The sequence below is a fragment of the Streptomyces griseorubiginosus genome, from assembly GCF_001514195.1.
Classification (GTDB): domain Bacteria; phylum Actinomycetota; class Actinomycetes; order Streptomycetales; family Streptomycetaceae; genus Streptomyces; species Streptomyces griseorubiginosus.
In genome coordinates this window covers 282,763-397,232 of the sequence record NZ_KQ948740.1, presented here as the reverse complement: position 1 = coordinate 397,232, position 114,470 = coordinate 282,763, and the positions used below count along the sequence as shown (strand labels likewise).

Sequence of the window (114,470 nt, the reverse complement as noted above, 5' to 3'; positions counted from 1 at the left end):
CCACTATGTCGAGCCCTACCAGGCCGACTCCGGCACCGCGAAGATGTACCGCGTGCAGGCCCCGGACGGCACCTGGTCCGAGTACGTCCACACCCTCAGCCCCGGCGAGGCCCTCAACAACTCCTGGGTGGCGATCTCGCCCGACGGTCAGTGGATGCTCACCGGCGAGTGGGGCACCATGACCCGCTTCCTGGTCCTGCCCACGCCCGGCGTCAACGCGAGCACCTCACCCTCGGCGAACCTCCCGCAGGCGGCCACCGTCACCCTCGACCACGCCGTACGGGACGTACAGGGCTGCGACTTCGTGACCGCCACCCGGCTGCTGTGCTCCTCCGACGACCCGGCCGGCACCCTCTTCGGCTACACCAAGCCGCTCCTCCAGGTCGACCTGTCCGCCGCCCCGACCGGCTCGGCGAACGTCACCGGACATGTCACGGCACTGCGCCAACTGCCCCTGCGCAGCTCCTGCTCCGGCTCCTTCGAAGCGGAGGGCATCGACTACGACCGCCGCACCGGAACCCTGCGCGTGATCGTCGTCTCACCCGGCTTCTGTGTGCTGACGGACAGCAAGACGTACCGCTTCACCAGGAGTTGAGCCCCGCGGCGAGAAGTGCCGGCCCTCGCGGAAATGGGGGTCGGCACCGATGGCCGGGCCGGGGGACCGGATGCGACGGTGGAACGCACATCCACTGACGAAGGAGTCGTCGCATCCATCCCCGAAAGGCACAGCACGAACGCCCGACCGCGCCCCCGGGGGAGGTGACCCGTGGGACACGCTGACACCCTCCTCGCCATGGGCGGCGCCTTCCTCGCCGCCGCCTTCCTCGCCCGGCTCGGCGGCCGCATCGGACTGCCGACCATCCCGCTCTTCATGCTCGCCGGCATCCTGCTCGGCCCCCACACCCCGGGCCTGGTGCTGGTCGAGGATCCGCACGACTTCGAGATGCTCTCCGCGCTCGGCCTGGTGCTGCTGCTGTTCTACCTGGGCCTGGAGTTCCACGTCGACGACCTGCGCGAAGGAGGCAGGCGACTGCTCGCCGCCGGCGGGATCTACCTCCTGGCGAACGTCGGCGCCGGACTCGGCTTCGGGTTCGCGCTCGGCTGGGGGACCCGGGAGGCCCTGGTGCTCGCCGGGGTCCTCGGCATCTCCTCGTCGGCGATCGTCACCAAGATCCTCATCGACCTGGGTCGGATCGGCCGCCCCGAGACCCGGCTGATCCTCGGCGTGATCGTCGTGGAGGACATCTTCCTCGCCCTGTACCTGGCCGCACTCCAGCCGGTCATCAGCGGTGCGCGCGGACCCGTGGAGATGCTCCTCCAGGCGGGCAAGGCCTTCGGGTTCCTGATCGTGCTGGCCGTGGCCGCCCGTTACGGGACGCGCTTGATCGGCCGGCTGATCCACGTCCGGGACAACGAACTGCTGGTCATCAGCTTCCTCGGCGCCGCGGTCCTCGTCGCGGGCGTCTCCGAGGTGCTCGGCGTGGCCGACGCCATCGGCGCCTTCATGGTGGGCCTGATCCTGGCCGGCACCCCCTCGGGGCCCCGCATCCGCAGCCTGGTGCACCCGCTTCGGGACGCCTTCGCGGCCATCTTCTTCTTCGCCTTCGGGCTGTCGATCGACCCCGGTGTCGTCACGTCCGTCGCCGGACCCGTCGCCGCCGCGGCCGCCGTGACCATCGTGATGAACATCGTCGCCGGTCTGCTCGTCGCCCGCCTGTACGGCTACGGCGCGCAGCCCGCCGCCGACATCGCCACCACCCTCGTCGCCCGCGGCGAATTCGCCCTGATCCTCGGCGCGATGGCGGCGAGCGCGGGACTCGACGCACGTCTGGCGCCGTTCATCGCCGGGTATGTCCTTGTCCTGGCCGTTCTCGGTCCTGTGGCCGCGGGGCGGGCCCATCTGCTGGCCCGGGCCCTGGGGTCCCGTCGTCGTGCCCGGACGCCCGGGGACGACGACACCACCCCGCGGCCGGTCTCCGTCCCGGTGGGGGCGGACGCGGAACGGTAGCGGACGTCCGCCGTGCGAAGGAGGAGTCATGGGCCGGCCCGACGACGAGCACCTGGTCGACCTCGCGGCACGACTGGAGCGTGACGACCCACGGTTCGCCCGCGCGCTGGGCTCGGGCCGCCCCGCCAGGCCCCGCGAGTACCGGCGCACGGGGGCGTGGGGCACCCTCGCCGTCGCCGTCCTCCTCCTGATCTCCGGCATGGCCCTCCCGGAAGGCATCCTGGTGGCCGCGGGCCTGGTACTCGCCGGCATCGCGGTCCCCCTGTTCGACCCGCACAGGGACGAGCGGCACCGGTGACGTGGAGGGGGGCGGTGTGGGAGTGCGGGGCGTGATGTGGGGGTGCGGGGCGTGCGATGGGGCTGCCGGATGTGCGGTGGGGGCGCCGGGCCGCACATCGCTGGGCGCCCTCCGAGGTGGACGGCCTGCTCCGCGGCACAACCGGCAGCCCAGCATCACGACCTGCGACCCCGCATCAGGACAGGCACCTCACACCACGACGGAGCCCCCGGGAGGGTGATCGCCTGTGCCGGAGGCCGCCAGTCGGGCTCCGGGGGCGCCGGTCGGGCTCTGAGGTCGCCAGCCGCCGTCCGAGGTGCCCGGTCGCCCTCCGACGTGGCCGGTCGCCTATAGAGCGGCCGTCGCCAGGCCCCCCGGTCCGCCGGTAGTGCTCCGGCGGAGGTGGTGGTTTTCTGAGGGTGTGGCGCGGTTCGCGGGGAACCCGGCGGTCCGGTCATCGTCACGGAAGGAGCGACCACGATGGATCGTGAGCGAACGCACGACGAGTCCGTCTCCCTGGAGATCAGCGGATGCAGCGCGGAGGACGCCCGGATCGTCTTCGACACACTGACCGCGTGCTTCGAGTCCGACCGGGGCGCCGACGAGGTACCGCAGAAACTCCACGAGTCGCGGCCGATGGTCTGGCTGGGGACGTTCGAGGTGACCGAGGCGCGTTCCTGCCCGCCCCCCGCCCGGCTGTCGTCCTCCGTGGAGGCCGACGCGCAGGGCGGCTACTGGGCCATCGAGCAGTTGCGGACCACCCTGGACTCGATGTTCACGGTGCGGGACCTCGCCTCCATGTCGGGGGACCAGGAGCGGGAACTGCACGTGCGGCTGGAGAGCCGCTGAGTCGTCATTCGTCGGCCGTGGTGCCGCGACGACCGGTCGCGCGGTTCCCGTCCCTGGGGGGTCAGCCCTGGCCCACCGGTACCACCACCATCTCCGCCACGTTGACGTTCGGCGGGGCCGCCGCCGCGAAGGCGATGGCCTCCGCGATGTCCTCGGCGGTCAGGGCGTTCACGTCGGTGCGCAGCCGGGACAGGGACGCCCGTGTCTCCACGTCCCGCATGTCCGCGCCCAGTTCGGTGGTGGTGACCCCCGGCTCGATGTTCTTCACGCGGACCCCCCGCGGCCCGAGTTCGGCGCGCAGATTGCGGGTGAGGTGGGCTACGGCCGCCTTGGTGGCGCAGTAGACGGACCAGTCCGGGAAGAGGAGGTGCCCGCCGACCGAGCCGACGTGGACGAGGTCCGCCCGGCCGCCGCGGGCAGCCGCGCTGAGGAGGTCCTCCGTGAAGGCGCGGGCGGTGTGCAGCAGGCCGCGCAGGTTGATGTCGATCATTCGGTCCCACTCGTCGGTGGCGGCCCGTTCGAAGGGGGCGCCGAGCATGACGCCGGCGTTGGCCACGACCAGGTCGACGGTACCGAGCGTCCCGGTCACCGTGGCGGCCGCGCGGGAGAGCGCGGCCGAGTCGGTCAGGTCCACGGCCACCGGCAGGATCTGTCCGGCGGCGGTACGGCCCAGCTCGTCGGCCAGTGTCCTGAGCCGCTCCTCGCGGCGGCCCAGCAGGGCGACGCTCGCTCCGCCGGCGGCGAGTCGCCGGGCCGTGGCCGCGCCGATCCCGCTGGAGGCGCCGGTGACGACCGCGACGCGGTGGGTGAGGTTCCAGGTGTCTGTCATGCCGTCCACAGTGCGGGCGGCCCAGGCCTCTGACCAGGCCGTACCACCCCGAGGAGAGTGGATCGTAGGAGTACCGCGGCCACCTTGGGGGCTCCCGCGCACCTCCGGCCGGACCTAGGGTCGACGGCATGGACAGTGACAACCCGCTCGGGCTCTTCCTGCGGGCCCGCCGTGCCCTCGTCCGGCCCGAGGAGGCGGGGCTGCCGGCCGGCAGCCGGCGCCGGGTGGCGGGTCTGCGTCGGGAGGAGGTCGCGGTGCTGGCCGGCGTCAGCACCGACTACTACGTCCGCCTGGAGCAGGGCCGCGAGCGCAGCCCCTCGGCGCAGGTGGTCGACGCGCTGGCCAGGGCGCTGGGCCTGGAGGAGGACGCGGCCGACCATCTGCACCGACTGGCACGCCCCGTCGGCACACGGGCGCGTCCGCAGCCGGAAGCCGTCAGTCCCGCCCTGCTGCGGATGATGGAGGGCTGGCACCGCACCCCGGCGCTGGTCCTGGGCCGCTGCCTCACCGTGCTGGCCCACAACCACCTGGGCGGCGCGCTGTTCGCGGGCCACGCCCACAGCGGGGACCTGCTGCGCCTGGTCTTCCTGGACCCGGACGCCCGGGAGTTCTACCCGGACTGGGACGCCGTGGCGATGAACTCCGTGGCGGCGCTGAGGGCCTGCGCGGGAACCGCCCGGGAGGACCCGCGCATGATCGCCACGGTCGGCGAACTGTCGTTGCGCAGCGAGGAGTTCCGCAGACTCTGGGCCCGTCATGACATCCGTCGCAAGACCCGCGAGAGCAAACGCTTCCGGCATCCGCTGGTCGGCGAGCTGACCCTGGACTACGAGTCGCTGACCGTCAACAGTGCCCCCGACCAGCAGCTGGTCGTGTACCAGGCGGAACCGGGCAGCCCCTCCGAGCAGGCGCTCGCCCTGCTGGGGAGCCTGGTGGCGGCTGAGGTTCCCAGAGCCCGGGCGGACGGACCGGCCGGGGCCTGAGGAAGCCACGTGGTTCTCGTCACCCCGTTATGCAACTAGTTGCATAAACGGGTCGGGGTCCTCTACAACAGGGAGGACGAGACCGCGACGGAGGGCCCCGATGAGCCGTTACCCGCACCTGCTGAGCCCGCTCGACCTGGGCTTCACCACGCTGCCCAACCGCGTCCTGATGGGCTCGATGCACGTCGGCCTGGAGGAGGCCGAGCGCGGCTTCGACCGCATGGCGGCCTTCTACGCAGCCCGCGCGCGGGGCGGCGTGGGCCTGATCGTCACCGGCGGCATCGCCCCCAACGACGAGGGCCGGCCCTACGAGGGCGGCGCCAAGCTCACCACCGACGCGGAGGCCGAGCAGCACCGCACCGTCACCGAGGCCGTGCACCGCGAGGGCGGCAGGATCGCCATGCAGATCCTGCACTTCGGCCGGTACGCCTACCACCAGGACCTCGTCGCCCCGAGCCCCCTCCAGGCACCGATCAGCCCCTTCCCGCCCCGCGAGCTCACCGACGCCGAGGTCGAGCGGACCATCGACGACTACGCCCGCGCCGCCCGCCTCGCCCGGCAGGCCGGCTACGACGGCGTGGAGATCATGGGCTCCGAGGGTTACCTCATCAACGAGTTCATCGCGGCCCAGACCAACCAGCGCACCGACCGCTGGGGCGGCTCGTACGAGAACCGCATGCGCTTCCCGGTCGAGATCGTGCGCCGGGTGCGGGAGGCGGTCGGCGAGGACTTCATCATCGTCTACCGGCTGTCCATGCTGGACCTGGTCCCGGGCGGCTCCACCCTGGACGAGGTGATCACGCTCGCCAGGGCCGTCGAGGCGGCCGGGGCCACGATCATCAACACCGGCATCGGCTGGCACGAGGCCCGCATCCCCACCATCGCCACCTCCGTGCCGCGCGGCGCCTACACCTGGGTGACCAAGCGGCTCATGGGCGAGGTGTCGGTGCCGCTGGTGACCACCAACCGCATCAACACCCCCGAGCTGGCAGAGCAGTTGCTCGCCGACGGCCACGCGGACATGGTGTCGATGGCCCGCCCGATGCTCGCCGACCCCGACTTCGTGAACAAGGCGGCCGAGGGGCGCCCCGAGGCCATCAACACCTGTATCGGCTGCAACCAGGCGTGCCTCGACCACACCTTCAGCCTCCAGATCACCTCCTGCCTGGTGAACCCCCGCGCCTGTCACGAGACCGAGCTGGTGCTGTCCCCGACCCGGCTCAAGAAGCGGGTCGCGGTCGTCGGCGCCGGTCCCGCGGGTCTCGCCTGCGCGGTCTCCGCCGCCGAACGCGGCCACGAGGTCACCCTCTTCGACGCCGCGAGCGAGATCGGCGGCCAGCTCAACGTGGCCCGCAAGGTCCCCGGCAAGCAGGAGTTCGACGAGACGATCCGCTACTTCCGCCACCAGCTCGACGCCCACGGCGTGGACGTACGGCTCAACACCCCGGTGCTCTCCGGCGACTTGACGGAGTACGACGAGGTCGTCGTCGCCACCGGCGTCACCCCGCGCACCCCCGACATCCCGGGCCTCGACCACCCCAGCGTGGTCGGCTACCTCGACGTCCTGCGCGACAACGTGCCCGTCGGCGACCGGGTCGCGATCCTCGGCGCCGGGGGCATCGGCTTCGACGTCGCCGAGTTCCTCACCGACGGCGGCGACAAGGCGCACGAGGACCCGGCGACGTACTTCCGCCAGTGGGGCGTGGACATGGACTACACGGCACCCGGCGGACTCGGCGCCCCCGAGCGCCCCGCACCGCCCCGCACCGTGCACCTCCTCCAGCGCAAGACCAGCAAGGTCGGCGCCGGGCTCGGCAAGACCACCGGCTGGATCCACCGCACCGAGCTCAAGCACCGGGGCGTCACCATGGTCCCGGGCGTGCGCTACGACCGTGTCGACGACGCCGGCCTGCACATCACCGTCGGCGAGGAGAGCACCGTCCTGGAGGTCGACACCATCGTGCTGTGCACGGGCCAGGAACCCCGCCGGGACCTGTACGAGGAGCTCGTCGCCGCGGGCCGCAGCGCGCACCTGATCGGCGGGGCCGACGTGGCCGCCGAACTGGACGCCAAGCGGGCCATCAGGCAGGGCACCGAGGTCGCGGCGGCCCTCTAGAACTCGTCCGGCCGTCCCTAGGATGACTCCATGTCACTCCCGCATGCGATCCTCACCGCACTGCTCGAAAGGCCGTCGGCGGGGCTGGACCTGACCCGTCGGTTCGACAGGTCGATCGGCTACTTCTGGTCGGCCTCGCACCAGCAGATCTATCGCGAGCTGGGAAAACTGGAGGCCGAGGGCTACATCCGGGCCATCCCGGAGGACCGGCCGAGCCGGGGCCAGAAGAAGAGCTACGAGGTCCTGCCCGCGGGCCGCGCCGAACTCGAACGCTGGACGGCCGCGGCGCAGGACCCCAAGCCGCACCGGGACGCCCTGCTGCTGCGGCTGCGCGCGGCCGCCGTCGTCGGCACGGACGGCCTGGAAGCCGATCTGCGCCGCCATCTCGACCTGCACCGGCGGCAGTTGGCGGAGTACGAGCAGATCCAGGACCGCGACTTCCCGCCCGGAAAGGACAGCGCGCAGGCCAGGCTTCAGCACCTGGTCCTGCGCGCGGGCATCGAACTGGAGACCTTCTGGACGCAGTGGCTCACCGAGGCGCTGGAGGAGCTGGCCGAACTCCCGGACAGCTGAGGGTGTTCGGCGAACTCCCGGAGAGCTGACGGCGTTCGGCGAACTCCGGAGAACTGAAGGGGCGTTCGGCGAGCTCCCGTGCCCGGCAGGCGTTCAGAGGCGGTACGGCCGCGACCGGCGGCGCAGGAACCACGCCGTGGCCGCCGCGCCGACCGCCACCAGACCGCCGCCGACCGCCAGCGTCAGGGTGCCGTAGTCCTTGGTGGCCCCGCCCAGACCGCCCAGGACGCCGCGCGAGGGGGAGGCGGAGGCCGTCGACGAGGTCGTGGGCGTGGCCGAGCCCGACACGATGATCGACTGGGTGCCCGCCGTGCTGTTGTTGTAGGCGCACATCACGATGACGGTGTACGTCCCGGGGCTCACGTTCGACCAGGCGGCCGACTGGAGCGAGGTGGTCCCCGACAGGGCCACCTGGCGGCCCTGGCTGAAGTTGGCCTGGCTGCTGGTGAGCAGCGAGGCGGTGCCCCAGCCGCCGGTGGGGGCGGTGCGGGAACATGCCGTCGTGGTGACGGAGACCGTGGATCCGGAGGTGCTCACGGAGATCCCGGGGCCTGCCGCGGCGGACCCGGCGGTCAGGGCGAGCGGCAGCGCGGCGACGGCCGCGACGGTCAGGCCGGAGCGGAGAAGTGGCTGAATAGTGCGCATGGACTGCCCTCCGGCGGCACGGTTGGCGGTACATCCGTGGCGCCGCCGAGGTGGGGGAAGCCCGTGCTGCCTCAGGGGCAGCCAATGCGCTCGCGGCCCCGCCCGCATGCCGGGCGCCGCCGTACAGGTGACGCGGTCCCTCGCCCGGCGCAGGGGTGAGTCGCCGTCACGGGGAGGCGGCGGCGCCCGTCGTGACCGTCCGCTGGGCCGACAGCCCGCCCCAGGTGCCGTCGGGCAGCCGGGCCCTGATCCGCACCCGGTGGCGCTCGCCGGCCTCGCGCCCCAGATAGAAGCTGTACGTCGTCCTCCCGCGCGGCGGTGTCCCGCCGAACACGAGCGAGGTGGCGGCCGCGCCGTCGAGACGGACCTGGTACTCGGTGACGACCCCGTCCGTCCGGGGCGGGAGCCAGGCCAGGTCCAGGTAGTACGCCCCGTCATCGCCGAGCCGGGCCGTGGCGCGGAAGTCCGTCGGGGCGGTGTCCCGGCCGTCGTCGCCGCCCGGCGTGCTGAGCCGAACGTCCGGCGCGGCCGGTGAGAGGTTGCCGGCCGCGTCCCGGGCCCGGACCGTGAACGAGTAGCGCGTGCCCGGACGCAGTCCCGTGACCACGGCCGCCGTCTGGGCCCCGCCCACGCTGTGGATCTTGCTGCCGCCCTGGTAGATGTCGTACGACACCACGTCCCGGTCGTCCGAGGAGGCGGACCAGCTCAGCTGGACGGCCCGGCTGCCCGCCGTCCGGCCGCGCAGTTCGTCCGGGCGGGTCGGGGCCGAGCGGTCCGCCGCCACGGCCGCGGGAGTCGTCGCCCGCACCTGCGGGCTCGGCGGGCCGAGACGTCCCTCGGTGTCGCGGGCCCGCACGCTGAAGACATACCGGGTAGCGGGCCGGAGCCTGGTGACATCCACCATGTGCTGCGAAGCGGGCACATCCTGGACCTTTGTGGTGCCGCGATACACCTCGTAGCGGTCGATCCCCGCGCCGACGGCGTTCCACATCACATGGACGCTCGTGGCGCTGCCCGCGGTCGCGGTGACGCCCCCGGGGGCGGCGGGCAACGGGCCGCTCTCCCCGTCGTCCGGACCGCCGCACCCGCAGGAACCGACGAGCAGGAGTGCCGCGCACAGGGCCAGGGGGACGGGTACGCCTCGCACGTCTCGGCCTCCCCGCAGGACAGCACGGCAATGGTCCGGACCAATATGGCGCCGGGGGTGGGCCCACGGCAAGAGGGGCGACCGCGTGGGCCGGGCTCCGGACGGTTACGTATGCTGAAGCCTCTCCAGGCCGAACTCGCCAAGAGTCACGGGGAGTTCGCGCCGGTGGCGCGGGCCGCCGTCGTCGCTGTTCCCGCGCCCGTACGGGTGGCAGGGTGGCCGGGATCCGCCGAGGACTCCGGCCCCCGGCTCCCGCCCCCTTCGCGTCACCGCGCCCTTCGCGTCAGCGCCCCCCTCGCGTCAGCGCCCCCCTCGCGTCACCGCCCCCTTCGCGTCCCTGCCCCGTCCGCGTCCTGCCTCGTTCCTGCCCCGTCCGGACCCCTTGCGGTGGCCGCTGCGCTGAGAGCGCATCAGATTGGGCTGAGTGCCCGTCAATGCACCCGAGGAGAGGGTCCCTTATCGTGCGTGTCCAGTCGCTGACGCTGGCCGCGGCAAGCGCCGCTCTGCTCGCCCCCACGGCAGCCCCCGCCGTGGGGGTCGCCACCGCCCGGACGGAGCCGGTGGTGCGGCGGGAGGGCACCGTCCCGGCCGCCGACCTGCTGGCCCGGGTGCGGGACTGCGTTCCCGTCTCGCGCGGCCGCTACCGCGCCGACGAGGACAAGTCCGCGACCATCCCGGTCTGCGGCACCAAGGAGGCCGTGTTCTGGAAGGCCGACATGGACATCGACTGCGACGGCCGGCCGGGCAGCCGCTGCAACAGCCGCACCGACCCGCTCTTCTCCGACGCCACCGCCTACGAGCAGTCCGACGGCCGCTATCTGAGTGCCGAGAGCCTGCCGTTCATCGTGGTCCCGGCCCCGAGCCCGATCTGGGACTACCGCGCCCACGGAGTGCACGGCGGCGCCGTCGCGGCCGTCGTGTACGAGGACCGGGTGCAGTACGCCGTCGTCGGGGACGTCGGCCCGAGCGGCATCATCGGGGAGGCGTCCTACGCCACCGCGAAGGCGCTCGGCATCCGCCCCGACCCCCGCGGCGGCGGCACGCCCTCCGGTGTCACCTACATCGTGTTCAAGGACTCCCGGGTGAAGCCCATCGAGGACCACCAGGCCGCCGTGACCTTGGGGGAGCGGCTGGCGCGGGAGTTCGTCCAGGGCGAGGCGGCGAAGAGTCGCAAGGGACGGTGACGGCGTGGGCCTGGCGGGGATGATTCCCCGCCAGGCCCCCACCGCTGCGCACGTCGTCGCGTACTGCCCGTCAGACCTTCCGGTAGCCGTTCAGACCTTGCGGTAGCTGTACGCCTCGGCCGCGGCCGCCTCCACCGCCGTGAGGTCGGCGCCGGCGGCGGCCGTGACCACCGCGGCCACCGCTCCCTCGACGAAGGGGGCGTCCACCAGGCGTGTGCCGTCCGGGAGTTCGTCGCCCTCCGCCAGCAGCGCCTTGACGGTGAGCACCGCGCTGCCGAGGTCGGTCAGCACGGCCACCCCGGCGCCCCGGTCCACGGACGCGGCCGCGGCGGCGATCAGCTCCGCACTCGTACCCAGACCGCCGCCCTCGGTACCGCCCGCCGCGGCCACGGGCACCTCGGTGCCGCCGCCCGCGAGCCCCTTCGCCAGCTCGGCGACCGACGCGGCCACCTCGGCGCTGTGCGACACCAGCACGATCCCGACCCGGTTTGCGTCACTCACCGGCTGCCTCCGCGAGAGCTGCGATCAGGAGGGCGGCCGAGGTGGCGCCCGGGTCCTGATGTCCGATGCTGCGCTCACCGAGGTAACTCGCCCGCCCCTTGCGGGCCTGCAACGGCGTCGTGGCGAGCGCCCCCTCCTCGGCGGCCGTGCGCGCGGCGGCGAAGCCGCTGCCGAGCGCGTCGACGGCGGGCACCAGGGCGTCGATCATGGTCTTGTCGCCGGGCGCGGCTCCGCCCAGCGTCATGACCGCCTCCACGCCCGCCCGCAGCGCCTCGGCCAGTTGTTCCGCGCTGACCTCGGAGGCGTCCCCGAGCGCTTTGCCGGTGCGCCGCAGCAACGTCCCGTAGAGGGGCCCCGAAGCGCCGCCGACCGTCGAGATGAGCTGGCGTCCGGCGAGGGTGAGGACCCCGCCCGGGGTGTCCGGGGCCTCCTTCTCCAGGGTCGCGGTCACCGCGGTGAAGCCGCGCCGGAGGTTGCTGCCGTGGTCGGCGTCCCCGATGGGGGAGTCGAGAGCGGTGAGCCGCTCCGCCTCACGGTCCACTGACGTGGCGGTCGCCGTCATCCAACGGCGGAAGAAGTCGGCGTCGAACACTGGATCTCCTTGCGTGGTCGGTACGTTGATCGCCTGCTCAGACCCCCCAGCGCAGCCCCGCCGTCTTCACCGGCGCGTCCCACAGCCGCAGCAGCTCCTCGTCCACCTGACACAGCGTGACGGAGGCACCGGCCATGTCGAGCGAGGTGACGTAGTTGCCGACCAGGGTGCGGGCGACGGCGACCCCGCGTTCGGCGAGCACCCGCTGCACCTCGGCGTTGAACCCGTACAGCTCCAACAGGGGTGTGGCGCCCATGCCGTTGACCAGGACGAGCACGGGATTGCGCGGGCTCATGTCGTCGAGGATCGCCTGCACGGAGAAGTCGGCGATCTCCCGGGAGGTCATCATCGAGCGCCGCTCCCGACCGGGCTCGCCGTGGATGCCCACCCCCAACTCCAGCTCACCGTCGGGCAGATCGAAGGTCGGGCTGCCCTTGGCGGGCGTGGTGCAGGCGCTCAGCGCGACGCCGAAACTCCGGGAGCTCTCGTTGACCTGACGGGCGATCGCCGCCACCCGCTCCAGCGGCTGCCCCTCGTCCGCCGCGGCGCCCGCGATCTTCTCCACGAACAGGGTGGCACCGGTGCCGCGCCGGCCCGCCGTGTAGAGGCTGTCGGTGACGGCGACGTCGTCGTTCACGAGCACCTTGGCGACCTGGATGCCCTCGTCCTCGGCGAGCTCGGCGGCCATGTCGAAGTTGAGCACGTCACCGGTGTAGTTCTTCACGATGAACAGCACCCCGGCCCCGCTGTCCACGGCGGCCGCCGCCCGCACCATCTGATCGGGCACCGGCGACGTGAACACCTCGCCCGGACAGGCCGCGGAGAGCATGCCGGGCCCGACGAACCCGCCGTGCAGCGGCTCGTGCCCGGACCCGCCACCGGATACCAGGGCGACCTTCCCGGCGACGGGGGCGTCCCGCCGTACGATCACACGGTTCTCGACATCCACGGTCAACTCCGGATGGGCGGCCGCCATCCCGCGCAGGGCGTCCGAGACCACGGTTTCCGGGACGTTGATGATCATCCTCATGGGTGTCTCCTCCAGAGATTGACAGACAAGTCGGTGATCGGCGTTTCGCCGGCTCAGAGTGGATGGATGCAGTTGTCGATCGTGGCGGTCGGGGGTGGTCGCACGGGCGCGGGCGGAGAGCACTGCTGTGGGCAGTATCGACCTTGGGACAGCGAAGGTCACGTCGGGGAACGGGGGCGGGGACGGGGACGCGGGGCCCCGGATCGTCGGAGGTGCCCTCCACGCGGGCGAACCCGGGATCGGTAGGGGCCCCGGTGGCGGGAGGCTCGCCACATGGATCTGCGGAACCTGCTCTGGTGGTGGTGGACCCTGCCCGCCGGGCTGGCGTCGGTGGGGTACGCGTGTGCGCTGGCCGGGCTGACCCGGGCGCAGCGGGCGGTGTGGGTGACGGCTCGGGTCGTGGAGGTGCATCCGCCGGGACACGGCGAGTCGGGGGAGCGCGGGATACCGGTGACGATCGTGTACCAGGACCCCGGCACCGGGCGGGAGTTCAGGCTGCGGCACGAGAACAGACGGGGTGACCGGGTGCTGGTGGCCTGGGTGGGGCAGGAGTTCCCGGTCCGGTTCCCACGGCGACGGCCGGAACGGTTCCTTCTCATGCTGGACAGCGAGGGGCGGACCTCCGGCACCGGCGGGCCGAACTGCATGGTGATCCTGCTGGTCCTGGGACTGGTCGTCCAGTCGTTCTTCGCGTGGGACTGGCAACGGGGGCTGATCTGCGTCGGCTGCCTGCTGCTCCTCGTCGTCGCGCTCAGCCGGGACGGCGCGTACGCCCGGGCCCGCGCCGCTCAGCTCGCCGACGGCGTCACCGTCCAGGGGAGCGTGGTCGCCGTCACCCAGGACGTCCACGCCGACGGAGAAGGCGGCGAGAGCGTCAGCCACGCCTGCGTCCTCGCCTTCACCACCCACGAGGGCGTCGAGGTCACCGCGCTGTGCTCGCGGGGCATCGCGGACATCGGCCGGTCCCTGGGCCGTGAGGTCGCCGTCCGGTACGCGCCCGCCGACCCGTCCCTTCTCACCACCGACCCCGACCACGAACACCGCGAACGCGCGTCGCACGTCCGGTTCGTCTCCACGCTGCTCGTCGCGGGGACCGCCGCGATCGGGCTGGGCGTCCTGTGCCTTCGTCACTCCTGCCCCTTTACCTGACGATGCAGGTCAGGGCGGCCCAGAGAAGGGGCGAGTGCTCGATGCGGCCGCCTGCGCGCCACAGGTCGAGCCGCGCCCGCTGCCAGGTGCCGAGGTGGCGCACCGGGTCGTCGTCCTCGTGGGCCGCGTCCACGGCCACCACCGCGTCCGTGAGCGGCCGCACGGACTCCGGCAGACCGGCCAGACGGTGAAAGGCGAAGCTGGTCGGGAGCACCCAGCGGGTGGCGGTGACCAGTCGGGCACCGTTGTGGATCATCGCCGCGGCCAGGCCGAACGACTCGGCGAAGCGGAGATCGCCCCCGCTCTCGCAGGCGATCAGCGCGACGCGCGGCGGCGCGGGCCACAGCCGGGCGCCCGGCACACCGTCGGCGCGCAGCGCGAGCGTGCCCAGGAGGAGGTCCTTGGCGGACAACGGGCGGTGCGAGCGCACCGGCTCGGTCATCCCCGTCGTCTCGGGGCCGCAGCACAGATGAAGGGTGACGTCCTCGCTCTGCCCGCCCTCGACGGGGGCACCGCTGACATGGCCGACGTACAGCAACCGACGGGCACCTCTGCGCAGGGCCTCGCCCAGCCAGTCGCGGTCGAGATCGGTGCGGCGGAACGCCTCGGCGGGGGTGCCGACGGACGGTACGACGCCGCCCGCGTCGAGCCTGCGCTGCACGAGGGACAGCAGCGCCGGGTCCGACCCGGGCCGCCCCAGGACCGAACCGAGCGGGGAGTCGGCCCGGAAGCCGGGGACACGGGGGTCGAGGATCAGGATCACGGCGTCCGGGTCCGAGTCCTGACCGGTCGGCGTGGTGCTCGCCCGGCGGAGCGACGCCGGTGCCGTGGTGACCAGGTCCACGAGGTCGATCAGCCGTGCGTCGCTGTCGGCACCGTCCACGGCGAGCAGCTCCCACGGGACCTGGGCCACCCGGGGCGACGGCTGGAGCCGCAGCAGCGGCCGCCCCAGGCGGGCGGACACCTGGCGGATCTGGTCGGTCAGCCCCGGCGGCCACAGTACCTCGGCCAGCGTGCGCGAGAGGTGCCGCTCGTCCTCGTACGAGACCAGCGCGCCGGACTCGAACGCCCGCCGCATGCCTTCCGCGCCGCCTCCAGGCAGCGCCGCGTCCAGCGCGCGGACCGCCTCGTCCACGTCCCGCCCCGGCGCGTACCCGGTGCCGAAGCCCTGTGCGCCACGGACCCACGTCCAGGTCATGTGCAGATCACCGGCGTCCGCGAGGCGGACCTGGACCACCGGACGGTTCGGGTCGGTCAGAGCGTCGGCGGACAGAACGGCACCTCTTCCTCGCTCACGATCCGTCGGTGGTAGCGGAACTCCGCTGCCTGGACGTACTCCTGGAGCGCGGTACGGCCGCCTGCCTGCGCCGACATCACGATCTTCGGTGGCGGCGCGACCCGCAGACCGACGGAGGCGGCTGCCTCGGCCGCGACGCCGCCCAGCGTCAGGGGAGCGCCGTCGTCGGGGGCGTACGTCTTCATGGCGGCGTCCGGGAAGACCGGCGCCGCCCGGTCCGCGGTGGACGTGCGGCTCAGCGCGAGGGAGGCGCCCGCGCACCGGTGCTCCACCAGCTCGAAGATCAGCCCCTGGTCGTTGCTGCGGAGCGCCAGTCGGAAGGCCAACTGCATCGCCTCGTCCGCCAGTTGGAGCCACTGACTGCGGGCATGAGCGGACGCGAAGTCGTAGCGGGCCGCCTCCAGGGCCAGGGCGGCGGGCAGGGCGAGGGAGAGCGCGTGCGCGATCGAGGTCCGCTCATGGACGCCGTGGTCGGTCCGGTTCAGGTTGTCCTCCAGGGCGCGCGCGAGCATCAGGTCCACCTGGGCGCACCGCTCGTACACCTCGCGCTCCTGGTACACGTCCCGCGCGCCCTGAGCGAGCCGCTTCATCTCGTCGATGTCACCCCGCTCGTACGCGTGCCGGGCGCCCATCAGCATGGTGTCGGCGGCGGCGACCGCGGCACCGACCTGCTGGAAGCGGGCCAGGCCGGCCGCCGTCAGCGCGGCGGCGCCGGCCGTGTCCCCGCGGTGTGCGGCGATGGCGGCACGGGCCTGTTCGCAGACGGCCAGATCCTCGGCCCGGCCCTGCCGTTCGAAGATCTCCGCGGCCGTCGCGTACAACTTCTCCGCGCGGTCGAGGTCGCCGGCCCGCAGTGCCGCGTAGGCCCGGTGGGCGAGCACCTGGTGGCGTTCCGCGTGGTGGCCCAGCCTCAGATGGGCCTCGTCCGCACGGGCGAAACAGTCCTCCGCCTGCTCGAACCGCACGGTCGAGGCGCAGACCACCCCCAGGCAGTCCAGCAGATACGGCTCGGCGAGCGGCGCGTCCGCCAGCAGCGAGGAGGCCAGTTCCTCGGCCGCGCCCCACGCGCTGCGGTCCATCAGCAGGCGCACCCGGGTCAGGCCGATCTCGGCGGTGCGCAGCCCCTCGACGTCGTCGAACTCCGCCAGCAGGGCCGAAGCCTCGTCCACGGCCTGCTGCGCCTCGTCGAACTGCCCGGTCCTGCGCAGCAGTTCCGCCCCGGCCAGCAGTGTCTTCAGCAGGACCTCCAGCCACAGCCGGCGGCCGTTCGGTCCCATCGGCACGGACGCGATGCCCCGCACCAGCTCCAGGGACCGCTCGACGGACAGGGCCGCCGCGGGCAGATCCGTGGCCGCGAGCTGAACCGTCCCGATGTCCGACAACAGGTGCCCGCGCAGCAGTCGTACGTCCGGCGAGTCCTCCAACGACTCGGCCACGGCGAGGAGTTCGCCGTAGACGGTCAGGGCCGCCGGTGGATCCGGGGTGAGTTGATGGCGTTCGGCCAGCGCGAAGCCGCTGTCGAAGGGCTCACCGTAGCCGAGCCGCACCGCCGTATCCGGGTCCGCCGTGGGCTGGGGGCTGTCCGCGTCCACCGGCATGGCCTAGAAGTCCTCCTCCACGGCAGCGGCGGCCAGGATCTCGGCGAGGAACGGGCCCGACTGCGCGGCCTCGCCGTCGTGCGGCGCCGCCGCCTCGCCGAGCCGCCGCCGGGCCAGGGCCCGCACCGCCTCACGAGCCGCGCGGTCATCGGCACCCGGTCCCGGATCGAACCCCGGCAGCAGGACGCCGACTTCGACACTCGGTGTCGTCGAGGCCCGGATGTCCAGGTTCGCCCGGCCGGTCCACACGTCGTCCCGCCTGGCCAGCGGAACGCGGCTCGGGGGACCGCCGTCCACGTGGACCTCCGCGGCGAGGTGCACCCGCTCCACGGAGACCTCCGCCGCGAGGCGCCCCCCGCCCACGGGGGCCGTGCCACCGGCGACGACCTCCACCTCGATCCACCGTCCCGCGCCGAGCGCGTACACCGTCCAGGTCACGGCGTCCTCGGCCGCGTCGACGAAGCCGGGCGGGTAGCGGCACCAGTTGTTGGTCCCCACGCCCCGGGCGATCACACGGCCGGTCGCGGGGCGCGCACTTCCTGCCGCGAGAGCGAACTCCCCCTGCCGTACGAAGAGGTCGGCGAGGTCGAGCGGAGTGCCGGACGGCCCGTCGTCCTGCTCCAGCGCCGACCGGAGCCGCCCGATCTCCTCCCCGCCCAGCCCGAGACCGTCGGCCGCGTCGTCGATCAGCCGCAGGACTCCGCCCAGTCGGCGAGGCGAGGCCCCCGACTGCCACCAGCGGACCAGCGGGGCGAGCGCCGCCAGATGCTCCTCCAGCAGCTCGCGACCCTCCACCTCGCCTGCTTCGTCCAGCAGTTGCTGGCACTCATGAGTGAGGGCGGCCAACTCCAGCCCCAGTGCGCCCGGTTCGAGTGCGGGGATGCCGTCCAGGTGCGATGCCGGCCACCAACGAGCCGTCCAGTGCCCGAAGGCGAGGCGGGCGGCACTCTCGGCGAGGGCGGTCGGCTGCTCGGGTGCCATCGGCTCGGCAGCGGCTTCCGGTGCACCCGACGCGACGGCGTCGACAGCCGCGGCCGTACGCTCGCCGTAGACCGCCCACAGCCACTGCTGGGCCTGTGCCACGTCGTGGATCTCCGCTGCCGGCAAACCAGTCGGGCCCAGGACGGGCCAGGTCAGAACGGCACCCGCGACATCGAGAACGGCCCGGGTGAACGCGGGACCGGCGATGGGTTCCGTGATCTGCACGGTGCCGTCCTCGGCTCGCGTGACGGCAGGGTGCCGTGCGGGCATCACGCGCTCCTCGGCTCGGCGGCGGGCTCGGAGTTCGCAGACAAGCTGCGCAGCGCCGTACGGACGCGTGCCCGGTGGTCCATCATCACCGAGCGGGCCACCCCGTCCAGCACGCTCCAGGCCGATGCGGCGTCAGGCAGTGCCGCGTCGCGGACGTCGCGCCCGTGCAGTCTCACCCAGAGCCGCCGCATGTAGGCGGCCCACGGGGTGCGCAGGTCCTGGGCGAGGGCGTTCAGCACACCACCGTCGGGGTCGGGGCCGGGGGAGACGGTCATCCTGCGGGCCCTGAGGACCGAAGCCTCCCGCTGCCAGCGGCTGTTGACGATGCGGTGGGCCGCCGTCGGCCCCGTCACGGAGCCCCCGGTGCCCAGCGGATCGAGACCGACCGCGAGTCGGCCGCCGAGCACGACGGTGACGCGCAGGCTCTCGTCGTGCAGGCCCAGGGGGGCGCAGCTACGGCCGACCTCCCGCTCGACGAGCTCCGGCACGGTCGGCAGGTGCTCGCGGTGGGTGGACGTCTGGAGCACGGTGAAGAGCCGTTCGAAGAGGGTGCGGTCGAACGGCGCGGGGAGCGTGGCGGTCGAGGCGCTGCGGCCGACTCCGGGGCGTGGGGGCACACGGTGCGCGGTCAGTCCGAGGTGCGGGGGTACGTCGGAGCGGCCCCAGAGGTCGGCGCGGTCCCAGAGGTCGGCGCGGTCCCCGACGTCGGCCGGGTGTGCCGACCACAGGGCACGCCCGAGCAGGCTGCCGTGTCCGGCCCGGACCATGGCGGCGAAGGCCGGCGACACCGCCCCCGGGACACCGCAGGCGTCGAGAACCTCGTCCGCCGGACCCGTGTCGGCGGCGCCCGTGGCCGCTTCGCGTCCGACCCATGCCGCTGTCAGCTCGGCGTCGAGTCGGGCGCGCCGGGCGGAGTCCGCCAGATGCTCCTTCAGCGCCTCCACGGTCCGTCCGCCGGTGGCGTCCACGACGTCGGCGAGCACCGACTTCGCCGCGGCCTCCGCGCCCGGCCCCGGCGCCCCGTGCTCGGTGGCCAGCTCGAAGCACCGCTGGAAATACAGGTCCTGGGGGTTGCCCGCCACGATCCCCAGGGCGCGGCGGGTCTTCTTGAGCAGCGTGAACCACTGTGCCGTCGCTTCCAGGACCGCGCCGGACTCCCGGATCAGCGCGTCGAGTTGCTCGGCCTCCCGCGCGCCGAGGAAGTCGGCCGCGAACTCCGGCCGCAGCGTGGGCCGGACGATCAGCGGCAGCACGATCAGCTTGACCGTCCGGGTGAGCGGTGCGCCCCCGGGGCCGCTCAACGCCCGGCACCCGGGCCCGAGACCGCGCCAAGCCCTGTCGATGACCATGGCGCGCGGACGGCGCTCGCCGGTCGACGGCTGGCTCGGGGACGGCATGGGCAGAGCGTACGTCCTGGGGAACAGGTGGTCGAACCTGGGATCGGTAGGCGCTGCCCGCCTTCTAACGTCCCCATCACCAGGCAGAACGGACCGGAAGGGCAGGCACGGCATGGGCATCTTCGGCAAGGGCAGGAGCCGCGAGGAGAAGGCAGCCAAGATCGCGGAGCAGGTGGCGGCAGGCAAGGGTTTCTACGGCCGGATGACGCGTGCGGCGCTCGGCCAGGACGACTACGCCCGAGTCCAGCAGTCGCTCGGTGCGTACAACTCCGCGGGGAACGTGCAGCAGTTGCTCGCCATGGGGGTACCGACGATCCCCGCGGTCGTCGTGTCGATCAGCGACACCGGCAAGCTGGTCAACTTCGACCCGGTGGTCGACCTGGTCCTCCGCCCGGCCGGGGACACCGCCGAACCGATCAGGCTCCAGACCCTCGTGTCCAAGCTGCGCATCCCCCGCGCCGGTGATCAGGTACTGCTGATCCAGGACCCCGCGAACCCCGGCGGCTACCTCTACGCGGGCGACGGGCAGACCGGGTGACGAGACCGCGGTACGGAACCGGCCGGGATCCGCGGTTGCCGTCATGCGCCCCGGTCGGAAAGCCTCGCCTCACGCCCCCAGAGGATTGGCGCGAGCCGCCGCCAGGAGGTACCACGCGGTGGCGCCCGTGTGCCGGTACGGGTAGTAGCCGAACCCGAAGCCCGTGTCGAGGGGGCTGCTCGCCGAGACGATCCCGGAGCGGGCGGGGAGCGGCGTGCCGCCGACGGACTGGCCGGCGCCGAGCAGGTCCTGGGCGCGTTCGATCGAACCGAGGAGCCGGCGGGCGCGCTGGTCGTCACCGGCCCTGCCGCGTTCGCGCAGGGCGAGGGCGAGGTGGGCGGTGCCCTCGAACCAGACGCCGTTGCGGTCGGGTCTGGGCTGGCCCGCGGCGATCGGGGCGCTCTCGTCGGCCAGCAGGCTCGCGGAACTGAAGGTGACGCCCTCGTAGGACTGGCCGGCGGGGACCGTGCTGTTGGGACGGTCCGCGGTGTCCCGCACGGCCAGCTCGGACGCGGCCCAGTCGAGGGAGCGGGCGTGGGCCGGGGAGGCGAGGGCGAGGTGGGTCCAGGTCTGGGTGTCCTCCGGGACCGGGGACCTGTTGACGGTGACGCCGTCGTTGGTGCCGGTGTAGAAGAACCCGCCCTTCGGCTCCCACATCTTCTCGACGAAGGCCCGGGCACGCGCCCGGCGCTCTCGCCAGACCCGGTCCCCGGTGAGCCGGGCGAGCCGTCCGAACAGCCCGACCAGGTCGGTGTTGTGCTCGGTCGAGGTGAACGGCAGTTTCACGTCCGCCCCGTCGACGCCGAACTTGTACCCGCCGAGCGGCTCGTCGGTCCGTCCCACCCGCTCGATCCACTCGCCGATCCGCACCGCGCCGGTGAGGAAGCGCCGCTGCCCCGTCCGCCCGGCGAGCGCGGCGAGCGCGATCCCGGCCCACGCCATGTCGCCCACGGCGGTGCCGGTGAAGCCGAACTGCGTCCCGACGTTGGCCGTGCCGTCGGCCCGGACGAACCCGTCCGGCTGCGGGGAGCCGTCGTAGAAGGTGTACGGCCCCACGTTGTAGGCCTGCCGCAACCTGCCGTCGTCGTGGACGGGGTCGTGGGTCTGGGCGTACAGCAGCGCGTCACCGAGGGCCACGGCCCGGGACCCGCCGCCGGGGGAGGCCAGGTGGGCCAGGATCGCGAGCGCGTTGTCGTAGGTGAACGCGGTGCTGAACAGGCCCGCCTGGTCGCTGTAGCTCTGGGTGAGCCGGATCGTGCCGCGGTCCGGGTACGCGTCCATGGCGGCGGCGAGGAAGGCCCGCGCCCGGCCGGCCGGGGAGAGCGCGGAGGCACCCGTGAGGCCCTGCGCCGCCCGGGCGGTGCCGGCGCCGGCCGCGGTGAGGGCCGCGACGCCGAGTCCCGTTCCGATGAGGGTACGGCGGCTGAGGGGCGGGCGCGGGCTGCCGGTCATGGGTCTCCTCGGGGCTGCGGGCCAAGGCGGGTCAGGATGCTGAGAGCGCTCTCAAGAGACGCGGGCTCATTCTGCTGCGGTGGAGTGAAGCGGTCAACGTTTCGGAAAGGAACAGCAGTTGACCGTGATTCCGGCGTCACACGGAGCTTGCTCGCACGCCCCTCCCGGCCCCCTGTTGATCTCCCCGCCCCTGGGTACCCGTGCCCCATGACCACCGCCTACCCACCCCACGCGCTGCACGACTACGCGCTGCTGGCCGACGGTGAGCGCGGGGCGCTCATCGGGCCCGACGGTGCCATCGGGTGGCTGTGCGCTCCCGCCTGGCACGACGACGCGGTCTTCGCCGCGCTGGTCGGCGGGCGGGGGGCGTACGCCATCACCCCCCGGGGTCGGCACGTCTTCGGCGGCTACTACGAGCAGGGCACGATGATCTGGCGCAGCCGCTGGGTCACCGAGGAGGGGATCGTCGAGTGCCGTGAGGCGCTGGCCTTCCCCGGCGACCCGGACCGGCTCGTCCTGCTGCGACAACTGCACGCGGTCGACGGCCCGGCCCATCTCTCCGTCGTCCTCGACCCGCACGGCGAGTACGGCGCGGCGGAGCTCGACTCCGCGCACCGCGGCGACGACGGGGTGTGGGAGCTGCGGACCGGCAGGCACCGGCTGCGCTGGCAGGGCGCCCCGGGGGCGACCCCCGGCGAGCACGGCCTGACCCTCGACATCGAGCTGAAGCCCGGTGAGCGCCACGACCTGGTCCTGGAGTGCTCCGCGTCCCCTTTCCCGGCCGGGCCGCCCGAGCCGCGGCGGACCTGGGCGGCCACCGAGGCCGCCTGGCGCGAGGCGGTCCCGGCGCTCGACGGCACGGCCGCCCCCGGAGACGCGCGGCGGGCGTACGCCGTCCTGCGCGGGCTCACCACGCGGGGCGGGGGCATGGTCGCGGCGGCGACGACCAGCCTGCCCGAGCGCGCCGAGGAGGGCCGCAACTACGACTACCGGTACGTGTGGATTCGCGACCAGAGCTACGCCGGACAGGCCGCTGCCGCCGTGGGCGACCACGTCCTCCTGGACTCCGCCGTCGACTTCGTCACCGCGCGCCTGCACGCGGACGGACCCCGTCTGGTGCCCGCCTACACCGTGCACGGACGGCCCGTCCCGGGCCAGCGCGACCTGGACCTGCCCGGCTACCCCGGCGGCTTCGACCGCGTCGGCAACCGGGTGAACGAGCAGTTCCAGCTCGACGGCTTCGGCGAGGCCCTCCTGCTGCTGGCGGCCGCCGAACGTCACGGGCGACTGGACGGGAGCCACTGGAAGGCCGTGGAGATCGCGGTGCGGGCGGTGTCCGACCGGTGGCGCGAGCCCGACGCCGGGATCTGGGAGCTGGACGACCGGGAGTGGACCCACAGCAGGCTCACGTGTGTCGCGGGCCTGCGGGCCGTAGCGGAGGCGGCGCCCCGCCACCCGCTCGCCGCCACCTGCACGGCCCTGGCCGACACCCTGCTGCACGCCGCCGAGCGGACCTGCGTCCACCCCGACGGCCACTGGCAGCGCACCCCGGACGACCCGTCCGTGGACGCCGCCCTGCTGCTGCCCGGCGTACGCGGCGCCCTGCCCGCCGACGACCCGCGCACCCGGGCCACCCTCGCCGCCTGCCGCCGGGAGCTGGCCGACGACCACTACCTCTACCGCTTCCGCCACGACGACCGTCCCCTGGAGGAGGCCGAGGGCGCCTTCGTGCTGTGCGGGTTCGTCATGGCGCTCGCGGAGCACCAGCAGGGCCGGACGGTCGAGGCGTTCCGCTGGTTCGAACGCAATCGCGGAGCCTGCGGCGCGTCCGGCCTGTACGCGGAGGAGTTCGACATCGCCCAGCGCCAGCTGCGCGGCAACCTCCCGCAGGCCTTCGTCCACGCACTGCTGCTGGAGGCGGCCGCCCGGCTCGGTGAGTGAGCGGGCTGCCGCCTCCAGCAGCGGGTGAGGCGAAGTCAGCTGCCGCCGGGGCCGCCGCTGCCGAAGGATCCGCTGCTGCCCTCGTTCCAGCGGGGCCGCTCGCCCGAACCGGTCCGGGTCGGGCTGTTGCCGCTGTTGGGCAGGTCGTGCGGGGTCAGCCGGGTGTCGCTCCGGGGCACCTCGTCGGGCTCCCGGTGCTCCCTGACCTCACGGACCGGCCCGCCCTCGGGCAGCTTCGGCTGCTCCTCGGGAGTGGGCGGGGGCGACTCACGGCGCCTGACCCGGGAGCCCAGCCAGAAGGCGCCGATCAGCACGGCCACGACCACCACACCCGCGGCGATCACTCCGGCCGCGAGACCGCCCCGGCCCGCCGCCATGTCCATCCATTCGCTGTTCAGGGCTTGGTTCATGGCACCCGAGTACCCCCGGACCCGCGAGCGAACCGACCTCCCGGGAGTGCCGCGAACCCCCGGAACTCGGGGTTTCACGGCCGGCGAACCCCCGGAACTCCGGGTCTGACGGCCGGCGCCCCCTCCCGAACCCCGGGTTTGACGGCCGAGACCCCGGCTACCCGCCCCTTGTGACGACTACGACTTCCCAGCAGGAGCTCTTCCGGTTCCTGGAGGACCGGTTCGCGTGCGCCCAGGCGTGCACCGAGACCGCACGCGCCTGCGCGCTGCGAGCGAGCATGGTCGATCCTGACGGCACCGAGGAGCAGGAGCTACTGCGGCGCAAGGGCATCATGTGCGCCGAGGTGTGCGACGCGACCTGCCGTGTGCTCTCCGAGGAGAACCACCTCGACGAGGCCGGCATCCGCGTCCAGCTGGAATGGTGCCGCTCGGTCTGCCTGGAGTGCGCACAGGTCATGGACCGGCACGCGGGTGCGGAAGCGGCGGCCAAGGCCTGCCGCGAGTGCGCCCAGGCGTGCACGGACTTCATGGCGACCCTGCACTGAGGCGGACGTCCGGTTCACAGGACCTCCCGCGCCCCGAGAGACCCTCTCCTGACCGTTCCCAATTTCTGGAACACGTTCTACCGTGTGCGCCGTCAGGACCGGCCTGGGAGCCTGGAGGCGCCGTGCATCTCGACCACACGCCCGAGCAGCAGCGGCTGCGCACCGAACTGCGCGCCTACTTCGCCGACCTGGTCCCGGACAACGCGCACGCCCGCTTCACCGACCGGGAAGCCCAGAAGCGCTTCTACCGCGACACCATCCGCCGCCTCGGCACCGACGGCTGGCTCGGCGTCGGCTGGCCCAAGGAGTACGGCGGCCGCGGCCTGACCGCGATGGAACAGTTCATCTTCTTCGACGAGGCCGCCCAGGCCGGCGTACCGCTGCCCCTGATGGCCCTCAACACCGTCGGGCCGACGATCATGCAGTACGGCACCGAGGAGCAGAAGTCCTGGTTCCTGCCGCGCATCCTCTCCGGCGAGATCGACTTCGCCATCGGCTACAGCGAGCCCGGCGCGGGCACCGACCTCGCCTCCCTGAAGACGCGCGCCGTACGCGACGGCGACGAGTACGTCGTCAACGGGCACAAGATCTGGACCACCAACGGCGACACCGCCGACTGGGTGTGGCTCGCCGTCCGCACCGATCCGGACGCCCCGCCGCACAAGGGCATCACCATGCTCCTGATGCCGACGACCGACCCCGGCTACTCCTGCACCCTCATCAACACCCTCGCCTCGCACGACACCACGGCCAGCTACTACGAGAACGTCCGGGTCCCCGTCTCGCACCGGGTCGGTGAGGAGAACCAGGGCTGGCGGCTGATCACCAACCAGCTCAACCACGAGCGGGTCACCCTCGCCGCCCACGGCACCATGGCGATCCGCGCCCTCCAGAACGTCCAGCGCTGGGCCATGGAGACCAAGCTCGCCGACGGCCGCCGGGTCGTCGACCTGCCGTGGGTGCGCCGCCGCCTCGCCCAGACCCACACCCGGCTCGACGCGCTCAAGCTCCTCAACTGGCGGATGGTGAACGCCGTCCAGAACGGCACCCTCACCCCGCAGGACGCCTCCGCCGTCAAGGTCTACGGCTCCGAGGCCCGCCGGGACGCCTACGCGTGGCTCATGGAGATCGTGGCGGCGGCGGGCGCCCTCAAGGAGGGCTCGGTGGGCGACGTCCTGCACGGCGAGCTGGAGCGCGGCTACCGCTCGGCGGTCATCTTCACCTTCGGTGGCGGCAACAACGAGATCCAGCGCGAGATCATCTCGTGGATCGGTCTGGGGATGCCCCGGGTACGGCGTTAGCCTTCCGGCATGACGGGTGATCCGGGATTGTTCGGTCCGAGGTCCGTGACCTGGCAGATGCACGGCGACCCGATGATGTGGGTCGCCGGCGTCCGCGCGCTCTACCTCCAGGCACTGCACCCGCGCGCGGTGCGCGGTGTCACGCAGAACTCCGACTTCCGGAGCGAGGCCTGGGGCCGGCTGATGCGCACCGCCGGTTTCGTGGGCACCACGACCTACGGCACCACCGAGGCCGCCGAGAAGGCCGGCGCCCGGGTCCGGAAGATCCACAGCATGCTCGGGGCGACCGATCCCGACACCGGCGAACGCTACGGCGTCGACGAACCCGACCTCCTGCTGTGGGTGCACTGCGCCGAGATCGACTCCTACCTCCAGGTCGCCCGGCGCTCCGGCTTCCGCCTCACCGACGAGCAGGCCGACACCTACATCGGCGAACACCGGGTCAGCGCCCGCCTGGTGGGCCTGGACCCCGACGCCGTACCCGCGAACCAGGCCGAGATGGCCGCCTACTTCGAGAAGGTGCTGCCCGAACTCGCCGTCACGCCCGAGGCCCGCGAAGTGGACGACTTCCTCCTCCGCCCGCCGACGCACCCCCTCCTCGTGCCGGCGCGCGAGCTGCTGTGGCGGCGCGTGGCGCACCTGGCGTACGCCGCCCTGCCGCCGTACGCCCACGAGCTGTACGGCAGGAAGGCCCCCGAACCGGCCACCGTCACCCGTCAGTTGCGCGCCACCGGCACCTTGCTGCGCTGCGTGCCCGCACGGGTGCGCTGGCAACTCCCGCCCCAGCACATCCTGCGGGCCATGGCCCGGCTCGGCCCGGGCTCCCGGCCCGCCCCGTACAAACTCGGACGATAGGTCGCCATACTGGACGGGCCAGGGGAGGGCGGGGCGAGTTCGACGGGGGCGGTCGCAGGAGATGGGGGACAGCAGGCTCATCCAGGGGCGGTACCGGCTGCTCGATCTGATCGGGCGCGGCGGCATGGGCGAGGTGTGGCGGGCCCGCGACGAGTCGCTGGGCCGGCACGTCGCCGTGAAGTGCCTCAAGCCGCTGGGCGGGCAGCACGACCAGAACTTCACCCGGGTCCTCAGGGAGCGGTTCCGCCGCGAGGCACGCGTGGCGGCGGCCCTCAGCCACCGCGGGGTGACCGTCGTCCATGACTTCGGCGAGTCCGACGGGGTGCTCTACCTGGTGATGGAGCTCCTGGAGGGCCGCAACCTCAGCCAGCTCCTGGAGGACAACGAACAGCATCCGCTGCCCGTCGCCGACGTCGTCGAGATCGCCGACCAGGTCGCCGCCGCCCTCGCCTACACCCACCGGCAGGGTGTCGTGCACCGGGACCTCAAGCCCGCGAACATCGTCCGGCTCACCGACGGCACCGTGAAGATCTGCGACTTCGGCATCGCCCGCCTCGGCCACGACATCGGCTTCACCTCCCGGCTCACCGGCACCGGCATCGCGATGGGCACCCCGCACTACATGTCCCCCGAGCAGATCGGGGGCACAGAGGTCGACCAGCGCAGCGACCTGTACTCCCTCGGGTGCGTGCTGTACGAGATCGCCACCGGGGCGCCCCCGTTCGACCTGGGCGACGCCTGGGCGATCCTCGTCGGTCACCGCGACACCGCGCCCACCCCTCCGCGCAGTCACCGCGCCGAACTCCCCGAGTACCTCGACAAGGTCATCCTCGACCTGCTGGCCAAGCGCCCCGAGCAACGCCCCCACGACGCCCGCGAGGTGGGGCGCCGGATCACACTCGGCCGTACGACACCGGCGTACGTGCCGACCGTGGTGACCCCGCAGCCCGAATTCCCGGCGCCCCGACCCGAACGCCCCCGCGAGACCCGGCTGCCTTCCTGGACCCGCGGCATGACCACCGGCCACAAGGCCACCGGCGTCGGCCTCGCCACCACGCCCCCGGACCCCGCGGCGGGCCTGACCGGCGAGTGGATCGCCCGCCCCGCCACCGGCCGCACCGAGACCCCCGTGCCCGCGGAACCGCCGCTGCCGTCCCCGCAGACGATCACCGCGCTGGCCGGACGGCACAACGCGGGACTCAGCCTGGGGCGTCTCGGCCGCTGGGCGGAGGCCGGCGAGGTGCACCGCGCGGTCGCCGCGGAGCGCGAGCACCTGCTGGGCCCCGACCACCCCGACACCCTCGCCAGCCGCTACGAGGTCGCCTTCACCCTCAGCCGCACCGGCCGCGCCGCCGACGCCCTGCGCGAGTACAAGCACGTGGCCGCGGCCAGGACCCGCATCCTGGGCGCCGACCACCCCGACACCCTCGCCGCCCGCCAGGAGATGGCGTACGTCCTCGGCCGGCTGGGCCGGCACTTCGACGCCCACCAGGTCTACAACTCGGTTCTCGAGGCCAGGGAACGGCAGATGGGGCCCGACCACCCCGACACGCTCCGCTGCCGTCACAACCTCGCCTTCAACCTCAGCAGGCTCGGGCGCCTGGAGGACTCGTACCGGATGGCCTGCGAGGTGGCCGCGGCCCGCACCCGGGTGCTCGGTCCCCACCACCCCGACACCCTGGTCACCCGGTACGAAGTCGCTTATGCGCTCGGCCAGTTGGGTCGCTGGGAGGAAGCCCTGCGGACCTACCACGAGGTGGCGGAGGCGCGTGCCCAGGCCCTCGGCCCCGATCATCCGGACACCCTGGCCGCCCGTTACGAGGTCGGCATCAGCCTGGGCCGCCTCGGCCGCAGCGCGGACGCCCTCCAGCTCTACCGCGACCTGATCGAGGACCGCACCCGCATCCACGGCCCCGCCCACCCCGAGACCCTGCGCGCCCGGCACGGCCTCGGAGTCAACCTCGGCCGCCTCGGCCGCTGGGAGGAGGCGCTCGCCGAGTCCCGTGACGTGTGCGCGATCCGGGAACGCGTCCTCGGACCCGACCACCCGGACACCCTGGTCAGCCGTCGTGAGGTGGCCGTGGGGCTCGGCTGGCTCGGCCGCTGGGCGGACGCCCTCACCGAGTACCGCAGAGTGGCCGCCGCCCGTGAGCACGTCCTCGGCGCCGACCACCCCGACACCCTCGCCAGCCGCAACGACGAGGCCCACTGCCTGGAACAGCTCGGCCGGGGCGCGGAGGCGGTGGAGCTCTACCGGAGAGTGGCGGCCCTCAGACAGCAGCGGGCGTAGGGGGCGCAGGGTTAGGGCGCGCAGGCGTAGGGAGGGGCAGGCGCAGGGAGAGCAGGCGTGAGCACCGCGCTGAGCGCCGTGCGCGCCAGTCCCGCCGAGCGCGCGCGGCCCGCCGGTTGCCGCACCTCTGGCCGACCTAGATCATCACGTGTTACGAAGAACCATGCCTGCACATGAGGGACCTCAGCGGAGCTACGACGCCGTCATCGTCGGCGGCGGCCACAACGGCCTGGTCGCCGCCGCCTACCTGGCCCGGGCCGGCCGGTCCGTGCTGGTCCTCGAACGGCTCGGGAACACCGGCGGTGCCGCCGTCTCCACCCGGCCCTTCACCGGCGTGGACGCCCGGCTGTCGCGCTACTCCTACCTGGTCAGCCTGCTGCCGAAGAAGATCGTCCGGGACCTCGGCCTGGACTTCCGCGTCCGCACCCGCACCGTCTCGTCGTACACGCCCGTGGAGCGCGACGGCAGGCCGACCGGGCTTCTCGTCGGCGGCGGCGAGCGCCGCACCCGGGAGGCCTTCGCCAGGCTCACCGGCGGCGAGAGCGAGTACCGGGCCTGGCAGGAGTTCTACGACATGACGGGCCGCGTCGCGAAGAACGTCTTCCCCACGCTCACCGAACCGCTGCCCACACGGGACGAGCTGCGCCGGCGCGTGGACGACGAGGAGGCGTGGCGGGTCCTGTTCGAGGAGCCGATCGGGGTCGCCGTGGAGGCCCGCTTCGCCGACGACCTGGTCCGGGGCGTGGTGCTGACCGACGCGCTCATCGGCACGTTCGCCGACGCCCACGATCCCTCCCTCGCGCAGAACCGCTGCTTCCTCTACCACGTGATCGGCGGCGGGACCGGCGCCTGGGACGTGCCCGTCGGCGGCATGGGCGCCCTCACCGACGCCCTGGCCGGCGCGGCCCGGGACGCCGGCGCGATCCTCGCCACCGGGCACGAGGTGCTGGGCATCTCCTCGGACGGACGCGCGGCGGAGGTCACCTACCGCACCGCGGACGGCGAAGGCGTCGTCGGCGCCCGGCACGTCCTGGTCAACGCCTCCCCACAGGAACTCGCCGTCCTCACCGGCGACCAGCCCCCCACCCCCGCCGAAGGCGCCCAGCTCAAGGTCAACATGCTCCTCAAGCGGCTCCCGAGGCTGAAGGACGCCGAGGTCGACCCGCGCGAGGCGTTCTCCGGGACCTTCCACATCGCCGAGGGCTACCGGCAGCTGGCCACCGCCCACGCCCAGGCCGCCGCGGGACGCCTCCCCGAGGCCCCGCCCTCCGAGATCTACTGCCACTCCCTCACCGATCCGACGATCCTCGGCCCCGGCCTCGTCGAGCAGGGCTACCAGACCCTCACCCTGTTCGGTCTGCACACCCCGGCCCGGCTCTTCGACCACGACAACGACGGCGTCCGCGAGGAACTCCTTGCCTCGACCCTCGCCCAGCTCGACGCCCACCTCGCCGAGCCGCTCGCCGACTGCCTGGCCACCGACGCGGACGGCCGGCCCTGCATCGAGGCCAAGACCCCGCTCGACCTGGAGCGCGACCTGAGGCTGCCCGGCGGCAACATCTTCCACCGCGAACTGTCCTGGCCGTACGCCCAGGAGGACACCGGCCGCTGGGGCGTGGAGACCCGGCACGCCAACGTGCTGCTGTGCGGGGCGGGCGCGGTACGCGGGGGAGGGGTGAGCGGGGTGCCGGGGCACAACGCGGCGATGGCGGTGCTGGAGCAACTCGGGGACTGACACGTGGCCGCGGCCGATCTTCCTCCCCTGACCGGAATCTGACGGAGCATCAGAAAACCTCTTCCGTCGTCCGGAGGACTGCGGCATCCTGCGCCCATGCAGACGGAGCTGAGCAAGACACTGGGAGTCGAGCACGCCGTCTTCGGCTTCACGCCGTTCCCCGCCGTCGCCGCGGCCATCAGCCGGGCCGGCGGCTTCGGGGTGCTCGGCGCGGTCCGCTACACGGCACCCGACGAACTCAAACGCGACCTCGACTGGATCGAGGCCCACGTCGACGGCAAGCCCTACGGCCTGGACGTCGTCATGCCCGCCAAGAAGGTCGAGGGGGTGACCGAGGCCGACGTCGAGGCGATGATCCCCGAGGGCCACCGGCAGTTCGTGAAGGACACCCTCGCCAAGTACGGCGTCCCCGAACTCGCCGAGGGCGAGGCGTCCGGGTGGCGCATCACGGGCTGGATGGAACAGGTCGCCCGCAACCAGCTGGACGTGGCCTTCGACTACCCGATCCGGTTGCTGGCCAACGCCCTGGGCTCCCCGCCCGCCGACGTGGTGGCCCGCGCGCACGACCGGAACGTCCTGGTCGCCGCCCTCGCGGGCAGCGCCCGGCACGCCGTCAAGCACAAGGAGGGCGGCATCGACATCGTGGTCGCGCAGGGCTACGAGGCCGGCGGCCACACCGGGGACATCGCCTCCATGGTGCTCACCCCCGAGGTCGTCGACGCCGTGGCCCCGCTGCCCGTGCTCGCGGCAGGCGGCATCGGCAGCGGACAGCAGGTGGCCGCCGCACTGGCCCTCGGCGCCCAGGGTGTGTGGCTGGGCTCCCTGTGGCTGACCACCACAGAGGCCGAACTGCCCTCGCCCAAGCTGATCGAGAAGCTCCTCGCGGCCGGCTCCGGCGACACCGTCCGCTCCCGCGCCCTGACCGGGAAACCCGCACGCCAGCTCCGTACCGAATGGACCGACGCCTGGGACTCCGCCGACGGACCCGGCACGCTCCCCATGCCCCTCCAGGGGCTGCTGGTCGCGGACGCCGTCTCACGGATCCAGAAGTACGAGGTCGAGCCCCTGCTCGGTACGCCCGTCGGGCAGATCGTGGGCCGGATGACCAGCGAGCGCAGTGTCCAGGCCGTCTTCGACGACCTCACCCGCGGCTTCGAGAAAGCCGTCGATCGCATCAACCGCATCGCCGGAAGGAGCGGCCAGTGACGAGCACACCCCCCGCGGGCTTCTGGGCCCAGGCCGCCCAGGACCCCCAGCGCACGGTCCTCGTAGCCCCCGACGGTTCCTCCTGGACCGCGGGCCGTCTGCACGCCGCCGCCAACCAGCTGGTGCACGGCCTGCGCGCCGCCGGGCTGGAACGCGGCGACGCCTTCGCCGTGGTCCTGCCCAACAGCGCGGAGTTCTTCATCGCCCATCTCGCCGCCAGCCAGGCCGGCTTCTACCTGGTGCCGATCAACCACCACTTCGTCGCCCCCGAGATCGCCTGGATCGTCGCCGACTCGGGCGCCAAGGTGCTCCTCGCCCACGAGCGCTTCGCCGCCGCGGCACGGCACGCGGCCGACGAGGCGGGCCTTGCGGCGACCCACCGGTACGCCGTCGGCGAGGTCGAGGGCTTCCGGCCGTACGCCGAACTCCTCGCCGGACAGCCGGAGTCGCCGCCCGCCGACCGCGAGCTCGGCTGGGTCATGAACTACACCTCGGGCACCACGGGCCGCCCGCGCGGCATCCGCAGGCCCCTGCCCGGCAAGACCCCGGAAGAGGCGTACCTGGGCGGCTTCCTCGGTATCTTCGGCATCCGGCCCTTCGACGACAACGTGCATCTCGTCTGCTCGCCGCTCTACCACACGGCCGTCCTCCAGTTCGCGGCCGCGTCCCTGCACATCGGCCACCCGCTGGTGCTGATGGACAAGTGGACCCCGCAGGAGATGCTCCGGCTCATAGACGCCCACCGGTGCACCCACACTCACATGGTCCCGACCCAGTTCCACCGCCTGCTCGCGCTGCCCGCGGAGGTCCGGGCGCGCTACGACGTCACCTCCATGCGGCACGCCATCCATGGCGCCGCACCCTGCCCCGACCACGTGAAGCGGGCGATGCTCGACTGGTGGGGGCCCTGTGTGGAGGAGTACTACGCGGCCAGCGAGGGCGGTGGGGCCTTCGCCACCGCCGAGGACTGGCTGAAGAAGCCCGGCACGGTCGGCAAGGCCTGGCCCATCAGCGAACTCGCGATCTTCGACGACGACGGCAACCGGCTGCCGCCCGGCGAACTGGGCACCGTGTACCTGAAGATGAACACCGGCGGCTTCGCCTACCACAAGGACGAGGCCAAGACGCGGAAGAACCGCATCGGCGACTTCTTCACCGTCGGCGACCTGGGCTACCTCGACGAGGACGGCTACCTCTTCCTCCGCGACCGCAAGATCGACATGATCATCTCCGGTGGGGTCAACATCTATCCCGCCGAGATCGAGTCCGTGCTGCTCCAGCATCCCGCCGTCGCCGACGCGGCCGCCTTCGGCATCCCGCACGACGACTGGGGCGAGGAGGTCAAGGCCGTGGTGGAACCGGCCCCGGGGCACACCCCGGGGCCGGACCTGGCCGCCGACCTCCTCGCCCACTGCGCCGAACGACTCGCGGGCTACAAGTGCCCGAAGAGCGTCGACTTCATCACCGAGATGCCCCGCGACCCCAACGGCAAGCTGTACAAGCGACGCCTGCGGGACCCGTACTGGGAGGGGCGCTCCCGGCCGGTGTGAGCCTCAGGGCCTCAGGCAACTCGAGATCTCAGGCACTCCGGCCCTCAGGAGCGGACCCGGACGACCCGCAGCGACGGCGACGACAGGATGTCCTTCTCGCAGAACCGGGACGACACCCACTTCTCCGCCGAGAACAGCCCTGTCTGATCGCTGAAGTGCGGCGAGTCGGGGTTCGAGGACTGGGAGTACGTCAGCAGCGTCCGGGCCACCGGGCAGCGGCTGCCGTTCCAGCCGACCGCCTGGATGTAGCTGGACCCGGTCGTCACCTCGGTGTACCCGCCGTTCGCCGGGTCCCAGACCGGCTCGACCTTGTTCCACACGCCCAGCGACTCGGTCCCGCCCGGCACGGCGATCCGCTTGCCGTTCCGCACGACGAACTGGTGCTCGCCGAGCCGGGAGTCGAGCGGTATGCCGGCCGCCCTCAGCTCGGTGACGGTGTCCGCGAGCGCTGTCGCGAAGGCCGGCGCGTCCGTGTTGAGCGTGTTCGGCGTGCCCACCGGGTCGGCCGCCGAGAACGGCACCTTCCACAACTGGGACACCGGCAGCCTCCGCCACAGCCGGTCGAAGAGGAGCGCGCCCCGGCTGCCGGTGTCCGCGGTGCGGTCCCAGGCCGCGAGCACCCCGCAGGCCGCACCGACGTCAACGGCCTTGCCGTCACTGCCGGTTGCCGTCCCGCCCGGCAGCGCCGCACAGGCCTTCGCCGCGTCCGCCGCGACGAGGTCGCCCGCGGTCACCCGGTTGGCGAACTGCTGTGCCTGGAGGTCCCGTACGGTCAACTGCCCGCGCGCGGCCATCGCGGCCACGTCCCGCAACGCCCCGCGGGTCCGCATCGAACGCTGGGTGCCGATGGTGCCGAAGACCCGCTCGTACCCGGTGATCGGACGGTCCGCGTTGGCCAGCCAGGCGCTGTCGTTGGAGTTCTCCGCGTACGGCGCGTCCTTGAGGACGGGCATCTTCGAAGGCCCGAAGATGCCCGGCTGTACGGCGTCCGGATCGCTGCCGAGTGCGCAGTCGCCGCGGGAACCGTCGAGGATCGCCACCCCGGAGGCCGGGTAGGTGACCCTGCCCAGGGGGGTGGAGCAGCGCTGGGCCAGCTCGTCGGTGATCCGGGGGAGCACCTGGGACTGCGTGAACAGCGTGTGGCCCCGCGAGTCCGCGGCGATCGTGTTGACCCACGGCAGGCCCTGGGTGCGCTTCAGCGCGTCGAGCATGTCGGCCGTGCTGCGGGCTTTGCTGAATCCCAGGGCGGTGTCGGAGGCGCGCAGGTTGGTGGCGTTGGGGTCGTTCAGGGCGTAGGCGGTCGTGGACGTCCACGGGAGCGGGAGCGCTGCGCCGAGCGAGGTGACGACCGGGCCGTACCGCGTCCACCACTGGCTCTTCGTCACCGGTTCACCGTCCTTGACGGCGACGGTCACCCTGCGCTCGGTCATCCGCTCCGGCTTGCCGTCCACCAGGTACGCAGTGGGGTCCGCCGGGTCCAGGGTCAGCTGGTGCAGGTTGAGCGTGACGCCGGTGGCCACGGTGTGGCTCCAGGCCACCTGGGCGTTGTGACCTATGGAGACCGTCGCCGAACCGAGCAACGAGCCGCCGGAGACGTTCAGTTCGCCGGGGATGGTCTGCTGCGACTGCCAGAAGCGGCGGCCGCCCTGCCAGGGGTAGTGCGGATTGCCCAGCAGCAGCCCGCGACCGTTCGCCGTGGTGGACCCGCCGAACGCGACGGCGTTGGAGCCCATGTCCGCGGAGTCGGCGGCGAACAGCTCACGGGCGGCGCGGGCGATGTCCTGGGCGTCCGGGGTGCCGGTCGAAGGGGTACCGGCGGACGTGGCGCCGGCCGGCGAGGTGCCGGCCGGCGGGGTGGTGGACGCGGGTGGCTGGGCGGCCGTGATGCCGTCCACGGCCCGCCCCTGGCCGCCGAGCACGGCGAGCGCGAAGTTGCGGGCGGCCACGTCCTGGACCGACACGGGACGCACCCATGCGGCACCCCGGCACGTCGGGTCGGTGATCCGGTTCTTCGCCAGCCAGGTGTTGTAGCCTGCGGCGAAGCCCCGCATCAGCTCCTTCACCTCACGGCCGGGACCGAGCGGCGCGGGCTGGGCCAGCAGCTTCTCCACGGTGCCCGCCTCCCGCACCCCGCGGAAGTACAGGTCGCTGGAGAGGTTCCTGGTGGCGGAGGAGAGCGCGGAGTCGGCGGCCGCGTCGGCCCCGAAGTACCGCGAACGCTCGCCGCGTACGGTCACGAACCCGTCGGCGAGGGCACACACCTGGTCGGCGGCCTGCGCCCATCCGGTGCCGAAGCCCAGGTCGGCGTAGTTCCTGGCGAGGATGTGCGGGATGCCGTACTCGGTGTAGCGGATGGTGGCGGACAGACCGCCGTGGGACGGGTGGCGCTGTTCCTGGTGCTGGTCCTGCGCGGCTGCGGCCGGCAGTGTGCCGACGGCGGCGAACAGGGCCACGGCCGCGACGACCGTGCGTCTGGGGCGGGTGCGCATCGTGCCTCCCAACGTCATTGAGGGAAGGAGCGGTTGAGCGTACCAACCGGTAGGTTGTCCCGTATGACGCCTGGACAGGGAAGTACGGTTGACGGGGTGCTGCGCCGCAGCGCCCGGCGCACCCCGGCGCGCGTCGCGGTGGAGTACGGCGAGCGCTCGTGGACCTACGAGGAACTCGACGACGCGGTCTCGCGCGCGGCGAGCGTCCTGCTCGGGGAGGGCCTCTCGCGCGGCGACCGGGTCGGCGCCTACGGCCACAACTCCGACGCCTACCTCATCGCCTTCCTGGCCTGCGCCCGCGCCGGGCTGGTGCATGTGCCGGTCAACCAGAACCTCACCGGGGACGACCTCGCGTACCTCCTCGACCAGTCGGGCAGCGCGCTCGTCCTGGCCGATCCCGACCTCATGGACCGGCTCCCGTCCGACGTGCGCACTCTGCCGCTGCGGGACGCCGAGCGTTCCCTGCTGGCACGCCTCGACGCGACCGCGCCGTACGACGGCCCCGAATCCCGCAGCGAGGACCTCGTCCAGCTGCTCTACACCTCCGGGACGACGGCCCTGCCCAAGGGCGCGATGATGACCCACCGCGCCCTGGTGCACGAGTACCTGAGCGCGATCACCGCCTGCGACCTGAGCGCGGGGGACCGGCCCGTGCACTCGCTGCCGCTGTACCACTCGGCCCAGATGCATGTCTTCCTGCTGCCGTACCTCGCGGTCGGCGCGACGAACGTCATCCTCGACGCGCCCGACGGCGACCGTGTCTTCGACCTGATCGAACAGGGCCGCGCGGACAGTCTGTTCGCCCCGCCGACGGTGTGGATCGGCCTGTCCAACCGCCCCGACTTCGACACCCGCGACCTCAGCGGGCTGCGCAAGGCGTACTACGGCGCCTCGATCATGCCGGTGCCGGTTCTGGAACGGCTGCGCGAGCGGCTGCCGAAGCTGGGGTTCTACAACTGCTTCGGGCAGAGCGAGATCGGCCCGCTGGCGACCGTGCTCGCGCCCGACGAGCACAAGGGGCGGATGGACTCCTGCGGCCGTACGGTCCTCTTCGTCGACGCGCGGGTCGTCGACGAGGACGGCAAGGACGTGCCCGACGGCACGCCGGGGGAGATCGTCTACAGGTCGCCGCAGCTGTGCGAGGGGTACTGGGACAAGCCCGAGGAGACCGAAGCGGCCTTCCGGGACGGCTGGTTCCGCTCCGGGGACCTCGCGGTGCGGGACGCGCACGGCTACTTCACGATCGTCGACCGGGTGAAGGACGTCATCAACTCCGGTGGTGTGCTGGTCGCTTCACGCCAGGTCGAGGACGCGCTCTACGCCCATGACGCCGTCGCGGAGGTCGCTGTCATCGGTCTGCCCGACGAGCGCTGGGTCGAGGCCGTCACGGCGGTCGTCGTCCCGCGCGGCGAGGTCACCGAGGCCGAACTCCTCACCCACGCCCGCGAGAAGCTGTCCCACTTCAAGGCACCCAAGCGGGTTCTCTTCGTGGACGAGCTCCCGCGGAACGCGAGCGGGAAGATCCTCAAGCGAGAGCTGCGGGACCGGTTCGCGGGCTGACGGGAGGGCTCTGCCCCTGGCAGAACGGCACCGGTACGCCCCGCCGTCCCGGCTACGTTTCCCGGCATGGACACCGTGAAGACGAACGGCATCACTCTCGCGTACCGGACCTGGGGGCCGGAGCACGCCCCGCCGGTCCTGCTGTTGCACTGCCGTGGCGCCGACGGGGCCGACTGGGCTCGGATCGCCGAGCGGCTCGCCACGGGGGAGCGTCCGCGCCGCGTCTACGCCCCTGATCTACGGGGGCACGGTCGCAGCGACTGGCTCGGCGAGGTGCCGGGGGCGTACGCGTACGAGGCGATGCGCGACGACCTGCTCGGTTTCCTGGCTGCGGTCGGGGCCGAGCGTGCCGATGTCGTGGGTCACTCGCTCGGCGGTGCAGTCGCCTGTCTGCTCGCGCAGGCCGAGCCCGCTGTCGTACGACGGCTGGTGCTGGAGGACGTGCCCGCGCCGCTGCCCCTCGACCCGCCCCGACCGCCCGCGCCCGCTCCGGACTCCGAGCCGTCGTTCGACTGGGCCATGCTGCGGGCCACCGACGCGCAGCGCAACGCCCCCGACCCCCGGTGGTGGGACCGCATGGCGCGGATCACCATGCCGACCCTGGTCGTCGCGGGCGGGACCACCAGTCCGATCCCGCAGGACGAGGTCGCCGCACTGGCCGCGAGGATCCCCGGCGCCGCACTGGTGACCGTCGGTGGTGGTCACCTGGTGCACGAGACCAGGCCGGAGCAGTTCCTGGCCGTCGTGGAGCCCTTCCTTCAGGCACCCTTCTCCGAGGCGCTCGCCACTACTTCGCGAACGCCGTCATGAAGCGGTCCCGGAACTTGTCCATGGCCCAGACCGGGGCGTCGTCCGCGGGCTTCAGACCGTCGGTCCAGTGCCAGTCGGCCACCCGGTCCAGGATCTTCGGGTCCTTGGCGACGATCGTGATCGGCACGTCCCAGCTGGTGGAGCCCTTGGTGACGGTCGGCACGGGCTGGTGGTCGCCGAGGAAGACGAGGACCGTCCGCTCGTCGCCGTAGCGCTGCATCCACTGGGTCAGGCTGTCCACGGAGTACTGGATGGCCTTGCGGTACTCGGTGCGCACCCGCTCCTGGCTCTTCCAGACCTCGGTCGGGTTCGTGCCCTCCTTCTTGATCTGCTCGAAGACCGTCCCGTCGCCGAGGTCGTTCCAGTCGATGGTGTGGGCGATCGGCGACCAGGGGTTGTGGCTGGAGGCCAGGATGATCTCCGCCATGATCGGGTCCCGGTTCTTCTTGCCGTGCTCCAGCTTCTGGAAGGCCTCCAGGCTGAACTGGTCCGGCACCGGCGTCCAGCTGAAGTAGGGGCCCTTGTAGCCGAGGTGCTTGGAGTCGTAGATGTGGTCGAGGCCGAAGTACTTGCCCTCGGGCCAGGACTTGCGCACACCCGGCACGATGCCCACCGTGCGCCAGTCACCGGTCTTCTGGAAGTAGCTGGTGAGGGTCGCCCGCTTGCTGGAGGTGAGGTTCAGGTACCGCTGCTGGTTCTTGACCCACAGGCCGGACAGGAACGTCGAGTGGGCCATCCAGCTGCCGGCGCCCGTCACCGGGGACCTCAGCCAGCCGCTGCGCGACGCGAACCCGGCCGACTTGAGCGTCTCGTCGCCCTTCTTCAGCGTCGCGTCCATCTCCGGTGCCATCGCCGGGTCGTCGATCGCCACCCGGCCGTAGCTCTCGATGAAGGTGAACATGACGTCCTTGCCGCGCAGCCCGTTCAGGAGCTGGTCGGGAGGAGTGGCGGCGAAGGCGTCCACCGCGGACTCCTTCTCGAAGACCTTGGCGTCCCCCAGCCCGTTGCGCAGGTGCTGCACCCGGTTGGCGAGGAACTCGGTGTTGCCCTTGGTGGCGAAGGTGACCCCGCCGAACTGCACGCCGACCATGAAGCAGGTCACCCACACCGTCGCCAGGACGAGCGTGGTGCGCACGGCCACGGGGCGGTGCCGGGACATGACGTTCGACAGCCGGACCACCGCGAGCGTGCACAGCGCGAGCACCGCGATCATCAGGACGATCACCCCGATGATCGCGAGCACCTCGCCGGTGCGGCCGAACGACTCCCGGAGCCAGTCCGTCGCGTTGCCCAGCATGATCCAGTCGAAGACCAGGTCGAACGGCCTGGCCAGGGTCTGGTAGAAGCCCATGTCCATGAACTTCAGGAGGCTGAACAGGCCGAGGAACAGCCCGAAGCAGACCGCGGCGATCCGGCGTGCCTTCGGCGGCAGCACGAGCAGCACGGCCGCGAGGACGATCGCCTCCACGGGCAGCCTGAAGAAGGACCGGACGTTCATGTGGTCGAGCCGGTTGGGGAACAGCAGTACGAGCAGGACCAGCAGCCCGGCCAGCACGCTCGTCCCGACGGACACCCCGCGTGCGGTACGGGGGTAGCGGCGGCGCCAGCCGAACCAGCCGGGGCGCGCGTCCGCAGCGAGGGAGGAGTCGGTCACGTCCGTGGCGAGGGGCTCCACCGCGTCCGGCGCCGATGCGCTCTCCTCACCTGCCCCTTCCGTCACTTCTTCCCCCGTGGCACCCCCGCTGTCCGCGTCCCCCTCGCCCCCAGCGGTACCCGGCAGTTGGCGAGAGCGAGTGAAGAGTGACACCCGGTGGTCCTTCCGTGCGGTCTTGCTGTGACGTGCGGTCCTGCCGCGACGGCATGACGAACAGGGCCCGGTGACCGAGCCTGCCACCACCAGTACGGTCGCACGTCACGTTCCGTTCAATCGCACGCGGGTCGGGATTGCGCCCTCACCCGTCGGCCGCCACCGCCACCTTCTGCGCCCACCGGTAGTCCGCCTTGCCGCTCGGGGAGCGGTGGATGGCGTCCGCTATCACCAGCTGACGCGGCACCTTGTAGCCCGCGAGCCGGGTGCGGCAGTGCGTCTGGATCTCGTCCAGGGACATCCCGCCCGCGCCCTCGCGCAGCTGCACCACGGCGGCCACATGGTGTCCCCACTTCACGTCCGGCACCCCGGCCACCAGCGCGTCGTATACGTCCGGGTGGGCCTTGAGAGCCTGCTCGACCTCCTCGGGGTACACCTTCTCGCCGCCCGTGTTGATGCACTGCGAGCCCCGCCCGAGGACGGTGACCACGCCTTCCTCGTCCACGGTGGCCATGTCGCCGAGCAGCACCCAGCGCTCGCCGTCCTTCTCGAAGAAGGTCTCGGCGGTCTTGCGGGGGTCGTTGTAGTAGCCGAGGGGCACATGGCCGCACTGCGCGACCCGCCCCACCTCGCCCACGGCGACGGGCTCACGGGTCGCGGGGTCGACCACCTGGGTACGGGCGTTGACCCGGACGCGGAAGCCGCGCTCGGGACCCGAGTCCTCGGTGGCCGTGCCGTTGAAGCCGGACTCGGAGGAGCCGAAGTTGTTGAGCAGCATGGCGTTCGGCACGAGCGCGCGGAACTGCCGGCTCACGGTGTCCGACATGATCGCGCCCGACGAGGACACGCTGAACACGGACGACATGTCGGTGCCCTTCATGGGCCCTTCCAGCGCGTCGATGAGGGGCCGCAGCATCGCGTCGCCCACCAGCGACATGGCGCTGACCTTCTCCGCCTCGACGGTCCTGAGCACCTCCTCGGGCACGAACTTGCGGTGCAGCACGACCCGTTGGCCGAAGTTGAAGCCGATGAGCGTGGTCAGGGTGGAGGTGCCGTGCATCAGTGGGGGAGTCGGGAAGAAGGTGATGCCGGCTCCGCCCGCGGCGACCCGCTCGGCGAGTTCCTCGGGCCGCCGGACCGGCTCCCCGGTGGGTGCGCCGCCGCCCAGTCCCGAGAAGAACAGGTCCTCGTGACGCCACATCACCCCCTTGGGCATCCCGGTGGTGCCCCCGGTGTAGATGATGAACTGGTCGTCGGCCGAGCGCGCGGGAAAGCCGCGCTCCGGTGATCCGGAGGACTCGGCCTCGGTGAAGGGCACCGCGGCCGGCCCGCCCTGCTCCGTGGCCGTCCCGACCCGCACCAGGTGCCGCAGGCTCCCGGTCTGGGGCTGCGCGGCCGCCACCCGGTCCGTGAACTCCGCGTCGAAGACCAGCCCCACTAGATCCGCGTCCCGGTAGAGGTAGACCAACTCCTCCTCGACGTAACGGTAGTTGACGTTGACCGGGACGATCCGCGCCTTCAGGCAGCCCAGCAGCGTCTGCACGTACTCCACCCCGTTGTACAGGTGCAGCCCCACGTGCTCGCCCGCCCGGATCCCGCTGTCCAGCAGATGGTGACCGATGCGGTTGGCCGCGGCGTCCAGCTCCGCGTACGTCAACCGGCGCTCCGCGCCCGTACCGGGAAGGTCGAGGTACGCCAGCGCCTCACGGTCCGGCACCACGTCGACGACCGACTCGAACAGGTCGGCAAGGTTGTACTCCACCGCTCCTCCTGACCCCACACGGCCTGGTTCTGTGACGGTTCGCCGGTCATCAGAGCAAAGGGCGGCGTGACTGTGAAGGGCTCGCGCGAAGAAATCTGACTGTCTGTCAGAAAACCCTTGAAGTGCGTCGGCGGCTCCTGCAACCTGTTCTCGTTCTGGCAGAGGGGAGACGGGCGATGGGTGGGACGGAACACCTCGACATCCGCCGCGAGGGCGCCACGCTGGTGCTCACGCTCAACAGGCCGGAGGCGAAGAACGCGCTCTCGTTGCCGATGCTCGTGGGCCTGTACGACGGGTGGGTGGAGGCCGACGCCGACGACTCGATCCGGTCGATCGTGTTCACCGGCGCGGGCGGCACGTTCTGTGCCGGCATGGACCTCAAGGCGCTGGCCGGCAAGGGCATCGAGGGCGAGCACTACCGGGAGCGGCTCGACGCCGACCCCGACCTGCACTGGAAGGCGATGCTGCGCCACCACCGCCCCCGCAAGCCGGTGATCGCGGCCGTCGAGGGCCACTGCGTCGCGGGCGGCACCGAGATGCTCCAGGGCACCGACATCCGGGTGGCCGGCGAGACCGCCACCTTCGGTCTCTTCGAGGTCAGGCGCGGCCTGTTCCCGATCGGCGGCTCCACGGTCCGGCTGCAACGCCAGATCCCGCGCACCCACGCGCTGGAGATGCTGCTCACCGGACGCCCGTACACCGCGCGGGAGGCCGCAGGCATCGGCCTGATCGGGCATGTCGTCCCGGACGGCACCGCGCTCGACAAGGCCCTGGAGATCGCCGAACTGGTCAACGCCTGCGGCCCGTTGGCGGTGGAGGCGGTGAAGGCCTCGGTCTACGAGACGGCCGAGCTGACGGAGAGCGAAGGCCTGGCCGCCGAACTGAAGCGGGGCTGGCCGATCTTCGACACCGCCGACGCGAAGGAAGGCGCTCGTGCCTTCGCCGAGAAGCGACCGCCCGACTACCAACGCCACTGAAGGAGCCCGGGCATGCCCGAAGTCCTCAAAGCCCCCCTCGTCGTCGAGTTCCCCTTCACCCGCTCCCTCGGCCCGGTCCAGAGCGCCTTCCTGACCGCCCTGCGCCAACGGGTCGTCCTCGGCGTGAGGACGCGTGACGGCCGCACCCTGGTCCCCCCGGTCGAGTACGACCCCGTCACCGCCGACGAACTCAGCGACCTCGTCCACGTCGGTGTCACCGGAACGGTCACCACCTGGGCCTGGAACCCCGCCCCGCGCCGGGGACAGCCCCTCGACACCCCCTTCGCCTGGGTCCTGGTCAGGCTCGACAACGCCGACACCGCGCTCCTCCACGCCCTCGACGCCCCCGGCCCCGACGCCGTGCACACCGGCATGCGGGTCCGCATCCGCTGGGCCGAGGAACGCGTCGGCGCCATCACCGACATCGCCTGCTTCGAGCCGGACGACGAGGAAGCGGCCGAAGTCACCGTCCACGTAGGCGAGTTCGACGACCCGGTCACCGGCATCGTCGCCGAGGCCCGGCTCGACTACACCTACTCACCGGGCCGCGCCCAGACCGCCTACATCAAGGCCCTGGAGAACGAACGACGGGCCGTCGGCGAGCGCTGCCCCTCCTGCCGCAAGGTCTACGTACCCCCGAGGGGCGCCTGCCCCACCTGCGGGGTCGCCACGTCGGAACAGGTCGAGGTGGGCCCCGCCGGCACGGTCACCACCTTCTGCATCGTCAACATCAAGGCGAAGAACCTCGACATCGAGGTGCCGTACGTCTACGCCCACATCGCCCTCGACGGCGCCGACCTCGCCCTGCACGGCCGGATCGGCGGGATCCCCTACGACCAGGTGCGCATGGGCCTGAGGGTCGAGCCGGTGTGGACCGAGGACGGCCGCTATCCGGACCACTACCGGCCGACCGGCGAACCCGACGCGGAGTACGACACCTACAAGGAGCTGCTGTGAGCCGGGACATCGCGGTCGTCGCCTTCGCCCAGTCCGACACCCTGCGCTCCACCGCGGAACTGTCCGAGGTGGAGATGCTCATGCCGGTCCTGCACGAGGTCCTCGACCGGACCGGCCTGAAGACCGCCGACATCGGCTTCACCTGCTCCGGGTCCTGCGACTACCTCGCCGGCCGGGCCTTCTCCTTCACCCTGGCCCTCGACGGCGTCGGCGCCTGGCCGCCCATCTCCGAGTCCCACGTCGAGACGGACGGGGCCTGGGCCCTGTACGAGGCCTGGACCAAGCTGGTGTCCGGGGACGCCGACACCGCGCTGGTGTACTCCTACGGCAAGTCCTCGCCCGGCTCCCTGCGCGATGTGCTCACCCGGCAGCTCGACCCGTACTACGTCGCCCCCCTGTGGCCCGACTCCGTCGCCCTCGCCGCCCTCCAGGCCCAGGCGCTGATCGACGCGGGCGACACGGACGAGCGCGAACTGGCGGCGATCGGCGCCCGCAGCCGCACCACCGACAACCCGCACGCACAGCTCAAAGGACCGGTGCCGCAAGGGGATTACCTCGTACAGCCGCTGCGCACCGGAGACTGCCCGCCCATCGGCGACGGAGCCGCCGCCGTCGTCCTCGCGGCGGGCGAGCGCGCCCGGGAACTGTGCGAGCGCCCCGCCTGGATCCGCGGCATCGACCACCGCATCGAGGCCCACTCCCTCGGCGTCCGCGACCTCACCGACTCGCCCTCGACCCGGCTGGCCGCCGAGAAGGCCGGGGCGTTCGAACGGCCCGTCGACACCGCCGAGTTGCACGCGCCGTTCACCTCGCAGGAGGTCGTGCTGCGCAAGGCGCTCAGGCTCGGCGACGGGGTGACGATCAACCCGTCCGGCGGGGCCCTCGCCGCCAACCCCATGATGGCCGCAGGCCTCGCCCGCATCGGAGAGGCCGCCGCCCGCATCCACCGGGGCGAGTCCGACCGCGCCCTCGCCCACGCCACCTCCGGGCCCTGTCTCCAGCAGAACCTGGTCGCCGTACTCGAAGGGGATCCGCGATGAGCAAGGAGCCCGTGGCCGTCGTAGGCATCGGCCAGACCAAGCACGTCGCCGCGCGCCGCGACGTGTCGATCGCCGGGCTCGTCCGGGAGGCGGCCCGAAGGGCCCTCGACGACGCCGAGCTGACCTGGGCCGACATCGACGCTGTCGTGATCGGCAAAGCGCCCGACTTCTTCGAGGGCGTCATGATGCCGGAGCTGTACCTGGCCGACGCGCTCGGCGCGGTGGGCAAACCCATGCTGCGGGTGCACACCGCGGGCAGCGTCGGCGGCTCCACCGCCCTCGTCGCCGCGAACCTGGTCGCGGCCCGGGTGCACGGCACCGTGCTCACCCTCGCCTTCGAGAAGCAGTCCGAGTCCAACGCCATGTGGGGCCTGTCCCTGCCGATCCCCTTCCAGCAACCCCTGCTGGCCGGGGCGGGCGGCTTCTTCGCACCCCACGTGCGCGCGTACATGCGGCGCACCGGGGCCCCCGACACGGTCGGCTCGCTGGTCGCGTACAAGGACCGCCGCAACGCCCTCAAGAACCCGTACGCACATCTGCACGAGCACGACATCACCCTGGAGAAGGTCCAGGCCTCGCCCATGCTCTGGGACCCCATCCGCTACTCCGAGACGTGCCCCTCCTCCGACGGCGCCTGCGCCATGGTGCTCACCGACCGGGCCGGTGCCGCCCGCGCGCCCCGGCCCCCGGCGTGGATGCTGGGCGGCGCGATGCGCAGCGAGCCGACCCTGTTCGCCGGCAAGGACGCCGTGTCGCCGCAGGCCGGCAAGGACTGCGCGGCCGACGTGTACCGACAGGCCGGGATCTCCGACCCGCGCCGGGACATCGACGCCGTCGAGATGTACGTGCCGTTCTCCTGGTACGAGCCCATGTGGCTGGAGAACCTCGGCTTCGCCGACGAGGGCGAGGGCTGGAAGCTCACCGAGGCCGGGGTGACCGAGCTGGACGGGGACCTGCCCGTCAACATGTCGGGCGGAGTGCTCTCCACCAATCCGATCGGCGCCTCCGGCATGATCCGCTTCGCGGAGGCCGCGCTCCAGGCCCGCGGACAGGCCGGGGAGCACCAGGTGGACGGCGCCCGCAGGGTGCTCGGCCATGCCTACGGCGGCGGCTCGCAGTTCTTCTCGATGTGGCTGGTGGGGTCCCAGCCCCCGGATGCGTGAAATGCCCGCGCAAAGGTCCCCCTCACGTGGCCTGTCGGCGGCCGAAGTCGATCGCTAGGCTGGCCGCGGACGAAGCGATCGGGAGGAGCACGGACGTGGCCGAGACCACCATCCAGCAGCAGCCGCTCATGGGCTGGGACAAGCCGGAGCTGGACCTGAGCAACGCCGATTGGCACTCGAGCAGCCGTGGTCTGGGGGATGTCCAGATCGCCTTCGTCGAGGGGTTCATCGCGATGCGCAACAGCGACCGCCCCGAGAGCCCCTCCCTGATCTTCACCCCGGCGGAGTGGGGCGCCTTCGTGTCCGGGGCGCGGGAGGGCGAGTTCGACCTCACCTGAGCGACGTCCGCCGGGCGGCGCGAGCCCGTACGACAGCTGCGGCGGGGTCGCCGACGACCCGACCGACCCCGCCGGCAGTCCGTGGCAGGAGGGCGTGACCCGGCGCAAGGGGAGGGGCCGTGACCTCGAAGGCGGCCAGGCGACGGTTCAGGAGGGCCGAGCGGCTCCGGGCGTTCCGGGACACGCGGCGCCGGGACCGGTGGGAGCGGCGGCGTGAGCGATGGCGCAGGGCCGTGGCCGTACTGGTGATCGCCGTCGCGGGCGTGATCCTGACCGGTTACGCCGGTCTGATGCTGACGGGCGCCCTCGGACTGTCCGGGACCCCGGGTGAGCTGCACGTCGAGTCGTGCGAAGTCGTGCGCGACCACAACAAGCCGATCACCGAATGCCGTGGCGAACTGCTGTCCACCACCGGCCGGTTGATCGCCGTGAACGCCGTGCTCGACGCCGACGCCCGCGCCGGCTCCACCGTCGCCGTGCGCGACCAGCCCTATGTCGGCATGGAGACGCTGGGGCCCAGAGCGGTCGTCGGATGGGCGACCCTGATGCTGATCGGCGTGTTCGCGGTCACCAACGGCGTGGTCATCGTGCGCGACGCCGCCGACCAGACCTTCTCGCTCGGCCCCAGGACGCTGGTCGTCCTCCTCGCGGCGATCGCCGCCGGAGCACTGGTCTACGGACTCACCGTCCTGTACGAACACCTCTTCTAGCTCCGACCGGAGTGCGTCGAGTCGGGCTCGCGCGGCACTCCGCAGGCGTACGCTGAGGTGCCTGTAGGTCACGGTCTGCGCTCGCTCCCCGCGCGGGTCCAGCACCGTGACGGGGGGTGCGCCATGACGCAGCGCAGTGCGCGGAGCAGAAGGACTCTCCTGGAGCGGGAGAGCGAACTCTCCGCTGTGGACGAGGCGTTGGGAGAGCTCACCGGGCTGCGCACGGACGGGGCCGAACCGCACGCACGCGCCCGCGGAGCCCTGCTCGCGGTCGCCGGCCGCCCCGGCATCGGCAAGACGACCCTCCTCGCCGAGGTCCGCCGCCGCGCCGCCGCCCTGGGCTGCACCGTGCTGGCCGCCCGCGGCGGCGACCAGGAGCAGCGGGTCGCCTTCCACGTCGCCCGGCAACTCCTCCAGCCGCAGTTCGCCGGCGCCGCCGAAGCGGATCTCCGCGCCCAGCTGGGCAGTTGGTACGACATCGTCGGGCCCGCCCTCGGCCTGTGCGCCCCGACCGACGGAGCACCGCCCGACCCGCAGGGCCTGCGCGACGGACTCGACTGGGTGCTCACCCATCTCGCCGTCCTGCGCGCCCCGATGGTGCTCGTCCTCGACGACGCCCACTGGGCCGACCCCGAATCCCTGCGCTGGCTGGCCGCGTTCGCCCCCCGCGCCGAAGAGCTCCCGATCCTCGTCGTGGTCGCCTACCGGCCCGACGAACTCCCCGAGCACGCCGAGCCGTTCAGGGCCCTGCCCGGCCGTGCCGGGGGACGCCCCCTGGACCTGGAGCCGCTGAGCGCCGCCGCCGTCGCCCGCCTCGTACGGGAGGCGCTCGGCACCCGGGCCGACGACGCGTTCTGCCGCGAGTGCTGGGCCGTCACCGCAGGCAACCCGTTCGAGACCGTCGAGCTGACCGCCAAGGTCCGCGACCGCGGGGTCACCCCGACCGAGGACGCCGCCCACCTCCTCCGCGATCTCGCGGCCGCCGTCAAGGGCAGCGGACTGATCGCCCGCATCGAACGCCTCGGCACCTCCACGGTCCGCTTCACCTGGGCCTGCGCGGTCCTCGGCACCGAGATCCACCCCCACCTCGCGGCCGCCGTCGCCGGACTCGGCCACGAGGAAGCCGCCGACGCGGCCGACGCGCTGCGCGGCGCCCGCATCCTCACCGGCGTCGAGTCCCTGGAGTTCGTCCACCCGCTCATCGCCACCGCCGTCTACCGGGCCATCCCGCCCGGCGTCCGCGTCGCGCTGCACGGCCAGGCCGCCTGGTGCGTGGTCGACGACGGACGGGGCGCCGCCGCGGCCGCCCGCCACCTCCTGGAGACCCACCCCGACGGCGACCCCTGGGTCGTCCAGCAGCTGCGCGCCGCCGCCGCCGAGACCCTCCGCTCCGGCGCCCCCGACGCGGCCCGCCGCTATCTCGCCCGCGCCCTGCGCGAACCCCCGGACCTCCGGGACCGCGCCGCCGTCCTGTACGAACTGGGCAGCGCCTCCCTGCTGACCGAACCGGCCACCACCGTCAACCTCCTGCGCGCCGCCCTCGAAGAGCCCATCACCGCACCCGACCTGCGCCACTGCATCGTCTACCGGCTCTCCCAGGTCCTCGCCCACAGCGACCGGCTCGCCGAGGCCTCCGACACCCTGGCCCGCGAGATCAAGGTCACCGGTGACGCCCGGGTCAAACTGCGCATGGTCGCCGAGCAGTTCATGTGGGACGCCTTCCGCGCCGACGAACCCGACCACCCCTCCCGCTCCCGCCGCATGGCCCGCCTGGCCGACCGCCTCACCGGCCGCGACCTCACCGAGCGGTACATCATCGGCCTGCGCACCTGGGACGCCGTCCTGCGCGGCGAGCCCGCCCACATCGCCCTGCACCACGCCGAACGGGCCCTCGCCGGGGGCCTCGGCTGGGCCGAGCCGGACCGCGGCTTCGAGGTTCCGGTCCTGGTCGCCCTCGCCTTCACCTACGCCGACCGCCCCGGTCGCACCGAGGAACTCTTCGCCGCCGGGATCGCCGACTTCGAACGCCAGGGCTGGCGAGGCGGCCACCTCTCCTTCGCCTACACCCTGCTCGCCTACGTCCGCTACCGCCGCGGCCGTCTCGCCGAGGCCGAGGACTTCGTGCGCGCCGGACTGCGCCTGGCCGAGCGCGTCGGGCCCGGCACCCCGGCCCAGTGGTACGCCCTGGGCGTCCTCATCGAGGTCCTGCTCGCCCGCGGCCGGGTCACCGAGGCCGCCCAGGTCGCCGACGACCACTGCTTCGGGGCGCCCTTCCCGGCCGCAGTGGTCTTCCCCGACGCCCAGACCGTGTACGGCGAACTGCTCCTGGCCCGCGGGCTCACCAAGGAGGCCGCCGTCGAACTGGCCGCGGCGGGCCGCCGCCTGGAACCCCGTGGCGTCCGCAACCCCTCCTGGTGCCCGTGGCAGCTCCACCTCGCCCGCGCCGAGAGCCAGGAGGCCCCCGACCGCGCGGTCGTCACCGCTCTCGAAGCGGTGGCGCGAGCCCGCCAGTTCGGCGCCCCGTCGGCGGTCGGCCAGGCGCTGCGGCTGGCCGCCGAGGTGGTGCCCGGCTCGGCCCGTGTGAAGCTCCTGGAGGAGTCGGTCAGCCACCTGGAACGCTCCCCGGCCGCGTACGAACTCGCCTGCGCGCTGGTGCCCTGGGCGCTGAGCTCCGCCGCGCCGGCCGCGCCCGGGAGGCGGCGGAGAACCTCTACCGCGGTCTGGACACCGCCGTGCAGTGCGGAGCCGACGGACTGACCGAGACCGCCCGCGAGGAACTGACCGCCGCCGGTCTCCGCCCCCGCCGCCTGCACAGCACGGAGACGGACACCCTGACGTCCCGCGAACGCCGAGCGGCGGACATGGCGGCGCGAGGCCACACGGACAGCGAGATCGCGAAGGAACTGAACACGGACGAGCAGGCGGCGGTCCGTCTCCTGTCAGCGGTCTGCCGCAAGCTGGGGACGGACCGTACTGGTCTACGACCGGTGAGTGATCCCACCTAGGGGCGCGGGGAACTGCGCGACCAGCCCCCACTACCCGCAGTCGCCCGACAACCTGTACACCCCGTTACCATGGGCGCATGTCGTTCCTCCGCCGTCGCGCCACCCCCGCCGGTCCAGACTTCGACGTACTGGCCATGGACCCGGGCGACTGGCCCGGCAACCTCGGCGCCGGGCTGCTGCCCGCCCCCGACGGCACCTGCCAGGGCGTCTTCCTGCGCTACGACCTCTTCGGCGGCCGCGGCCCCGCGATGATCATCGGCAACCTCCCCGAGGGCTCCCCGGCGCGTGAGGTCCCCGAGGGCCAGGTCCCCTTCGAGGTGGCGCAGCTGCTGATCGCGCTGGAGAACGACGAGGAGGTGACCGTCACCGACACCGAGGACGTACCGGTGATGCAGGGCGACAACCTCCTGATCGTGCGCCGCCTCAAGCTCTCCGAGAGCCGGATCTCCTGCGTCCAGTTCGACCGCAGCGACCAGGTCCTGGTGACCATCGCCGCCTGGGACCGCCCGATCACGGACGATCTGTACGCCCTTCTCAAGCCCCTGCCGGCGGAGCTGTTCCAGCAGGGCTGAACGCCTCCGGCGCGGTGTCGCCGTGGGATCCGGAAGTCGCCGTGGGATCCGGAAGTCGCCGTGGGCTCCGGAAGTCGCCGTGGGCTCCGGAAGGCCAGTTCCCCCGTCCCTGGCCTTCCGGAGCCGCCCGCGGGCACGGTCGGTCGTCCGGCCCCGCACGGTCACACCCGGGATCCCCCGCTCCGCCCGCCTCGGCGAAGCCCCGGGGTGCCGTGATCCAAGTCTTCGCGACCGCGGAATTGTCCGGCAGCCCCCTTTCACCACTCCAGACAATTCCCGGCCTCCTGCTACACCCCTCTGTCCCACGGCCGGAACTGCCTTGCCCCGCACCGGCGTCCGTCCCTAGCGTGCGAAGATCGGCCACCGGCCGCGCCGACGGGAACGCAGGGGAGAGTCATGGGGCGACGCGAGCGACCGCTGGACCCGACCGAGGGCCCTGTCGCCCGATTCGCCCACGAACTGCGGAAGTTACGCCAGGAAGCCGGGGGTCCCACCTACCGGGCCATGGCGGCACGCGCCCACTACTCCCCGGCGACCCTCGCCCAGGCCGCGGCAGGCGACCGGCTCCCCTCGCTCCAGGTCGCCCTCGCCTACGTCTCCGCCTGCGACGGCGACCCCGCCGACTGGGAGCGGCGCTGGCAGCAGGCGTCCCAGGAGGCGACCGAGGAACGGCGGGCCGCCGACGACCCGGGCCAGGCTCCCTACCTCGGCCTGGCGCGGTACGACACCGGTGACCGCGAGCGGTTCTTCGGCCGCGACCGGCTGGTCGAACGGCTCGCCGCAATGGTCACCGACCACCCCGTCGTCGTCCTCGTCGGCCCCTCCGGCAGCGGCAAGTCCTCCCTGCTCCGGGCCGGCCTGATCCCGAGGACGGCCGGCCGGACGCAGGTGATCTCGCCGGGACCGCACCCCGTCCGGACCCACGGCCACACCCTGGCGTCCGAGGCGTCCCTGATCGTGGTCGACCAGTTCGAGGAACTCTTCACCCTCTGCACCGACCCGGACGAACGCTCCCGCTTCCTCGACCTGCTCCTCCCCGCCGCCGGCCGGCGCACCCGCGTCGTGATCGCCGTACGCGCCGACTTCTACGGCCATCTCACCCGCCACCGCCGGCTCGCCGAGGCCGCCCAGGACGCCACGCTGCTGGTCGCTCCCATGGGCCCAGACGAACTGCGAGAGACCATCGTCCGGCCCGCCGCCCTCGGTGGCCTGGTCGTCGAACGCGCCCTCACGGCACGGCTGTTGGACGAGTTCGCGGACGAGCCGGGCGGGCTGCCCCTGCTGTCCCACGCCCTGCTGGAGACCTGGCGCCGACGCCACGGCCGGACGCTCACCGAAGCGGCCTATGAGGCGGCCGGGGGCATCCACGGGGCCATCGCCCGCACCGCCGAGGAACTCCACGCGAGCCTCACCCCGGCGCAGGCCGACACCGCCCGCCGTGTCCTGCTGCGCCTGGTCACCCCCGGCCAGGGCACCCCCGACACCCGGCGCCCCGCCGACCGCGCCGAACTCACCGGCGCCGACTGGCCCGACACTCCCCACGTTCTCGAACGGCTCGCCCGCGCCCGGCTGATCACCGTCGACGACGAGACCGTGGACCTCGCCCACGAGGCCGTGCTCACCGCCTGGCCCCGGCTGCGCACCTGGATCGACGAGGACCGCGAACGGCTGCGCGCCCAGCGCCTGCTCACCGAGGCGGCCGGCACCTGGGCGGTTGCCGGGCGCGACCCGGACACGCTGTACCGGGGAGGGCGACTGGCCGCCGCCGAGGAGCACTTCAGCGGCGGGTCCGCGGAACTCACCCCGCTGGAGCGGGAGTTCCTCCAGACCGCCGTACACGCACGCCGGCGTGAGCGGTTCCGTCGCCGCGGGCGGGTCGGCGCCCTGTCCCTGCTGGTGACCCTCTGCCTGCTCGCGGGACTCGTGGCCTGGCAGCAGAACCAGGAGGGCGAACGGCGCCGGCTGGAGGCGGAGGCCCGTCGGCTCGTCGGCGTGGCCGAGAGCCTCAGGCTGTCCGACCCGGTCACCTCGATGCGGCTGGGCCTGGCCGCATGGCGGGTGGCCGACCTTCCGGAGACCCGGTCCGCGCTCCTCGCGGCGGCCGACCAGCGCGAGCAGGACGTCTTCACCGATCCGGACGGCGGCAAGCGGACCATGCGCCGTCTGAGCACCGACGGGCGCACCCTGATCAGCGTCGGCACCGACCGGGTGACCCGCTGGGACGTGAGCACCCACCGGAACCTGAGCCGGCAGCCCGGCCTCGGCTCGACGATGGAGAACGCGGGCTTCCCGCACGGCGACACCACCTGGCTCCCGGTCTTCGACGGCACCCACGTCACCCTCCGCGACCTCGCCACCGGCCGCCAGGACCGCACCCCCCTCACGGACGCCGACGGCGGAGTGGAGATGAGCCCCAGCGGCCGCACCCTCGTCGTCTACGACCGTCAGGGCACGAGGGACCACACCCAGCTCTGGGACCCGCACACCCGCCGGAAACTGCTGGACGTCGAGGACCCCGAACGCCCCGCGAGCGTCGACGTCAGCGACATCGGCTGGCCCCGGCTCATGGCCGTCGTGGCCGAACTCCGACAGGACAGGCGCACCTCGATCCAGACCTACCGGTCCACACCCGACGCGACGGTCAGCCCAGACGACCGCCGCCTCGCCCTGTGCGTCCCCGGTGCCCGGCTCCGACTGTGGGACGTCGGGACGCGCAGGGAGATCAGCGCCCCCTGGCTGCCCAGGACGACCGCCCGGCAGTGCCTCCAGGAACAGATCACCTTCAGTCCGGACGGGCGTGCCCTGGGCGTCGTCGGCCCCTCCGGCTTCCGGGCCTGGCGGATCGACACCGGCCGCCTGATCGCCGACGTCGAGTACCCCGGTCTGAAGATCGCCCAGTTCAGTACCGACGGAGCCTTCATGGCCGCCTCCGACGGCGAGGAGATCCTGGTCTGGCGGCTGGCCACCCCCGTCTTCCCGGTCTTCCGCCACCGGCTCGCCGGCGAGACCGTCAAGGACATCCGCCTCGACCCCGCGCGCCGGACCCTGCGCTACCTCGGCGGTCCCGAGGGCACCTGGGGTCCCAGCGTGCACACCCTCGCCCTGGGCGAGGCGGTCACTCCCGACTGGACGACCACGCAGACCATCGGCATGGCCTACAGCCCGGACGGCGCACTCCTGGCCACGGCCCGCCCGGACCCCGACGGCGCCCGCATCCGCTTCCGGCTCCTCACCGCCACGGGACGGTACCTGGCCGACCTCGGCACGGCCCCGTGCCGCGTCCCGGACCCGGCGGCGGAGCTGTACGGGTGCGCCGCCCACCTCGCCTTCGACTCCACCGGCCGCACCCTCGCCTACGGCATCGAGTCGTCGAACGCGCGGCCCGCACCGCCACGCCTCTGGCTCTACGACGTCCCGCACCGCCGTGTGTCCACGGTCCTGACCACGGCCGACCTCGGCCGGACCGCGCCGGCCCACCTCGCCTTCGGCCCCGGCGACCGTTCCCTGCTGCTGACCGACCTGCCGAGCCCCTCGGTCGGCAGCGTCCGGATCCGGGACCTGGAGCGGCGCACGACCACCCTGACCCTGGCCAGCACCGGCGGAGCGGTCGCCCTGCACCCCGACGGCGACCTCGTCGTCACCACCGGAGGCGAGGCCTACCGCCTCCCCTCGGGCAGCCGGCTGCCCGCCGGACGCCTGCCCAGCGGCGGCAGTGCGCTGGCCTTCAGCCCCGACGGCACGTACCTGGCGGTCGGCGACGGGTCCGGCCGGGTCGAGCTGTGGGACGGTCGCCTGCACCGGCGCCTCGGGGTGCTCGCCGACCCCGAGACCACCACCTACCAGTACGTCTCGGCGCTGGCCTTCGCCCCCGACGGCCGGACCCTCGCCGTCGCCGGCGACGAGGGCACCCTTCAGCTGTGGGACGTGGCGTCCCGGCGCCGCATCGGATCACCCCTGCCGACCCCGGGCGACACGGTCACGGCGCTGGCCTTCGGCGCGGACGGCGACAGCCTCCACGCGGCGGGCGACCACACACCACCGCGGACCTACCTCGTCGGACCGGACCGAGCCGCCGCAACCGTGTGCCGACGTGCCGGTGGCGGCCTCACCCCCGAGGAGTGGAGCCGCCACCTGCCCGACGTGACCTACCGGCGGAGCTGTCCCGCCTAGCGCGTGAGCGAGAGCTTCACGTCCACGTCCGCCGCCCGCACGAACGCCACCCGGTGGCCGTACTGGATCTCGTAGTAGAGATCCTTGCCGACCACGACCTTGTGCGTGTCCGTCGCGAAGGTGACCGCGTAGTAGTACTCGCCGGGCACCTTGTCCCCGACCACGTATCTCTGGTCCTTGAGCACCTTGTACGGCAGCGGCGACACCGCCTGCGCGGGCACCCCCGCCGGGTACGCGGAGGCCTCGGGGTAGGCGCGGCCGTACACCGGGACGCTGTCGAGGCCCTTCTTCGGGGTGATCACGAGACCGGCGGCGTTCACCGCGGTCCGGTTGCCGGCCGGGTTCCTGAACCAGGCCTTCTGGCCCAGGTACCAGATCGCCGTCCAGTCGCCGTCCCGGCCGGCGACCGCGTACTGCTGGCCGGTGGACACCCGTGACGACAGGTCGTTGACGTCGGTCGTCGGGGGCCGGCCGCCCCGGCCGATGTCCGTGATGAGGGCGGAGTTCTCGTCGGGGGCAGAGTAGAGCCGCACCTCGCTCGAACCGTGGGCCGCGCAGGGCCGGCCGCTGGTGACACAGCCCGTGTACTGCGGCTGGTTGGTGGCGTAGTCGGGCCGGATCGTGACCAGTCCGCCCTGCTGGGGCGCGGTGGCCCGGATCGGCCGGCCCAGCAGCTCGAAGTAGTGCCGCCAGTCCCAGTAGGGGCCGGGGTCGGTGTGCATGCCCGGGATCGTCGCGGTCGTCGGCCCCGGCACGGTGTCGTGGCCGAGGATGTGCTGCCGGTCCAGCGGGATGCCGTACTTCGCGGAGAGGTACTTCACCAGCCGGGCCGAGGACCGGTACATCGCCTCGGTGTACCAGGCGTCAGGATTGGCCAGGAAGCCCTCGTGCTCCAGACCGATCGACTTGGCGTTGATGTACCAGTTGCCGGCGTGCCAGGCGACGTCCTTCGCCTTCACGTGCTGGGCGATGTGACCGTCGGTCGAGCGCAGGCTGTAGTTCCACGACACATAGGTCGGGTCCTGCACCAGGTTGAGGACACCTTCCCAGGCGCCCTCCGTGTCATGGATGACGATGTACTTGATGCTCTGCGAGGCCGGACGGTCGCCGAGGTCGTGGTTGCCGTAGTCGTTGTCGCCGAACTGCTCGTAGGGCGCCGGGATCCATTCGCAGGACACCGTCCTCGGGCACTCGGTGGCGCCCGCCTTCGGCTTCCTGAGGCCCGCGCGGGCGAGCTGCGCGGTGTCCGGGACCAGGTCGGGGCGGGCGGCCAGGGCGATCCGCTGACCGGCGTCGGTGGTGCGCGCCTCGCCGGTGCGCAGGACGTCGTAGACGTCGTCGGCGTACGCGGCGGCCGTCCCGCTGTCGTCCGCGCCGGAGAAGCGGGCCACCGCGCCGTACCAGTCCGCGGGGTCCTCGCTCAGCGGCTCGCCCAGCTCCTTCTGGGCCGCGGCCAGCAGCGCGGCACCGCCCGCGACGTTCGCCGCGGGGTCGGTCCGCAGGTCCTCGGCGCTCAGACCGGACAGTTCGGCCGCCTTCGGCAGTGTCTCCAGCCGGGCCGGGATCTCGCCGGCCTGCGGCACCTTCCGGTCGGGGAGCAGGGCCGCGCGGGCGCTGTCGCCACGGGCGTCCTCGGTGCCCTCGCTGTGGTGCGGGGCGGAGGCGAGCGCGGACCGGGCGTCGGTGAGGTGCATCGGCCCGTAGCCGCCGGTCACGCTGGGCGCCCCGGCGTGACCGTCCCAGCGGGACTGGAGATAGGAGACGCCGAGCAGGACGCTCTGCGGCACGTGGTACTCGGCGGCCGCCGCGGCGAAGGCCTGCTGGAGCCCGGCGGCGGAGTCCGCGGGCTGCTCCGGGGCGGCGCCGAGCAGGGGCAGCAGCAGGGCGGTGCCGGCCAGGGTGCCGAAGACTCTCCGGGTGGCTCTGTGGGGGGTGGTGGCGGATCCTCGCAATGCGTCCTCCTGGGGCGATCGAGCGCGATGAGCCGAGCGGGGCCGGGCGTGCGTCAGTGCTACCGGCTCCTCGACGATCCGTCAATCATGCCCAGGGGCAGGGGATTTCCCATGTCAATCCGGGTCCGCGGGAGTTTCGCGGCGGTGGCCCGCGGGCCTGCGGGGCGTCAGTGGTGTACACCAATGGCCGGGGCCGCGCCGACGTCCGGACACGCAGAGGCCCGCGGGGCGCCGCTCCACCGGCGCCCCGCGGGCCATCGCCCCGTCAGCGAGTGCCGACCGCCGCGCGTACGGCCCGACGGGCCAACTGGCAGTCGTCGTGCAGCCGCCTCAGCAGCAGCCGCTGTTCCTCGCCGGACGGCGCAGCACCGGGGTGGGCCACGGCCGGTGCCGCCGGGGTCGTGTCGAGCATCGAACGCTGCACGGCCGTCTCGTAGGTCCGGATCTCCCGGGTCAGGACGAGCATCAGGTTCACCAGGAAGGCGTCCCGGGAGGCCGGGCCCGCCGACTGGGCGATCTGGCTGATCTGACGACGTGCCACCGGGGCGTCACCGAGGACCGACCACAGCGTCGCCAGGTCGTAGCCCGGCAGGTACCAGCCCGCGTGCTCCCAGTCCACCAGCACTGGACCGGCCGGTGAGAGCAGGATGTTCGAGAGCAGGGCGTCGCCGTGGCAGAACTGGCCCATGCCCTGCCGGCCCGCCGAGTGCGCGATGCCGTGCAGCAGCTTCTGCAGGTCGCCCAGGTCCCGGTCGGTCAGCAGTCCCAGTTCGTGGTAGCGGGAGATACGGGCCGCGTAGTCCAGCGGGGCGTCGAAGGTGCCCGCCGGTGGCCGCCAGGCGTTGAGCCGGCACACCGAGCCGAGGGCCGCCCTGATGTCCGCGCGCGGCGGGGCCTCCGCCGGGTGCCGGTGCAGCGCCGCGACCCGGCCGGGCATCCGTTCGATGACCAGGGTGCAGTTGTCCGGGTCCGCCGCGATCAGCCGGGGGACGCGCACCGGAGGCCGGTGCCGGACGAACGAGCGGTAAGCGGCTATCTCGTGCCGGATCCGCTCGGCCCATACCGGGGACTGGTCGAGTAAACACTTGGCGACGGCCGTGCTGCGTCCCGTCGTACCGACCAGGAGCACGGAACGCCCGCTGCGGCGCAGCACCTGCACCGGAGCGAACTCCGGGCAGATCCGGTGCACCGACGCGATCGCCGTGCGCAGCTGGGCGCCCTGGGGGCCGGACAAGTCGAGTCTCCCGCTGAGCGGTTGGGTGCCGAGCCCCGGAGCGCGCCGTGTCCTGCCCGTACCCGGTACGGGGGCCGTCGGCCGCGCGGGGTCGAGGTAGGGGCCGCCACCCGCCGGGCGGAGATGCGGCGACCGGGGCGGGGCGGACACGGAGGACGATGCTGCGTACATGGGAGAGACAGATCCCTTCGTGTGCCTGCTGTGCCTGGAGAAGCGGTGGTGCTGGAGGAGCTCTGGTGCGTGGAGCTGTCGTGCGTGGATCTGGGGTGCGTGGTGCCTGGGGAGGCGGTGCGCTGCCCGACCCGGACCGCCGGGTGCACCCTGGGGAATGTCCCTGTGCGGTACGGGTCGGGGTGGCGCATTCCTACCTCACCGCATATGCCGCGTGGCACACCATCTGGCGCACCCTGGCGAACCCTGGCGAATAGTCCCGGAGCAACTGACACGGGGCTACTGTCAACTCAGCCGAGAACCTGGGGGCTTGACGTGAGCGGACAACCCAACACCCGACTCTCGGACCTGTTCGGCCTGGCCGGCTGGTCCAAGGGTGAACTCGCGAGGCTGGTCAACCGGCAGGCGGCGGCCATGGGCCACCCCCAGCTCTCGACCGACACCTCCCGGGTCCGGCGTTGGATCGACATGGGAGAGATCCCGCGCGATCCGGTGCCGCGGGTGCTGGCGGCCCTGTTCACCGAGCGTCTCGGCCGTGTCGTGACCATCGAGGACCTCGGTCTGGTCCGGCACGGGCGTACGGGGAAACGGCAGGGCGACGGGAACGCTGAAACTCCCGACGGCATGCCGTGGGCGCCCGACCGAACCGCTGCGGTCCTCACCGAATTCACGGGAATGGACCTCATGCTCAACCGACGCGGCTTGGTGGGCGCGGGTGCCGCGCTCACCGCGGGATCCGTACTCAGCAGTGCCATGTACGACTGGCTGCACACCGATCCGGCCCTCACCGCCGATGCCCCCCAGTTCGACGACCCCCTGCACGCCGACCCCGCCGGGTTCGACCGTTACGAGGCCGCCCCCATCGGGTCGCAGGAGATCGAGGAACTGGAGCGCTCGGTCGAGGTGTTCCGGGCCTGGGACGCGGCCCGCGGGGGCGGGCTGCAACGCAAGGCGGTCGTGGGCCAGCTCAACGAGGTGGGCGGCATGCTCGCCTACCGGCACCCCGACCATCTCCAGCGGCGCCTGTGGGGCGTCGCCGCCAACCTGGCCGTCCTCGCGGGCTGGATGTCCCACGACGTCGGCCTCGAACCCACGGCCCAGAAGTACTTCGTCATCGCCGCGCACGCGGCACGAGAGGGCGGAGACCGGCCCCGCGCCGGCGAGGCGCTCTCCCGCGCGGCCCGCCAGATGGTGCACCTGGGCCGGCCGGACGACGCGCTCGACCTGATGAAGCTGGCCCAGAGCGGATCGGGCGAGCAGGTCCTGCCGCGGACCAGGGCCATGTTCCACACCATCGAGGCGTGGGCGCAGGCGTCCATGGGCAAGGGCCAGGCCATGCGCCGCACCCTCGGCCAGGCGGAGGACCTCTTCGTCTCCGACCGCGGTGACGTGTCGCCCCCTAGCTGGATGCAGACCTTCAAGGACGAGGACCTGTACGGCATGCAGGCGCTGGCCTACCGCACGCTGGCGGAGTTCGAGCCGGGCGCGGCCGTCCACGCGCAGCACTACGCGGAGAAGGCCCTGTCCCTGCGCAACGACGGCCGGGAGCGGTCGAAGATCTTCGACCATCTGTCGATGGCGTCCGCCTGCTTCATCGCGGACGACCCCGAACAGGCGGACCGGTACGCGCGGTTGGCCCTGATGGCGATGGGCTCCAACTCCTCGGGCCGCACCTGGGACCGGCTGCGCCAGATGTACCGGCTCACCGCCGAGTACTCCAGCTATCCGAAGATCGACGAGCTGCGTGAGGAGATCAGGCTGGCACTGCCCAAGCCCAAGGGAAGGGGTGGCAACAGCCGACGGGCGTGAGCTTGTTATGAAGTCACCTTGGCGATGAGGACGCAGGCGTCGTCCTCGCGCTCGGCCTCACCGAACTCCTCCATGACCATCCGCACACAGTCCTGCGCGGTGCGCGCCCCGCCGAACCGCGGGGCCAGGCCGAGGAGGCGGTTCACGGCAGCCGTGCTGTCGCGCCCGGGCACCAGTCCGTCCGTGTGCAGCAGGAGCAGGTCGCCCGGCTCGAGGGTTTCCTCGGCCTGCGCGTAGACGGCTCCGGAGGTCGCGCCGAGGAGGACGCCGTCGGGGGAGTGCAGCCGGCGCCCCGTCCCGCCCCGGAACAACAGCGGGGCGGGGTGCCCGGCCTGCGCCCAGACCAGGGTGCGGGTCTGGGGTCGGTAGCGGCAGCAGACCGCGCTGCCGAGGGCCGGCTGGACGGTCGCGTCGAGCAACTGGTTGAGCAGGGACATCAGTCGGCCGGGCTCGGTGCCGGCCATCGCCATGCCGCGGACGGCACCGAGGAGGGTCGCCATGCCCGAGGCCACGGAGACTCCGTGGCCGGTGAGGTCGCCGACGCTCAACAGCGTCTGCCCGTCGGCCAGTTCGAGCGCGTCGTACCAGTCGCCGCCGATCAGGGTGCCGGTCGACGACGGCAGGTAGTGGGCGGCGAGGTCGAGGGTCTCGGGGCCTTGGTGCGGGAGTCGCAGGGAGCCACGCCACGGCGGCAGTACGGCCTCCTGGAGCTCGACCGCGAGCCGGTGCTCGTTCTGCGCGCGCTGCCGGTGGCGTTGTAACGAGTCGCGGGTCTCGCTCACCGCCCGCTCGGTCCGCCGCAGTGCGCTGACGTCGCGCAGCACGGCCCACATCGAGGCGGTGCTGCCGTCGGCGGCGAGGACGGGCTCACCCATCATGTGGACGGCACGGATCTCGCCGTCCGGGCGCACGACACGGAACTCGCCGTCGATGCGCTGGGCGTCGACGAGGCAGTCGGTGACCATGGCCGTCAGTCGCGGCCGGTCCTCGTCGAGCACCAGGGAGGGGAGTTCGTCGAGGGTGAGCGGGGGAGCGGCGGGATCGCGGCCCAGGATCCGGTAGAGCTCCCCTGACCAACTCACCTCGTCGGTCAGGAAGTTCCACTCCGCGCTGCCGACCCGGCTGAGCAGCGAGCCGCGCCGGGGAGCGGGCGGCGCGGCTCCTGCGGCGGACTCCGCGCCGGGCGCCGGGGGCGGGCCGTCCCTGAGTTGTGCCAAATGAGCGTCCAGATCGCTGAGTTGGTGCAGTGCGAGGTCGCACAGTGCGCGCTGCCAGCGGTCCTGGGGGTCCGTACCGTCGCTCGGCGCGTCCCGTCGGACGGCGTCCACGTCGCCCTTGAGCCGCCGCGCCTGCGATATGAGCGCGTCGACCGAGCCGCTTCCGGGTGGCTGGGCGGCTGGGCGGTCCGCGGAGAGATGGGACGGCATGACGCGCTCCGATGCGGGACGGTTCGACCAAGGGGGGACGGAGGGACCGTTACGACTGTTGCACAGGCTGCGACGCGCTGTAAGGGATTTGGCGGCACACGATACGGTGGTGCTTCTGGCATATGCCACAGTCTTCGCGGAGCGGTCGTACAGGGCGTCTTGTCTACGCCGGTCAGGGTCTCAAGTCGTAGAGGGCGTACGTGACTTGACGGGTCGTGGGGGTGGTCGGCCCGGTGTTCATTTGTGTGTTCGACGGTCCTGTGTTCTAAGGAGTTTGGCACAGGTGGATCGAGCCGTGCCAGGGGGCGGTTCCTGAGTGTCCGGAGGGCGGGCGTGGCGACGCTCGCCCCGTGCGATGTGATGCAGGTCACACAAATTCACTCCCGCTCAGCCGTAATGAAACGGCGCCTGCGAGGTCGTAACAACACATCGGCACAACCGGGCCGACCTCTCACCGGCAGTGGAGACCGACCATGGACACGACGATCGAGCAGCCCGCCCGCGCCCGACTGATCACCGCGGAGAACCAGGAACTGCCCGTCCCCGCGACCCTGCGCTACAGCTCCGCCGATCCGCTGGCCGTGTGCGTGGACTTCCCGGCCGAGGTCTCCCTGGACGGGCACAGGGTGACCTGGACCTTCGCCCGGGTCCTGCTGGAGGAGGGGCTGGCCGGGCCGGTCGGCGCCGGGGACGTGCACCTGTGGCCGTGCGGCAGTGGCACCACGGTCGTGGAGTTCCACTCGCCGTACGGCCTCGCCCTCCTCCAGTTCGACACACCCACCCTGCGCAGCTTCCTGCTGCGCACCTACACGGTGGTCGGCGCCGGTCAGGAGGACCTCGACGAGGCCGTCGAGAGAGGGCTCAGCGCGCTGTTCGGAGGCGTGTGAGGGGGCCCGGCCGTACACCCCCGGCCTCAGTACCGCAGCACGCCCGCGATGCCGTCCACCCGGCCTCAGTACCGCAGCACGCCCGCGATGCCGTCCACCCCGCCCAGCGTGCCGTCCGGGACGAAGCGGACGTCGGCACCGGTCTCCAGGCACTGCTCGACGATCTCGTCCACGATGTCCTCGCGGGCGTCGAGGTCGCCGCTCTCCGCGGGCACCAGGTGGTCGCCGCCCCCGTCGCGGACCGTGACCCGGTAGTTCTCCTCGACCGCGAGCAGCCGCAGCCGGCCCTCCCGGGCGCTCTGCCAGATCTCGTCGACGCCGGCCGCGAACGCCCGCCGTCCGCGCGCCGATTCGAGCTCGTGGGTCACCGCCTCGGTGCTCCGGCGGGCCTCCGCGGCGACCAGCGGCCGCACGGCCTGCCACACTGCGTCGGGGGTGCCGTGCGCGAGCCCGCCGTGCGCAAGGTGCACCGCGTCCCTGGCGACACTGCCGACGTCGTCCAGGGCCGACAGGGCCGCGGTCTCGCCGGTGACGTAGAGCGGGCGGGGTGCGGCTCGCAGCAGCCGTGCCGTCGCGGTGTCGGCGTCCCTCAGGAAGTGGCGCGTGCCCTCGTCCCGGAAGGTGCTCGGCATGTCGCCGATCCGCTCCAGGCGTTCGGCGTCGAAGTTCTCGCGCGTCCGGATCATCGGGAAGCCGAACGCGTGGTGTTCGGTGACCCGCTCGGCGCCGCCGTTCCACAGCGTGACGCGGTCGGCGGAGACCGACAGCACCCAGAACGGGCGCTCGGAGGCCCGCGCCGACACGAGGTTGCGGGTCAGGAAGGTGTCCGAGAGCACCACCCGCTCCGGCACGGCACGGCTCAGGGACCACACCTGGTGCTCACCCGGCGCCGCGAAGATCGCCAGGCCGTCCTCGGCGTGCGCCAGGTCGATCTCCCCGAGCGCCTGGTCCAGCTGCCGGACCACGTCGACGCGCCGCTCCCTGGGGACGGCGGGATCGGCCTCCAGTCGCTTCTTCGCCTCGGCCACCACATTGCGCAGCCGCACCGGATCCTGGGCGTTCTCGGGTCCTCGGCGGTGGGTCGGCGTCAGCACGGACACCGCGGGATAGGTGCGCGGACGGCGCAGTTCGGAGAGGGTCGCATTGCTGAGTGCGTGCTCCATAACAGCACCATAGGACCGATTCACCGATCGGGCATTCGGGGCAACTTGATCGGCCGGTCAGGGCATTTCGTCCCTGGCGGCGGTGCTCCGGGGAGGGGCCTCAGTCGTCCGGGTCCGGCCCGCAGGAGCTGCCGTTCGGCGGCAGGTTGCCGTACAGCAGGAAGTCGTCGACCTTGCGGTGCACGCACGACGAGGAGCCGTAACCGGTGTGGCCCTCGCCCTTGTTGTCGAGGACCACGGCCGAGTCGCCGAGCCGCTTCGCGGTCTCCACGGTCCAGCGGTACGGCGTCGCCGGGTCCCCGCGGGTGCCGACGAGCAGGATCTTCGGTGTGTCGACGTCGCGCACCTGCTCGCGTATGTAGTCGGTGCCCTTGGGGCGGCCGTAGCACATCAGGTACTCGGTGAGCCGGTAGCGTCCGAAGACCGGGGACGCCTGCTCGTAGGCGGCCCGCAGCCGGGCCAGGTCCTTCGTGATCCGGTCGGCGCCGGGGCGGTCGGGATCGTCCGCGCAGTTGACCGCCATCAGCGCCGCCGGAAGATTGTCGAACGGGATGTCGTCCACGTCCGCGAGCGGACTGTGCGTCGGGTCGTCGGAGAGCGGACGGGCGCGGGGCAGGAAACCGGATCCGCCGCCCGCGAAGGCGAGGATGCCCGTGGTGTCGCCGTCCTCCACCAGCTCGGCCAGCGCCCGCTCCAGCGACGGCCACAGCTTCTCGCTGTAGAGCGCCTGGCTGATCGCGCCCACGAGGTCCTGGCCGGTGAAGGCGGGACCGAAGTCGGTCGGCACCGGATCCGCGTCCAGGGACGCCACCAGCCGTACGACCTGCTCGCGCGCCCCGCGCGCGTCCGTGCCGAACGGGCACGCGATGTCCTTCGTGCACCAGTCGATGAAGTCCTCCAGCGCCGTCTGCTGCCCGGCGGCGCCCGCCACGCCCTGCTCGGCCACCGGCTCGGTGAGGGTGTCCACCCCGTCGAGCACCAGCCGGCCCACCTTCTCGGGGAACTGGGTCGCGTACACCGCGCCCAGCCGGCTGCCGTACGAGAAGCCGAGGTAGTTGAGCTTCTTGTCGCCGAGGGCCTGGCGCATGACGTCCAGGTCGCGGGAGACGTTCACCGTGCCGATGTGGGGCAGGACGGGCCCGGAGTGCTCGGCGCACTGGGCGGCCGCCTTGCGGAGCCTTTCGAGGACGTCCTGAGGGTCCGTGCTGAGGGCCGTGTCGTCGTCCGTGGCCCGCAGCGCCTCGTCGGTCCCCTCGCCGCAGCTGACCGGGGAGGACCTGCCCACGCCGCGCGGGTCGAAGGACACCACGTCGTACTCGTCGGTGAGGTCCATGAAGTCGTGGCCCCCGGCGGCGAGTTCGGGCACGCCCGCGCCTCCGGGGCCGCCGAAGTTCAGCACCACCGAGCCGCGCTTGTGCCGCGCCGTGGACCGGTAGCGGGCGAGCGCCAGGTCGAGGGTGCCGGCGCGGGGGTGGGCGTAGTCGACCGGGACGGTGATCTTGCCGCACTGGAGGTCCTTGGGTGCCTCCATGCCCACGCACTTCGACCAGTTGATCTTCTGGTGGTAGAAGCGCGACAGGTCGGGCCCGGAGTCGTCCGCGGCCGTCGCCGGCAACCCCGCGCCGAGCAGGGCCAGGCCCACGGCGCCGGAGAGAGTGCACCGTCGCCTCGTCACCTTGGCGAGCATCCATGCCTCCAAGAGCGCCCATCTGCGCCCTCGATCACGATATGCGGCCCTTTGCCCGGTCGCCTCCCGAGAGCCGGCCGCCGCCCGGAGGGACGGGATCATGGCGTGGGCCCTGCTCTGTGTGTCCGCTCGATGCCGATGAGTCGGGTTTGCCGCAAGTTCGACAACCATGTCGCTCGATGGGGTGAAAGGCCGATTAGCCATAACTCCGATGGTTCGCCTGCGTTTTACGCGGTGCGGGTGACTGCCCGCGTCCACGTCTGGAAGGCAGGAACCGATGAGACGGGTTACCCGAAACGGCGTGATCGCCGTCGCCGCCGTGTCCGGGGCGATGGCCGTGACGATGCCCGCGTACGCCGGCAGCGCGGCGGACGGAACGGCGGCGGGTTCGCCGGGGCTGGTCTCCGGCAACGTGGCGCAGCTTCCGGTGCACGTCCCGGTGAACGTGTGCGGGAACACGGTGAATGTGGTGGGGCTCCTCAACCCGGCGGCGGGGAACAGCTGCGGCAACGAGGACTCCGGCGGCGGGGTGTCCCGGGGTGGTCAGCGGTCGGTGCTCGTGGCCGGTGGCACCGTGGCGGGCGACGGAGCCCGGGCCGAGGGTGACACCACGGGCTCACCGGGCGTGCTGGCCGGCAACGGGGTACGGCTCCCGGTCCAGCTGCCGGTCAACCTCAGCGGGAACTCCGTGAACGTGGTCGGCCTCGGCAACGCGTCGGTCGGCAACGAGTCCGTGAACGGGCCCGGCGACCACCCCGACGCCCCGGCCCCCGCCGAGCCCACGCCGCTCGCCCCGCCGCGGCACCACCCCGCCCCACGACCGGCACCCCACACCCCGTCGACCCCCGGGACGACACTCGCCCACACCGGCGCGAACCAAGCCCTGCCCGCAGCTCTGACCAGCGCCGGGCTACTGCTCGGCGGAGCCGCGCTCTACCGGCGTACCCGCCCACGCCCCACCCGCTGACGTCCCACCCCACCCTCCCCGTCACCCCATCCCCCTCGCCACCCCCGTCAGCAGCACCATCCCCGAGTCCCCGTAGTCCGGGAGGGTCGGGTCGGGGGGGACGTGGGTGAGGGTGAGGTTCTGGGTGAGGGGGGTGAAGACCTCCTCGAGGGTCTCCGGGGTCACCGGGCAGCCCGGCCACGTCGAGGTCGGGCCGATCCGGTAGGTCGGCATGTTCTCCATGAACGCGGCGACCAGGAGACCGCCCGGCTCCGCACAGCGCACGAAGGCCCGGCAGAAGTCGGTGAACTCGGCGAAGTCCTCCGTGGCGCCCTCAGCGACGAAGTGCATCGACGCCAGCTCATAGCCGCCCGGCTCCAGATCCCGGACGTCGGCGTGGACGACCCGCACCTGCGCCAGCGACCCCGCGAGGGTCCTCGGCACGGCGGGATTGAGCCGACGGCACAGCGCGTGGAACGGCAACCAGCTCGCGTCGGGCCCGCAGACGATCTGCCGTTCCAGATAGGCCACGTTGCCCGCACCCGCCTCCACGGCGTCCACCCGGCGGCTCGCCGCGGACGCGAGGATCAGCGGATAGAGGTTCGGCCCGGCACCGAACTCCACCGACCGCGCCACACCGCCCGGCGGCAGGCGCCGGTAGAACGCCGAGTGATGGGCGATGACCTCCGCGTCCGAGGGGTGCACGTCCCGGTAGTTCTCGGCGAGGTAGTCGGCGACCGGCCACCGGTCCCAGTCCACGTCGTCGTTGTGCGTCAGCATCTCGGTGTCCACATCCGCGTGTCGCCCCCTCAGTGCCTCGACCGCAGCCGGAACCGCTTCGCCAGCGAGGTCAGCGTGCCGTTCAGACGGTCTATGTCGTCGTCGGAGTTGAGAGCCGTGATCTGCACCCGGAAGCCGACCCGGTCGCGCGGGACGAGCGGATGCGCGGCGAGCGTCACATAGACGCCCTCCTCCCACAGGAACGCGCCGACCGCGTCGAGGTCGGAGGGATCCGCCAGCGGGATCTCCACGATGGGCAGCCGGTCCGTGTTGAGCGTGTGCACGTCGAGGTCGGCAAGGTGGTCGAGCACCCGCACGGTCTTGCGGTACAGGTCGGCCCGCAGCGCGTCGCCACGGCGCTCGTTGACGTCGAGCCCGGCCAGTGCGGTGGCCAGCGACGCCGTGGGGGAGGGACCCGAGTACAGATACGGGGCCGCGCTCGTCTTGAGGTGGTTCTTCAGATCGGTGGGCAGCGCGAGGAACGCCAGCAGCGAGGAGTACGCCTTGGAGAAACCGCCGGCCATCACGATCCCGTCGTAGGACTCCCCGGTGTGCCGCACCACGCCGTTGCCGCGCCGGCCGTACGGACACAGCTCGTCCGGCGCGCGCTCCCCGATCACTCCGAAGCCGTGCGCGTCGTCGACGTACAGCGTGGCTCCGCGGTCCCGGCACAGCGCGGCCAGCGCGGGCAGGTCGGGGAGGTTGCCGGTCATGCTGTTCACCCCGTCGAGGCAGACCAGGCGGGTCGTGCGCGCGGGCACCGAGGAGAGCAACGCGTCCAGTTCCTCGGGGCGTTCGGCGTGGAAGCGGTGCAGGGTGGCGCCCTGGCCGCGGGCGACCACGCAGCCGTCGTACACCGTCCGGTGCGCGCTCGCCTCGACGAAGACGTGGCCGCCGTCCGCCAGGACCGGGATCACCGAGGCGTGGATCAGGGTCAGCGTCGGCAGCAGCAGGGTGTCCGGGGCGTCCAGCAGTGCGGCGAGCCGTTCCTCCAGCACCGGGTACAGCCGTGGGTTGCCCAGCAGCCGCGACCAGCTGGGGTGGGTGCCCCACCGGCGTACCTCGGGGCCGATACGGGCCGCGATCTCCGGGTCCCAGTCGAAGCCGAGGTAGTTGCAGGACGCGAAGTCGGTCAGCCAGTGGCCGCCGCTGCGGATCCGGCGCCCGCGCACCTCGTCGATCACCGCGTCGCTCATCGGACTCGTCCGCCGCAGCTGTTCGAGGCCCGCCGTGCGCCGCTCGGCGGCGGCCGACGGCGGGTCGCGGTGGACGTGCCGCCCGTTCGAGCCGCCGGAACCCGGTGCGAGCAGCCCGCCGCCCTGCCGCAACGTCCGCTCGCTCTCCGCCACCGTCATCGGCCGGGCGAACAGGAAACCCTGCCCGAACCGGCATCCCAGCCGGGCGAGCATGTCCCGCTGCGCCGGTTCCTCGATGCCCTCCGCGATCACCTGGAGGCCCAGGGTGTCGGCGATGCGGACGATGCCCTCGACGAGGGCGACCTGCCGGGCGTCGCGCGTGATGTCGTCGATGAACGTCTTGTCGATCTTCAGTACGTCGATGGGGAAGTCCCGCAGATAGCGCAGCGAGGAGAATCCCGTACCGAAGTCGTCGACCGCGATGTGCACCCCCAGGTCCTTGAGGGACTCGAGCACCGCCTGGATCTGGGCGTCCCGGCGCAGCAGCACCGTCTCGGTGAGCTCCAGCTGGAGGGAACCGGGAGCGAGCCCCGGTGTCCGCAGGGCCCGGCCGACCTGGTCCAGGAACCCGGCGTCACGGAACTGCCGGGCCGACACGTTCACACTGACGTACGGCGGTGCCGCCGTTCCCGACAGCTGCTGAAGGCCGGCGACGTCACCGACGGCGTTCTCCAGCACCCACGAGCCCAGCGGAGCGATGTGCCCGGTCTCCTCGGCGAGCGTGATGAACTGCTGCGGCGACACGGGCCGGTCCGGGGGCCGTGGCCAGCGCACCAGCGCCTCGAACCCGACGACCTGGCCCCCGTCGATGTCCACCACCGGCTGGTAGCGCAGGGCGAACTCCTGTGCGGCGACCGCCCGGGCGAGCCGGCTCTGCAGATCGTGCCGCTCGACCATGCGGGCCCGCAGCATCGGCAGGAAGCGCCGCCACTGCCGTTTGCCCGCCGCCTTGGCCGCGTACAGCGCGAGGTCGGCGTGGCCGAGGAGTTCCTCCGCGTCACTGCTGTCGCGGGCCGTGGCCACGCCCACGCTCGCCGACACACTGACCGACTCGTCGCCCAGCACGAACGGCCTGGTCAGCGTCTCCACCACCTGCGCCGCCAGCAGCTCGGCGTCCAGCGGCTCGCGGGCGTCCTCCATCAGTACGGCGAACTCGTCGCCGCCGAGCCGGGCCGCCGTGTCGGTGCGCCGCAGGGTCCGGGTCAGCCGGTTGCCCACGGCGACGAGCAGTCGGTCGCCGGCCGAGTGCCCCATCGTGTCGTTGACCAGCTTGAAGTCGTCGAGGTCGATGAAGAGCAGACAGGTCAGGGACGACTCGCGCCGGCCCCGCAGCAGCGCGCGTTCGATTCGCTCCAGGAGCAGGGTGCGGTTGGGCAGGCCGGTGAGCGCGTCGTGGAAGGCCCGCTGGGTCAGCTCGTGCTCCAGCCTGCGCTGCTCGGTCACATCGCGCAGGGTCACCACGAGCCCCGCCACGGTCCGTTCGTCCCGGAAGTCGCTGCACCGCACCTCCACCTCGACCCGCCCCGCCCGGTGCCGGACCCACCAGTGGTCGTGGGAGCCCTTCGGCCCGTGATCGCGTACGGCGGTCAGCTCACGGACAGCCCGGGCCCGGTCCCGGGGATCCACCAGGTCCGGCAGACAGGTGCCGGTGAGGTCCGTGGTGCCGAACACGGCGGCCGCGGACGGACTGGCGTACCGGATGGTGTCGTCGTCCTCCAGGATCAGGATGACGTCGGAGGTGTGGCGCACCAGGGTGCGGAAGTAGGCCTCGCTCTCCTGCCGGATCACCTCCTGGCGCAGCAGGACCCGTTCCATGGCGAGCCCGGCGTGGGAGGCGAGGATCTCCAGGGAGCCGTGCGTCTCGGTGAGCGCGGCCGGGGGGCCGGCGACCAGCAGGACACCGGGGTCCTGGCCGGCGGGGCGGTCCGGTGAGGTCATGGGGCACACCTGGACGGCCGGGAGCCCGTCCAGCCGGGCGGCGATCTCGGCGCCGAGCTCGGCGGGGGCCACCCGACGGGCCTGGCGGGGGAGCAGGGGCGCGGCCTGCTGGGCGGACAGCACCAGGGTCCGGTGGTCGACCGCCGGACCCAGGAGCATGTCGACGGCCGTCTCGCAGGACCGTACGACGTCCCGCTGCCGGACCGCCGACACCAGGGATCCGGCCGCCTGGCGCAGGGCCAGCTCGCGGGCGACGGCTCCCCGGTGCACCACGACCATGCCCGCCAGCCGCAGGATGACCAGCAGGAACAGGGCGGCCGAGAAGGCCGCGATCACCGCCGTGTGATGGGGGCTGCGGGTGACCGCCTCGTACAGGAGGATCGCGGGCGCGATGAGGGTGGCGGCTCCCAGCATCACCATCCGGTGGGGAGGGGGCAGGGGAGCCTGCTTCTGCGGTACGGCGGCCGTGAGCGCCGCCATCGAGGGGTGCAGGGCGGCCAGGCCCCAGGCCGTGTAGAAGACGATCCACCCGGCGTCCAGCACGGTGCCCGCCTGCCACATCGAGTTGAGCTGGAGGATGCCGTAGGCGATGTCGAAGACGAGCAGCGTCGCGGTGCCGACCACCAGCAACTGCACCGACCTGTTGGGGCCGTCGACCGGGCTCGGGGCCAGCAGCCGGGCCAGCAGGGCCAGGACCAGCACGTCACCGAGCGGGTAGGCGATGCTGATGGCCCGCTGCTCCCAGGTCAGACCGTCGACCTCGGTCAGGGGCTGCACCAGGTAGACCCACACGGGCAGCGCGAGGCCCGCCGTCACGATCAGCGCGTCGAGCAGGCTGGGCAGGTCGTGGCCGGCCCAGCGGTAGCGGATCAGGCCGGACAGGCCGATGGCGAAGAGCGGGTAGGTGGTGAGGTAGAGGGCGTCGGAGGGGGAGGGGAAGGGGTTGGAGGCGTGGAAGTACTGCTCCATGACGTTGTAGTACGTGTCGCCCGCGATGAAGGTGAGCAGCCCCGCCGCCAGCGTCCACCAGGGCCAGCGGTGGGCGGGCCGGTGCAGTCGGACGCCCACGAGCACGGCGCCGACGCCGACGAGCCCGATCACCGCCCAGAGAGCGGAGAGCGCGACGGGGACCGTCATGTAGACGAGCGTGGCGACGGCGACGACGGCGACATGGACGGCCATCGGCCGATGGGCCGACTGCAAGGGCGAGCGCCTCCCCCCTTGGGCCACTGGAGGAGACCGGGTCTTCCACCTGGTCCGGATCTTTTCCGATCGTAGGCACGCGGGTGACGGCCTGCATCCGGGGAGATCGGTGTCAGCGCTGGTGAAACCGGTGGTGCAACTGCCGTACACGCTCCGTGAACTCGGGCACCGGGCCCTCCACCGCCACGCCGGGCGCGATCTCGCCGACCGGCAGGGTCCGCACCGGTGGCGCCGGCACGCCCAGCTCGTCCAGCCACTGGGCGAGTTGCCGGGAGGAGGCGACGTACACGATGCGGCCCAGGCCCACCCAGGCGTGCGCGGCCGCGCACATCGGGCAGTGCTCGCCGGAGGTGTAGACGGTCGCCGCCGCCCGCTCCCGCGGCGACAGGTGGGCCGCCGACCAGCGGGCCAGCTCGAACTCGGGGTGCCGGGTGCGGTCGCCGGAGGCCACCCGGTTGTGGTCCTCGGCGAGGATCTCGCCGTCGGCGCCCACCAGGACCGAGCCGAACGGCTCGTCCCCGGCGTCCAGCGCCGCCTCGGCCAACTCGACACAGCGGCGCAGATACGGCAGTTCGGTGTCCTTCACGACCATGACACCGAGCCTAGGAGCTGTGCCGCCCGGACGGAAACGCGTTCCGGCGGTTCAGGGCCACCACCGTGAGGGCCATCGCGACCAGCGGCAGCGCGGTCCACGGCAGGGCCCCGGCGCCCGGGCCCGACAGCACCAGCCCGCCGGTCAGCGAACCCACGGCGATTCCCGCGTTGTACACCGTGGTCTGGAACGAGGTGGCCACATCCGCCCGCTCGGGACCCGAGACGTCGACCAGCGCCGTCTGGATCAGTGTCGGGGCGCCCCCGAAGGCGAGACCCCACAGGGCCACCGAGACCGGCAGCACACCGGGCGCCCCGGCGGCCAGGCCCAGCGTGGGCATCACGGCCGTGCACAGGCCCAGAGCGCCGAGCAGTGCCGCCCGCGGACGCCGGTCCACCAGCACCCCGGTGATCCAGATCCCCACCACCGTGGCCGCTCCGAACAGCAGCAGCACCAGGCCCGTACGCCCGAACCCGGCATGCGCCGCGAACGGGGCGACGTAGGTGTACATCACCTGGTGCCCCACCAGCAGGAACAGCGTCACGGACAGCACGGCGGGGACGCCGGGCAGCAGGGCCACCCGGGCGAGCGGCACGCGCACGTGCGGCGCCTCCCCCGGAGACCCGGGCACGCGCGCGTGCGTCCACCCCACCAGCCCCACGGCGACCGCGGCCAGCCGTACGCCAGCCCACCGCCCCGGCCAGCGCCGTCCCGGCCGGAACGCCCAGCGACAGCGCGAGGGTGATCCCGGCGAGGACGACCGCGATCGCCCGGCCGCGCCGCTCGGGCGGCACCATCCGCGCCGCGCAGCCGGCGAGCATCGCCCAGAGCGTCCCGCCCGCGCACCCGGCCACCAGCCGCGCCGCGAAGGTGAGGGCGTACGACGAGGACAGCGCGACCACCGCGTTGCTCAGCGCGAACCCGAGCAGGGTGCCGACGAGCACCGGCCGGCGCGGCAGCCCGCGCAGCAGGGCCGTGAGCGGGATCGCGGCGGCGAAGGACGCGACCGCGTACCCGGTGACCAGGAAGCCGATCCGGGCCTCGGAGACACCCAGGGCCGGGGCCATGCTCGGCAGCAGACCGGCGGGCAGCAACTCGGTCAGCACGGCGGTGAAGGCGGCCGTGGACAGGGCGAGCAGCCCGGACCACGGCAGGGGCGCGGACGCGGGCAGGGCTGTGCCCTTGACCAGGGAAGTGGTGGACATGGGACCATGCTCGGACCTTCACATCAGTGTGAAGGCAAGGGAGCACATCATGAGGATCGGTGAACTGTCCCGCCGCACCGGAGTCCCCACCAGACTGCTGCGCTACTACGAGGAGCAGCACCTGCTGGCCCCCGAGCGCGCCGGCAACGGCTACCGGGACTACGGCGAGGGAACGGTCCGGGACGTCCAGCAGATCCGCGGCCTCCTCGACTCGGGCCTGACCACGGAGATGATCCGCGCGATCCTGCCGTACCTGTCGGGCCCCGAGGAGATCCTGCTGCCGCCCGAGCACCTCACACCGGAGACGGCCGCCCTCCTTCAGGCGCACGTCGACCGCATCCAGGCCCGGATCGACTGCCTGGCCCGCAACCGCGACCGGCTCAGCGCCTACCTGGCCGCGGTGCGCACGGGGGCCGAGCGGCCGTAAACGCCATTGCCGCGCAGGCGTCCGGATGATGGAGTGAGTACATGGATCATGTAGCGGTACTCGCCCTCTTCGACCGGGACATGCGCGAAGGCGCACAGCCGGACGGCCCCGGCGCCCATGTGGACCGGGACGGCCGGGTGGTCCGCCAGGTCGCCGCGGACCAGGGCTGGAACGGCCTCGTCTGGTCCGACCTGGACGAGTCGAACGCCGACCGGGCGATCGCCGACCAGATCGCGTACTACACCGGCCTCGGCCGCGGGTTCGAGTGGAAGCTGTACGGCCACGACCTGCCCGTCGACCTCGGACGGCGGCTCAGATCGGCCGGGTTCGTCCCCGAGCCCGAGGAGACGCTGATGATCGCCGAGGTCGCCGACCTCTCGCTGGACGTGGCGCCGCCCGAGGGGATCCGGTTCCTCCCGGTCACCGACGAGGCGGGTGTCCACCTCGTGGCGGACGTCCACGAGAAGGCGTTCGGCACCGACAGCTCCCGGCTGCGGCACCAGCTGCTCGCCCGGCTCCGCGACGACCCCGAGACGGTGGTGGCGGTCGTCGCGCTCGCCGGTGACGAGCCGGTCAGCGCGGCCCGCATGGAGCTGGTGCCCGGCACCCGCTTCGCCGGCCTGTGGGGCGGCGGCACCGTCGAGGGCTGGCGTGGCCGCGGCATCTACCGGGCGCTGGTCGCGCATCGGGCCCGCGCCGCCGTGGACCGCGGATACCGCTACCTCCAGGTCGACGCGCTGCCCACGAGCCGCCCCATCCTGGAACGCCTCGGCTTCGAGCCGCTGACGACGACCCAGCCGTACGTGTACGAGCCCCGGGGCTAGGAATCCGCTCGGCCGCCGCGACGGTCCGGCTGCACTGCGGTCCGCGGCCACCCGGTGATCACAGGTCGAGCTGGTACTCCAGCGCCCGGTGCGTCGGTACGTACCCGAGCGCGTCGTTGACGGCGAGCATCGGCGCGTTGCTCTGGGCGGTGTCGGTGCACAACCCGGCGAGCCGCGGGTGCCGTGCACGGGCGTGGCGGATGGCCGCGGCCTTCATCCAGCGGGCGAGTCCACGGCCCCGGTGCTCGGGCAGCACGGCGGTGCCGTAGTGCTGTCCGTCGCCCGACCCGTCGCCGGCGACGACAAGTTCCGAGAAGCCGACCACCCTGCCGTCGGCCTCGTCCACGGCGGCCACGGTGTGCAGCAGCTCTCCGCGCCGCGCGACGGCCTCCGCGGCCGCGACGACCCGGTCCACGTCCCAGACGACCGTCCCGAAGTCCGTGCCCTCCATCGGCATGTCGTCCATCGCGCGCCGCGCCTCGGCGAACGACCGCGCCAGCTCCGGCGGCACCGTGCCCTCCCACGCGGTCAACCGGTAGCCGGGGTGGGGGAGTCGAACGAGGGCGTCCAGGGCGTCGTGGTCCAGGTCGGCCAGTGCGAGGCGCGCATAGGTGAGCGCCAGGACCTGGCGGAAACCGCGCGCGGCCAGGAACAGATCGGCGGGGGAGCCCTGCACGGCCTGTGCGATGACCGAACGCCGTCGCTCCGCCTTCGCCGCACCCACGGCGGCCTCCAGGAGCCGGGTGCCGACGCCCCGCCGCCGCTCGGCCCCGTGCACCGCCAGGTCCAGCTCGGCGAGGTGCTCCTGTCCCTCCCTCGTGAACAGCCGCAGGAAGGCGGACCCGAGGGGAACGCCGTCCTCGTCCGCGGCCAGCCAGGCCAAGCGGCGGCTGGAGACGCCGGGTTCGGGATCGGCGAGCGGGGTGAGGTGGAAGGACAAGCGGGTCTCCGTCACGGGGAGGGCGGGGGAGGCGAGCGGTTGAAGCTAGCTGCCGCGGCCTGAGGCCCGCAACGGGATTTGCCGGGGCGGTGCGTCGACCTCCGGCGGCCACCGCGGTCCAGGTCCGTCCCAACCGGCGGTCAACAGCCGGTCAATCCTCGGCGAGGAGACCGGAACGAATCTTTCCGGACTTCTCCGTGACATGTACCGTTCAAATTGCCCGGGTATCTATGCGCGTAGTTGCTCCCCTCGCCCCCACCCTCCCCAACTCCCCACGGAGGTATGCGGAATGCTCGGACTCACCGGACCCCGTCACAGAGCCGGCGCGCTCCTCGCCGGACTCGCCCTGGTCACCGCAGGTGTCGCCGTACAGGCCACCGCCACCCCCGCCGTCGCCGCCACCCCGCACCGGATCCTCTTCGACGACGGCCACGCCGAGGAGGCGGGCAACGCGGACTGGATCATCTCCACCAGCAAACCCGACCCGCTCGCCCAGGACTCCTCGCCGTCGTCGGAGACGGACTGGACGGGCGCGCTCTCCTCCTGGGGCGTCGCCCTCCAGAAGACCGGCAACTACAGCCTCAAGACCGCGACGAGCGCCCTCACCTACGGCGGCACCTCGGCCACCGACCTGTCGAAGTTCGACACGCTGGTCCTGCCCGAGCCCAACACGCTGTTCACCACCGCCGAGAAGACGGCGATCATGACCTTCGTGAAGAACGGCGGCGGCCTCTTCATGATCTCCGACCACACCGGCTCCGACCGCAACAACGACGGCGAGGACGCGGTCGAGATCCTCAACGACCTGATGACCAACAACAGTGTCGACTCGGCGGACCCGTTCGGCTTCTCCATCGACTCGCTGAACATCGGCTCCGACTACCCCTCCGCCATCAGCGACAGCACCAACCCGGTCCTGCACGGCTCCTTCGGCACCGTCACCAAGAGCCTGATCGCCAACGGCACCACCGCCACCCTCAAGCCCGCCGACAACTCCTCCGTCGAGGGCCTGGTCTACCGCACCGGTTACTCCGGCAACAGCGGTGCCTTCTTCGCGACCAGCACCTTCGGCAGCGGGCGCGTGGCCTTCTGGGGCGACAGCTCACCCGTCGACGACGGCACCGGCCAGTCCGGCAACACGCTCTACGACGGCTGGAACGACTCCGGCGCCACCAACGCGGCCCTCGCCCTCAACGCCACCGAGTGGCTCTCCGGCGCGAGCGGCAGCAGCGGGGGCGGCACCGGCGGCGGCTCCGGCACCTGCACCGCCGCCCAGTTGCTCGGCAACAACGGCTTCGAGTCCGGCAGCACCACCTGGACCGGCACCAGCGGTGTCATCACCAACTCCGGCAGCCAGTCCGCCCGTACGGGCTCCTACTACGCCTGGCTCGACGGCTACGGCAAGGCCACCACCGACACCCTCGCGCAGACGGTGACCATCCCGTCCGGCTGCACCACCGCCGCGCTCAGCTTCTACCTGCACGTGGACACCGCGGAGACCAGCACCAGCACGGCCTACGACACGCTCAAGGTCCAGGTGCTCAACAGCTCCGGCACGGTCCTCGGCACCCTCGCGACCTACTCCAACCTCAACGCCGCCTCCGGCTACACCCAGCGCGGCTTCAGCCTGGCGAGCTACGCGGGCCAGACCGTCACCCTCAAGTTCACCGGCACCGAGGGTTCCACCCTCCAGACGTCCTTCGTCCTCGACGACACGGCACTGAACGTCAGCTGACCGCCCTTGCCGGTCACGGTGCGCCCGCCGGACACCTCAGGGTGCCGACGGGCGCGCCCGCGTCCCTCCGGGCGCCCAGCCGGAGGCCGTAACCTGCGAGCCGTACCGATGCGACGAGGGTGAGGAGGGGTGGTCAGGTGGAGGAGGCGGCACTCGGCGGCGGCGCGGTCAACGAGGTCGTGCGGATCGGTGACACCGTACGGCGCACACCCTCGCAACGGCCGGGCTTCGTGCGGGAGTTGCTCGGGCTGTTCGAGCGGGCCGGCTGGCCGGGGGCGCCGCGGTTCCTCGGCGTCGACGAGCAGGGACGGCAGATGTTCGGCTACCTCGCGGGCCGGGCCGCCCTGACCTCGCGCGAACGTGCCGCCGCCCGTACGGACGAGGCGCTCGTGGAGGTCGCCCGACTGGTCCGCGCCTTCCACGATCTGACCCACGGCACCGCCCTCGCCGGCGACCAGGACGTGGTCTGCCACAACGACCTGGCACCCAAGAACACCGTCTACGACGACCTGGCACCCAAGAACACCGTCTACACCGACCTCGCGCCAAAGAGCACCGTCCGCACCGCGTGGCGCCCCGTGGCCTTCATCGACTGGGACCTGGCCGCGCCGGGCGAGCGCGTCCACGACCTCGCCCACGTGTGCTGGCAGTACCTCGGTCTGGGGCCCGGCGTCACCGACGTGCGGGACGCCGCTCGCCGGATCCGGCTGATCTGCGACGCCTACGGACTGGACGAGCGCGGCGGTCTGCTGGACACCGTGCGGTGGTGGCAGGACCGGTGTTGGCGGGGGATCGAGGCCGGGGCGCTGCGGGGTGAGCCCGCCATGGTCCGGCTGCGGGCGGGTGGGGCCGTGGAGGAGGTGCGGGCCGCGGAGGAGTGGGTGGCCCGTCACCGGCGCGAACTGGACGCCTTCCTGGACTGACCCGGCCCGCCCGTCCGCTGTGTCGGGGGACTTCCTACGGCCTGGGGGCGCTCCTCGCCGCCGTGGCGGTGCACATCAGCCCCAGGATCACCGCGAGGGCGCCGATGACGATGTTGTTCAGCGCCACACCGGCGTCGGGGCTGTCGCCGACCACCCAGGGGGCGATGATCATCCAGATCCCGACCGCGCAGAAGGCCCAGCTGAGGCCGTACATGCGCTCCGGGGTCTGGGTGAACCCGAGGGCCAGCAGTCCGATCGCTATGCCCACGATGAGGTTGTGGGTCACGAGGGCGGGCTGGCTCGTCGTGTAGTGGAGTATCCAGGGGGACGCGGCGCAGTAGAGACCGAGCAGGAACACCGGTCCGTCCACGAGTGCCACATCGCGACCGCTGAGCATGCGGGCGTAGCGCTCCCGCATTTCCGAAGCATCGGGGTGACTGGTGATGTCACCTCGGTTGTGCGAGACGTCGGCCATGACACGTCTCCTTTGACTCACAGGCCTGACCGCGACTGGTGCGGTGTGCGGTACGCGCCGCCTGTGTTCATTCTGCTCTTATTTTTCCTTTATGTGTAGGGATCGCAGGACCCACCCCCGGAGAGCGCCGACTCCCTCCGAGGGTGGGCCGGGAGCGCGTGCTCCCGCGCGGCGCGAGGGGTGGCGCCGCGGTCCTTGTCGCATTCGACGCCGGCGATCAACGCACCGTTTCCGCATCGAAAGCGAATTCGAGGCCCCGCCGCAGCCGGTGCATTCCGCGCCGCGCGTGACTCTTCACCGTGCCCAGCGGCCACCCCGTGCGCTCGGCGATCTGGATCTGGCTCAGGTCCTCGTAGAACGTCAGCCGCAGCACCCGCTGCTGGGCCGAGGGGAGTTTGGCGAGCTCGGCGCGCACGACCAGCCCGTCCACGGTCGCCTCCGTCCGGTCCTCGGTGTGCGGGGGAAGGACGACCCGGGCGTCCGCCCGGACGGCGAGGTCGAAGCGGCGGCTGCGGGCCCGGAGGGCGTCGGCGACCTTGCGGCGGGTGATCCCGACGATCCAGCCGCCGAGCGTCCCCCGTTCGGGCCGGTACCCCCGCAGTCCGCGCCACAGGCCGATGAAGACCTGCTGGGTGACGTCCTCGGCCTCGTTCGGGTCGCCCAGGGAGCGCCGGGCCAGTGTGTGCACCAGGGGTGACCAGCGGTGGTACGCGAGCGTCAGGCACGCCTCGTCCCCCGCCAGCAGTCCGCGCGCCAACTCCTCCTCGCCGGGGGCCACTTCGGGGAGCGTCCAGGCGGACGGCGGTGCGGACACGGCCCACCGAGGCTCCCCGGCCGCCGTGCCGGGCGGCACCGCCGGGAGAGTGCTCTGCGCGTCCATGGCGGCGGCTCCTCGCGGTGTACGGCTCCTGCGGACGGGCGGCCCACGAGGCGCGGGCATGCCGGGCCCCGCTCGGTCGGAGCGTGTGACGTCGCGGCCATCCTCCGAGCCCCGGGTCAGGGCCCGCAACTTGCATCGGTTCTGCGTCGTATAGTCGGGCCATGCGTGACATTCCGGAGGGCGGAGGACCGTCGGCCCGGCCGGAGCCGGCCTCGTCCCGCGACACCGCGACGAGTCTCACCACCGGGGCCCTGGCCCGTCGGCTGGGCGTCTCGCCGACCACGCTGCGGTCCTGGGACCGTCGCTACGGCATCGGTCCCGCCGTCCGCGCCGACGGACGGCACCGACGGTGGACCGCGCCGGACATCGCCGTGCTGGAGACGATGTGCCGGCTCACCTCGGCGGGCGTACCGCCGGCCGAGGCGGCGCGCGCGGCCAAGCGGTCGGCGTCCCCGGAACCGGCGGGCACCCCGCTCCCGGCAGGGCCCGCGGAACCGGCGGACGGCCCCGACCCGGATGCGCCGCCGGAACCGATGCCCCGGTCCCGGGCGGCCGGCACGCTCCCTCTGGGGGACGTGCGGCAGGAGTGCCGGGGCCTGGCCCGGGCCGCCGTACGTCTCGACGCGCCCGCCGTGCAGGAGCAGCTGGCGGCGGCGGTGGAGACCCATGGTCTCGCGGTGGCCTGGCAGGAGGTGATGGTGCCGACGCTGCACGCGGTGGGCCGCAAGTGGGCCTCGTCCGGGGACCGTTACGTCGAGGTCGAGCACCTGCTGTCCTGGCACATGTCCACCGTGCTGCGCCGCAGCACCCGCCCGCCGGCCCGGCACGCGGACGCACCCGGTCCCGGGCCGGTGGTGCTGGCCTGCGTCCCCGGCGAGCAGCACACGCTCCCGCTGGAGGCGCTCAACGCCGCGCTGACCGAACTGCGCCTGCCCGCCAGGATGTTCGGCGCCGCCGTACCCGCGGAGGCGCTGATCGGGGCCGTGGAACGGCTCGGCCCGGCGGCCGTCGTCCTGTGGTCGCAGGTCCGCTCCACCGCGAGCTTCCCGCTGGCCCGGCACCTGGTCGGCACCGGGTGGGGGGTGAAGGGCGCGCGCAGAAGGCCCCTGGTGGTCCTGGGGGGACCGGGCTGGGCCGGCCGTTCCGGTCAGGGCATGCTGCGGCCCACGTCCTTCCAGGACGCCCTGGACACCCTCGCCGCACTGTACGGGGCCGGATCGCGGAAGCCCGCCGGGCCGCACGGCCGGGAGAGCGGCCTCAGTCGCGGCCCCGGGCGCGCTTGAACCGGGCGAGCCCCTCGTACAGTTCCACGATCGGGTCCGGGTAGTCGAACGCGGCCCGGTCCAGCCCCCGCAGCTTCCACGGCTCGTGCACCGAGGGCCCTTCCAGACCGGCCAGTTCGGGCACCCAGCGGCGGACGTACGCGCCGTCCGGGTCGTAGCGCTTGGCCTGGATGACCGGGTTGAGGACCCGGTTGGGCCGGGTGTCGGTGCCGGTGCCCGCCATCCACTGCCAGTTGAGCTGGTTGTTGGCCACGTCCCCGTCCACCAGCAGGTCCAGGAAGTGCCGGGCGCCGACCCGCCAGTCCACGTACAGCGTCTTGGCGAGGAAGCTCGCGGTCAGGAGACGGCCGCGGTTGTGCATCCACCCCTCGTGCCGCAGCTGGCGCATCGCCGCGTCCACGACCGGGTAGCCGGTCCGGCCCTCCTTCCACGCCTCGACGTCCGCCCGGGCCGCCTTCTCGGAGCGCCAACGGTCGTGCTGGGTGCGGTAGTCGGCGTCGGCCGCGGCGGGGCGCGCCGCCAGCACCTGACGGTGGAAGTCGCGCCACGCGAGCTGCCGCACGAAGGCCTCCGCGCCCGGACCGCCCGCCCGGCGCGCCCGGTGGACCAGCTCGACGGGGGACAGGGTGCCGAAGTGGAGGTGCGGGGAGAGCCGGGAGGTCGCGTCGCCGGCCAGGTCGTCGTGCCGGTCCTCGTACGCGGCCACGCCCGAGCGCAGCCAGGTGGCGAGGCTCTTGCGGCCGGCGATCTCCCCGCCCGCGGCGAGGCCCTCCGAGAGCCCGGACAGGTCCGCGCGCGAGGGCAGCGACTCGGACCCCACACCCTCCGGGACCCGCACCGCCCTCGGTGCCCCGTGCGGCTCCCGCAGCCGCTGCTCCGACCAGCGCCGGAAGTAGGGCGTGAACACGGCGAAGTGGTCCGAGCCCGCCGGGGCCACCGCGCCGGGGGCGACGGCCGTGGACACCGTGTCGTGCACGTGCAGCCGTACGCCCTCGCCCTCCAGGGCCCGCCGCAGCCGCCGTTCCCGCCGGTGGGCGTGCGCACTGGCGTCGGCGGCCATGTGCACCTCGTCGGCGTCCGCCTCGGCGGCGACCTTGCAGACCTCCTCGACCAGGTCACCGGAGCGCACCACCAGCCGCCCGCCCCGCTCGCGCAGACCGGCGTCCAGATCGTGCAGACAGTCGGCGAGGAACGCCAGCCGGTTCGGTACGGCGAACCCGGAGGCGTCCACGCCCCGGTCCCGTACGAACAACGGCACGACCTCCTCGGTGCCGTCGAGGGCCGCTCGGAGCGGCGGGTGGTCGTGCAGCCGCAGGTCACAGGTGAACAGGACGACCGAGATGCTCATGGGGCGTGCTCCGGGTGGAGAGAGGGCCGGGCGGCTCGTGGCGGGTGAGGGGGGGACGTGCTCCGGGAGGCGGAGCGGGGCAGGGGGGTCTGCGACGAAGAGTGAAAGGTGAAGAGGGGTCGGACCGTCATGGGACGGTGGCGTGCTCCGGCCGGTGGGCCGCCGAACTCGCCGCCGTCCGGGCGATGTTGCGGGCCATCCCGCCGAACACCACCGCGTGGAAGGGGGAGACGCTCCACCAGTAGGCGTGACCGAGCAGGCCGTGCGGATGGAACAGGGCGCGCTGCCGGTACCGGGTGCGGCCGTTCTCGCCGCGCTCCACCGACATCTCCAGCCAGGCCAGACCGGGCAGCCGCATCTCGGCGCGCAGCCGCAGCAGCCGGCCCGGCTCGATCTCCTCGACCCGCCAGAAGTCCAGCGAGTCACCGACCCGCAGCCGGGCCGCGTCCCGGCGCCCCCGGCGCAGCCCGACCCCGCCGACCAGCCGGTCCAGCCGGCCCCGCACCGCCCACGCGAGCGGGAAGGAGTACCAGCCGTTCTCGCCGCCGATGCCCTCCACGACCCGCCACAGCGCCTCGGGGGAGGCGTCGACCTCCAGCTCCCGGTGGTCGCTGTAGAGGCTGCCGCCGGCCCAGTCCGGGTCGGTGGGCAGCGGATCGCTCGGGGCACCGGGCACGGACGCCGACGACCACCGGGTCGTCACCTTCGCCTCCCGCACCCGCTGGAGCGCCAGCCGTACGGCGTCGTCGAAGCCGATCGGAGCGGCGGGCGGGCCGGCGAGATACCGGGCGATGTCGTTCTCGTGGCAGACCACCTCGTGCCGCAGCGACTCGGTGAGCGGCCGGGCGAGGGAGGCGGGCACCGGCGTGACCAGGCCCACCCAGTGGCTGGAGAGCCGGGGGGTGAGGACCGGCACCGGCAGGATGATCCGGCGCGGCAGGCCGGCGATCGCCGCGTAGCGGTGCATCATCTGCCGGTACGTCAGGATGTCGGGACCGCCGAGGTCGAAGGCCCGGCTGACGTCGGACGGCATGCTCGCGCTGCCGACCAGGGCGCGGAGCACGTCGCGGACCGCCACCGGCTGGATGCGGGTGTGCACCCAGCTCGGGGTGACCATCACGGGCAGCCGCTCGGTGAGGTAGCGCAGCATCTCGAAGGAAGCCGAGCCGGAGCCGATGACGACGGCCGCCCGCAGGATCGTGGCCGGGACGCCGGAATCGAGCAGGATGTGGGCCACCTCGGCACGGGAGCGCAGATGCGGGGAGAGCTCGCTCTCGGGCACCCCGGCGGGCGTGAGCCCGCTCAGGTACACGATCCGTCGTACGCCCGCGATCCTGGCCTGCTCGGCGAAGATCCGCGCGGCCCTGCGGTCCGTCTCCTCGAAGTCCTTGCCGGACCCCATCCCGTGGACCAGGTAGTACGCCACGTCCACCCCGTCGAGGGCACGCGCCACGGACCCGGGATCGGTCACGTCACCGCCCACCACCTCGGCACGGTCGATCCAGGGATGGTCGCGCAGCCGGCCGGGGGAGCGGGCCAGGCACCGCACCCGGTAGCCCGCGTCGAGCAGTTCCGGAACCAGGCGACCGCCGATGTAGCCGGTCGCGCCGGTCACCAGACAGCGCGGTCGCGGGCGGGTGTCGTCGTGGTCCATCGCGTCCCTGTCCTTCCTTCCGTCCCTCGTGATCACTTCCACCGCTCGGGCCGGTTCGGATGCGGCCCCGGCCCGGGAGCGGCCGGCGCTTCTATACGCTGATCACGTGGCCACACCGAACCAGCGGGAACAGGACGCGCGACCGGAGTCCGGACCGGACCAGCGGCGACAGGACGCGCGACCGGAGTCCGGCACGGGCGGGGCGCCGACCGACCTGTACGCCTTCGCCGTACGACTGCGCCGGATGAACGGCGAGATCAACCGGCTCGTCCAGGGTTTCGCAGGTGACCACGGTCTGCACGCCACCGACATCCAGGCACTCGGCGCGATCATGGACGCGGACGAGCCGATGACACCCAGTGGCCTGCGCCGGCACCTCGGGCTGACCTCGGGCGCGGTGACCGCGTGCGTGGACCGGCTGGAGCGGGCGGGGCACATCCGCCGGGTGCGGGAGAGCGCGGACCGCAGGGTCGTCCATCTGCGGTACGAACCGGACGCCAGGGCGGCCGCACGGTCGTACTTCCGCCCGCTCGCCGAGGCGACCGAAGCCGCCCGTTCCCGGTTCGGCGAGCAGGAGCTGTCCGTGGTGGTGCGGTTCCTGGAGGCGCTGAACGAGGAACTCGCCGAGGCGCGGCCGGGCGGTCGCTGAAGGCCGGGTGGCCGCTGAACGCCGGGCGGTCGCTGAATCCACCGCCGTCGACCGCATCCGCCGACCGGGCGATCGCGGAAGCAGGGGCGTCGTCTACGATCACCGAACCGATGTAACTCAATGATTGAGATAGTTCTTCATTGAGGTACATGCCCTCGACCCTGGAGACCGATGTCCCCCGCCGCCCGCCGCACCCGCGTGCTCGTCCCCCTGCTCCTGCTGGCGCTCTGGCTCGTCGCCGGCGGTGCCCTCGGGCCCTTCGCCGGCCGTCTCGGTGAGGTCGCCACCAACGACCAGGCGGCGTTCCTGCCCCGCAGCGCCGAGTCCACCGCCGTCATCGCGGAGCAGAAGGCCTTCCGGCAGCAGGAGACCCTGCCGGTGATCGTCGTCTGGACCGGCCCCGCGGTCGCCGACCGGAAGGCGGACGCCGACCGGGTGCTCGGCACCCTCAAGAGCGTGGCCGGAGTCGCCGGCCAGGTGTCGCCCGCGATCCCCTCCGAGGACCGGGAGGCCCTCGAAGGCGTGGTGCCGCTGCGCCCCGACCTCGGGGACGCCCTCCCCGGCACCCTCGACCGGATACGATCCGCCGCCGAGCACGTTTCCGGCGCGACCGTGCAACTCGCCGGACCGGCCGCCACCCAGGCCGACCTGTCCGACGCCTTCGCCGGCATCGACGGACTGCTCCTCGCCGTCGCCCTGGCCGTCGTCCTGCTCATCCTGCTGCTCGTCTACCGCAGCGTGCTCCTGCCGCTGGTCATCATCCTCGGGGCGGTCTTCGCCCTGGGCACGGCCTGCGCGGTGGTGTACGCCCTCGCCGACCACGACGTCGTGCGCGTCGACGGACAGGTGCAGGGCATCCTCTCCATCCTCGTGATCGGCGCCGCCACCGACTACGCCCTGCTCCTCACCGCCCGCTGCCGCGAGGAACTCGCCCGCGGCGCCGACCGGTTCACCGCCGCGAGGGCGGCGCTGCGGCGGTCCTGGGCGGCGATCGTCGCCAGCGCGGCCACCGTGGCGCTCGGCCTGCTCGCCCTGCTGCTGAGCGACCTCACCAACAACCGCGCCCTCGGCCCGGTCGGCGCCATCGGCATCGCCTGCGCCGTGCTGACCTCCCTGACCTTCCTGCCCGCCGCCCTCGCCCTGCTGGGCCGCGCCGCCTACTGGCCCGCCCGCCCCCGCCCCGCGGACGAGCGGCCCGAGGGCGTCTGGCACCGGATCGCCGCTCTCGTCGACCGGGCGCCCCGCAAGGTCTGGGCGCTCACCCTCGTCGTCCTGCTGGCCGGTGCCGCCTTCGCGCCCGCCCTCACCTCCCGGGGCGTCCCCCTCGACGAGACCTTCGTCGACGACGCCCCCTCGGTCGCCGCCCAGCAGGCCCTGAGCCGGCACTTCCCGGCCGGCTCGGGCAACCCCGCCGTGATCGTCGCGGACGCCGACCGGCTCACCGACGTCGTCCGGGCCGCCAGGGACACCGAGGGCGTCGCCTCCGCCGCCGCGGTGAGCGCCTCAGGCCGCCCCGGCGCCGACCCGCTGGTCGTCGACGGCCGGGTCCGTGTCGACGTCACCCTCACCGCCGCCCCCGACAGCGACACCGCCAAGAAGACCGTCGCCCGGCTGCGCACCGCCCTGCACGAGGTGCCGGCCGCGGACGCCCTCGTCGGCGGCTACACCGCCCAGCAGTACGACACCCTGCGCACCGCGGAGCACGACCGCACCCTCATCGTCCCGGTCGTCCTCGCGATCATCCTGTTCATCCTGGTCGTGCTGCTGCGCTCGCTGCTGCTGCCCGTGCTGCTGGTGGCCACCGTGGCTCTGAACTTCCTGACCACGCTGGGCGTTTCGGCCCTGGTCTTCCGTCATGTGTTCGGCTTCACCGGCACCGATCCCTCGGTGCCGCTGTACGGGTTCGTGTTCCTCGTCGCCCTCGGCGTCGACTACAACATCTTCCTGATGTCCCGGGTCCGCGAGGAGTCCCTGCGGCACGGACCGCGGCAGGGCATGACACGCGGACTGGTCACCACGGGCGGGGTCATCACCTCCGCGGGCGTGGTGCTGGCCGCCACCTTCGCCGCCCTCGGGGTGATCCCGCTGGCGTTCCTCGCCCAGATCGCCTTCATCGTCGCCTTCGGTGTCCTGCTGGACACCCTGGTGGTCAGGTCCCTGCTCGTGCCGGCGCTGGTGCGCGACATCGGGGCCCGCGTCTGGTGGCCGACGTCCGTCGGCGGAACTGACAAGACGTGAACATGTCCGCCCGGATCCGGGGCAACCGGAACGGTACGAGACGGTTCGTCAGCGATGTTGGAGGTGTCTGCCGCTATGAGCGCGAAGGTGTTGGAGCGGTTTCCAGCGGGAGCTCCGCGCGGATCGTGGCCGGCAGAGGAGTACGCGGCACAGAGGCGGGCGCAGGGTGAGCCCGCGACCGTGGTGATGGACATCCAGTCCGACGCGTTCCTCGTGGTGGTCCCCGGGCGGGACGAGGACTGAACAGGCGGTCAACCGGGGCGGGGCGGGGCCGGCCGGGCTGGTTCGACCGGGCGGGGCGAGGACCGGCCAGGCTGGTTCGACCGGGTGTGACGAGACCGGCCATGCCGGCTCGACCGGCGGGACGAGGACCGGCGAGGAGGTTCACCCCGGCGGGACACAGCCCCAACCGGCGGTTCAGCCGGGCGGGGTGAGCGTTCCGCCCAGCTGCAGGGCCCGGCGTACGAACACCTCGTGCAGGTCGTGCGCGGCCCGCGGCACGGACTCCGCCCTGCGGCGCTGGAGCATCAGCAGCACCCGGGTGGCGTCCCCCTCGATCGGCCGGTGGGTGATCGTGCCCTGCCGCTCCAGCGGATCCCCGACCACGCTGAAGTCCGGCAGCACGGTCACCCCCAGCCCTTCGGCCACCATCAGCTTGCCCATCTCGGCGCCGTCGGTGGAGTACGCGAAGGACGCGTCACGGCCGTCGAGGAGCCGGTGCACGAAACGGTGCATGACATACCCGGTCCGCATCGCGATCAACGGCTGGGTCAGCAGATCGTCCACCCTCACACAGGTGCGCGCGGCCAGCGGGCTGTCCGGCCGCAAGCACACCACCGGCCGCCCGCGCAGCAGTCGCGTCGACTCGAAACCGGCCGGTGTGTCGTCGCCGTCGAGGTGGTTGACCAGCCCCAGGTCGAACCCGCCCTCCGACAGCGCCCGGTGGATCTCGGTCTGCTGCGCACCGACCACCTCGACCTGGGTGACCGGATGCGCGGCCCGGAAGTCCTCGACCGCGGGGATGAGCAGCGGCACGGTCGCCGCGTTCACCGTCCCCACGCGGACCATACGGCTGATGCGGTGCTGCTCGCCCGCCGCCGCCCGCAACCGGTCCACGGCCTCCAGCACGCCGACGATGTGCGGCAGCAGCTCCCGGCCCTCCGCGCTCATCGTCGCCCCGGACCGCTTGCGCTCCAGCAGGTCGACCCCGAGCTCCCGCTCGAGATTCCGCACGGTCTCGCTCAACGCGGGCTGCGAAAGACGCAGTTCCTCCGCGGCCCTGCGCAATGAGCCGAGCCGGGTCACCGCGGCGATGTATTCCAGTTGTTCCGTCCGCATGCCCGCAGAATGCGGGCCCTTTCCCGGCCGGTTCAAGGGTTTCCCTGTCACACGTTCGTGAAATTCAATGGTCCGCGATACGAGACCGGTCGGGTTTTCCTTGACGCCTCTCCCGGGCGGCTGTCACGATCGACGACATGAAGATGCGACTGGACCTCACGCGGCGACGCCACGTCGACCTCGCGCGCGTCTCCAGCGCCTCCTGTTGCGCCGCGGCCTGATCAACCCTCTCCGATCCGCCGCGCTTTCTCCTTTTCCCACCCGAATTCACGCACTGTACCCATGCCCTGAATTCGGCGTGCCCGAAAACATTCCGCAACAGGAGTCACGCATGCCTGCCGCGCCCGTGAAATTCGCCTACTGGGTCCCCAACGTCAGCGGGGGACTCGTCACCAGCAAGATCGAGCAGCGCACCGACTGGGGCTACGACTACAACCGCGAACTCGCCGTCCTCGCCGAGAACAACGGCTTCGAGTACGCCCTCAGCCAGGTCCGCTACATGGCCAGCTACGGCGCCGAGTACCAGCACGAGTCCACCAGTTTCAGCCTTGCGCTGCTGCTCGCCACCGAGCGCCTGAAGGTCATCGCCGCCGTCCACCCCGGACTGTGGCACCCCGGCGTCCTCGCCAAGCTCGGCGCCACCGCCGACCACCTCTCCAAGGGCCGCTTCGCGGTCAACGTCGTGTCCGGCTGGTTCAAGGGCGAGTTCACCGCCCTCGGCGAGCCCTGGCTGGAGCACGACGAACGCTACCGGCGCTCCGAGGAGTTCATCACCGCCCTGCGCAGGATCTGGACCGAGGACCACGCCGAACTCGCCGGTGACTTCTACCGGTTGCGCGACTTCTCGCTCAAGCCCAAGCCCCTCAACACCGAGGAGCGCCCGCACCCCGAGATCTTCCAGGGCGGCAACTCCACCGCCGCCCGGCAGATGGCCGGCCGGGTCTCCGACTGGTACTTCTCCAACGGCAAGGACTTCAACGGGGTCACCGAGCAGATCACCGACGTGCGCAAGGCCGCCGCCGAAGTCGGGCGCACCGCACCGAAGTTCGGCCTCAACGGCTTCCTCATCGCCCGCGACACCGAGGCCGAGGCCCGCGACACGCTCAGGGAGATCGTCGCCAAGGCCGACCACGAGGCCGTCGAGGGCTTCGGCGCCGCGGTCAAGCAGGCCGGACAGTCCACCGGCGACAAGAAGGGCATGTGGCAGGACTCCTCCTTCGAGGACCTCGTCCAGTACAACGACGGCTTCCGCACCGGCCTCATCGGCACCCCGGAGCAGATCGCCGAGCGGATCGTCGCCTACAGGAAGCTCGGCGTCGACCTGCTCCTGCTCGGCTTCCTGCACTACCACGAGGAGGTCGAGTACTTCGGCCGCCGAGTCCTCCCGCTGGTCCGCGAACTGGAGGCCCAGCTGCCCGACCACGAGCCCGTCCCCGCCCAGGTCTGAGGAGGTCACCGACATGAGCACCGTCACCCGCACCGACTGGCAGAACCGTCCCGCCCCCGAGACCGCAGCGGACTGGATCGCCCGCGCCGCCGAGGTCGCCGCCGTCCTCGCCACCGACGCCGCCGCCCGAGACCGCGCCGGGAACACCCCGTACGCCGAGGTCCAGCTCCTCAAGGACGCCGGACTTGTCACCCTCCTCGGCCCCGCCGAACACGGTGGCGGAGGCCAGGACTGGCCCACCGCGTACCGGGTGGTGCGCGAGGTCGCCAAGGCCGACGGCTCCATCGGCCAGCTCCTCGGCTACCACTACCTGTGGTTCTGGGCCGCCCGCCTGGTCGGCACCCGCGAGCAGTGGGAGCACGTGGAGGCGGAGGCCTCCCGGAACCGCTGGTTCTTCGGCGGCGCGGTCAACCCGCGCGACCAGGACGTCGTCGTGACCGAGGACGGCGACGACCTCGTCTACACCGGCCGCAAGTCCTTCTCCACCGGCAGCAAGGTCTCCGACGTCACCGTCCTCGAAGGCGTCCTGGACGGCACCGACCAGCACATCTTCGCCATCGTGCCCTCCGACTCCGAGGGCCTGACCTTCCACGACGACTGGGACAACATCGGCCAGCGGCTCACCGAGAGCGGCGGCGTCACCCTCGACGGCGTACGCACCCCGTGGTCGTCGGCGGCCGGGTACGTGGACAAGCTGTTCCAGCCGCGCGTCTACAACACCCTCAACGTCCCCACCATCCAGCTGGTCTTCGTCAACTTCTACCTCGGGATCGCGGGCGGCGCACTGGAGACGGCCGCCACCTACACCCGCGAGAAGTCCCGCTCCTGGCTGCACGGCGGCTTCGAGCGCGCGGTCGACGAGCCGTACGTCATCGACACCTACGGCGACCTCACCGCCAAGCTCTGGGCGGCCGAGGCCCTCGCCGACGCCGTCGCCGCCGAGGGACAGAAGCTGCACGACGACCCCGACGCGGTCACCGAGAAGACCCGCGGCGACTTCGAGGTACGGGTGGCCGCGGTCAAGGCCCGAGCCACCGACGTGGCCCTGGAGATCGCCGGCCGGATCTTCGAGGTGACGGGCGCCCGCTCCACGGCCACCTCGGAGGGCCTGGACCGGTTCTGGCGCAACGTCCGCACCCACACCCTCCACGACCCCGTCGCCTACAAGCGGCGCGAGGTCGGCCGCTGGGTCCTGGAAGGCGAACTGCCCGAACCCACCTGGTACTCCTGACCGCTTCCCCGGGGCGCCCCCACCTGAACCGGGGGCGCCCCGCCCCTCCTCCCCGAAAGAGGACCGCATGGCCACCGTCCTGTCCGTCTCCGGCAGCCCCTCCGCCTCCTCCCGCACCAACCGGCTGCTGCGCCACCTCGACCGGCGCCTCGCCGCGCAGGGCCACGAGGTGATCCCGCTCGACGTGCGCACCATCCCCGCCGAGGCCCTGCTCGGCGCCGACTTCACGCACCCGGCGATCGTCGAGGCGACCGAGCTGTTCGCGCGCGTCGACGGGGTCGTCGTCGGCACCCCGGTCTACAAGGCGTCGTACTCCGGAGTCCTCAAGGCGCTCCTCGATCTGCTCCCGCAGTACGCCCTGGCAGGCAAGACCGTGCTGCCCCTGGCCACCGGTGGTTCCACCGCCCACGTCCTCGCCATCGACTACGCCCTGCGGCCCGTCCTCAGCTCCATGGGCGCGGCCCACATCGTGCAGGGCTGGTTCACCCTCGACAAGGACATCACCGTGCACGACGACGGCTCGCTGACCGTGGCCCCGGTGGCCGGCGAGGCGCTCGCCCAGGTCGTCGACCAGTTCTCGACCGCGCTGGGCCACCGGCCGGTCCTGGCGGCGGCGAGCTGACGAGCATGTCCGCCCATGTGATCGCCGACGACGCGGAGGCCCTCGCGGCCGCCGCGTCGCTCGCCGCGGAGTTCCGCGCCGGCGCCGCCGCCCGGGACGCCGAACGCAGGCTGCCACGCGCCGAGTTGGACCGTCTCTCCGCCTCGGGGCTGCTCGCCGTCACCGTCCCCGCCGAGCACGGCGGAGCGGACGTGGCCGCGCTGACCCTCGCCGAGATCTTCCGGCTGCTCGCCTCCGCCGACGCGAGCCTGGCCCAGATCCCGCAGAGCCACTTCGCCTACGTCAACGTGATCCGCCGTCAGGGCACCGACGAGCAGCGGAAGTTCTTCTTCGCCGAGCTGCTCGCCGGACGCCGGTTCGGCAACGCCCAGTCGGAGGCGGGCACCAAGCACGTCCAGGACATCCGCACCCGCCTGCACCCGCTGCCCGACGGCTCCTACCGCCTCGAAGGCGTCAAGCACTACTCCACCGGCGCCCTGTTCGCCGACTGGATCCCGGTGCTGGCCCGGGCCGGCGACGACAAACTGCACGTCGCCTACGTGCCCAGCGACGCCCCCGGCGTCACCGTGGTCGACGACTGGGACGGCCTCGGCCAGCGCACGACGGCCAGCGGCACCGTCCGGCTCGACGGCGTCGAGGTTCCCGCCGACCGGGTCCTCCCGCACCACCTCACCTTCGAGGGCCCCCAACTCCATGGAGCTGTGGCCCAGTTGCTGCACGCCGCCATCGACACCGGGATCGCCGGGGGAGCACTCGCCGAGGCGGCCGAGTTCGTGCGCACCAAGAGCCGCCCATGGTTCGAGAGCGGTGTCGACACGGCCGCCGAGGACCCCCTGCTGATCCAGCGCTTCGGTGAACTGGCCCTCCAGGTGCGGGCGGCGGAGGCGCTGCTGCGGGAAGCCGCCCGCGCGGTCGACCGGGCGCAGGCAGACCTGACCGACGACTCGGCGGCCGAGGCGTCCCTCGCGGTCGCCGCGGCCAAGGTGTCCGCGGCCCAGGCCGCGGTGGAGGTGGCGAGCGCCCTCTTCGAGGTCGCCGGCACCCGCTCGGCCCTGAACTCCCTCAACCTGCACCGCTATTGGCGTGACGCCCGCACCCACACCCTTCACGACCCGACCCGCTGGAAGATCCAGCACCTCGGCCGTCATGTGCTCAACGGCACCCGGCCACCCCGCCACGGCCTCCTCTGACGGCATCTTCCAGAGATCGGAGACCCCCACATGTCCCTCACCTTCCACTGGTTCCTGCCCACCAACGGCGACAGCCGCCATGTCGTGGGCGGCGGTCACGGCACACCGGCCACGGTCTCCGGACAGGACCGGCCGCCGACGGTCGCCTATCTGAGCCAGATCGGCCGCGCCGCCGAGGACCTGGGCTTCGTGGGCGCGCTCACCCCCACGGGCGCCTGGTGCGAGGACGCATGGCTGACGACAGCGATGGTCAGCCAGAACACCGAGCGGCTGAAGTTCCTGGTCGCCTTCCGGCCCGGCTTCGTCTCGCCGACGCTCGCCGCCCAGATGGCGTCCACCTTCCAGCGCCAGTCCGGCGGACGGCTCCTGCTCAACGTGGTCACCGGCGGCGAGAGCCACGAACAGCGCGCCTACGGGGACTTCCTCGACAAGGACGCGCGCTACCGCCGTACCGGAGAATTCCTGGAAGTGGTACGGGGGTTGTGGGAGGGCAAGACCGTCGACCTGAACGGTGAGCACCTCCAGGTCGAGGACGCCCGGCTGGCCCGGGTGCCCGACCCGGTGCCCGAGGTCTACTTCGGCGGGTCCTCGCCGATCGCGGGGGAGGTCGCCGCGAAGTACGTCGACGTGTACCTCACCTGGGGCGAGCCGCCCGCGCAGGTCGCCGAGAAGATCGCCTGGATCCGGGGGCTCGCGGCGCAGCAGGGCCGCACCCTGCGCTTCGGGATCCGCCTGCACGTCATCACCCGCGACACCTCCGAACAGGCCTGGGCCGAGGCGAACCGGCTCCTCGCGGGCTTCGACGCCGAGACCGTCAGGTCGGTGCAGGCCGGTCTCTCCCGCAGCGAGTCCGAGGGACAGCAGCGGATGCTCGCCCTGCACGGCGGCGACCGCGACCGTCTGGAGATCCACCCCAACCTCTGGGCCGGCATCGGCCTGGTGCGCGGTGGTGCGGGCACCGCGCTGGTCGGCAGCCACGACGAGGTAGCCGAGCGGATCAAGGAGTACCACGCCCTCGGCATCGACGAGTTCGTGCTCTCCGGCTACCCGCACCTGGAGGAGGCGTACTGGTTCGGCGAGGGCGTCCTCCCGCGGCTGGCCGCACAGGGCCTGTGGCACCACCCGTCGGGCAGGACGGCCGCCCCCGCGGCGCAGGTGCCCTTCGCGAGCTGAGACGACTGCCGCACGCCCGCCGTACAGGCACTAGCTCTTGGCCAGTGCCTCCAGATGCGCCCGTCGCACCTCGGCCGTCTGCCCCTGCACCAGCAGGAACATCCCCTCGCGGAACAGCCGTTGGGCCGTACCGTCGAGGGCCGTGGCCCGGCCGCCGCCGGCCACGACCGCCGCGGTCGTGGCCGTGCGCATCAGGTCGTACGAGCGCGTCTTGAGCGCCAGCCGTTCGGCGACGCGCTCGTGCGGGACGGGATGACCGGCCAGCGCGTACGCCTGCCCGCGCACCTCGTCGAGAGGGCCGCGCAGCGCTTCCGCGGTCTCCGGCTCGCCCGCGTCCTCCAGTACCCGGAGCGCCGCGTACGCCACCCCGAAGACGGCGGGGGAGGCGTTGGTGTTGCGCGGCAGGTCGATGAGCGCGAACTGCTTCTGCGGGGTGCGCAGCACCACCGACTCGTCGGGCAGCCACAGACCGTCCAGGGCCAGGGAGACCGTGCGGGACGCGGTGAGCGCCGCGAGCCGCATCGGCTCCGACGCCCGCAGGCCCGCCTGCTCGCGGGCCTCGGTGAAGGCGAACACCACTTCGTCGGCCTCGGTCACCCCGGCCAGCAGCATCACGTCGTTGAGGCCCCAGCCGGTGTACCAGGGCACCGCCCCGTCGAACCGCCAGCCGCCCCGCTCGGCCGTCGCCCGCACCGGCACCCGCGGAAAGACCCGGACGTGCGCGAACGCGATCCCGGCCAGCAGCTCACCGGTCGCCAGCGCTCGCAGCAGCCGCTCCCGCACCGGCAGGTCGGTCTGCGCGAGCATCCGCACCGGCGTGTGGTGCTGGGTCTGCACGAACCAGGTCGAGCAGCAGGCCCCGGCGAGGATCTCCTGGACCTCCCGCGCCACCGTGTCGGGGGCGCCCGCACCGCCGTACTCGACCGGCGCGCTCACCCCGAGCAGCCCCGACCGCCTGATCGCCTCGATGTGGCTCACGGGCACCCCCTCCTGGTCGACCCGTGCCGCCTGCGGGGCGAGCAGACCGTCGGCGAGCGTGCGGGCGGTGGCGAGGAGCGGGTGCGGTGCGGAGGTCATGGAGAAGATTCTCCCGATCCGGTCGTGCGCGGTGTCGAATCGGGGGTGTGGCGTTCGTGTAGGAGGTGAGACAAGCTCACAGGAGGAGAACGCCATGGGGTACTACCTGCTCAACGTCATGCAGCCCGGCTGGGACGAGCTGCCGCCGCCCGAGGTGATGGCCGAGATCGGCAAGCGGCTCGACGTCTTCCACCAGGAGCTGCACGAGGCCGGCGCCTGGGTCTTCGCCGGAGGCCTGCACGGACCCGACGCCTCGACCGTGCTGCGCCCCCGCGACGGCGACGTCCTGATCACCGACGGACCGTACGCCGAGGGCAAGGAACAGCTCGGCGGCCTGTGCATCGTGAAGGCGCCGGACCTCGACGCGGCCCTGGAGTGGGGTCGCAAGGCGGCACTGGCGACCACCCTGCCCATCGAGGTGCGCCCCTTCCAGCACCAGTCCGAGGACTGATGACCCTCGACATCGAGGCGGTCTTCCGCGCGGAGTACGGCCGCGCGGTCGCCGTCCTGGTCCGCTTCCTCGGTGACATCGACCTCGCCGAGGAAGCGGTCCAGGACGCCTTCGCCACGGCGGTCCGGCGCTGGCCGGAGACCGGAGTGCCGCCCAGCCCGGCCGGCTGGATCATCACCACCGCCCGCAACCGCGCCGTCGACCGGCTGCGCAGAGAGTCCACCCGCGAGGCCCGGCACACCGAGGCCGCCCTGCTGCACACCCCCGACCCGCCGCCCGAGGAGGGCCCCGTGCGCGACGAACGGCTCCGGCTCCTCTTCACCTGCTGCCACCCCGCGCTCGCGCCCCAGGCCCGGGTCGCCCTCACCCTGCGGCTGCTCGGCGGTCTCACCACCGCGCAGATCGCCCGCGCTTTCCTGGTCCCCGAACCGACCATGGCCCAGCGCCTGGTCCGCGCCAAGGCCAAGATCCGCGACGCCCGCATCCCGTACCGCGTGCCCCGCGACGCCGACCTGCCCGACCGGCTGGGCGGTGTCCTCGCCGTGGTCTACCTGATCTTCAACGAGGGCTACGGCGGCACGCCCGAGCTGTGCGAGGAGGCCGTGCGGCTGGGCCGGCTGCTGACCGAACTGATGCCGGACGAACCCGAGGCCACCGGCCTGCTCGCGCTGATGCTGCTCATCGAGTCCCGCCGAGCCGCCCGCACCGACGACACGGGCGCCCTCGTCCCCCTGTCCGAACAGGACCCCACCCGCTGGGACCGGGAGCTGATCGCCGAGGGCCAGTCGCTCGTACGGCGGTGTCTGCGCCGGAACCGGCCCGGGCCGTACCAGATCCAGGCGGCCATCCAGGCCGTGCACAGCGAGCCGCCGACCGACTGGGACCAGGTCCGCCGGCTGTACGACCAGCTCATGGCCGTGGCTCCCGGTCCGGTGGTGGCCCTCAACCGCGCGGTCGCCGTGGCCGAGACGGACGGGCCGGCCGAGGCGCTCGCCCTCGTCGACGCCCTCGACCTCGACGGCTACCACGTCCTGCACGCCGTCCGGGCCGACCTGCTGCGCCGCCTGGACCGCGGGGCGGAGGCCGCGGACGCCTACGCGAGGGCCGCCGAGCTCACCGAGAACCCGGCGGAACGCGCGTACCTGGAGGGACGGCGGCAGGGGCTGCCGAGCCGTCACGGAAAGTAGCGAAGGCGGCCCGGAATTTCCTCCGACCCGAAAAGGTTGCAATATACATCTGACCGTCGAGACCCAGGCCGCAAGGCCCGCGCACCCCAGCGAGGCACCCGTGAACCACCCCGCCCCCGAGCAGCCCGCCGACGTCGTCGCCCGACTGCGCGCCACCTTCCGCAGCGGCCGCACCAAGCCCGTCGAATGGCGCACGACCCAGCTGCGCCGCCTGCGCGAGCTGCTCACGGAGAACGGCACGGAACTGGCCGCCGCCCTCCACGCCGACCTGGGCAAGAGCTCCACCGAGGCCTTCCGCACCGAGATCGACTTCACGATCCGCGAGATCGACCACACCCTGGACCATCTCACCGACTGGCTGCGCCCCGAGTCCGCGCCGGTCCCGGCGCACCTGGGCGCCGACGCCACCGCGTGGACGCAGTACGACCCGCTCGGCGTGGTCCTCGTCATCGCCCCCTGGAACTACCCGGCCCAGCTGCTGCTCGCCCCCGTGGTCGGCGCCCTCGCCGCGGGCAACGCCGTGGTCGCCAAGCCGAGCGAGCTGGCCCCCGCCACCTCCGCGGCCATCGCCCGGCTGGTCCCCGCCTACCTGGACACCGACGCGGTGGCCGTCGTCGAGGGCGGTGTCCCCGAGACCACGGCCCTGCTCGCCGAGCGCTTCGACCACATCTTCTACACCGGCAACGGCACGGTCGGCCGGATCGTCCTGCGCGCCGCCGCCGAGCACCTCACCCCGGTCACCCTCGAACTGGGCGGCAAGTCCCCGGCGTTCGTCGACCGCGACGCCGACCTCGCCGTGGTCGCCGACCGGCTGGTCCGCGGCAAGTTCCTCAACGCCGGACAGACCTGCGTCGCCCCCGACTACGTCCTCACCGACCCGGAGACCGCCGCCACCCTGGAACCCCTGTTCGTGAAGGCCGTCGAGACGCTCTACGGCACCGACCCGGCCGCCTCCGGCGAGTACGGCCGCATCATCAACGAACGGCACTTCGACCGCCTCACCGGCCTGCTGGACTCCGGCCGCACGGTCGTCGGCGGCGAGAGCGACCGGACAGCCAAGTACATCGCACCCACCGTCCTCGCCGACGTCGACCCCGAGGCGCCGGTCATGCGGGAGGAGATCTTCGGCCCGATCCTGCCGATCGTCACCGTCGACGGCCTCGACGCCGCCATCGACTTCATCAACGACCGCGACAAGCCGCTCGCGCTGTACGTGTTCACCGACTCCGACACCACCCGCGGCCGCATCGCCGACGAGACCTCCTCCGGCGGCCTCGGCTACGGTCTCCCGCTCGCCCATCTCACCGTCTCCGACCTGCCGTTCGGCGGAGTGGGCGAGAGCGGCATGGGCAACTACCACGGCCGGTACTCCATCGAGACCTTCAGCCACCGAAAGGCGATCCTGGAGAAGCCGCTCGTCTGACCGCCCGCCGGGAGCGGGCGGTGTGCCGGGCCGAATCCTCTGAACCCCGACCGCGGGCGGTGTCACAGGCCGAATCGTCCGAACGCCGACCGCGGGTGGTGTCACAGGCCGAGTCGGCCGACCAGTGAGCGCGGGCGGTGTCACAGGCCGAACAGGTCCGCCGCGTTGTCGTGGCACACCGCCCGCAGCCAGGCGTCGCCCAGTCCGAGCCGCTCCAGCGACCTGAGCTGGTGCAGGTAGGCGTAGGGGATGTTGGGGAAGTCGGAGCCGAGCAGCACCCGGTCGCCGAGCGCGGTGAGCCGGGGCAGCTCCGCGGCGGGGAACGGCATGAACGCCTCGGTGAAGTCGGTGAACGCCATGGTCGTGTCCAGCCGCACCTCCTCGTACCGCTCGGCGAGGTCCAGGAACTCCGTGTACTCCGGCATCCCCATGTGCGCGACGATCAGCCGCAGCCCCGGGTGCCTCGCCAGCACCCGCGCGATGTTCTCGGGGCCGGTGTGCTTGCCGGGTGCGGGCCCGGACCCGCAGTGGATCACCACCGGGACACCGGCCTCGGCCAGCAGGCCCCAGGCCCGGTGGAGAAGGTCGTCGGCCGGGTCGTAGCCGCCCACCTGCACATGGGCCTTGAACACCCGCGCGCCCGCCTCCAATGCCTCCTGGACATAGGCCTCGACGTCCGGCTCGGGGTAGAGCGTGCAGGTGTGCAGACAGTCCGGGGTGCGGGCGGCGAAGTCGGCGGCCCAGCCGTTCAGCCACCTGGCCATGCCGGGCTTGTGGGGGTACAGCATCGCGGTGAAGGCCCGGACGCCGAACTCCCGCAGGACGGCCGTGCGTTCCGCCTCCTCCGTGCGGTAGGTGATCGGCCACTCCATGCCGCCGGTGAGCGGTCCGACGGAGTCGAAGTAGTCCCAGACCTTGTGCAGGACACGCTCGGGCATGAAGTGGGTGTGGACGTCTACCAGCCCCGGCAGGCCGAGGCGCTCCCAGAAGCGCCGCACCTCACCGGCCTCCTCGCTGACGGGCGCCACGCGGTGATCGTTCATGCCGCCCACCCTCCGCCCTGAGCGGCCGACGAGGCGAGACCTTCCGCGGGCGGCGCGGTGAGGCGTGCGTCACATGCCGTTCGCCCATCCGCGGGAGTTCCCCGGCGGCGGAGCCGACGCGCCCACCGGCTCTCCTACCCTCGAAGGCGACGAGCCGGCGAAGGCCGCGAGCTCTCGAAGGCGACGAGTGCGGCACTGCGGGACACGGGGGGCGACGATGCACGAGTGGGCGATGCCGACGACCTGGACACCCTCGGTCGAGGGCCACCGAGGCGACGGCTTCGTCGCCACCCCGTTCTCCGAGCGCTGCACGGGCCTCGTCGCGGCCGGGCACCACGTGTTCCTCGGGATCAGCCCCGGCAACGGCTGGTTCTCCGAGGACCGGCTCGTCGCGCTGCTGCACTGGGCCGCCGCCCGCTTCACCCGGATCGAGATCGCCCACCCCGGCACCGACACCGTCGCCTGCACCTACCTCGGCCGCGGCTACGAACCCCGGCACGCCCGAGCCCGCGCCCACCGCGACGTACGCCAGACGGCCAACCGCGTCGCCCGAGCCGTGGACTCCGCGCGACTCGACCCCGACCGCCTCCGCGTCGCGCAGTTCCACGACTTCCACGACACCCCCGCGTACCGGGCCGCCCGTGAGCGCATCGCCCGCGCCCACCGGGAACAGCCCGCCTTCCACGCCACCTGCACCCGCATGGTCTCCGGCGTCCTGCGCACCACGATGCCCGCCGACTGGACCCCGACCGCCGACCAACTGACAGCAGGTGCGGAGTACTTGGACAGCGAGCTGCCCTTCCTCCTGGACACCCCGGGCATCCTCGGCGTCCCGGCGTCCGTCTTCGCCTACCGGGCCACCCCGGCCCTCGCGGGCTTCCTCTACGGCCCGGACGCCCAGCTCCCGGCCGCGGACACCCAGGGCTTCGTCACCGTCGAGCCGCTCCCGGCGGCACGCTGACGACGCACCGGGACCCGGGGTGTGCCGTCCCGCGCCGCTTCCGGCAAGCTCGACACCGGACAGCACCACCGCACCCCCGCAGAGAGTTGACGTCATGACCGACAAACTCACCGTGAGCGTCCTGGGCACCGGCATCATGGGCGCCGCCATGGCCCGCAACCTGGCCCGTGCCGGACACACCGTCCGCGCCTGGAACCGCAGCCCCGACAAGGCGCGGCCGCTGGCCGAGGACGGCGTCGCGATCGCCGACAGCCCCGCCGAGGCGGTCCGGGGCGCCGACGTCGTCCTGACCATGCTGTACGACGGCCCCGCGGCCCTGGACGTGATGCGCCAGGCGGCCGAGGGACTGCGCCCGGGCGTCGCCTGGGTGCAGTCGACCACCGCGGGCGTCGAGGCGATCTCCGACCTGGCCGCCTTCGCCCGCGAGCGTGAACTGGTCTTCTTCGACGCCCCCGTGCTGGGCACCCGCCAGCCCGCCGAGGCCGGTCAGCTGCTGGTCCTCGCGGCCGGACCGGTCGCCGCCCGGGACACGGTCTCGCCGGTGTTCGACGCCGTCGGCGCGCGCACGGTGTGGACCGGGGAGGACGGGGCCGAGGGCAGTGCGACCCGGCTGAAGCTGGTGGCCAACAGCTGGGTGCTGTCGGTGACCAACGCGGCGGGGGAGGCGCTCGCCCTGGCCAAGGCGCTCGGCGTCGACCCGCAGGGCTTCTTCGACGCCATCGACGGCGGACCGCTCGACATGGGCTACCTGCGCGCGAAGTCGGGGCTGATCCTGGAGGGCCGCTTGTCCCCGGCCCAGTTCGCGGTCTCCACCGCCGCCAAGGACGCCCGTCTCATCGTCGAGGCGGGTGCGGGCGGCGGCGTACGCCTGGACGTGGCCGCCGCGAGCGCGGAACGCTTCGAGCGTGCCGCCGCGCAGGGGCACGGCGACGAGGACATGGCGGCCGCGTACTTCGCCAGCTTCGACGAGAAGGCGTGAGCGGGGCGGAGGGCCCCTCGTCGACGGCGACAGAGAGGGCCCTCGGGTCAGATCTCGCTGCTCAGCGGGTGACTGAACCCCTGGTCGGAGATGAGCCGGGCGCCCTGCGCGAGCTCGCCGGCGAACCGCTCCACCGCCTCGTACGGGAAGCGGTGGCTGGGCCCGCTCACGGAGAGGGAGGCCACGACCCTGCCCGTGCGGCCGGTGACGGGGACCGCCACGGCGGTGAGCCCCTCGTCGAACTCGCTGCTGCTGACGGCGTACCCGCGCTCGGCGGCCTCCGCGGCCCAGGTCCGCAGGCGCCCGGCCTGCTCCTCGCCCTGCGGTGAGGTGGCCGCGACCCGGCGCAGGAAGGTCTCCGAGGCGTCCCGCAGCAGGATCTTCGAGGAGGCTCCGGCCCACAGGGGCTGCTCGTCACCCACGTCCACGACATGGCGCAGCGGGTGCGGGCTCTCCTCGTGGGCCACGCAGATCCGGTGGACGCCCCGGGCCACGAAGAGGTTGACGGTCTCGCCCAGCCGGTCCGCGAGGTCCCGCATCACCTTGCGGGTCTCCTGCGGCACCTCCCACTGGCCGCGCGCCAGATAGGCCCAGCGCCACAGGGCCGGCCCCGCGGTGTAGCCGGACGGGTGCGCGCCCAGCAGCCCGGACTCCTCCAGGGTCTGCACCAGCCGCAGCGCGGTCGTCTTGGCGAGCCCGGTCGCCTCGGTGATCTCCCGCAGGGTGATCACGGGCCGGTCCTCGGTCAGCAGCGTGAGGATGTCGAAGGCCCGCCGCACACTGCGCACCCCGCCCGACTGCTGGTCGGGCTCACCCTCCGCCCGCGTCCGTCCGTCGCTCACCCACTGCCTCCCCGCCGCGTCCGCTGATGGTCCGACCGTAGTCCGCTCTGCGGACCCAGCAAACCGCGCGACACCGGAAATCCCCGTCGACTCCCCTGATGGAGGGGATCCAGCTCCCTTGTTCGGACGCCCCACACGTCCTAAGCTGACCGCACAGTGGATCGAACGAACCGTCTAGCGGTCCATCGGGGAGTCTCAGTGACAGGGAGCGACCATGCGTAAGTCCATCGCCACCGTCTGCCTCAGCGGCACCCTCACCGAGAAACTCACCGCCGCCGCCCGCGCCGGATTCGACGGGGTCGAGATCTTCGAGAACGACCTCCTGGCCAGCCCCCTCACCCCGGAGGAGATCGCCGCCCGCACCGCCGACCTGGGCCTGAGCATCGACCTCTACCAGCCGATGCGGGACATCGAGGCCGTCCCCGAAGAGGACTTCGTCCGCAACCTCAGGCGCGCCCGGCACAAGTTCGAGCTGATGCGCAGGCTCGGCGCCGACACCGTCCTCGTCTGCTCCAGCGTGTCCCCGCGGGCGGTGAACGACGACTCCCTCGCGGCCGAGCAGTTGAGCCGACTCGCCGACCTGGCCCGGGAGTCCGGTGTCCGGGTGGCCTACGAGGCGCTCGCGTGGGGGCGGCACGTCAGCACCTACGACCACGCCTGGCGCATCGTCGAGGCCGCGGGGCACCCGGCGCTCGGCACCTGCCTGGACAGCTTCCACATCCTCTCCCGCGGCTCCGACCCCAAGGGCATCGAGGACATCCCCGGCGAGAAGATCTTCTTCCTCCAGCTCGCCGACGCGCCCCGCATGGCCATGGACGTCCTCCAGTGGAGCCGCCACCACCGCTGCTTCCCCGGCCAGGGCGGCCTCGACGTCGCCGGACTCCTGCGGCACGTCCTGAACGCCGGGTACGCGGGCCCCCTGTCCCTGGAGGTCTTCAACGACGTGTTCCGCCAGGCGGACGCGGGCCGTACCGCCCTGGACGGCCTGCGCTCCCTGCTCGCCCTGGAGGAGACCGCCGGGGTCCTGCCGCTCCCGGCCCCGGTGGTCCCCTCCGGGGTCGCCTTCGCCGAACTCGCCACCAGTGACCCCGAGCCCGTCGGCGCACTCCTCACGGCCCTCGGCTTCACCCGCACCGCCCGCCACCACGGCAAGCCGGTCGACCTCTGGGCGCGGGACGAGGCCAGGGTCCTGGTCAACGCGGGCGCCGCAGGCCGCCGTACGGACACCGCGCTGGCCGCCGTGGGCCTGGAGACGGCGGATCCGCAAGCCTCCGCCCGCCGCGCCGAAGCCCTGCTCGCCCCCGCCCTGCCGAAGCGCCGGAGCGCACAGGACGTCCCCCTGGAGTCCATCGCCGCCCCGGACGGCACCGAAGTCCTCTTCTGCGCCACCGGCCGCCCCGAACTCCCCAGCTGGACCGACGACTTCACCCGCACGGCGGACAACGCCACGGCAGACCGCACGGCGGACAACGCCACGGCAGACCGCACGGCGGACCGCGCCCCCGCCAACCGTACGCCGGACAGCACCCCCGCCGACCGCACGGCGATCGACCACCTCGCCTTCACCCAGCCCTGGCACCACTTCGACGAAGCCGTGCTGTTCCACCGCACGGTCCTCGGCCTGAGCCCCCACGACACCGTCGAACTCGCCGACCCCTACGGCCTGTTCCGCAGCCGGGCCCTGTCCGCCTCCAGCGACGAGGACGGGCCCCGACTCGTCCTCAACCTCGCGCCCTCCCCGGAGGAGGACGGCGGAACGCGCGCCCGGCACGTGGCCTTCGCCGTCGACGACCTCGTCGCCGCGGTCCGCGGCTTCCGTGCGGCCGGGGCGCGGCTGCTGCGGATCCCCGCCAACTACTACGACGACCTGGAGGCCCGGTTCGACGTCCCGGAAGGGGAGTTGGAGACCTACCGTGAACTCGGCATCCTCTACGACCGCGACGAGCAGGGCGGGGAGTTCCGCCACTGCTACACCGAGACGGTCGGGCAGGTGTTCTTCGAGTTCGTGCAACGCTCCGGCGGCTACCGCGGGTTCGGCGCGGCCAACGCGCCCGTCCGGCTGGCCGCGCAGCGCAGGTAGGAGTTCGGGAAGGGGCACCGATCGCGGGCCCCGGGTGTGCCATCATCCGTCGATGACCTCCGAAACGATCACCGCGGACGCGGCAGGCACCTGGACACTCGGCGATCTCACCGTCAACCGCATCGGCTTCGGCGCGATGCGGCTGACCGGCAGCGCGGCCTTCCACCTCGGCACCCCGAGCGACCGCGAGCGCTCCGTGGCGGTGCTGCGCAGAGCGGTCGAGCTCGGCGTCGACCACATCGACACGGCCGCCTTCTACTTCTCCTCGCTGCGCTCCGCCAACGAGATCATCAACAGCGCGCTGTCCCCGTACTCCGACGACCTCGTCATCGTCGCCAAGGTCGGGCCGTACCGGGACTGGTCGGGGGAGTGGGGGACCTCGGCCCGGCCGGAGGACCTGCGCGGCCATGTCGAGGAGAACCTCCGTCAGCTCGGCCGCGACCACCTCGACGTGGTCAACCTGCGCCGGATGGGGCAGGACTCGATCGCCGAGCACTTCGGGGCACTGGCAGAGCTGCGGGAGAAGGGACTGATCCGGCACCTCGGCATCTCGAACGTCTCACCCCGCCACCTCGCCGAGGCGCAGGCCGTCGCGCCCGTGGTCTGCGTCCAGAACCGGTTCGGGCTGGGCTCCGGCAACCCCGGCACCGAAGAGATGCTGCGGATCTGCGGCGAACAGGGCATCGCCTTCGTGCCGTTCTACGCCATCGCGGGCGAGGGCGGCGAGCAGGGAGCCACCACCGGCCACGACGAGGCGGTCCTGGCGATCGCCGAGGCGCACGGCGCCACCCCCGCCCAGATCCGGCTGGCCTGGACCCTCGCCCAGGGCCCGCACGTCCTCTCCATCCCCGGCACCGGCAACCCGGACCACCTGGCCGAGAACGTCGCGGCGGGCGCGCTCCGGCTCACCGACGACGAACTCGGCACGCTCGACTCGCTCCATCGCAAGGCGGGTTGAGCCGTCAGACGACCCAGGTGCCGTCCTTCATGATGTGCCGCCCGCGCATCTCGTGTATGCCGTGCAGGGCCTGCACCGTGCGCGGGCGCACCTCGAAGAAGGCGTAGGAGGCGCTGTCCTCGCGCGGATCCCAGCCGTGCTTCGCCAGGAAGGCGTCGAGCGCCGCGGCCGGCACTTCCTGGCCGCCGTAGGTCCGCACGTCACCGTCGATGAGCACGACGTCCTGGGTGTCCCCGAAGGCCAGGCGGGTGCGGCCGCCGTCGCGCAGATTGCGGCCCGTGGGGTTGGTGATCCGGGTGGACAGCCACACGCACCCGTCGTGCCAGACGAACCACAGCGCGACCAGACAGGGCAGCCCCTCGGCGTCGGCGGAGGCCACCCAGATGTCCGTCTCCCGCTCCAGGCGGGCCAGTACGTCGCGCTTGCGCTGCTCGGGGGTGCGGCTCTCGGTGATCGTCATGGGCGGGACGCTACCGGTGACCCGGTCACCGGCGCCTCGGTCCCGGGCCCTACGACCTCCGACCGAGCCCGCGGGAGGAGGTCTGCGCTCATCCGAAGAGGCTGACGGCAAAAAGACTTTGAGCGCGGTGGCGCGACGCTGCTAGGTTCCCGGTGGATCGTGAATCGTCGTAGGGAGGTGAGCCCCGTGAACACAGTTACCCGTGGGTGCTCCCTCACTCCGTCACGGTCCGGCGGCTGACGTTCGGTGTCGCCGGGAGCGCCTGAGATCGAGGCACTCCTGGAGGGAGACTCCGATGAACACACAGCCTTTCACCACCCGTCCGAGCGAGCACGCGGTGACGGTCACCCGTGTCGCCGACGGGCAATGGCACGCCCTGGACGACGACTTGGTGGTCGGCCGCGGGCATGCCCTGCACCGGCCCGACGGACGCCTGTTCGTCAGCATCGACGCCTGGCACGACACCCCCTTCGACCGGCTCGCCGAGGCGATGCAGGTGGCACTTCCGGCACCGCTGTACACGGTCGTCGACGAAGCCGACACGGAACTGACGGCCCGTTGGCTGCGAGCCGGGTTCACCGTCCGTCGTCGGGAAGCCGAGTTCGCCGTGCCGACCGACCCGCGTCTCACCGGGCTCGGAGAAGTCCTTCCGCCACCCGGCGTGACGATCGTGCCGGCCGGTGAGGCGGACGAAGGTCTGCTGCGAGCGGTGGACCGGGCGATCCGCGAGGAGGTGGAGGCGGGACCCGGCTGGCAGTCGATGCCCGCGGAGGTGATCCCCTTCCCCGAGGGCGACACCGTCGTCGACCCGTCGAAGTACGCGGTGGCCGCGGCACCGGACGGCTACCTGGGACTGATCCGGGTGGTGACGGTGATCCGGCCGCGCATCGGGCTGCTCGCGGTCCGGTCCGGCGCGCAGCGGCGCGGGGTCGCCAGGGCCCTGCTGGCCCACGCCCTGGGAGCGCTGCACCGCGCGGGGTACGCCGAGGCCTGGGCCGAGGTCCAGGAGACCAACCGGGCGGCCTCCGCACTGTTCGAGAGCGTCGGCGCCCGCCCGGCGAGCAGCAACCTGGAGCTGGTGCGATGACCAAGGACAAGAACGTCATCGAGGTCGAGGGCAGGGTCGTCGAGTGCCTGCGCAGCGCCATGTTCACCGTGGAGCTGGAGAACGGCCACCAGGTGCTCGCGCACATCAGCGGGAAGATCCGCAAGCACTACATCAAGATCATGCTGGAGGACCGGGTCCTGGTGGAGCTCCCGCCGTACGACCTCAGCCGCGGCCGGATCGTCTTCCGGTACCGGAACTGACGCCGGTCGGCATCCCCGGCAGCAGCTGAACCCGGGGCTCCGGTCGGGGCGTCCGCCCGGCCGGAGCCCCGTCGGGCTCAGCCCAGCCGCTCGTGCAGGAAGGGCACCGTGCGCTGCCAGGCCAGGGCGGCGGACTCGGGGTCGTGGACCGGGCGGCCGTCGTTGAAGAAGGCGTGGCCGGCCGGGTACATGCGCAGGTCGGGAGTGATCCCGGACTGCTCGCGGACCGTCTCGCGCAGGGCGTCCAGGTGCTCCGCCGGGATGCTCTCGTCGAGTTCGCCGTAGTGGCCCAGGATCTCCGCCCGCAGCCCGGAGAAGTCGGGCAGCTCGCCCTGGATCACCCCGTAGAACGGCACGGCCGCGCTCACCCGTGGGTCGGCCGCGGCCAGGTACAGCACGAATCCGCCGCCCATGCAGAAACCGACCGCGCCCACGGTCTCCGAGGTCACCTCGGGCAGCGACAGCAGGTGGTCGACCGCCCCGGAGAGCAGCTCCACGCCCCGCCCGACCGGGAGCGCCTGCATCATCCGCAGGGCCTCCGCGTCCTCGTGGGCGACATTGCCGCCGTACAGGTCGGGGGCGAGGGCGACGAAGCCCTCCGCGGCGAGCCGGTCGGCGACGTCGGCGATGTGGTCGGTCAGCCCCCACCACTCCTGGATGACGATGACGCCCGGGCCGCTCCCGGCCGGCGGCAGCGCCAGATAGCCGTGCGCGGTGGTGCCACCGCTCGGGAAGGTGACGTTCTGGTGGGCGGGTTCTCCGGTCGACTTCGGCAGTTCGGTCACGGTGCTCGACTCCTGTGCGGCAGACCTGTGGTGGGGGGCGCCGGGGCTGACGCCCCCGCGGTGATCGCCAGCCTGTCACGCGCGCTCCTGCCCGGCTGCGGCGGCTCCGGAGGAAGAGACTGGCGCCCCTCACGTTTTACGTATAACCTCTCCCGTCAACCACCCCTCCCGGAAGGCTCCGATGAGACGCGTCGCCCTGGTCACCCTCGTCGTCGACGACTACGACGAGGCGATCCGCTTCTACACCGAGGCCCTCGGCTTCCGGCTCGTCGAGGACACCCCCCGCCCCGACGGCTCCCGCTGGGTCGTCGTGCGCCCGGACGCCCGTGAGGGCGGCACCGACCTGCTGCTGGCCCGCGCCAAGGACGAGGACCAGCGCGGCCGGGTCGGGGACCAGACCGGTGGTCGCGTCGGGTTCTTCCTGCACACCGACGACTTCGCCGGCGACCACGCCCGGATGCTCGCCGCGGGCGTGACCTTCCTGGAGGAGCCGCGCCACGAGCCCTACGGCTCGGTCGCCGTCTTCCAGGACCTGTACGGAAACCGCTGGGACCTGCTCCAGCCCACCGCCTGACCCTCCCGCCACACCTGTTCGAGGAAAGACCCCGCCATGACCGCTACGCGCATAGACGCCGCTTCGATCCGCACCCTCCCCAAGGCCGTCCTGCACGACCACCTCGACGGCGGCCTGCGTCCCGCCACCCTCGTGGAACTGGCGGCCGAGGTCGGCCACACCCTGCCCACCACCGACCCCGACGAGCTCGCCGCCTGGTACGTCGAGGCCGCGAACTCCGGCGACCTGGTGCGCTACATAGCCACCTTCGAGCACACCCTCGCCGTCCTCCAGACCCGTGCGGGCCTGCTGCGCGCGGCCGAGGAGTACGTCCTCGACCTGGCCGCCGACGGTGTCGTCTACGGCGAGGTGCGCTACGCCCCCGAGCTGAACACCACCGGCGGACTCGCCATGGCCGAGGTCGTCGAGACCGTCCAGGAGGGCCTCGCGGCCGGTATGGCGAAGGCCGCGGCGGCGGGCACCCCCGTCCGGGTCGGCACCCTGCTGTGCGGGATGCGGATGTTCGACCGGGTCCGCGAGGCCGCCGACCTGGCCGTGGCCTTCCGGGACGCCGGTGTCGTCGGCTTCGACATCGCGGGCGCCGAGGACGGCTTCCCGCCCGCCGACCACCTCGCCGCCTTCGAGCACCTGCGCCGCGAGAGCGTGCCCTTCACCATCCACGCGGGCGAGGCCCACGGCCTGCCCAGCATCCACCAGGCCGTTCAGGTCTGCGGGGCCCAGCGCATCGGCCACGGTGTGCGCATCACCGAGGACATCCCCGACCTCGCGAGCGGCAAGCTCGGCCGGCTCGCGGGCTGGGTCCGCGACCGCCGGATCGCCCTGGAGATGTGCCCGACCTCCAACCTCCAGACCGGTGCGGCCGTCTCGATCGCCGACCACCCGATCACGGCTCTGAAGGACCTCGGCTTCCGGGTCACCCTCAACACCGACAACCGGCTGGTGTCGGGGACGACGATGACCCGCGAGATGACTCTCCTGGTCGAGGAGGCGGGCTGGACCGTCGAGGACCTGCGCACGGTCACGGTCAACGCCCTCAAGAGCGCGTTCATCCCGTTCGACGAGCGCAGGGCCCTCATCGAGGACGTCGTCCTGCCGGGCTACGAAGCCGCGCTCTGAAGCAGCCCCCGCAGATAGGCGGCCTGTCCGACGTGCTGGAGATCGTCGGACATGACGCTCACCAGCCGGACGCCCAGCGTGACCGGCGGATCCCACCGCTCGTCCACGACCCGCTCCAGATCCCCGGCGCTCAGCCCGCGCAGGGCTTCGAGACTCTGGGCGTGGACGGCGTCGTAGTACCCGGTCAGCAGGTCCGCGGAGTCGACCCGCACCTTCGCGACCTGCGCGGAGCTGTGGCCGTACCCGATGTCACGCGGCTTCAGGCCGAGGCCGAACCGCTTCTCCCAGTCCTGCGTCAGCCAGACCTGGTCGAGTCCGAAGGCGCCGGCCACGTGGTCGTCCTGGACCCGGGTGAGATGCCAGACGAGCCAGGCGATCGAGTTGGCGTCGGGGCCGGGGCGGTGGTGGAGGTCGTCCAGGGGCAGGCCCTCGACGACGGCGTGGACTTCTTCCTGGATACGGGTGAACCCGTCGATGAGGATGTCCTTTGCATGCATGACGTCCACCCTCGCGCATCGCACCGGGTTCCGCCTCGCAAAATCCGAACCCGTGTCCCGCTGCGCTCGGCCCGCACCCCGTCTCACCCGTCCGGGATCGCACCCCGTCTCACCCGTCGTCTCACGCGTCCGGGATCCAGCTCCCGTGGAAGCCCAGCGGCACCCGGCCCGGGAGGTGGATGCGGGCCACCGGCTCGGCCGTGAAGTCCTGGGCCGAGAGGATCAGCAGGTCCGAGGCCCCGCGATCCGGGTTGTGGACGTACGCGACGGCGTATCCGTCGTCCTCGGCGGCCCGGGTGTCGCAGGCGTCGGACGGCACGAACACCGCCTCGCTCGCCGCCGCGCCCCGGGGCAGCCGGTGCACCTGCGTGGTCCCGCGCAGCAGGTCGTGCTTGATGAGCGCGTTGCTGAACGCCGCGTCGGGCGGCGGGTGGCCGTCGACCGCCTGATAGGCGGCCGCCATCTCCGCGGCGGCGGCCGCGTAGCCGTAGCGGTGCCGACGGGACACCAGGGCCTCGTTGACCCGCGGGAACTCCTGCGGCCGGTCGTCGAGGGTCCGCACCCGCACCCGGCCCTGCCGCAGGTCGACCGTCCAGCGGTCCAGCCGCGGAGTCCCCGGCCCGTACGGCCCGCCCGAGCCGTTGCCCGCCACGAGGAACGGCCCGTCGAAGTTCGTCGTGTCGATGACGAGGTTCGGACCCTCCTCGTAGGCGTTGAGGGTGTGCGAGTAGTACACCGGGTCCACCTCGAACCAGCGCACCGCACCGCCCTTGCGCGGCAGCACACCGATCCGTGCCGGATGCCGGTCGTTCCAGACGTACGGCACGACGTCGCCGCGCTCGGCGCCCGCGGGGTCGAAGGTGACCGGCATGTCGAGGATCACCACGTAGTGCTCGGTGAGCGCGAAGTCATGGATCATCGGCGCGTCCGCCACCGGGATCCTCGTACTGCGCGCGACCCGGCCGGCCGGGTCGACGACCAGGTGCCGGACGTGGTCCCAGGTCGGGTAGTAGGCGATGGCGTGCAGCTCACCGGCGTGCGCGTCGAACTTGGTGTGGGCGGTGAACGCGCCCTCCAGGGTGCCGCGGAAGTCGTAGGTGCCCACGGTGTTCAGCTCGTCGTCGAGCTCGTACGGCAGCGGCCCGCTCTCCTGAAGCGCGAGGATCCGCCCCCGGTAGGGGATCACATGGGTGTTGCACGGGAAGTCGTCCGGCGGGACCGGGCCCGGGTAGGGCTCGCCGAGCTTCTTCGCCACCTGGGAGGAACGCACCCAGCGGTTGCGGTACCACTCGGCCCGCCCCTCACGCAGCCGCACGCCGTGCACCATGCCCTCGCCCAGCATCCAGTGATGGGCGCGCGGGTCCTCCAGGCCCAGGGCGTTCGGGCCGTTGCGCAGATAGCGTCCGTTCAGCTCGCGCGGGATGCGGCCGGTGACCGGCAGGTCGAAGGCCGTCAGCTCCTCGGTGACGGGCTTGAACGCCCCCTCCAGAAAGGGGAAGCGGCGTGCTGCCCGGGGTGCCGCCGCGGCGGGCGAAGCACCGGCTCCGGTGCCGACGAGCGCTCCGGCCGCCGTGATCGCTGCCGCGCCGCGCAGGACGTTGCGTCGGGTGGGGTCCGTCATCTTCCCTACTCCTGACCGTAGTTGTGCTCGGGAACGGTCACGAGTCTGGTGCGCGGGACGGGTCAGGTCAGGAGGGGTGGGGCCCGTCCTGGGGTGTACCCAGACCCCCTGTTTCCCGCGGGGGCGTCAGGTTTCCCGTACGGACATCAGGCTTCCAGCAGGGACATCAGCGCCCGGGCGGCCGGGCTGGTCGCCTGCGGGGGCGGAAGCAGGGCGACCGTCTCGTACACGGCCTCGCCGGTGCCCTTGACGGGCAGGGCCGTCAGCGCCGGCCGCTTGTGCCGGAAGTGCTGCGGCACGACGGCCACGCCGAGGTTCTCGTCGACCAGGTCGAGGAGGCTGTGGACGTCGTTGACCTCCAGCGTGACGTTCCGGCGCAGGCCCGCCTCGGCGAAGGCCGCGTCGGTGGTGCGGCGCGGGCCCCAGTCGGGATGGAAGTCCACGAACACCTCACCGGCCAGGTCCTCCGGCGTCACGGCCGCACCGGCGGCCGCCAGCCGGTGACTGCGGTGGCACAGCACGGTCATGGGCTCGCTCGACAGGGGTACGACCCGCAGCTGGTCGGTGTCCTCCTGGGCCGCCCGGACGGCGAACGCCAGATCGAGCCGACCGGCCGCGACCTCCTCGGCGAGCGCGGCCGAGCCCGCCTGGCGCAGACAGATCTCCACGTCCGGGTGCTGCCGCCGGAACGCGGCGAGCAGTCCCGCCACATGCAGCCCGGCGACACACTGCTCGGAGCCGATGGCGAGCGTCCCGCGCAGGACCCCCTGCACCGCGGCGACCGCCTCGTGGGCCGACCGCACCTGGGCGAGGATCCGCTCGGCCTCGCCCAGCAGCGCCCGCCCGGCCGGGGTGAGCGTCACCCGCCGGGTGGTCCGCACGAACAGCGGGGTCTGGAGCTCCCGCTCCAGCGCGCGGATGGACGCGGACAGCCCCGACTGGGACACGAGCAGCCGCTCGGCGGCCCGGGTGAAATGCTGGTCCTCGGCGACCGCGACGAAATGCTGGAGATGACGCAGTTCCATGATTGAGAAGCTTATCCGCTGAATTCCATCACATTCTTCTGTTGGACCAATGGCCCGAGGTCGCGACAGAGTGGGCGGAGGATCTGAGGACGGATCCGAGGACCTCCGTGTCAACCCCTCTGGAGTCGCGTTGTACACCGCACACCCCGACCGCTACGCGGACATGCCCTACCGGCGCACCGGCCGCAGCGGCCTGAAGCTCCCCGCGATCTCGCTCGGCCTGTGGCACAACTTCGGTCCGGCGGACCGTACCGTCGAGACCCAGCGGGCCATCCTGCGCCGGGCCTTCGACCTCGGGGTCACGCACTTCGACCTCGCCAACAACTACGGCCCGCCGCCCGGCGCCGCCGAGTCCGCGTTCGGCGAGGCATTGAAGGACGACTTCGCGTCCTACCGCGACGAGCTGGTCATCTCCACCAAGGCCGGCTACCTGATGTGGCCCGGCCCGTACGGCGAGTGGGGATCCCGCAAGTACCTGCTGTCCTCGCTGGACCAGAGCCTCACCCGGATGGGCCTCGACTACGTCGACATCTTCTACTCGCACCGCCCCGACCCGGAGACTCCGCTGGAGGAGACGATGGGCGCGCTGCACTCCGCGGTCCAGCAGGGCAAGGCGCTGTACGTCGGCATCTCCAACTACAACGCCGAGCAGACCCGTGAGGCCGCCCGCATCCTCGGCGAGCTGGGCACCCCGCTCCTCATCCACCAGCCCCGCTACTCGATGCTGGACCGGCGTCCCGAGGACGAGGGCGTCCTGGACGCGCTGGACGAGGTGCAGGCCGGCTCGATCGTCTTCTCGCCGCTGGAGCAGGGCCTGCTCACCGGCCGCTACCTGGACGGCATTCCCGAGGACTCCCGCGCGGCGAGCGACAGCCCCTTCCTGAACTCGGACGCGGTCACCGAGGACCTGGTGGCCAAGCTCCGCGCCCTGAACGACCTCGCCAAGGACCGCGGCCAGACCCTCGCGCAGCTCGCCCTGGCCTGGGTGCTGCGCGGCGGGCGGGTCACCTCGGCCCTGGTCGGCGCGAGCAGCCCGAAGCAGATCGAGGACAGCGTGGGCACCATCGCCCACCTGGACTTCGAGGCGGAGGAACTGGCCAGGATCGACGCGATCGTCAAGGGCTGACCGCGCTCGGAGCGGGGCAAACGACACGACGAACGGGCACCGGCCGCACGCCGGTGCCCGTTCGTCGTGCGTTCTGCGTCTCGGCCCTCAGGCGCCCGCGGGCAACCGGTCCAGGAAGCCGAGCACGGAGCTGATCCGGTCGTCGTCGGCCAGCGTGATCACGTCGGAGCCGGCGACGGGTGCCGACCCGTCCGTCTCGTTCACCAGCTCCCAGGAGAAGCGCGCGATGTCGTGATGGCCCTCCACGGCCCCGGTGAGGCGGAAGGCGAAGCCGGGGAACTGCTCGTGCGCCGCCGCGACGACCGCGGCGATGCCGTCGTGGCCGACCACGTCGGCGAGCGGGTCGGTGTAGGTGCCGCCCGTCGCCCAGGCGGCCGCGACGGCCTTCGTGCGGGCCTCCGGCTCACGTGCGTTCCAGGCTTCGAAGTAGCGGGCGACGGCGTTCTCGTAACGGTCCGTGTTCGCGGGCATGGGGAATCAGCCTCCATCGAGGTCGTCTGTGCTGGTGGGAACCGGTGTCACCACCCTGCCCGCGTCGCCCTGTGCCGTCGATTACTTCTGGGGTCATGACGTTTGAACGAGTACCCGTCAGATTTCGGCCACGGACGCCGGTGAATATGCCAAGAGACTGGCCAAAAAGATGTGGTGACACTGTTTCAGTAGTGAACATACTCGACTGACAGGACCTTCACATCGAGCGAAGTGCCCGTCACTTACAGCAGCAAGAGCCGCGTAAAGCATATGAGCCGCACGGAAGCGAGGCCCTGCCGACAGTCGAACGGAGCAAGCGGGGGAGTGGATCGTGCACGACGAATTCCTGTGCCATGTCACGGGGTACGGCATGTGTGACGGGCGGCGTATCGGTGTACCCCTCGGGACCTATCGCGCGCCCACGCTGGCGCTCGCGCTGTGGTGGCTGCGTGACCGGGCCTCCTGGATCGCGGACCGATTAGACCCGCAGCCCGAGGCCGGGTTCTTCCCCGCCGGCGCCCTCGCCCCGGTCGCCGACACCGTGCTCGACGTACCCGCCGTCATGCGGACCTGGTGTGCCGATCCGGTCCAACAGGACCTGGTCGCCGACGAGTTGGCGGCCGGCCGGCTCATCCGGATCGCCGCGAGCGACGACACCACGGAGTACGAGCTCCTCGCGGAGTCCGTGGACGCGGTAAGAATGCACCGCACGGCGTCCACCCTGTTCACACCGGTGGCCTGAGCCAACTCCCTTGGGTGGACGGGTCATAGGGTTGCTGCTGCTCGCCGGGTCGCGTCGCTCGGCTCCGGCCGCCGGCGCGCTGTCCGTACCTGTACGGGCCTGCGGTACGGCATTGGGTCCCGTCCCCCGCCCGCGCCGATCTCGTCCCTGTTCCCACCCGCTCGACTCGACGCCGCCCACCTCACCCACCCAGGGGCGCGGGGAACTGCGCGACCGGGCCCCACCGGCCCGCAGCCGCCCGACAACCGAACCGGCACCCCCTGGACGCCCGACACCTCTCGGCACCAGCCAAGCCGCCCCCCACCCCCTCCCGCCAGGCGACCAATGGGGTGAATCGGTAGAATTCTGGCATGGCGGAGCGGCCGGTCGCGTCGGTGGCGCCCGAGCTTGTCCTGGAGACCGACACCGGCTCCACGGTGATGAGCCCGGGCCACGACTACCACGTCGGACGCGACCCGTTGAGCGACATCGTCATCGACGATGCCCGGGTCTCGTGGCACCACGCGGTGCTGCGACCCGAGGCCGGCCATTGGACCCTCGAGGACGAGAACAGCACCAACGGCACCTA

General features: G+C 72.5%; 98 protein-coding genes and 2 pseudogenes (2 of these 100 only partly in view). 60 read left to right on the top strand and 40 right to left on the bottom strand.

Annotated elements, in window-relative coordinates:
* The 4 genes from AQJ54_RS29795 to AQJ54_RS29780 form a co-directional block, all read left to right on the top strand.
* On the top strand, positions 1-595 hold the 3' portion of the coding sequence (locus tag AQJ54_RS29795) for a hypothetical protein (RefSeq protein ID WP_062031866.1). Its footprint begins 281 nt before the window's first position; the window shows 595 of its 876 coding nt (coding positions 282-876); the start codon falls outside the window, past its left edge; the stop codon is at positions 593-595.
* A gap of 171 nt (positions 596-766) precedes the next feature.
* Entirely contained in the window at positions 767-2,008 is a 1,242-nt protein-coding gene (locus tag AQJ54_RS29790) for a cation:proton antiporter (protein WP_062031869.1), read from the top strand.
* 28 nt (positions 2,009-2,036) lie between these two features.
* Entirely contained in the window at positions 2,037-2,306 is a 270-nt protein-coding gene (locus AQJ54_RS29785) for a DUF3040 domain-containing protein (protein ID WP_062242327.1), read from the top strand.
* Between the two features lie 459 nt (positions 2,307-2,765).
* On the top strand, positions 2,766-3,134 hold the full coding sequence (locus tag AQJ54_RS29780; RefSeq protein WP_062031873.1) for a hypothetical protein: 369 nt from the start codon (positions 2,766-2,768) through the stop codon (positions 3,132-3,134).
* Positions 3,135-3,195: 61 nt separating this feature from the next.
* On the opposite strand, the gene AQJ54_RS29775 is transcribed toward AQJ54_RS29780, so the two are convergent.
* Positions 3,196-3,963: an SDR family oxidoreductase gene (locus AQJ54_RS29775; RefSeq protein WP_062242325.1), complete on the bottom strand. Its 768-nt coding sequence runs from the start codon at positions 3,961-3,963 to the stop codon at positions 3,196-3,198.
* A 128-nt stretch (positions 3,964-4,091) separates the two neighbouring features.
* On the opposite strand from AQJ54_RS29775, the gene AQJ54_RS29770 reads away from it, so the two are divergent.
* The 3 genes from AQJ54_RS29770 to AQJ54_RS29760 all read left to right on the top strand — a co-directional run bounded on the left by AQJ54_RS29770 (position 4,092) and on the right by AQJ54_RS29760 (position 7,635).
* Positions 4,092-4,946: a helix-turn-helix transcriptional regulator gene (locus tag AQJ54_RS29770; RefSeq protein WP_062242323.1), complete on the top strand. Its 855-nt coding sequence runs from the start codon at positions 4,092-4,094 to the stop codon at positions 4,944-4,946.
* Between the two features lie 100 nt (positions 4,947-5,046).
* The gene (locus AQJ54_RS29765) at positions 5,047-7,062 is read left to right on the top strand and encodes an NADPH-dependent 2,4-dienoyl-CoA reductase (protein ID WP_062242321.1); all 2,016 of its coding nucleotides are present in this window, start codon (positions 5,047-5,049) and stop codon (positions 7,060-7,062) included.
* A 30-nt stretch (positions 7,063-7,092) separates the two neighbouring features.
* A complete protein-coding gene (locus tag AQJ54_RS29760; RefSeq protein ID WP_030324592.1) occupies positions 7,093-7,635 on the top strand; it encodes a PadR family transcriptional regulator in 543 nt (180 codons plus the stop codon).
* 93 nt (positions 7,636-7,728) lie between these two features.
* Here AQJ54_RS29760 and AQJ54_RS29755 read toward each other — a convergent pair whose 3' ends face one another.
* Both AQJ54_RS29755 and AQJ54_RS29750 read right to left on the bottom strand, forming a co-directional pair.
* The gene (locus tag AQJ54_RS29755) at positions 7,729-8,280 is read right to left on the bottom strand and encodes a hypothetical protein (RefSeq protein ID WP_062031884.1); all 552 of its coding nucleotides are present in this window, start codon (positions 8,278-8,280) and stop codon (positions 7,729-7,731) included.
* Between the two features lie 166 nt (positions 8,281-8,446).
* The gene (locus AQJ54_RS29750) at positions 8,447-9,427 is read right to left on the bottom strand and encodes a fibronectin type III domain-containing protein (protein WP_062242318.1); all 981 of its coding nucleotides are present in this window, start codon (positions 9,425-9,427) and stop codon (positions 8,447-8,449) included.
* 461 nt (positions 9,428-9,888) lie between these two features.
* Here AQJ54_RS29750 and AQJ54_RS29745 point away from each other — a divergent pair, with 461 nt between their 5' ends.
* The gene (locus AQJ54_RS29745; protein ID WP_062242316.1) at positions 9,889-10,611 is read left to right on the top strand and encodes a glycoside hydrolase family 75 protein; all 723 of its coding nucleotides are present in this window, start codon (positions 9,889-9,891) and stop codon (positions 10,609-10,611) included.
* A 90-nt stretch (positions 10,612-10,701) separates the two neighbouring features.
* On the opposite strand, the gene AQJ54_RS29740 is transcribed toward AQJ54_RS29745, so the two are convergent.
* Genes AQJ54_RS29740 through dhaK form a run of 3 tightly spaced genes read right to left on the bottom strand, consistent with a single transcriptional unit; the run spans position 10,702 to position 12,734 of the window.
* Positions 10,702-11,112, bottom strand: coding sequence for a PTS-dependent dihydroxyacetone kinase phosphotransferase subunit DhaM (locus AQJ54_RS29740; RefSeq protein WP_062242314.1), 411 nt, complete (start codon positions 11,110-11,112; stop codon positions 10,702-10,704).
* Positions 11,105-11,704, bottom strand: a complete 600-nt coding sequence (dhaL, locus tag AQJ54_RS29735; protein ID WP_062242312.1) for a dihydroxyacetone kinase subunit DhaL — start codon at positions 11,702-11,704, stop codon at positions 11,105-11,107. Before dhaL ends, AQJ54_RS29740 begins: the two co-directional genes overlap by 8 nt.
* 37 nt (positions 11,705-11,741) lie before the next feature.
* A complete protein-coding gene (gene dhaK / locus AQJ54_RS29730) occupies positions 11,742-12,734 on the bottom strand; it encodes a dihydroxyacetone kinase subunit DhaK (protein WP_062242310.1) in 993 nt (330 codons plus the stop codon).
* Between the two features lie 273 nt (positions 12,735-13,007).
* Between dhaK and AQJ54_RS29725 the strand changes: the two genes are divergently transcribed.
* A complete protein-coding gene (locus AQJ54_RS29725) occupies positions 13,008-13,883 on the top strand; it encodes a DUF3592 domain-containing protein (protein WP_062242309.1) in 876 nt (291 codons plus the stop codon).
* On the opposite strand, the gene AQJ54_RS46865 is transcribed toward AQJ54_RS29725, so the two are convergent.
* The 4 genes from AQJ54_RS46865 to AQJ54_RS29705 are packed head-to-tail and all read right to left on the bottom strand — an operon-like array spanning position 13,876 to position 19,426.
* Positions 13,876-15,081 carry a CHAT domain-containing protein gene (locus AQJ54_RS46865; RefSeq protein WP_169808253.1) on the bottom strand — a complete coding sequence of 402 codons (1,206 nt, stop codon included), beginning with the start codon at positions 15,079-15,081 and terminating at the stop codon, positions 13,876-13,878. The genes AQJ54_RS29725 and AQJ54_RS46865 overlap by 8 nt on opposite strands.
* Positions 15,082-15,137: 56 nt before the next feature.
* Positions 15,138-16,778, bottom strand: coding sequence for a soluble NSF attachment family protein (locus tag AQJ54_RS46860; RefSeq protein WP_062242306.1), 1,641 nt, complete (start codon positions 16,776-16,778; stop codon positions 15,138-15,140).
* Between the two features lie 3 nt (positions 16,779-16,781).
* Positions 16,782-18,029, bottom strand: a complete 1,248-nt coding sequence (locus AQJ54_RS29710; RefSeq protein ID WP_062242304.1) for a hypothetical protein — start codon at positions 18,027-18,029, stop codon at positions 16,782-16,784.
* On the bottom strand, positions 18,029-19,426 hold the full coding sequence (locus AQJ54_RS29705; protein ID WP_062242303.1) for a hypothetical protein: 1,398 nt from the start codon (positions 19,424-19,426) through the stop codon (positions 18,029-18,031). Before AQJ54_RS29705 ends, AQJ54_RS29710 begins: the two co-directional genes overlap by 1 nt.
* Positions 19,427-19,538: 112 nt before the next feature.
* On the opposite strand from AQJ54_RS29705, the gene AQJ54_RS29700 reads away from it, so the two are divergent.
* Complete coding sequence (locus tag AQJ54_RS29700; RefSeq protein WP_062242301.1) at positions 19,539-19,964, top strand: hypothetical protein; 426 nt, start codon at positions 19,539-19,541, stop codon at positions 19,962-19,964.
* Positions 19,965-20,033: 69 nt separating this feature from the next.
* Here AQJ54_RS29700 and AQJ54_RS29695 read toward each other — a convergent pair whose 3' ends face one another.
* Entirely contained in the window at positions 20,034-21,416 is a 1,383-nt protein-coding gene (locus AQJ54_RS29695) for a hypothetical protein (RefSeq protein WP_062242298.1), read from the bottom strand.
* 207 nt (positions 21,417-21,623) lie between these two features.
* Between AQJ54_RS29695 and AQJ54_RS29690 the strand changes: the two genes are divergently transcribed.
* Positions 21,624-23,357: a glycoside hydrolase family 15 protein gene (locus tag AQJ54_RS29690; RefSeq protein WP_062242297.1), complete on the top strand. Its 1,734-nt coding sequence runs from the start codon at positions 21,624-21,626 to the stop codon at positions 23,355-23,357.
* 35 nt (positions 23,358-23,392) lie between these two features.
* Here AQJ54_RS29690 and AQJ54_RS29685 read toward each other — a convergent pair whose 3' ends face one another.
* Complete coding sequence (locus AQJ54_RS29685; protein WP_243659773.1) at positions 23,393-23,767, bottom strand: DUF6479 family protein; 375 nt, start codon at positions 23,765-23,767, stop codon at positions 23,393-23,395.
* A 170-nt stretch (positions 23,768-23,937) separates the two neighbouring features.
* On the opposite strand from AQJ54_RS29685, the gene AQJ54_RS29680 reads away from it, so the two are divergent.
* The 7 genes from AQJ54_RS29680 to AQJ54_RS29650 all read left to right on the top strand — a co-directional run bounded on the left by AQJ54_RS29680 (position 23,938) and on the right by AQJ54_RS29650 (position 33,249).
* Positions 23,938-24,312, top strand: coding sequence for a four-helix bundle copper-binding protein (locus AQJ54_RS29680; RefSeq protein WP_062242294.1), 375 nt, complete (start codon positions 23,938-23,940; stop codon positions 24,310-24,312).
* 122 nt (positions 24,313-24,434) lie between these two features.
* Positions 24,435-25,613: an acyl-CoA dehydrogenase family protein gene (locus tag AQJ54_RS29675; RefSeq protein ID WP_062031921.1), complete on the top strand. Its 1,179-nt coding sequence runs from the start codon at positions 24,435-24,437 to the stop codon at positions 25,611-25,613.
* Positions 25,614-25,622: 9 nt separating this feature from the next.
* The gene (locus AQJ54_RS29670; RefSeq protein ID WP_107121163.1) at positions 25,623-26,468 is read left to right on the top strand and encodes an oxygenase MpaB family protein; all 846 of its coding nucleotides are present in this window, start codon (positions 25,623-25,625) and stop codon (positions 26,466-26,468) included.
* Between the two features lie 61 nt (positions 26,469-26,529).
* Positions 26,530-28,758, top strand: a complete 2,229-nt coding sequence (locus AQJ54_RS29665) for a serine/threonine-protein kinase (RefSeq protein ID WP_062242291.1) — start codon at positions 26,530-26,532, stop codon at positions 28,756-28,758.
* 163 nt (positions 28,759-28,921) lie between these two features.
* Positions 28,922-30,493, top strand: a complete 1,572-nt coding sequence (locus AQJ54_RS29660) for a phytoene desaturase family protein (RefSeq protein WP_062242289.1) — start codon at positions 28,922-28,924, stop codon at positions 30,491-30,493.
* 96 nt (positions 30,494-30,589) lie between these two features.
* Positions 30,590-31,699, top strand: a complete 1,110-nt coding sequence (locus AQJ54_RS29655) for a nitronate monooxygenase (protein WP_062031928.1) — start codon at positions 30,590-30,592, stop codon at positions 31,697-31,699.
* The gene (locus tag AQJ54_RS29650; RefSeq protein WP_062242287.1) at positions 31,696-33,249 is read left to right on the top strand and encodes an acyl-CoA synthetase; all 1,554 of its coding nucleotides are present in this window, start codon (positions 31,696-31,698) and stop codon (positions 33,247-33,249) included. The genes AQJ54_RS29655 and AQJ54_RS29650 overlap by 4 nt, the downstream gene beginning before the upstream one ends.
* A gap of 44 nt (positions 33,250-33,293) precedes the next feature.
* Here AQJ54_RS29650 and AQJ54_RS29645 read toward each other — a convergent pair whose 3' ends face one another.
* Positions 33,294-35,738 carry a penicillin acylase family protein gene (locus AQJ54_RS29645; RefSeq protein ID WP_062242285.1) on the bottom strand — a complete coding sequence of 815 codons (2,445 nt, stop codon included), beginning with the start codon at positions 35,736-35,738 and terminating at the stop codon, positions 33,294-33,296.
* A gap of 63 nt (positions 35,739-35,801) precedes the next feature.
* Here AQJ54_RS29645 and AQJ54_RS29640 point away from each other — a divergent pair, with 63 nt between their 5' ends.
* Entirely contained in the window at positions 35,802-37,298 is a 1,497-nt protein-coding gene (locus AQJ54_RS29640) for an acyl-CoA synthetase (RefSeq protein WP_062242283.1), read from the top strand.
* 66 nt (positions 37,299-37,364) lie between these two features.
* On the top strand, positions 37,365-38,108 hold the full coding sequence (locus tag AQJ54_RS29635) for an alpha/beta fold hydrolase (RefSeq protein WP_062242281.1): 744 nt from the start codon (positions 37,365-37,367) through the stop codon (positions 38,106-38,108).
* On the opposite strand, the gene AQJ54_RS29630 is transcribed toward AQJ54_RS29635, so the two are convergent.
* Both AQJ54_RS29630 and AQJ54_RS29625 read right to left on the bottom strand, forming a co-directional pair.
* The gene (locus tag AQJ54_RS29630) at positions 38,086-39,828 is read right to left on the bottom strand and encodes an alkaline phosphatase family protein (protein WP_079070050.1); all 1,743 of its coding nucleotides are present in this window, start codon (positions 39,826-39,828) and stop codon (positions 38,086-38,088) included. The two genes, AQJ54_RS29635 and AQJ54_RS29630, sit on opposite strands and share 23 nt — an antisense overlap.
* A gap of 232 nt (positions 39,829-40,060) precedes the next feature.
* The gene (locus AQJ54_RS29625) at positions 40,061-41,677 is read right to left on the bottom strand and encodes an acyl-CoA synthetase (RefSeq protein WP_062031941.1); all 1,617 of its coding nucleotides are present in this window, start codon (positions 41,675-41,677) and stop codon (positions 40,061-40,063) included.
* A 176-nt stretch (positions 41,678-41,853) separates the two neighbouring features.
* On the opposite strand from AQJ54_RS29625, the gene AQJ54_RS29620 reads away from it, so the two are divergent.
* The 9 genes and pseudogenes from AQJ54_RS29620 (at position 41,854) to AQJ54_RS29580 (ending at position 54,609) form a co-directional block, all read left to right on the top strand.
* The gene (locus AQJ54_RS29620) at positions 41,854-42,654 is read left to right on the top strand and encodes a crotonase/enoyl-CoA hydratase family protein (RefSeq protein ID WP_062242279.1); all 801 of its coding nucleotides are present in this window, start codon (positions 41,854-41,856) and stop codon (positions 42,652-42,654) included.
* 12 nt (positions 42,655-42,666) lie between these two features.
* Entirely contained in the window at positions 42,667-43,611 is a 945-nt protein-coding gene (locus AQJ54_RS29615; RefSeq protein WP_062242277.1) for a Zn-ribbon domain-containing OB-fold protein, read from the top strand.
* Positions 43,608-44,651 (top strand): thiolase domain-containing protein, encoded by a 1,044-nt coding sequence (locus tag AQJ54_RS29610; RefSeq protein WP_062031949.1) that lies wholly within the window; start codon positions 43,608-43,610, stop codon positions 44,649-44,651. Before AQJ54_RS29615 ends, AQJ54_RS29610 begins: the two co-directional genes overlap by 4 nt.
* A complete protein-coding gene (locus tag AQJ54_RS29605) occupies positions 44,648-45,814 on the top strand; it encodes a thiolase domain-containing protein (RefSeq protein WP_062031951.1) in 1,167 nt (388 codons plus the stop codon). The genes AQJ54_RS29610 and AQJ54_RS29605 overlap by 4 nt, the downstream gene beginning before the upstream one ends.
* Positions 45,815-45,909: 95 nt before the next feature.
* The gene (locus AQJ54_RS29600) at positions 45,910-46,152 is read left to right on the top strand and encodes a DUF397 domain-containing protein (RefSeq protein ID WP_020138535.1); all 243 of its coding nucleotides are present in this window, start codon (positions 45,910-45,912) and stop codon (positions 46,150-46,152) included.
* Positions 46,153-46,271: 119 nt separating this feature from the next.
* Complete coding sequence (locus AQJ54_RS29595) at positions 46,272-46,862, top strand: hypothetical protein (RefSeq protein WP_062242275.1); 591 nt, start codon at positions 46,272-46,274, stop codon at positions 46,860-46,862.
* Positions 46,863-46,985: 123 nt separating this feature from the next.
* Positions 46,986-49,867: pseudogene (locus tag AQJ54_RS29590) on the top strand (ATP-binding protein).
* A gap of 77 nt (positions 49,868-49,944) precedes the next feature.
* Entirely contained in the window at positions 49,945-50,439 is a 495-nt protein-coding gene (locus AQJ54_RS29585) for a hypothetical protein (protein ID WP_030324661.1), read from the top strand.
* A 396-nt stretch (positions 50,440-50,835) separates the two neighbouring features.
* Positions 50,836-54,609, top strand: a complete 3,774-nt coding sequence (locus tag AQJ54_RS29580; protein WP_062242273.1) for an nSTAND1 domain-containing NTPase — start codon at positions 50,836-50,838, stop codon at positions 54,607-54,609.
* Here the strand turns inward: AQJ54_RS29580 and AQJ54_RS29575 are convergent.
* A complete protein-coding gene (locus AQJ54_RS29575) occupies positions 54,606-56,561 on the bottom strand; it encodes an N-acetylmuramoyl-L-alanine amidase (RefSeq protein ID WP_062242270.1) in 1,956 nt (651 codons plus the stop codon). The two genes, AQJ54_RS29580 and AQJ54_RS29575, sit on opposite strands and share 4 nt — an antisense overlap.
* Before the next feature lie 265 nt (positions 56,562-56,826).
* The gene (locus AQJ54_RS29570) at positions 56,827-57,966 is read right to left on the bottom strand and encodes an aminoglycoside phosphotransferase family protein (RefSeq protein ID WP_062031965.1); all 1,140 of its coding nucleotides are present in this window, start codon (positions 57,964-57,966) and stop codon (positions 56,827-56,829) included.
* A gap of 315 nt (positions 57,967-58,281) precedes the next feature.
* Here AQJ54_RS29570 and AQJ54_RS29565 point away from each other — a divergent pair, with 315 nt between their 5' ends.
* Entirely contained in the window at positions 58,282-59,775 is a 1,494-nt protein-coding gene (locus AQJ54_RS29565; RefSeq protein WP_062242268.1) for a DNA-binding protein NsdB, read from the top strand.
* A gap of 5 nt (positions 59,776-59,780) precedes the next feature.
* Here AQJ54_RS29565 and AQJ54_RS29560 read toward each other — a convergent pair whose 3' ends face one another.
* Positions 59,781-61,202: a PP2C family protein-serine/threonine phosphatase gene (locus AQJ54_RS29560; protein ID WP_062242266.1), complete on the bottom strand. Its 1,422-nt coding sequence runs from the start codon at positions 61,200-61,202 to the stop codon at positions 59,781-59,783.
* 473 nt (positions 61,203-61,675) lie between these two features.
* On the opposite strand from AQJ54_RS29560, the gene AQJ54_RS29555 reads away from it, so the two are divergent.
* The gene (locus AQJ54_RS29555; protein WP_062031973.1) at positions 61,676-62,089 is read left to right on the top strand and encodes an SsgA family sporulation/cell division regulator; all 414 of its coding nucleotides are present in this window, start codon (positions 61,676-61,678) and stop codon (positions 62,087-62,089) included.
* 65 nt (positions 62,090-62,154) lie between these two features.
* Here AQJ54_RS29555 and AQJ54_RS29550 read toward each other — a convergent pair whose 3' ends face one another.
* Together AQJ54_RS29550 and AQJ54_RS29545 are read right to left on the bottom strand one after the other, a co-directional pair.
* Positions 62,155-63,252, bottom strand: a complete 1,098-nt coding sequence (locus tag AQJ54_RS29550; RefSeq protein WP_062242265.1) for a baeRF3 domain-containing protein — start codon at positions 63,250-63,252, stop codon at positions 62,155-62,157.
* A 100-nt stretch (positions 63,253-63,352) separates the two neighbouring features.
* Positions 63,353-64,939 carry an alpha/beta hydrolase gene (locus AQJ54_RS29545; protein ID WP_062031979.1) on the bottom strand — a complete coding sequence of 529 codons (1,587 nt, stop codon included), beginning with the start codon at positions 64,937-64,939 and terminating at the stop codon, positions 63,353-63,355.
* A gap of 301 nt (positions 64,940-65,240) precedes the next feature.
* Between AQJ54_RS29545 and AQJ54_RS29540 the strand changes: the two genes are divergently transcribed.
* Positions 65,241-65,906 carry a chaplin gene (locus tag AQJ54_RS29540; protein WP_062242262.1) on the top strand — a complete coding sequence of 222 codons (666 nt, stop codon included), beginning with the start codon at positions 65,241-65,243 and terminating at the stop codon, positions 65,904-65,906.
* Positions 65,907-65,927: 21 nt separating this feature from the next.
* Here AQJ54_RS29540 and AQJ54_RS29535 read toward each other — a convergent pair whose 3' ends face one another.
* The 5 genes and pseudogenes from AQJ54_RS29535 to AQJ54_RS47435 all read right to left on the bottom strand — a co-directional run.
* The gene (locus AQJ54_RS29535; RefSeq protein WP_062242445.1) at positions 65,928-66,665 is read right to left on the bottom strand and encodes a hypothetical protein; all 738 of its coding nucleotides are present in this window, start codon (positions 66,663-66,665) and stop codon (positions 65,928-65,930) included.
* Positions 66,666-66,694: 29 nt separating this feature from the next.
* Entirely contained in the window at positions 66,695-70,981 is a 4,287-nt protein-coding gene (locus AQJ54_RS29530; RefSeq protein ID WP_062242260.1) for an aminotransferase class I/II-fold pyridoxal phosphate-dependent enzyme, read from the bottom strand.
* Positions 70,982-71,114: 133 nt separating this feature from the next.
* On the bottom strand, positions 71,115-71,594 hold the full coding sequence (locus tag AQJ54_RS29525; protein ID WP_062031987.1) for a nucleoside deaminase: 480 nt from the start codon (positions 71,592-71,594) through the stop codon (positions 71,115-71,117).
* Between the two features lie 10 nt (positions 71,595-71,604).
* Positions 71,605-72,225, bottom strand: coding sequence for an MFS transporter (locus AQJ54_RS47440; RefSeq protein ID WP_346265470.1), 621 nt, complete (start codon positions 72,223-72,225; stop codon positions 71,605-71,607).
* A gap of 103 nt (positions 72,226-72,328) precedes the next feature.
* Positions 72,329-72,661 (bottom strand): annotated as a pseudogene (locus AQJ54_RS47435) (MFS transporter); the annotation flags it as partial.
* A 187-nt stretch (positions 72,662-72,848) separates the two neighbouring features.
* Between AQJ54_RS47435 and AQJ54_RS29515 the strand changes: the two are divergent.
* The gene (locus AQJ54_RS29515) at positions 72,849-73,226 is read left to right on the top strand and encodes a MerR family transcriptional regulator (protein ID WP_062031992.1); all 378 of its coding nucleotides are present in this window, start codon (positions 72,849-72,851) and stop codon (positions 73,224-73,226) included.
* Between the two features lie 41 nt (positions 73,227-73,267).
* Complete coding sequence (locus tag AQJ54_RS29510; protein WP_062242258.1) at positions 73,268-74,050, top strand: GNAT family N-acetyltransferase; 783 nt, start codon at positions 73,268-73,270, stop codon at positions 74,048-74,050.
* A gap of 58 nt (positions 74,051-74,108) precedes the next feature.
* Here AQJ54_RS29510 and AQJ54_RS29505 read toward each other — a convergent pair whose 3' ends face one another.
* Positions 74,109-74,990 carry a GNAT family N-acetyltransferase gene (locus AQJ54_RS29505; RefSeq protein WP_062242256.1) on the bottom strand — a complete coding sequence of 294 codons (882 nt, stop codon included), beginning with the start codon at positions 74,988-74,990 and terminating at the stop codon, positions 74,109-74,111.
* A gap of 289 nt (positions 74,991-75,279) precedes the next feature.
* On the opposite strand from AQJ54_RS29505, the gene AQJ54_RS29500 reads away from it, so the two are divergent.
* Complete coding sequence (locus tag AQJ54_RS29500) at positions 75,280-76,725, top strand: hypothetical protein (protein WP_062242254.1); 1,446 nt, start codon at positions 75,280-75,282, stop codon at positions 76,723-76,725.
* Positions 76,726-76,862: 137 nt separating this feature from the next.
* Positions 76,863-77,648 carry a protein kinase family protein gene (locus AQJ54_RS29495; protein WP_062242251.1) on the top strand — a complete coding sequence of 262 codons (786 nt, stop codon included), beginning with the start codon at positions 76,863-76,865 and terminating at the stop codon, positions 77,646-77,648.
* A gap of 34 nt (positions 77,649-77,682) precedes the next feature.
* On the opposite strand, the gene AQJ54_RS29490 is transcribed toward AQJ54_RS29495, so the two are convergent.
* Positions 77,683-78,123: an SPW repeat protein gene (locus tag AQJ54_RS29490; protein ID WP_062032008.1), complete on the bottom strand. Its 441-nt coding sequence runs from the start codon at positions 78,121-78,123 to the stop codon at positions 77,683-77,685.
* 217 nt (positions 78,124-78,340) lie between these two features.
* Positions 78,341-79,003 (bottom strand): sigma-70 family RNA polymerase sigma factor, encoded by a 663-nt coding sequence (locus AQJ54_RS29485; RefSeq protein WP_079070049.1) that lies wholly within the window; start codon positions 79,001-79,003, stop codon positions 78,341-78,343.
* A gap of 161 nt (positions 79,004-79,164) precedes the next feature.
* Between AQJ54_RS29485 and AQJ54_RS29480 the strand changes: the two genes are divergently transcribed.
* Positions 79,165-80,286, top strand: a complete 1,122-nt coding sequence (locus AQJ54_RS29480; RefSeq protein ID WP_062242250.1) for a MerR family transcriptional regulator — start codon at positions 79,165-79,167, stop codon at positions 80,284-80,286.
* Here AQJ54_RS29480 and AQJ54_RS29475 read toward each other — a convergent pair.
* Entirely contained in the window at positions 80,261-81,634 is a 1,374-nt protein-coding gene (locus AQJ54_RS29475) for a cryptochrome/photolyase family protein (protein ID WP_062032013.1), read from the bottom strand. The two genes, AQJ54_RS29480 and AQJ54_RS29475, sit on opposite strands and share 26 nt — an antisense overlap.
* Before the next feature lie 127 nt (positions 81,635-81,761).
* Positions 81,762-83,288, bottom strand: coding sequence for an SDR family oxidoreductase (locus AQJ54_RS29470; RefSeq protein ID WP_062242249.1), 1,527 nt, complete (start codon positions 83,286-83,288; stop codon positions 81,762-81,764).
* 106 nt (positions 83,289-83,394) lie between these two features.
* Here AQJ54_RS29470 and AQJ54_RS29465 point away from each other — a divergent pair, with 106 nt between their 5' ends.
* The 3 genes from AQJ54_RS29465 to AQJ54_RS29455 all read left to right on the top strand — a co-directional run bounded on the left by AQJ54_RS29465 (position 83,395) and on the right by AQJ54_RS29455 (position 86,418).
* Positions 83,395-83,937, top strand: a complete 543-nt coding sequence (locus tag AQJ54_RS29465; RefSeq protein WP_062242247.1) for a MarR family winged helix-turn-helix transcriptional regulator — start codon at positions 83,395-83,397, stop codon at positions 83,935-83,937.
* Between the two features lie 171 nt (positions 83,938-84,108).
* On the top strand, positions 84,109-86,175 hold the full coding sequence (locus AQJ54_RS29460) for an MMPL family transporter (protein WP_062242245.1): 2,067 nt from the start codon (positions 84,109-84,111) through the stop codon (positions 86,173-86,175).
* 54 nt (positions 86,176-86,229) lie between these two features.
* Positions 86,230-86,418: a hypothetical protein gene (locus AQJ54_RS29455; protein ID WP_030325729.1), complete on the top strand. Its 189-nt coding sequence runs from the start codon at positions 86,230-86,232 to the stop codon at positions 86,416-86,418.
* Between the two features lie 174 nt (positions 86,419-86,592).
* On the opposite strand, the gene AQJ54_RS29450 is transcribed toward AQJ54_RS29455, so the two are convergent.
* Complete coding sequence (locus AQJ54_RS29450; protein WP_062032025.1) at positions 86,593-87,513, bottom strand: LysR family transcriptional regulator; 921 nt, start codon at positions 87,511-87,513, stop codon at positions 86,593-86,595.
* Positions 87,514-87,650: 137 nt separating this feature from the next.
* On the opposite strand from AQJ54_RS29450, the gene AQJ54_RS47835 reads away from it, so the two are divergent.
* The 6 genes from AQJ54_RS47835 to AQJ54_RS29425 all read left to right on the top strand — a co-directional run bounded on the left by AQJ54_RS47835 (position 87,651) and on the right by AQJ54_RS29425 (position 93,176).
* Entirely contained in the window at positions 87,651-87,734 is an 84-nt protein-coding gene (locus AQJ54_RS47835; protein ID WP_350760414.1) for a putative leader peptide, read from the top strand.
* Positions 87,735-87,844: 110 nt separating this feature from the next.
* On the top strand, positions 87,845-88,960 hold the full coding sequence (sfnG, locus tag AQJ54_RS29445) for a dimethylsulfone monooxygenase SfnG (RefSeq protein WP_062032027.1): 1,116 nt from the start codon (positions 87,845-87,847) through the stop codon (positions 88,958-88,960).
* 13 nt (positions 88,961-88,973) lie between these two features.
* Positions 88,974-90,191, top strand: coding sequence for an acyl-CoA dehydrogenase family protein (locus tag AQJ54_RS29440; protein WP_062032029.1), 1,218 nt, complete (start codon positions 88,974-88,976; stop codon positions 90,189-90,191).
* Between the two features lie 67 nt (positions 90,192-90,258).
* Complete coding sequence (gene ssuE / locus AQJ54_RS29435; protein ID WP_062032032.1) at positions 90,259-90,813, top strand: NADPH-dependent FMN reductase; 555 nt, start codon at positions 90,259-90,261, stop codon at positions 90,811-90,813.
* A gap of 5 nt (positions 90,814-90,818) precedes the next feature.
* A complete protein-coding gene (locus tag AQJ54_RS29430) occupies positions 90,819-92,003 on the top strand; it encodes an SfnB family sulfur acquisition oxidoreductase (RefSeq protein WP_062242243.1) in 1,185 nt (394 codons plus the stop codon).
* 30 nt (positions 92,004-92,033) lie between these two features.
* The gene (locus tag AQJ54_RS29425) at positions 92,034-93,176 is read left to right on the top strand and encodes an LLM class flavin-dependent oxidoreductase (RefSeq protein ID WP_062032037.1); all 1,143 of its coding nucleotides are present in this window, start codon (positions 92,034-92,036) and stop codon (positions 93,174-93,176) included.
* Between the two features lie 30 nt (positions 93,177-93,206).
* On the opposite strand, the gene AQJ54_RS29420 is transcribed toward AQJ54_RS29425, so the two are convergent.
* Positions 93,207-94,253, bottom strand: a complete 1,047-nt coding sequence (locus AQJ54_RS29420; RefSeq protein ID WP_062032040.1) for an acyl-CoA dehydrogenase family protein — start codon at positions 94,251-94,253, stop codon at positions 93,207-93,209.
* Positions 94,254-94,347: 94 nt separating this feature from the next.
* On the opposite strand from AQJ54_RS29420, the gene AQJ54_RS29415 reads away from it, so the two are divergent.
* The 3 genes from AQJ54_RS29415 to AQJ54_RS29405 all read left to right on the top strand — a co-directional run bounded on the left by AQJ54_RS29415 (position 94,348) and on the right by AQJ54_RS29405 (position 97,314).
* Complete coding sequence (locus tag AQJ54_RS29415; RefSeq protein WP_062032043.1) at positions 94,348-94,704, top strand: YciI family protein; 357 nt, start codon at positions 94,348-94,350, stop codon at positions 94,702-94,704.
* Positions 94,704-95,891, top strand: coding sequence for an RNA polymerase sigma factor (locus tag AQJ54_RS29410; protein WP_062242240.1), 1,188 nt, complete (start codon positions 94,704-94,706; stop codon positions 95,889-95,891). Before AQJ54_RS29415 ends, AQJ54_RS29410 begins: the two co-directional genes overlap by 1 nt.
* Before the next feature lie 100 nt (positions 95,892-95,991).
* The gene (locus tag AQJ54_RS29405; protein ID WP_062242238.1) at positions 95,992-97,314 is read left to right on the top strand and encodes an aldehyde dehydrogenase family protein; all 1,323 of its coding nucleotides are present in this window, start codon (positions 95,992-95,994) and stop codon (positions 97,312-97,314) included.
* A gap of 140 nt (positions 97,315-97,454) precedes the next feature.
* On the opposite strand, the gene AQJ54_RS29400 is transcribed toward AQJ54_RS29405, so the two are convergent.
* Positions 97,455-98,357: an amidohydrolase family protein gene (locus AQJ54_RS29400; RefSeq protein WP_062242237.1), complete on the bottom strand. Its 903-nt coding sequence runs from the start codon at positions 98,355-98,357 to the stop codon at positions 97,455-97,457.
* 232 nt (positions 98,358-98,589) lie between these two features.
* On the opposite strand from AQJ54_RS29400, the gene AQJ54_RS29395 reads away from it, so the two are divergent.
* Together AQJ54_RS29395 and AQJ54_RS29390 are read left to right on the top strand one after the other, a co-directional pair.
* Entirely contained in the window at positions 98,590-99,318 is a 729-nt protein-coding gene (locus tag AQJ54_RS29395; protein ID WP_246091239.1) for a tRNA-dependent cyclodipeptide synthase, read from the top strand.
* Positions 99,319-99,412: 94 nt separating this feature from the next.
* The gene (locus tag AQJ54_RS29390) at positions 99,413-100,297 is read left to right on the top strand and encodes an NAD(P)-dependent oxidoreductase (RefSeq protein ID WP_062242234.1); all 885 of its coding nucleotides are present in this window, start codon (positions 99,413-99,415) and stop codon (positions 100,295-100,297) included.
* 47 nt (positions 100,298-100,344) lie between these two features.
* On the opposite strand, the gene AQJ54_RS29385 is transcribed toward AQJ54_RS29390, so the two are convergent.
* Positions 100,345-101,139, bottom strand: coding sequence for an IclR family transcriptional regulator (locus tag AQJ54_RS29385; protein ID WP_062032060.1), 795 nt, complete (start codon positions 101,137-101,139; stop codon positions 100,345-100,347).
* Between the two features lie 214 nt (positions 101,140-101,353).
* Between AQJ54_RS29385 and AQJ54_RS29380 the strand changes: the two genes are divergently transcribed.
* Together AQJ54_RS29380 and AQJ54_RS29375 are read left to right on the top strand one after the other, a co-directional pair.
* Positions 101,354-103,219, top strand: coding sequence for a sugar phosphate isomerase/epimerase and 4-hydroxyphenylpyruvate domain-containing protein (locus AQJ54_RS29380; protein ID WP_062242232.1), 1,866 nt, complete (start codon positions 101,354-101,356; stop codon positions 103,217-103,219).
* Positions 103,220-103,271: 52 nt separating this feature from the next.
* Entirely contained in the window at positions 103,272-104,177 is a 906-nt protein-coding gene (locus AQJ54_RS29375) for an oxidoreductase (RefSeq protein ID WP_062242230.1), read from the top strand.
* A 4-nt stretch (positions 104,178-104,181) separates the two neighbouring features.
* Here AQJ54_RS29375 and AQJ54_RS29370 read toward each other — a convergent pair whose 3' ends face one another.
* Complete coding sequence (locus AQJ54_RS29370) at positions 104,182-104,637, bottom strand: pyridoxamine 5'-phosphate oxidase family protein (protein WP_062242228.1); 456 nt, start codon at positions 104,635-104,637, stop codon at positions 104,182-104,184.
* 295 nt (positions 104,638-104,932) lie between these two features.
* On the opposite strand from AQJ54_RS29370, the gene AQJ54_RS29365 reads away from it, so the two are divergent.
* Together AQJ54_RS29365 and infA are read left to right on the top strand one after the other, a co-directional pair.
* Complete coding sequence (locus tag AQJ54_RS29365; RefSeq protein ID WP_062242226.1) at positions 104,933-105,724, top strand: GNAT family N-acetyltransferase; 792 nt, start codon at positions 104,933-104,935, stop codon at positions 105,722-105,724.
* On the top strand, positions 105,721-105,945 hold the full coding sequence (infA, locus tag AQJ54_RS29360; RefSeq protein ID WP_030325761.1) for a translation initiation factor IF-1: 225 nt from the start codon (positions 105,721-105,723) through the stop codon (positions 105,943-105,945). The genes AQJ54_RS29365 and infA overlap by 4 nt, the downstream gene beginning before the upstream one ends.
* Before the next feature lie 77 nt (positions 105,946-106,022).
* On the opposite strand, the gene AQJ54_RS29355 is transcribed toward infA, so the two are convergent.
* The gene (locus AQJ54_RS29355) at positions 106,023-106,730 is read right to left on the bottom strand and encodes a dienelactone hydrolase family protein (protein ID WP_062032072.1); all 708 of its coding nucleotides are present in this window, start codon (positions 106,728-106,730) and stop codon (positions 106,023-106,025) included.
* A gap of 181 nt (positions 106,731-106,911) precedes the next feature.
* On the opposite strand from AQJ54_RS29355, the gene AQJ54_RS29350 reads away from it, so the two are divergent.
* On the top strand, positions 106,912-107,304 hold the full coding sequence (locus AQJ54_RS29350; RefSeq protein ID WP_062242224.1) for a VOC family protein: 393 nt from the start codon (positions 106,912-106,914) through the stop codon (positions 107,302-107,304).
* A gap of 36 nt (positions 107,305-107,340) precedes the next feature.
* Entirely contained in the window at positions 107,341-108,420 is a 1,080-nt protein-coding gene (locus AQJ54_RS29345) for an adenosine deaminase (protein ID WP_062242222.1), read from the top strand.
* On the opposite strand, the gene AQJ54_RS29340 is transcribed toward AQJ54_RS29345, so the two are convergent.
* The 3 genes from AQJ54_RS29340 to AQJ54_RS29330 form a co-directional block, all read right to left on the bottom strand.
* A complete protein-coding gene (locus tag AQJ54_RS29340; protein ID WP_062242441.1) occupies positions 108,402-108,917 on the bottom strand; it encodes a mycothiol transferase in 516 nt (171 codons plus the stop codon). The genes AQJ54_RS29345 and AQJ54_RS29340 overlap by 19 nt on opposite strands.
* 121 nt (positions 108,918-109,038) lie before the next feature.
* Positions 109,039-110,538, bottom strand: coding sequence for a carotenoid oxygenase family protein (locus tag AQJ54_RS29335; protein WP_062242220.1), 1,500 nt, complete (start codon positions 110,536-110,538; stop codon positions 109,039-109,041).
* Between the two features lie 146 nt (positions 110,539-110,684).
* Positions 110,685-111,563, bottom strand: a complete 879-nt coding sequence (locus tag AQJ54_RS29330) for a LysR family transcriptional regulator (RefSeq protein ID WP_062032083.1) — start codon at positions 111,561-111,563, stop codon at positions 110,685-110,687.
* Positions 111,564-111,693: 130 nt separating this feature from the next.
* Here AQJ54_RS29330 and mgrA point away from each other — a divergent pair, with 130 nt between their 5' ends.
* Positions 111,694-112,689 (top strand): L-glyceraldehyde 3-phosphate reductase, encoded by a 996-nt coding sequence (mgrA, locus tag AQJ54_RS29325; RefSeq protein WP_062242218.1) that lies wholly within the window; start codon positions 111,694-111,696, stop codon positions 112,687-112,689.
* 87 nt (positions 112,690-112,776) lie between these two features.
* On the opposite strand, the gene AQJ54_RS29320 is transcribed toward mgrA, so the two are convergent.
* On the bottom strand, positions 112,777-113,160 hold the full coding sequence (locus tag AQJ54_RS29320) for a nuclear transport factor 2 family protein (protein ID WP_062032088.1): 384 nt from the start codon (positions 113,158-113,160) through the stop codon (positions 112,777-112,779).
* Positions 113,161-113,491: 331 nt separating this feature from the next.
* On the opposite strand from AQJ54_RS29320, the gene AQJ54_RS29315 reads away from it, so the two are divergent.
* Positions 113,492-113,902, top strand: a complete 411-nt coding sequence (locus tag AQJ54_RS29315) for a hypothetical protein (protein WP_062032091.1) — start codon at positions 113,492-113,494, stop codon at positions 113,900-113,902.
* Between the two features lie 350 nt (positions 113,903-114,252).
* A protein-coding gene (locus AQJ54_RS29310; RefSeq protein ID WP_062242217.1) for an ABC transporter ATP-binding protein/permease crosses the window boundary here: on the top strand, positions 114,253-114,470 show its 5' portion. 2,116 nt of this gene lie beyond the right edge of the window; only the first 218 of its 2,334 coding nucleotides appear in the window; the start codon lies at positions 114,253-114,255; its stop codon lies beyond the right edge, outside the window.

Coding starts and splice junctions, on each gene's coding strand:
- AQJ54_RS29330 (WP_062032083.1), bottom strand. CDS start 111,563: ATGGAACTGCGTCATCTCCAGCATTTCGTCGCGGTCGCCGAGGACCAG.
- AQJ54_RS29415 (WP_062032043.1), top strand. CDS start 94,348: ATGGGGTACTACCTGCTCAACGTCATGCAGCCCGGCTGGGACGAGCTG.
- AQJ54_RS29640 (WP_062242283.1), top strand. CDS start 35,802: ATGACGCCTGGACAGGGAAGTACGGTTGACGGGGTGCTGCGCCGCAGC.
- AQJ54_RS29455 (WP_030325729.1), top strand. CDS start 86,230: ATGTTGGAGGTGTCTGCCGCTATGAGCGCGAAGGTGTTGGAGCGGTTT.
- AQJ54_RS29440 (WP_062032029.1), top strand. CDS start 88,974: ATGAGCACCGTCACCCGCACCGACTGGCAGAACCGTCCCGCCCCCGAG.
- AQJ54_RS29695 (WP_062242298.1), bottom strand. CDS start 21,416: ATGACCGGCAGCCCGCGCCCGCCCCTCAGCCGCCGTACCCTCATCGGA.
- AQJ54_RS29555 (WP_062031973.1), top strand. CDS start 61,676: ATGGACACGACGATCGAGCAGCCCGCCCGCGCCCGACTGATCACCGCG.
- AQJ54_RS29665 (WP_062242291.1), top strand. CDS start 26,530: ATGGGGGACAGCAGGCTCATCCAGGGGCGGTACCGGCTGCTCGATCTG.
- ssuE (WP_062032032.1), top strand. CDS start 90,259: ATGGCCACCGTCCTGTCCGTCTCCGGCAGCCCCTCCGCCTCCTCCCGC.
- AQJ54_RS29380 (WP_062242232.1), top strand. CDS start 101,354: ATGCGTAAGTCCATCGCCACCGTCTGCCTCAGCGGCACCCTCACCGAG.
- AQJ54_RS29670 (WP_107121163.1), top strand. CDS start 25,623: ATGACGGGTGATCCGGGATTGTTCGGTCCGAGGTCCGTGACCTGGCAG.
- AQJ54_RS29475 (WP_062032013.1), bottom strand. CDS start 81,634: ATGAGCATCTCGGTCGTCCTGTTCACCTGTGACCTGCGGCTGCACGAC.
- AQJ54_RS29485 (WP_079070049.1), bottom strand. CDS start 79,003: ATGGACGCGCAGAGCACTCTCCCGGCGGTGCCGCCCGGCACGGCGGCC.
- AQJ54_RS29705 (WP_062242303.1), bottom strand. CDS start 19,426: ATGCCGTCCCCGAGCCAGCCGTCGACCGGCGAGCGCCGTCCGCGCGCC.
- AQJ54_RS29690 (WP_062242297.1), top strand. CDS start 21,624: ATGACCACCGCCTACCCACCCCACGCGCTGCACGACTACGCGCTGCTG.
- AQJ54_RS29340 (WP_062242441.1), bottom strand. CDS start 108,917: ATGCATGCAAAGGACATCCTCATCGACGGGTTCACCCGTATCCAGGAA.
- infA (WP_030325761.1), top strand. CDS start 105,721: ATGACCAAGGACAAGAACGTCATCGAGGTCGAGGGCAGGGTCGTCGAG.
- AQJ54_RS29480 (WP_062242250.1), top strand. CDS start 79,165: ATGCGTGACATTCCGGAGGGCGGAGGACCGTCGGCCCGGCCGGAGCCG.
- AQJ54_RS47835 (WP_350760414.1), top strand. CDS start 87,651: ATGAAGATGCGACTGGACCTCACGCGGCGACGCCACGTCGACCTCGCG.
- AQJ54_RS29655 (WP_062031928.1), top strand. CDS start 30,590: ATGCAGACGGAGCTGAGCAAGACACTGGGAGTCGAGCACGCCGTCTTC.
- AQJ54_RS29500 (WP_062242254.1), top strand. CDS start 75,280: ATGCTCGGACTCACCGGACCCCGTCACAGAGCCGGCGCGCTCCTCGCC.
- AQJ54_RS46865 (WP_169808253.1), bottom strand. CDS start 15,081: ATGACCTGGACGTGGGTCCGTGGCGCACAGGGCTTCGGCACCGGGTAC.
- AQJ54_RS29390 (WP_062242234.1), top strand. CDS start 99,413: ATGACCGACAAACTCACCGTGAGCGTCCTGGGCACCGGCATCATGGGC.
- AQJ54_RS29725 (WP_062242309.1), top strand. CDS start 13,008: ATGGATCTGCGGAACCTGCTCTGGTGGTGGTGGACCCTGCCCGCCGGG.
- AQJ54_RS29550 (WP_062242265.1), bottom strand. CDS start 63,252: ATGGAGCACGCACTCAGCAATGCGACCCTCTCCGAACTGCGCCGTCCG.
- AQJ54_RS29430 (WP_062242243.1), top strand. CDS start 90,819: ATGTCCGCCCATGTGATCGCCGACGACGCGGAGGCCCTCGCGGCCGCC.
- sfnG (WP_062032027.1), top strand. CDS start 87,845: ATGCCTGCCGCGCCCGTGAAATTCGCCTACTGGGTCCCCAACGTCAGC.
- dhaK (WP_062242310.1), bottom strand. CDS start 12,734: ATGAGGATGATCATCAACGTCCCGGAAACCGTGGTCTCGGACGCCCTG.
- AQJ54_RS29545 (WP_062031979.1), bottom strand. CDS start 64,939: ATGCTCGCCAAGGTGACGAGGCGACGGTGCACTCTCTCCGGCGCCGTG.
- AQJ54_RS29685 (WP_243659773.1), bottom strand. CDS start 23,767: ATGAACCAAGCCCTGAACAGCGAATGGATGGACATGGCGGCGGGCCGG.
- AQJ54_RS29410 (WP_062242240.1), top strand. CDS start 94,704: ATGACCCTCGACATCGAGGCGGTCTTCCGCGCGGAGTACGGCCGCGCG.
- AQJ54_RS29700 (WP_062242301.1), top strand. CDS start 19,539: ATGGGCATCTTCGGCAAGGGCAGGAGCCGCGAGGAGAAGGCAGCCAAG.
- AQJ54_RS29755 (WP_062031884.1), bottom strand. CDS start 8,280: ATGCGCACTATTCAGCCACTTCTCCGCTCCGGCCTGACCGTCGCGGCC.
- AQJ54_RS29760 (WP_030324592.1), top strand. CDS start 7,093: ATGTCACTCCCGCATGCGATCCTCACCGCACTGCTCGAAAGGCCGTCG.
- AQJ54_RS29580 (WP_062242273.1), top strand. CDS start 50,836: ATGGGGCGACGCGAGCGACCGCTGGACCCGACCGAGGGCCCTGTCGCC.
- AQJ54_RS29770 (WP_062242323.1), top strand. CDS start 4,092: ATGGACAGTGACAACCCGCTCGGGCTCTTCCTGCGGGCCCGCCGTGCC.
- AQJ54_RS29645 (WP_062242285.1), bottom strand. CDS start 35,738: ATGCGCACCCGCCCCAGACGCACGGTCGTCGCGGCCGTGGCCCTGTTC.
- AQJ54_RS29375 (WP_062242230.1), top strand. CDS start 103,272: ATGACCTCCGAAACGATCACCGCGGACGCGGCAGGCACCTGGACACTC.
- AQJ54_RS29535 (WP_062242445.1), bottom strand. CDS start 66,665: ATGCTGACGCACAACGACGACGTGGACTGGGACCGGTGGCCGGTCGCC.
- AQJ54_RS29615 (WP_062242277.1), top strand. CDS start 42,667: ATGCCCGAAGTCCTCAAAGCCCCCCTCGTCGTCGAGTTCCCCTTCACC.
- AQJ54_RS29420 (WP_062032040.1), bottom strand. CDS start 94,253: ATGACCTCCGCACCGCACCCGCTCCTCGCCACCGCCCGCACGCTCGCC.
- AQJ54_RS29775 (WP_062242325.1), bottom strand. CDS start 3,963: ATGACAGACACCTGGAACCTCACCCACCGCGTCGCGGTCGTCACCGGC.
- AQJ54_RS29395 (WP_246091239.1), top strand. CDS start 98,590: ATGCCGACGACCTGGACACCCTCGGTCGAGGGCCACCGAGGCGACGGC.
- AQJ54_RS29530 (WP_062242260.1), bottom strand. CDS start 70,981: ATGGCCGTCCATGTCGCCGTCGTCGCCGTCGCCACGCTCGTCTACATG.
- AQJ54_RS29320 (WP_062032088.1), bottom strand. CDS start 113,160: ATGCCCGCGAACACGGACCGTTACGAGAACGCCGTCGCCCGCTACTTC.
- AQJ54_RS29585 (WP_030324661.1), top strand. CDS start 49,945: ATGTCGTTCCTCCGCCGTCGCGCCACCCCCGCCGGTCCAGACTTCGAC.
- AQJ54_RS29560 (WP_062242266.1), bottom strand. CDS start 61,202: ATGCCGTCCCATCTCTCCGCGGACCGCCCAGCCGCCCAGCCACCCGGA.
- AQJ54_RS29425 (WP_062032037.1), top strand. CDS start 92,034: ATGTCCCTCACCTTCCACTGGTTCCTGCCCACCAACGGCGACAGCCGC.
- AQJ54_RS29510 (WP_062242258.1), top strand. CDS start 73,268: ATGGATCATGTAGCGGTACTCGCCCTCTTCGACCGGGACATGCGCGAA.
- AQJ54_RS29785 (WP_062242327.1), top strand. CDS start 2,037: ATGGGCCGGCCCGACGACGAGCACCTGGTCGACCTCGCGGCACGACTG.
- AQJ54_RS29365 (WP_062242226.1), top strand. CDS start 104,933: ATGAACACACAGCCTTTCACCACCCGTCCGAGCGAGCACGCGGTGACG.
- AQJ54_RS29400 (WP_062242237.1), bottom strand. CDS start 98,357: ATGAACGATCACCGCGTGGCGCCCGTCAGCGAGGAGGCCGGTGAGGTG.
- AQJ54_RS29710 (WP_062242304.1), bottom strand. CDS start 18,029: ATGCCCGCACGGCACCCTGCCGTCACGCGAGCCGAGGACGGCACCGTG.
- AQJ54_RS29490 (WP_062032008.1), bottom strand. CDS start 78,123: ATGGCCGACGTCTCGCACAACCGAGGTGACATCACCAGTCACCCCGAT.
- AQJ54_RS29470 (WP_062242249.1), bottom strand. CDS start 83,288: ATGGACCACGACGACACCCGCCCGCGACCGCGCTGTCTGGTGACCGGC.
- AQJ54_RS29350 (WP_062242224.1), top strand. CDS start 106,912: ATGAGACGCGTCGCCCTGGTCACCCTCGTCGTCGACGACTACGACGAG.
- AQJ54_RS29515 (WP_062031992.1), top strand. CDS start 72,849: ATGAGGATCGGTGAACTGTCCCGCCGCACCGGAGTCCCCACCAGACTG.
- AQJ54_RS29635 (WP_062242281.1), top strand. CDS start 37,365: ATGGACACCGTGAAGACGAACGGCATCACTCTCGCGTACCGGACCTGG.
- AQJ54_RS29660 (WP_062242289.1), top strand. CDS start 28,922: ATGCCTGCACATGAGGGACCTCAGCGGAGCTACGACGCCGTCATCGTC.
- AQJ54_RS29450 (WP_062032025.1), bottom strand. CDS start 87,513: ATGCGGACGGAACAACTGGAATACATCGCCGCGGTGACCCGGCTCGGC.
- AQJ54_RS29525 (WP_062031987.1), bottom strand. CDS start 71,594: ATGGTCGTGAAGGACACCGAACTGCCGTATCTGCGCCGCTGTGTCGAG.
- AQJ54_RS29460 (WP_062242245.1), top strand. CDS start 84,109: ATGTCCCCCGCCGCCCGCCGCACCCGCGTGCTCGTCCCCCTGCTCCTG.
- AQJ54_RS29765 (WP_062242321.1), top strand. CDS start 5,047: ATGAGCCGTTACCCGCACCTGCTGAGCCCGCTCGACCTGGGCTTCACC.
- AQJ54_RS29345 (WP_062242222.1), top strand. CDS start 107,341: ATGACCGCTACGCGCATAGACGCCGCTTCGATCCGCACCCTCCCCAAG.
- AQJ54_RS29570 (WP_062031965.1), bottom strand. CDS start 57,966: ATGTACGCAGCATCGTCCTCCGTGTCCGCCCCGCCCCGGTCGCCGCAT.
- AQJ54_RS29335 (WP_062242220.1), bottom strand. CDS start 110,538: ATGACGGACCCCACCCGACGCAACGTCCTGCGCGGCGCGGCAGCGATC.
- AQJ54_RS29605 (WP_062031951.1), top strand. CDS start 44,648: ATGAGCAAGGAGCCCGTGGCCGTCGTAGGCATCGGCCAGACCAAGCAC.
- AQJ54_RS29780 (WP_062031873.1), top strand. CDS start 2,766: ATGGATCGTGAGCGAACGCACGACGAGTCCGTCTCCCTGGAGATCAGC.
- AQJ54_RS29370 (WP_062242228.1), bottom strand. CDS start 104,637: ATGACGATCACCGAGAGCCGCACCCCCGAGCAGCGCAAGCGCGACGTA.
- AQJ54_RS29620 (WP_062242279.1), top strand. CDS start 41,854: ATGGGTGGGACGGAACACCTCGACATCCGCCGCGAGGGCGCCACGCTG.
- AQJ54_RS46860 (WP_062242306.1), bottom strand. CDS start 16,778: ATGCCGGTGGACGCGGACAGCCCCCAGCCCACGGCGGACCCGGATACG.